Origin of the sequence: Nocardiopsis sp. B62, from assembly GCF_018070675.1 — a bacterium.
GTDB classification, from domain to species: Bacteria; Actinomycetota; Actinomycetes; order Streptosporangiales; family Streptosporangiaceae; genus Nocardiopsis; species Nocardiopsis prasina.
In genome coordinates, this window is the sequence record NZ_JAGPXK010000014.1 from 57,672 (window position 1) to 163,891 (window position 106,220).

Sequence of the window (106,220 nt, forward strand, 5' to 3'; positions counted from 1 at the left end):
CGCTCGTGAGCAGGGTGCGGGTATCGTGGTGGAGGGCCGTGACATCACGACGGTCGTCGCCCCCGAGGCCCCCGTCAAGCTGTTCCTGACCGCCAGCTCCGAGGCGCGCGCGCAGCGTCGCAGCAAGGAGGTCCGGACCGTCGACGTCGCGGCCACCCAGGCCGACCTGGCCCGTCGGGACAAGCTCGACTCCAGCCGGGCCCACTCGCCGCTGACGCAGACCGCCGACGCCACCGAGCTCGACACCACCGGCCTCACCCTCGACGAGGTCATCGCCCTGGTCGTCAAGCTGGCCGACGAGGCCCGCGACAGCTAGCGCGCGACCCGCCGGAGACGGTGGGAGGCCGGGGAGAGACCGGCCACACCACCCCCGCCAGGGGGAACACACGAACATCCACGGGGGTTGCCCTCCGTGGCAGGACACGGGCGCCCTCGGTGGCGCCCGTGGTGATTCACGTGGCGATCGCGCTGAATCCTTCGACATCCTCGCGGCACGCATCCTGGGCGCGTGAGGACCTGTAACCGGGAGTGAGTACATGATTGAGTTCGACGTGTCCGACGTGGGCGAGGCGCCCGAGGGCGAGGAGACGGCGCTGCCCGTCGTCGCCGTGGTCGGCCGCCCCAACGTCGGTAAGTCCAGCCTGGTGAACCGGATCATCGGCCGTCGTGAGGCCGTGGTCGAGGACGTCCCGGGCGTGACCCGTGACCGGGTGGCCTACGACGCCGAGTGGCAGAGCCACCGCTTCACGCTGGTGGACACCGGAGGCTGGGAGACCAGCGTCAGCGGGCTGGCCGCGATGGTCGCCCGCCAGGCCGAGTACGCCGCGCAGACCGCCGACGTCATCCTGTTCGTGGTCGACGCGACCGTGGGAATCACCGACGCCGACGCCGCGGTCACCCGCGTCCTGCGCGCCACGAAGAAGCCCGTGGTGCTGGCCGCCAACAAGGTGGACGGCGGGCAGCAGGAGGCCGACGCCCTCGACCTGTGGAACCTGGGTGTGGGACAGCCGTTCCCGATCAGCGCCCTGCACGGTCGCGGTACCGGTGACATGCTGGACGCCATCGTGGAGGCCTTCCCCGAGACCCCCGTGGGTGAGGCCGAGGACGAGGAGGACGGCCCGTCCCGCATCGCCCTGCTGGGTCGCCCGAACGTGGGCAAGTCCAGCCTGCTCAACCGGCTCGCCGGTGAGGACCGCGTGGTCGTGGACTCGGTCGCGGGTACCACCCGTGACGCGGTCGACGAGCTGATCGAGCTGGGCGGCCAGACCTGGAAGTTCATCGACACCGCCGGTATCCGCCGTCGGTTCCGCGCGCTCCAGGGCGCCGACTACTACGCGACGATGCGCACCGGCACCGCTCTGGAGCGGGCCGAGGTGGCCGTGGTGCTGATGGACGTCAGCGAGCCGCTGGCCGAGCAGGACATCCGGGTCGTGGAGCAGGTCGTGGAGGCCGGGCGCGGTCTGGTGCTGGCCTTCAACAAGTGGGACGTCCTCGACGAGGAGCGCCGCATCTACCTGGAGAAGGAGATCGACCGCCAGCTGGCGCGGGTCTCCTGGGCTCCCCGGGTGAACATCTCCGCCATGACCGGCCGCCACATGGAGCGCCTGGTCCCGGCGATCGAGACCAGCCTGGCCGGATGGAACCAGCGCATCTCCACGGGCCAGCTCAACAACTGGCTCAAGGAGCTGGTGGCGGCCACCCCGCCGCCGGTGCGTGGCGGCAAGCAGCCCAAGATCCTGTTCGCGACGCAGGCCGGTGCGCGTCCGCCGCACTTCATCCTGTTCACGACCGGGTTCCTTGAGGAGAACTACCGCCGGTTCATCGAGCGTCGTCTGCGCGAGGACTTCGGTTTCGAGGGGACCCCGGTGCACATCAGCATGCGTATCCGGGAGAAGAAGAACGCCACCCCGGGCCGCGCCTCCAAGGGCAGTGTGCGTCCGGACCGCAAGCCGCGTGGCGGCGGCCGCCGCTAGCGGCGGGTTCGAGGCATGAGTAGGGGGCGTCCCGGTGGGGCGCCCCCTTCGTCGTGCCCGGTCTCCGGTCAGGTGTCCGTGGGCAGGCGGCGAACGTTGCTGCCCCGGATGCCCCTGCCGAACTCGCCGCTCTTCCTCGGGTAGGGCAGTCTCGTGGAGGTGCCTGGAGCGCGCTCCGGGACGGGGATGACCGGGGCTCCGGGCAGCGGTCGCCCGGCGCTCTCCCTCATCCGCCAGACCACGACGAGTCCGATCACGCTCGCGGCCATCACCAGCCAGGCGGGGGAGTACGGGTTCCCGGTGGCCTGCACCAACGACTCCGAGATCAGTGGGGTGGTGCCGCCGAACAGCGCCACCGAGATGTTGAAGCTGATGGCCAGGGCACCGTAGCGGACCTTGGTCGGGAAGAAGGCCGGGAGCGAGGCGGGGCCCGCGCCGGAGAAGTGCACCAGGGTGAAGGCCAGGACCAGCACGCCCAGGGCCGCCGCCCACGCCGTGCCCTGTTGCAGCAGCCAGAAGGCGGGCAGGGACAACAGGATGCCGAAGAAGCAGCCGGACATCAGGACGGGCCTGCGCCCCACCCGGTCGCTCATGAAGCCGAACAGCGTGACGGTGGCCAGCATGAAGATCATGGCGCCCAGGGTCACCACCAGGGCCAGGGTGGAGCTGTATCCCAGCACCGCCTCCAGGTAGGTGGGCATGTAGGCGGTCACCATGTAGTTGTTGACGTTGAAGACCATGACCAGGCCGATGCACAGGACGATGGCGTGCCACTGGCCGACGATCGTCTCCTTGAGCTGGCCCTTGCGGCGCTCACCCTGCTCGTCCTTGGCGAAACCGTCGGTGTTCTGGTTGTAGACCGGGGTCTCCTCCAGCTTCACCCGCAGGTAGAGACCGATGGCGCCCAGAGGCAGGGCCAAGAGGAACGGGATGCGCCAGCCCCAGTCCTGCATGGTGTCGGAGCCCAGGAGCAGGGTCATCACCGTGACGATGGAGGCGCCGCCGATGTAACCGCTGACCGTGCCGAACTCCAGCCACGAGGAGAGGAACCCCCGTCGCTTGTCCGGGGCGTACTCGGCGATGAACGTGGTGGCGCCGCCGTATTCGCCGCCCGTGGAGAAGCCCTGGAGCATGCGGGCGAGCAGCAACAGGATCGGCGCGACGATACCGATGGTCGCGGCCGAGGGGATGAGCCCGATCGAGAAGGTGCTGACCGCCATGAGCAGCATGGTGGCGGCCAGGACGCGTTTGCGGCCGATCCGGTCGCCGAGGGGGCCGAAGAACATGCCGCCGAGCGGACGGACCAGGAAGGCCGCCGCGAACGTCGTGAACGTGGCGATGAGCTGCACACCGGCCGACTGCGACGGGTAGAAGACCAGACCGATCGTCACGGCGAGGTAGCTGTAGACACCGAAGTCGTACCACTCGGTCGCGTTGCCGATCGCCGCCGCGACCACGGCCTTGCGCGTGGTCCTGTGCTCCGTCTTCAGGGTCTGCCGGCCCGGTTGTTCGCTCACTTCTCCCCCTCGGTGAAATCACCTGAAGTACACAGACAAACACTTTGGGTGGTGGAAGCGTGGGAGGTGTACGTGTCAGTGGCGGTAGCGTTGGCCTCATGCGTAAAGTGCTGGTCAGCGCGTGCCTGATGGGGCGCAGGGTCCGTTATGACGGTCGGGCCAAACCGGTGGGGGACGACACCGTCACCCGCTGGCGGGAGGAGGGCCGCCTGGTGGTGCACTGCCCGGAGATCGCCGGGGGACTGCCGGTGCCCAGACCGCCCGCCGAGATCGAGCCCGGCGCGGACGCCGCCGACGTGCTCGCCGGTCGGGCCCGTATCCGCACCCCCGAGGGGGTGGACGTCACCGACCACTTCGTCTCCGGAGCGAGGGCGGCGCTGGCCACCGCGCGGGCGCACGGCGTGGCGGTGGCTCTGCTCAAGGAGTCCAGCCCCTCGTGTGGCACACGCGAGGTGTACGACGGAGCCTTCGAGGGACGCAAGGTGACCGGTGAGGGTGTGACCGCGCACCTGCTCCGCGAGAACGGGGTGGCCGTGTTCAACGAGAACGAGGTGTCCCGGGCGGCCGACCGGCTGCTGGCTCTGGAAGCGGGCTGAGGGGGCGCCGGTGCGAGCGACGCCCCCTTGGTCAGTCCTTGACGACCTCGTAGCGAAGACAGGCGAAGGCTCCCACGAGCTTGGCCTCCAGGGGCCGCAGCCGCACCCGTCCGTCGAGCAGGGGCGCGCCCCCGCCCAGACTCACCGGCGCCACCGACACCGACACCTCGTCCAGCAGCCCCAGCCTGGCCAGGTCCGCGGCGATCCGTCCGCCGCCGACCACCCAGATATCACGGCCGTCCGCGGCCCGCGCCATCTCGGCGTGCAGGTCCCGTAGCTCCTGGTCGGTGTCGGCGCTGGTGAAGCGGAGGTCGCCCTCGAGCCGGGGCAGCTCCCGGTGGGTGAGCACCCAGGTGGGCGCCTCGTACGGCCAGGGCTTGTCACCCTCGTACTTGTGGATCCACTCGTAGGTGGTCGCCCCCATGACGATCGCCCCGGCGTTCCTGATGAACTCGGCGGTCTCGTCGATCGCCTCGCTGCCCTCCTCTCCCTCCTGCGCTCCCTCCACGGCGAACAGCCAGCCCAGAGAGTTGTCCTGGTCGGCGATGAACCCGTCCAGACTGGTGGCGGTCTCGTACACGGTCCTCATACTGTGTCTCCCCGTTTCCTCGGTGCTTCGTAGCGTTCCGGCAACCACTCCAGGGGGTCGCCCTGGTCGACCTCCACCCCCGCCTCCCGCAGCATGTGGCGGACGTTCTGCCTGCGGTGAGCGGAGTAGGTGAGCACGTGTGCCACCACCCCGCCGAGCAGGAAGCTCTCCGGCGGGTCGCACAGGGCGTCGATGAGCCGGTCTCCCCAGGCGTCCCGACGTCCGATGTCCGTGACCACGGCGATCCAGCGCGCCCCCGCCCTCTCATGCCTGATCCGCAGCGACTCCGGGTCGTCGGCCCCGCGCCCGGGTGTGTCCGCGCCCTCGATGGAGGCGAGCCACGACTCCTTGGTGCCCACCAGGTGGTCCAGGGTCGCGGCGATGGAACCCTCGGGTCCGTCCCAGGACAGGACGGTCCGCTCCTCCCGTACCCTGCGGTACTCCTCCTCGGGCAGTGCGGCGGCGAGCCGGATGAGGTGCGCGGTGTCGTCCACGTCGTGGTGGGTCTGGAGCGCGGTCACGTCCATGCTGGGGCGTCCCCTCTGGTACTCCTCGACCCACAGGTGGATCGGTGGGTGGAAGTGGACGCCGTTCGGTGCGGGAAGCCACCGGCCGCTGCCCGCCGTGGTGGCGCTCGGCGGGTGTCCGAAGGCCCGGGCGAAGGCCCGTGTGAAGCCCTCCACGGAGGCGTACCCGGCCTCGAAGGCCGCGTCGGTGACGCTGCTGCCCTGTCCGATCCGCCAGGCGGCCCGTTCCAGCAGGACCCTCCGACGCAGTGCCACCGGTGACTCCCCGGTGTCCCGGGACAGCTGACGGCTGAAGTGGAACGGGGAGGCGTGCGCCTGCCCGGCCATCTCGCTCAGTCGGGCGTTGTCCTCGTCCAGAACCGCGTCGAGCAGCTCCCGCAGACGGTCCCGCCCGGAGGGGGATTCGGTGGTGGGTTCGGTCATGTGACCAGTATGTTCCGGGGGCCCTCGCCCGCGCTTGACCGTTCTTGCGCAGTGTCGGCGGCCTCGTGCCCGACCCGGGCCGCCCGGCGCGCGGCCGGCACCATCGCGGCCAGAGCGAGCAGGGCGAGGCCGACACCGACCCACAGCGGCGCCCGTAGACCGAACTCCTCCACACCCAGGCCGCCGACCCACGAACCGAGCACCACGCCCAGGGTGATGAACGAGGAGTGCACGGTGTTGACCAGTGGGCCGGTGTCGCCCACACGCTGGACCCGGGTGATCATCGCCGGGTTCAGGGTGATGCCCACCAGCCCGACACCCGCCATCGCCGTCAGCGCGACCCCTGGAAGGTGGGCGTACAAAGCGAAGACGACGAGGAAGACAGTGTTCAGTGCCAGGCCCGTGACGATGACGGTGATGGTGTGTGACTGTGCCAAGCGACTGACGACCATGGTGCCGACCACGGTCGCCCCGCCGTAGACGAGCAGCAGCAGCGGCACGATGCCCCGGGGGAAGCCGCTGACCTCGGTGAGAACGGGTGTGAAGTAGGAGAACGCCGCGAAGGTGGCACCGATGATCAGGGTCGAGGTACCCATGACGCGCCACAGCTGTGGCCTGCGGAACGCCTCCTTGGAACTGTCTGCGGAACCGGGCCGATCCATGCGGGGCAGGGCCAGCAGGGTGGCGATCGCGACGACCACGGTCAGCGCGCCGACGAAGACGAACGCGGAGCGCCAGCCGAACTGGACGCCGATGAGCGCGGACAGCGGCAGACCCAACAACGTGCCCACCATGAGGCCCTGGAGCGCCAGTCCGGTCGCACGGCCGCGCAGGTGCGCTGGCGTGACCTGGGCGACGGCGGAGAGGGCCACCCCGAAGAAGGCTCCGGCAGCGGCACCGGTGATCAGCCGAGCGAGCACCATGAGCCCGTATCCGGGAGCCAGCGCGGCCAGGGTGTTGCCCGCGAAGAACACCACGAACAGGGCCAGGAGCGCGTGGTGGGTGCGCAGTCGCAGGACGGCCAGGGTGAGGATGGGCCCACCGATCGCCATGGCCAGGGCGAACGCGGTGATCAGGTAGCCGATCCTGGGTATGGTGGTTCCCAGGTCCTCCGCCATCTGCGGCATGAGCCCACCGACGAGGAGTTCGCTGGTGACCATGGCGAAGATACCGAGTGCCATGAGGGGGACTGACTTGGGCATCCTGCCTCGCTTTTTTGTATTGATCGATCCAAAAAGAGGCCGCGGCGGAGGAGCGCGCCCACATGAGGGCTTCAGGCCTGAAGCGCCCTGAGTCCCACGCCTGCGATGCCCTCCAGCGGTTCGCGTCCGGCGCCCGACTGGGCGGCTACCCGCAGCCCGTAGATCAGGGAGGTCGTGTACCAGGCCAGTTCGCCGGGTTCGCGCTCACCGGTGACGGACCCGTCGAGCTGGCCGTCCATGATGGCCAGGCGTAGCGATGCCAGTCGCCTGTCCTGGTCGGCCTGGATCAGCCGGGCGATGTCCGGATTTCGGGAGGCCGCCGCTGTGATGGTGTTGACGGTGAAGCACCCCGAGCCGTGGCCCGTGCGCTGGTTGTCCAGCTCGTCGTCCACAATCGCCGACAACAGCGTCCGCAGGCGCTCCAGCCCGCTCGGCCCCTGGGTGTCGAGGACATCGCTCTGACGCGCGGTCATGGTGGTGGCGTAGTGCGAGAGCGCCCTCCTGAAGAGGTGCTCCTTGGAGTGGAAGGTGTTGTAGAGGCTGCTGCGCGTGAGTCCTGTGGCCTCACAGAGGTCCGCTGTGGAGGTCGCGTCGAACCCCCGGGTCCAGAACGCCCGGCAGGCGGCCCGGACCACGCGCTCCTCATCGAACTGACGTGGTCTTCCCATGGCAGTGACCGTACCACGTTATGGAACGAACAGACCAAAACGCGTCCGGGTCTCTGCCAGGCTCCGAACCTCGTCGCGAAGGTGCGCATCGTGGTGCGAACCCCCCGGGGCATGCGATAGAGTCTTCCCCGTTGGCGGCGCCGGTTACGGCGTCCGCTCAGCGGCCGGGACGTAGCGCAGTTTGGTAGCGCACTTGACTGGGGGTCAAGGGGTCGTGGGTTCAAATCCCGCCGTCCCGACAAACGAAGGGCGTTCACTCAGGTGGACGCCCTTTCGCGTGTCCGAGATCAGCCCGTATCAGGGCCACGCCGCATCGCGCAGTCCGCACGGGGGCCTGGTGGCACTGCTGGCCGTGCCCGAACATGACCACTCCGCCCCCCGGCCGGCGCCTGGGCGATCGCGCCGCACGCCTGGTCACCGAGACCTTCGCCCCCGGCGCCCTGGGGTCATCCTCCTGGCCGTGGGCTGGTACTCCACCCCCGCCCCTTCCGGGTTGGGCTGGGGGCTGCTGGCAGCCCTGTTCTGCGGCATCCTCATCTTCGGTGCGCGGCTGGGCTGGTGGGGCGACCACCACGGGGGCCGGAAGCAGCGCCTGGTCCCACGGGCCGTCATCATCGCCTGCGTCTGCGCCGGTAGCGCGACCCTGGTCCTCCTGGGGGCTCCACGGCCGGTGGTCGCGCTGGTCGTGGCGATGCTGGCCACCCTGTTCGTCACGTTGGCCGTCACCGTGGTCGCCCGGTGGAAGATCTCGGTGCACACGCCCGCGGTCGGGGGCGTGGTCGTGCTTGCGCTGCTCATCTATGGCGCGCACATGTTGGCCCTGGTGCCGCTGGCCGCGCTCGTGGCGTGGTCCCGGGTACGGCTGGGGAACCACACGGTCGCCCAGGTGATCGCGGGGGCCGCCCTGGGTGCGGGGTTGGCGGGCCTGCTCTTCCAGCTGTTCACCCAGCGCCCCTCCCGCTTGACAGCCCAGTTTTAGAGTAAATACTCTAATCGTGTGAACGACGCCGGCGCACCGCCCACCAAGCCAGTTCGAAAGACCGCGCGGGACAAGGTCCTCGTCGCCGCCCTGGACCTGTTCAACGAGCAGGGAACCGCAGCGGTCTCCACCAACCACATCGCCAAGCGAGCAGGCGTCAGCCCCGGCAACCTCTACTACTGGTTCGACGGCAAACCAGCGATCATCACCGCCCTGTTCGAGCAGTGGAGCGAAGCCTCGGCTCCCGTCGCCCCCGAGGACGGGACCCCCGAAGCGCTGCTCATCGCGTTGTACGCCACCCACGGGGCCAACGACGGCCACGCCTTCCGTTATCGAGGCCTGGCCCGCGAACTGCTGCCCCTCCTGCACACCGACGATCGCCTCGCGGAGCGCTACCAGCGCAACTACCGCGAACGGACCGCCCTGTTGGAGGGCATCGCCGCGCAGCTGGTCGAGGCGGGCCTGTTCCGACGCCCCGACCCTCCGGGATCGATCGGTGACCTGGTCATGGCGGCCTGGGTGCTGAACGAGTTCACGCCCCCCTTCCTGCAACAGGTCGAACGGGGCGGCGCCGCCCCCGACTCCGCGCGCGCCACGCGCGCTCTCCTGAACGGACTGCTCACCGAACGAGGACGCCGCGTCCTCGACTCGACCCACCCACACGAGAGACACCCGTGAACCCCCACAACAGCCCCTCGACCCCGTCCGAGCCGGACCCGACCGGAACGACACCCGACGATTCGAGTTCCTCCCAACCTTCGCGACGGAGCCTGAGCCGGAGGAGACTGCTGCGCTGGGCGGGCCTGGGCGCGGGCGGGGCGATCGTGGCCGGGAGCGGAGCTGTGGGGGTGCGCGCGGCCACGAACGGTGTTTGGGGTGCGGGCACGCGCGACTCCCATGAGCTGTGGCGTTCCTGGAAGGACGAGACCGGTGTGCGTGGTGTCGTCGCTGCTGGCGTACTCGCGGCCAGCCCCCACAACACCCAACCGTGGCTGTTCGACGTCCGTCCCTCGTCGATCGACGTGCTCTCGGAGCCGAGCCGCAGGATCCCGATCACCGACGCGAGCCTGCGCGAGCACTACTCCGGCCTTGGCTGCGCGGTCGAGAACATGGTCAGAGCGGCGGGCGCCCTCGGATTCTCCGCGACGGTGCGGGTGGTGCCGGAAGGCACGGACTCACCGGTCGTCGCGCGTCTCGAACTGGAGTCCGGCGCCGCTCAGGACGATCCGCTGTACGAGGCGATCGGTGGCCGCCACACCAACCGCGGCCCCTACCTGGACCGCGAAGTACCCGAGGCCGAGCTCTCGCGACTGGAGGAGCTCGCCGGTGCCCACGAAGGCGTCGGACTGCGGTGGCTCACCAGCCGAGCCGACCGCGACGAGATGTCCTCCCTGATCGTCGAGGCGACACAGGCGATCACCGACGACGAGGAGCAGTCCAGGGACTCGGCCTCCTGGTTCAGGACCCCGCGCTCCGATGTCGACCACCACCGCGACGGCATCACCCTTGACGCACAGGCGCTGGACCCGTTCACCCTGGCCATGGCGAAGATCCTCCCGGAGCAGTCCCGCCAGGCCGCGGACCGCTTCTGGGTCGACCGCACCAGATCCGAGCAGTGCCCCACGGCTGCCGCCTACGGGGTCATCACCGTCGGGGACGCCACCGCTCTCCAGGACCAGTTCAACGGTGGGCGCGCGCTCCAGGCTGTCCACCTGGCCGCGACCCACGCTGAGCTGGGACTGCACCCGATGAACCAGATCACCGAGCGCATCGACCGCGACCACGCCCTGGGGCAACCCGACCAGTTCGGCTCCCGTTACGCCGCGCTCCTGGGCGCGGAGGCGAACACCCTGTTGCTCGCGTTCCGCGTCGGATATCCCGAGCGGGCTGCCATGCCCAGTCCCCGACTGCGCCTGGACGACGTCCTCACCTGACACCCCGGCGCCGTCGCTGCCCTCTGCCCACGGCTCTGGCGCCGGGCGATTCGACCCTCAGCGGGCGGCGGCGTCGAGGTGGGTGACGTAGGCGTTCATGGCATGGTCGCGCAGCGCGTCCACCCCCAGGGAGAAGGGATCGGCGGTGTGCCCCCGCACCGAGTCGGCCAGGCCTCCCAGCACGGACATCGGCTTCTCGTGTATCCGCCCGGCGGCGTCGATGTGCCTGACCTCGGAGACGTGGCGGAAGATTGGCTCGGGCGGCACATGGGCGATCACGTCGTTGTTGTTGACGAAGCGGTACATCCGCCCGCGGAACACCTCTTCGTAGGCCTTGGCCAGGGTGGCGTCGCAGGTCCGGGGCTGCCCGAACGTGTAGACGCCGTCCGCCAGGACGCCGTCGACGAAGTGCAGGCGGGCCGCGGCCAGCATGGCCAGGGCGCCGCCGAGGCTGTGCCCGGTGACCCACACCGTCTGCTCGGCGTCTCGGAACTCCCGGAGGGCGGTCGAAAGGTCCGTGTACACCGCGTCCAGCGCGCGTTGGAATCCCCAGTGCACCCGGCCCTCGCACGAGCGCTCGGGGACCGGGGGAGTGTTGATGTCGGAGAGCCAGTCGCGGATCTGTGCGGGCTCGGTTCCCCGGAAGGCGATGACGATCATGTGATCGCCCGCCATCACGTAGGCCTGGGTGTCCTCCAAGGGGAAGGGCGGTGAGAAGGCCACCCGAAAGGAGCGCACGCGCTGGAACCCCCATTCCCGCGCCGTCCGCTCTACCGCGTCGTGGTCCTTGTAGGACAGCCGTGCGGCGTGGGCCAGGGAGCGCACGTGCGACAGCTCGTAGTCCCTGACGGTGTGGTCGAAGGTGATCGTGGTCATCCCTGTACTCCCGAGCGCGTCGATGTCGTCACCATCTGTAACACCATCGCTGCGTCCGAGGGGCCTGTTCGCGCAGCTCCTCCGGGCGGTGAGCGGGAAATTCACTGGGTTTGCCCAGGCTGGGCCACTAACGTTCCTGGTGTTCGACCTTCCTACTGGAGACATCCATGAACAGCGCAGTGACCCTGATCCGTTCCGCCGCCCTCTCCGACGCCGCCGAGTACGCTTACGCGGCCACCGTTCCCTCGGGGGTGAGGCTGATCTTCCCCGCGGGATCGTGCCCCCTCAACGAGGACGGCTCCACCGCGGCGGTCGGCGACTACGCGGGGCAGGCGGCCGTCTGTGTGGCCAACCTGCGGACCGCGCTCGCCGAGGCTGGCGCCGAACTCACCGACGTGGTCAACACCCGGGTGCTCGTGGCCTCCACCTCCCAGGACGACCTGGTCGCCGCCTGGGAGGTGGTCCGGGACGCCTTCGGTGAGCACGACGTCCCCAGCACGCTGATGGGCGTCACCGTTCTGGGCTACGACGACCAGCTCGTGGAGATCGAGGCGGTGGCCGCCGTTCGCGAGTAGACGGTCCGGGGGCTGAGGGGATCACCTCCGGCCGGTGGCGGTGTCGCCGTCCGGTGCCCAGCGCAGGACGTCTCCGGGTTGGCAGTCCAGAACTCGACAGATCGCGTCCAGGGTGGTGAACCGCACCGCCTTGGCTCGGCCGTTCTTGAGGACGGCGACGTTGGCGGGGGAGATCCCGACGGCCTCGGCGAACTCCCCGACCGACATGCCGCGCCGAGCGAGTTGGACGTCGAGGTCCACGATGATCGCCATCAGACCACCCCGGCCATCTCGGCCTGGAGGTGGGTCGCCTTGCGCAGGAGGCCCCGCATCAGGACGACCACCATCGCGAAGGCCGTGCCCATGGCGGTGGTCAGGAAGGCGGCGCCGAGCGCGGCGACCGCCTCCATGTTGCCGTTGGCGAAGGGCATGTCGGTCAGGGCCAGGTGTGCCGTGACTCCGGCCGTGAGCAGTGCTCCCGCGAGGCTGGCGCCGATGATGAGGTCCACCCACAGAAAGGCCCGGGTACTGAAGAGCGCGTCGCGCCCCATCATGCCGAGCAGCATCCACGTGGCACCCAGAGCGACCTGTACACAGGCGACGCCCAGGATGCCCAGGATCGTGTAGGGGACGACGATCCGCTCATACGGGGGGAAGTGGGCGGCCTCGTCGGCGATCGCGCCGGGAATGACGACGATCTGTCCGAAGAGGCCGACCAGGATCGCCCCGATGATCGCGAGGCGCAGGATGGGGGTGAGGTAGCGGTGCATATATCGATTATCGATAGAATCCTATCGATAGTCAACACGTTCCATCGGGTTCGATGGCACCGCGAGCCTCACCCGCCTCTGTCGTCTCAGAGCGTGAGCATCACCTTGGTGGCCCGACGCTCGTCCATCGCCCGGTATCCTTCGGCCGCCTCCTCGATCGGCAGGGTCAGGTCGAAGACCGCGCCCGGGTCGATCTGGTCGGTCATGATCAGCTCGATCAGCTCGGGAAGGAACCGCCGTACCGGCGCCGGACCGCCCAACAGGCTGACACTGGAGAAGAACAGGTCCAGGCCGTCGAGTTCGACCCCGTGGGACACACCGACGAAGCCGACGTGTCCGCCCGCACGTGTGGAGTGGATGGCCTGCTCCATGGACTCCTGGGTGCCGACCGCCTCGACGGTCGAGTGGGCGCCGAGACCGCCGGTGAGCTCCTTCACCTTCGCCGCGCCCGCCTCGCCGCGCTCCTCCACGATGTCGGTGGCTCCGAACCGCCGTGCCAGTGCCTGCCGGTCGGCGTGGCGCGACACGGCGATGACACGCTCCGAGCCGAGCCGTCTGGCCGCCAGGACCGCCAGCAGGCCGACGGCGCCGTCTCCCACCACCGCTACGGTCCGACCCGGACCGGCCTGGGCCGCGACCGCGCCGAACCAGCCGGTGCCGAGGACGTCGGAGGCTGCCAGCAGGCCTCGGACCTGCTCCGGCGTCGGTTCGCCGGGCACCCGGACCAGGGTGCCGTCGGCCAGTGGGACACGGGCGTAGTCGGCCTGGGTGCCGATGGAGCCCATCATCACCTGGTGGACACAGCGGGACTGGAAGCCCGCCCGGCAGATCTCGCAGGTGTTGTCGGAGGCCACGAACGAGCCGACCACGAAGTCGCCCACCCGAACCGCACGTACCTCCGGTCCGACCTGCTCCACCACGCCCACGTACTCGTGGCCCATCCGCGCTGGTCCGTCCTGCTGCTCAATGCCGCGGTAGGGCCACAGGTCCGACCCGCAGACACAGGTGGCGGTGACCCGAACCACCGCGTCGGTCGGTTCGACGATCTCCGGTTCCCGGACCTGCTCGACCCGGACGTCGCCGGGTCCGTGCATCACTACAGCTCGCATGATCGCTCCCTCATTGGGCCCACTGTTCTTCCCCCAACAGCACCACGTCTCACATCCGTGAGGGAGTCCCGCCTGATGGGGGCACTGCGAGGGACTCCCTCACGAACGCGCGAGAGGACCGACCCGGGGCGCGGGCAACCGAACCGGGGTGCGCGCTCGGGGCGCGGTGGCGTCGGTGCCGGGACACCTCGGCCCGGGGTTGTCATCGGGCCGCTACGTCTGGTCGGAGGAGCAGCAGCCGGAGGGTCCGGCGGGGGCGTGATCCGTGGCGGCCGTGGGCGCGGCGCCCCTCTGGTCGCTGTCGCCCTTGACCACGTAGACCTCCCAGGGCTCCCGTCCGGGTCCGTGGACCCATACCTTGTCCTGGACCGCGTAGCAGCACGAGGTGTGGTTCTCCTCGAAGGTGGCCAGGCCGGAGTCCCTGAAGCGAGCCGTGGCCGCGTCGACCTTCGCGGTCTCCTCCACCTCGACGCCGAGGTGGTCCAGGCGGGTCTCCTGGCCGGGCTCGCCCTCGATGAGGACGAGCTTGAGCGGGGGTTCGGCGACGGCGAAGTTGGCGTAGCCGGGGCGGCGCTTGGCGGGCTCGACTCCGAAGAGGGTCGAGTAGAAGGCCACTGACGCTTCGAGGTCGGCGACGTTCAGGGCGAGTTGGATACGGGACACGGAGTCCTCCCGAGTTCTGTATTGATGTTCATCTATTCAGGGAGGCTCCAGTGTTGCCTTCTGAATTGAAGTTTGTCAACATAGACGCATGTCGAATCAAGAGGAGGGGGTCCTCGATCCCCATGGCGGCGTCACCGACTGCTGTCCCAGGCTGTTGCAGTCGCCGCTGGAGGAGGGCGAGTCGGTCGAACTCGCCAGGGTGTTCAAGGCCCTGGGTGATCCGGTGCGGTTGCGGCTGTTGTCGATGATCGCCACCGCGCGCGGCGAGGAGGTGTGCGTCTGCGATCTGACGCCCGCCTTCGACCTGTCCCAGCCCACCATCTCCCACCACCTCAGACTCCTGCGCGAGGCCGGGCTCATCTCGTCCGAACGGCGCGGGACCTGGGTGTACTACCGGCTGCTCCCGGAGGCGACCGACCGCCTGGCCTCGGTCCTCACCCGCACCGTGAGGCCCGCGGGGGTCGACTCGTGAACGTCCCCGCTCGCTCGGACGCCGCCCCCTCCGGTGTGGTCGGACGCCTGTCGTCGCTGGACCGGTTCCTGACCGTGTGGATCCTGGCGGCGATGGTCGCCGGCCTGGCCCTGGGGCGGTTGGTCCCCGGACTGGGGGAGGCGCTGTCCGCAGCCGGGGTGGCCGGTGTGTCCCTGCCGATCGCGCTGGGGCTGCTGGTGATGCTGTTCCCGCCCCTGGCCAAGGTCCGATACGACCGGCTGGGGGCCGTCACCGGCGACCGCCGTCTGCTCGTCACCTCGCTGGCGGTGAACTGGCTGGCGGGCCCGGCGGTGATGTTCGCGCTGGCCTGGCTGTTCCTCCCGGACCTGCCCGAGTACCGAACCGGACTGATCATCGTGGGCCTGGCGCGGTGCATCGCGATGGTGATCGTCTGGAACGACCTCGCGTGCGGCGACCGTGAGGCCGCCGCCGTCCTCGTCGCCATCAACTCCGTGTTCCAGGTGGTGGCGTTCGGCGCCCTCGGCTGGTTCTACCTGTCGGTCCTGCCGGGGTGGTTGGGTCTGGAGCAGGCGGCCCTGGACGTGTCGTTCGTCGACATCTCGCTCTCGGTCCTGGTCTTCCTCGGAATACCCCTGCTCGCCGGGTACCTGACGCGCCGCCTGGGGGAACGGGCACGCGGACGGGAGTGGTACGAGACCCGGTTGCTGCCCCGGCTGGGGCCGTGGGGGCTGTACGGCCTGCTGTTCACCATCGTGATGCTCTTCGCCCTCCAAGGGGAGGCGATCACCTCGCGGCCCTGGGACGTGGCCCGCATCGCCCTGCCCCTGCTGGTCTACTTCCTGGTCATGTGGGCGGGGACGCTGGCTCTGGGCCGTGCCCTGGGCATGGCCTACCCGCGCTCGGTCACCCTGGCCTTCACGGCCGCAGGCAACAACTTCGAGCTGGCGATCGCGGTGGCCATCGCCTCCTTCGGCGCCACCTCCGGACAGGCGCTGGCCGGTGTGGTGGGCCCGCTGATCGAGGTGCCGGTGCTCATCGGGTTGGTGTACGTGGCCCTGGCGGCCCGGCGCTGGTTCCCGGGGGAGGGGCGCGCCGGGAGGCCGACCGCCGATGACGGGAGGCCGTCCACCGATGACGGGAGGCCGTCCACCGAGGAGAGGCAGGGAAGCGGTGGCTGAGACCACGATGGAGAACTCGCCCTCGGAGGTGGCGGTTCCGCAGGTGCTGTTCGTCTGCGTGCACAACGCGGGGCGGTCCCAGATGGCGGCGGCGTTCCTCGAACACCTGGGCGCTGGCCGCGTGCGGGTGCGCTCGGCCGGTTCCGCGCCCGCCGACCAGGTCAACCCGGCGGTGGTGGCGGCGATGTCGGAGGTCGGGATCGACATCGCCGAGAACACCCCGAAGGTCCTCTCCGAGGAGGCTGTCCGCGCCTCGGACGTGGTGATCACCATGGGCTGCGGCGACGCCTGCCCGTTCTTCCCCGGCAGGCGCTACCTCGACTGGGAGCTGCCCGACCCGGCGGGGCGGGGCGTGGAGGCCGTGCGGCCGATCCGCGACCGGATTCGACGGCACGTGGAGGATCTGCTGGGGGAACTCGCCCCGGGATGACCCCGACCGGCCCGCCGTGACCGTGGGCGGCTCCGGGAGCGTCCACCGAACGGGTTCCGGTGGGGCCAGTGGTGCCCACGGGTTCGACCGCTTCACGGGGCGCCGCGTTGGTGAACGCCCGCACATGTCACTTTTCGGGCTCACCGTGCTGTGGCTCGTTGGGCGATCGCGGACTCCGTGGTGGGCCACGACTGAGGGAGACTCGGGCGCGAACACCGTGGCAGACCCCGATCGCGCAGACCGTTGCCGGGATTTCGGGTGAGGCCACGGTGAACTTGCAGCGCTCGGTCCGCCAGTGGCCCCCGACGACGCTCCTCCGTGCGCGGCGCCCCGGCATGAACCGGGGCGCCGCGTTGTTGCCAACGGATGGTGGACGAACGTGAGGAGCGGTCGTGGAGGGTGTTCTGGGCGGGGTCCTGCCTGAGGCGGCGGACGTGGTGGTCATCGGAGCCGGACAGGCCGGGCTCTCGGTCGCCTGGCACCTGCGGCGGCTCGGGCTCGAACCCGGGGCCGGGTTCGTGGCCCTGGACCGTGGGCCCGACAGCGGCGGGGCCTGGCAGTTCCGCTGGGAGTCACTGCGCCTGGACGACGCCCACAAGGTGGACGACCTCCCCGGGATGCGCGAGATGGGTCTGAGCTTCGCCAGCGCCGACCCCGCGCGGCCCGCCCGGGAGGTGGTGCGCGACTACTACGAACGCCACGAACGCTGGTTCGGGCTGGACGTGGTGCGGCCGGTCCGCGTCACTTCGGTGAGCGATGAGGGATCCAGCCTCCTGGTCGCCACCGACAAGGGGGACGTCTCCGCGCGGGCGGTGGTCAACGCCAGCGGGACCTGGGCGCGCCCCTTCCGCCCCTACTTCGCAGGGGCCGCCGACTTCCGGGGCGTGCAGGTCTCCACGCCCGAGTACCGGGCGGCCGAGGACTTCGCCGGGATGCGGGTCCTGGTGGTGGGCGGCGGTACCTCGGCGGTGGGATTCCTGCGGGAACTGGAGGGGGTCGCCGCGAGCACGGTCTGGGCCACCCGACGTCCGGTCGAGTTCGTCGACGACCCCCAGGCCGGGGTCCGCGCGGTGCGCCGGGCGGACGAGGCCGCCAGGGCCGGGCTGCCACTACCCAGCATCATCAGCGGCACGGGCCTGCCCGCGACCCCCGAGAACCTCGCCGCACGCGACCGGGGGCTCCTCGTGGCCCGACCCATGTTCACCGCGATCGAACCCGACGGAGTCCGCTGGGCCGACGGCTCCCTGACGTCCGTGGACGCCATCGTCTGGGCCACCGGGTTCCGTTCCGAACTCACCCACCTGGCACCCCTGCGTCTGCGTGAACCCGGCGGAGGGGTCCGGGTCGAGAACGGCCGCGCCGTCCGCGAGCCGCGCCTCTTCCTCGCCGGGTTCGGCCCCCAGGCCAGCACCATCGGCGCCAACCGTGCCGGGCGCGCCATCGCCCGACAGGTCATGGCCGAACTGGAAACCGGCGCCTGAAGAAGAGAGCCTGTGGACAACCGTTTCGCGGCCGCCGCGAGGGTTAGGGTCGTTTCTGGACCCCATCGTTCCCCAACGTCCGGAGGTAGCCGGTATGAGGGCCAACAAGCTCCCCACCGAGGAGATCAAACGGGATCCGGCGGCCTTCGCCGACCGGGTCACCGCTGACGGTCGCTTCGGACGCACGGCCGAAACGGGACGTCACCGGCTGATCATCAACCGGGCCTGCCCGTGGGCGCACCGCGTGGTGATGACCCGGCGGCTCATGGGGCTCGAGGGCGCCGTCTCCCTGGCCGTCACGGACCCGGTCCAGGAGATCATCGAGGGCGACCCGCACTGGGTGTTCAGCGAGCGCACCGGCAGCCCCGGCGGCCGGGACCCGGTCCTGGGCATCCACGCCCTGCGCGAGGCCTACCTCGCCCGCGACCCCGCCTACGACGGCGGGGTGAGCGTGCCCGGACTGGTCGACGTGCCCAGCGGACACCTGGTGTCCAACGACTTCGACCAGATCAGCGTGGACATGGCCACGGAGTGGGGCGACCTGACCCGGGAGGGGGCTCCGGAGCTGTACCCGGAGGACCTGCGCGAGGAGATCGACGCCGTGAGCGCGGAGGTCTACCGCGACCTCAACAACGGTGTCTACCGGTCCGGTTTCGCTCCCGACCAGCGGCGCTACGACCGGGCCGTGACCGGCGTCTTCGACCGGCTGGACGCCCTGGAGAATCGTCTCACCGGCCGCCGCTACCTGGTGGGCGACCACATCACCCTGGCCGACCTGCGGCTGTGGGCCACCCTCGCGAGGTTCGACGCCGTCTACCACGGTCACTTCAAGTGCAACCGCCGCAAGCTCGTCGAGTACCCGGCGCTGTGGGCGTACGCGCGGGACCTGTTCCAGACGCCCGGGTTCGGGGACACCACCGAGTTCGAGCACATCAGAGTCCACTACTACCGGGTGCACACCGCCATCAACCCCCCGGGCGTGGTGGCGATCGGCCCGGACCCCGGCGCCTGGCTCACCCCGCACGGCAGGGAGGCCCTCGGGGGCAGTCCCTTCGGGAAGGGCACCCCGCCCGGTCCGGTACCCGCCGGTGAGCGGGTCCCGCCCCTGGAGGCCCAGGACCGCGCGGCCGGAGGAACCTGGGACGCCCCGGTCGGCTGACCACACACGCCCTCGCCCCCGCTTCTCGTCCACGTTCGGCGAGGGCGTCCAACACTGACCGCGAACCCTTCCCCGATGACCGGAGGTGAGGCGGAGCACGCAGGGTGGTCAGGTGTCCGGGTGGGCCTACCAGGGGGGGTGCGGCCCAGGCCCCGCCCTGCTCAGGAGAGGAAACCCCGGATCAGCGCCTCACTGCCCTCCAGGTGTTCGCGGACCGCGCGCCGCGCCGCCTCCGGCTCGCCCTCGCGGATCGCCCGCACCAGTTCCCAGTGCTGTGCGTTGCTGTGCTCCAGGTTTCTGACCAGCATCGGCATGGCGTCGAGCAGGTCGTTGACCCGCATGCGCACCTCGGTGAGCGCTCGGGTGAGCGAAGCCGACCCGGTCAGCTCGGCCAGGGTCAGGTGCAGCACCGTGTCCAGACGCCGGTAGTCCTCCACCTCGGCTTCCTCTGTCGCCTCCAGGCGATCGCCGAGCAGGTCCTCCTGTTCGGGGGTGAGTCCCTTCTCGGCCAACAGCACGGCCGCGCCGGTCTCCAGGGCACGCCGGTGGGTGAACAGGTCGTCCAGGTTCGTTCCGGTGTCCCGCAGGACCCGCTGGGCCTCGCTCCGACTGGGCCTCGGGCGCACGTAGGTGACGAAGGTGCCGCCGGACCTGCCGCGCCGGGACTCCACGTACCCCGCCTCCTGGAGGGCGCGCAGGGCGTCGCGAAGGGTGATCCGGCTGACCCCGAGCCGCGCGGCGAGCTCGCGTTCGGCCGGGAAGCGCTCCCCGTGGCCGACCACGCCCAACCGGATCGCGGACAGCAGGCGTTCCACGGTCTCCTCGAACGGGTTGCCGGTCCGCACGGTCCGGAACACGGCCTCGGCCGCGACCCCTGACGGGTCACCGCCCGAAAGGTTCATGCTTGTTCCTTTTCTGCTCGATGGTGGCCTGGTTGGGAGGTGGCACCTTCCGGGCGCTGGGCAGCCTCCTCCGGGGAGAGGCCATTGACAGCGCCGAAGGGCTCCTGGTTGCATGTCCCACCATTGGTCTGAAGTCGAACCATACTCCCGAGCGCAGTCGCGCGGACAAGGAGCCCCAGGTGCGAGACAGCCTCCCCCCACTGTCGCTGGACCAGCTCAGGACCGAGGCGGCCGCCGGAACGGTGGACACCGTCCTGGTCGCCTTCACCGACATGCAGGGACGCCTCCAGGGAAAGCGGCTCTCCGCCCGCTACTTCCTGGAGGAGACCCTCACCCACGGCACGGAGGGCTGCAACTACCTGCTCGCCGTGGACGTCGACATGAACACCGTCGAGGGCTACGCCATGTCCTCCTGGGAGACCGGCTACGGCGACTTCGTCATGGCCCCCGACCTGTCCACACTGCGGCGCACCCCCTGGGCCGAGGGCGCCGTCATGGTCATCGCCGACCTCACCTGGCACGACGGCACCCCCGTCGCCGCCTCGCCCCGACAGGTCCTCGACCGTCAACGCCGACGCCTGGACGAACGCGGATGGCGCGCCTACGCGGGAACCGAACTGGAGTTCGTGGTCTACCGCGACTCCTACGAACAGGCATGGAACAACGCCTACCGCGACCTCACCCCCGCCAACCAGTACAACGTGGACTACTCGGTTCTGGGCGGGGCCCGGGTGGAGCCCCTCCTGCGCCGCGTCCGCAACGAGATGACCGCCGCCGGGCTCTACGTGGAGTCGGCCAAGGGTGAGTGCAACCTCGGCCAGCACGAGATCGCCTTCCGCTTCGACGAGGTCCAGCGCACGTGCGACCACCACAGCGTCTACAAGAACGGCGCCAAGGAGATCGCCGCGCAGGAGGGCATGGCACTCACCTTCATGGCCAAGCCCAACGACCGCGAGGGCAACTCCTGCCACATCCACCTCTCCCTACGCGACGCGGACGACACCCCGCTGCTGGCCGAGGGCGAGGGACTCTCCGAGACCGGCCGCCACTTCCTCGGCGGACAGCTCGCCGCGCTCCGTGAGTTCACCCTGCTGCTGGCACCCAACATCAACTCCTACAAGCGCTTCGTCCCGGGCAGTTTCGCCCCGACGGCAGTGGCCTGGGGCCACGACAACCGCAGCTGCGCCCTGCGGTTGGTGGGCCACGGGCACTCCCTGCGAGTGGAGAACCGCGTCCCCGGCGGGGACGTCAACCCCTACCTGGCCAACGCCGCCCTCATCGCCGCGGGACTGCACGGCGTCGAGCACGGAATCGAACCGGGCGACCCCCTCACCGGCAACGCCTACACCTCCGACGCACGATCCGTCCCCACCACCCTGCGCGAGGCCCTGGAGCTGTGGGAGGGCAGCGCGCTGGCCCGCGCGGCCTTCGGCGAGGAGGTCGTCGCCCACTACGCCAACCACGCGCGTGTGGAACTGGCCGCCTTCGACGCGGCCGTCACCGACTGGGAGCTCTTCCGGGGCTTCGAACGGATGTAGACGATCGCTTCCCCCTCAGCGCGGGGGCGGGCACCAGAGACATCGGCACGAGGGAGGAACCCCTGTGGGAACCAGCGAAGCCGCACCGGGCCAGCGGCCCCATCAGCACGGACCACGGGAGCAGGAGGTGGTCGATCCGGCCACCGGGGAGGTCATCGCCACCGTCCCCCTCGCCTCCGTGGAGGAGACCGACGCCGTCGTGGCCCGCGCGGCCGCGGCCTTCCCCGCCTGGCGCGACACCCCGCCGGGGGAACGGGCCCGCCTGCTGCGCGCCGTCGCCGACCGCATCGACGCCCACGTCGAGGAACTGGCCCAGCTGGAGGTCGCCAACGCCGGACACCCGATCGGTCAGGCCCGCTGGGAGGCGGGCAACGCCAGGGACGTGTTCACGTACTTCGCCGCCGCTCCCGAACGCGCCACCGGTCGGCAGATCCCGGTCCCCGGCGGCTGGAGCGTCACCTTCGCCGAACCCCTCGGCGTCGTGGGGGTCATCGTCCCCTGGAACTTCCCCATGCCGGTCCTGTCCTGGGGCGTGGCTCCCGCCCTGGCCGCGGGCAACACCGTCATCGCCAAACCCGCCGAACTCACTCCGCTCACCGCCCTGCGCATCGGCGAACTGGCCCGGGAGGCCGGGTTGCCCGACGGTGTACTCCAGATACTGCCCGGCGCCGGGCCAGTGGCTGGGGACCGTCTGGTCCGCCACCCCGACGTCGCCAAGATCGTCTTCACCGGCTCCACCCGCGTGGGCAAGGGGATCATGGCGGCCGCCGCCGACGACCTCACCCGCGTCACCCTCGAACTCGGCGGCAAGAGCGCCAACATCGTCTTCTCCGACGCCGACCTGGAGCGGGCCGCGGCCGCCGCGCCCATGGCCGCCTTCGACAACGCGGGACAGGACTGCTGCTCCCGGTCCCGCCTCCTCGTCCAGGCCGACGTGTACGAACGCCTCCTGGCACTCCTGCGCCCCGTTGTGGAGGGCATCGCGGTCGGAGATCCACGCGACCCCGGAACCGAGATGGGACCGCTGATCAGCGCCGCCCAGCGCGACCGCGTCGCCGCCTACGTGGACGGCGCCACCATCGCCTTCCAGGGCGGGGCGCCACAGGGTCCCGGATTCTGGTTCCCGCCCACCGTGCTCACCACCCACGACCCGGCCGAACCCGCCTTCCGCGAGGAGATCTTCGGCCCGGTGCTCTCCGTCCTGCCCTTCGAGACCGAGGCCGACGCGGTCCGCCTGGCCAACGACACCGAGTTCGGGCTGGCCGGGTCCGTGTGGACCCGCGACCTCGGCCGCGCCCTGAGGGTGTCCCGCGCCGTGCGCGCCGGGAACCTCTCGGTGAACTCGCACTCCGCCGTGCGCTACTGGACCCCCTTCGGTGGCATGGGCCAGTCCGGCATCGGCCGTGAACTGGGCCCCGACGCCCTGGACGCGTTCACCGAGACCAAGACCGTCTTCCTGTCCGACGACACCTGAGCCGGAGGAACACCATGAACCGATTCCTGGACCGCGTCGCCGTCATCACCGGGGCGGCGGGCGGCATCGGCCGCGCAACCGCCCGCCGCCTGGCCGAGGAGGGGGCCACCGTCGTCGCCGTCGACCTCGACGAGGAGGGCGGCCGCAGCGTGGCCGAGGAGACCCGCGGCGGGTTCATCCGTGCCGACGTCACCGACGAGGCCGAGGTGGAGGCGCTGTTCTCCCAGGTCCGTGACGAGTTCGGCGGCGTCGACGTGGCCTTCAACAACGCCGGGATCTCGCCGCCCGAGGACGACTCCATCCTCACCACCGACCTCGACGCGTGGAAGCGGGTCCAGGAGGTCAACCTCACCTCCGTCTACCTGTGCTGCAAGTACGCCCTGCCGTACATGCGCGAACAGGGGAAGGGAGCCATCGTCAACACGGCGTCGTTCGTCGCCACCATGGGCGCCGCCACCTCCCAGATCTCCTACACCGCCAGCAAGGGCGGGGTGCTCGCGCTCAGCCGGGAACTGGGCGTCCAGTTCGCCCGCGAGGGCATCCGGGTCAACGCGCTCTCCCCGGGGCCGGTGGACACGCCGCTGCTGCGCGAGCTGTTCGCCAAGGACCCCGAACGTGCCGCTCGCCGCCTGGTCCACGTCCCGCTGGGCCGCTTCGCCGACGCCACCGAGATCGCCGCCGCCGTGGCCTTCCTGGCCAGTGACGACGCCTCGTTCGTCACAGCCTCCAACTTCCTCGTGGACGGCGGGATCTCCGGGGCCTACGTCACCCCGATCTAGTCTGGTGACCGTCCGTACGTACTCGTGCACGCAGGAGGATCCATGTCACCCGTCGTCGGGATCAGCGCCTACGCGGAGCAGGCCCGGTGGGGTCCGGCCTGGGACCTGCCCGCGACACTGCTGCCGCAGTACTACGTGGACTCCGTCGCGGCGAGCGGCGGGGTCCCGGTGCTGCTGCCGCCGGTGGCCGGGATCGCCGGGGCGCTGGATCGGTTGGACGGGCTGCTGCTGGCCGGGGGCGGCGACATCGACCCCGGCCGGTACGGATCCCCGACCAGCGAGCACACGGCGGGGGTCAGGGCGGACCGGGACACCGCCGAGGTGGACCTGCTCGCCGGGGCGCTCGCCCGGGGCCTGCCCGTGCTCGGGGTGTGCCGGGGCATGCAGCTGCTCAACGTGTGCCGGGGCGGGACCCTCAACCAGCACCTGCCCGACCTGGTGGGGCACGCCGGACACCGTCAGCGGGTCGGCGTCTTCGACACCCACCCGGTCACCGTCGCCGAGCACTCCCGCACCGCCCAGGTGCTGGGCCGCACCATGCTCGACGTGCCCACCTACCACCACCAGTCCGTCGCCGACCTGGGCCGGAACGTGTCCGCCACCGCCTGGGCCGAGGACGGGACGGTCGAGGCACTGGAGTACACGGACGTGTTCAACGTGCTCGGCGTCCAGTGGCACCCGGAGATGGGGACCGACCCCAGCCTGTTCCACTGGCTGACCGAGCGCGCCGCCGAACACTGATCCCGGCTCCCGTTCGCGAGGGACGAATCCGTCCGAGCACGCTGACGCCCCTGGTCAGGGGAGGCGGTCCCAGTCCGGGCCGGGAGTGAATGGGGGAGACGCTGGCCCCACGGGACTGACCGACGGGGTCGTCGTCGGCGCCCCGCCACGCTCTGCCTCACCGTCTTGCCCGTGCGAAACACCCGGCACAAGCTCAACGGCACTGACGGGGGTCCGTCTGCCCCGGTTGGCGTTGGCTGCGTGACCACCAGGGTTTCCAGGTGGGGCTGAGCCCGAGTTCGCCGACGAGCCCTCGCCCGAGGACCCGAGCGGGAGCCGAACTGGTTCGAGCGCCCTTCCGAATGCGGTAAAGTTTCACCTGTTGGCGGGGCGGAGACGCCGCCGCTCAGCGGCCGGGACGTAGCGCAGTTTGGTAGCGCACTTGACTGGGGGTCAAGGGGTCGTGGGTTCAAATCCCGCCGTCCCGACAACGAAGGGCGTTCACTCAGGTGGACGCCCTTTCGCATGTCCGTGAAGCGCATGACCTCGCGGAGGCTGTGACCGAAGTGGTGCCGGACGCTCCCGATGGCCGGGGCCGGTACGTGCGGCGATCCGGGCGAGGGTCACCAAGCGGATCCCATGCGCGGCGATCTCGTCGGTCACGGCGTCGGCGCCCGCTCTCGGCGCACATCCGGGCGGGCTCTCTGGGGCCTGGCACCGCGCGCCGTCCCGCCCTGTGGCGCGTTCTCCGCACGCGATACCGTGAGCCGGTGCCTTCACCGATATCTGCCTCGTTCTCCGACTTCGCCGACATCGACGCCTTCACGCGGATTCCCAGAGTCACCGCCGTGGCAGCCGGACCCGACGGGCGGGTGGTGGCCTCGATCGACGAAGTCGACGAACACGGGTCCAAACGACGATCGGCCCTGTGGGCGCTCGACCCGGAGGGTCTGACCCCGGCCCGGAGACTGACCTTCTCCACGGACGGTGAGGACGCACCGCGGCTCACCCCCGCCGGTTCGCTGCTCTTCACCTCCCGGCGCCCCGACCCGGACGACGACTCGGCTGAGGGCGCGGCGGCCGTCTGGCGCCTGCCCGAACACGGGGAGGCGATCCTCGTCGCCCGGACCCCCGGAGGCCTGAGCGTCTCCGGCGTCGCGGAGGACGGCTCGATCCTCGCGAAGACGAATGTCCTGGCCGGGGCCACCCTGGAGGAGGACGCCGAACGTCGCAAGGATCGGAAGGCCGCCAAGCGGAGCACCATCTGGCACACCGGCATGCCGATCCGCCGCTGGGACCACGAGCTCGGCGACGTCAGCCCGCGCCTGGTGCTCGTCTCCCCCGACGGTGGGGTCAGCGATCTGACCGACGGCGTCGACACCCTGGCCCTCTCGGGTGCGTCAGCCGACCTGTCCCCGGACGGCCGAACCGTCGCGACGACCTGGACCGAACGGGTCGAGCGCGGGCAGACCCGGACCGGTGTCGTCCTCATCGACACCGACAGCCGCGAGCGAACCACTCTGCTGGCCGCCGACGAACACCAGGAGTACGGCTCGCCGGTGTTCTCGCCCGACGGCGCCCACCTGGCGCTCACGCGCATCACGATCTCCACACCCACCGATACCGGCTACGACTTCCTGGAGATCCATCCGCTGACGGGTGGGGAGCCGGTCGGGGTCGACGTCGGAGACCTCACGATCAGGGGGTACGTCTGGAGCCACGACGGCACCCTCCTGGTCACCGGCGATCTGCACTCCTCCGGCGCCGTGCTCGCCGTCGACCCGAGCACCGGGAAGGCCCGCACCCTGGCGGACGCCGGTGTCTTCACCTCGCTGGCTCCCGCTCCGGACGGCTCCCTGTTCGCGCTGCGTTCCGACGTCGCCACCCCCGCCCGGCCGGTGCGTCTGGCGTCCGACGGGGAGCGGACCGAACTCCCCGCGCCGGGTTCGGTGGACGCCCTGCCCGGCGCCCTGGAACGGGTGTGGACCGACGTCGGCGGCGTACGGGTCGGCGGATGGCTGTGCCTGCCCGACGGCGCCTCCGAGGCGGACCCGGCTCCCGTGATGCTGTGGATCCACGGCGGCCCGCACAGCTCCTTCAACGCGTGGTCCTGGCGGTGGTGCCCGTGGCTGGCCGTCGCCCGGGGCTACGCGGTGCTGATGCCCGACTTCGCCATGTCCAGCGGTTACGGGCACGCGGGGTTGAACCGGGGCTGGCCCAGGCTGCCGGAGGTCGTCTACGGGGAGTGCGAGGCACTGCTGGACCAGGAGCTGGAGCGCCCCGAACTGGACGGTGCGCGCACGGCGCTGCTCGGCGCCTCCTTCGGCGGCTTCATGGTCAGCTGGATCGCCGGGCGGACCGACCGCTTCTCGGCGGTCGTTACCCACGCCGGTTCGTGGGCGATGGGGCAACAGCACCGCACCACCGACGCCGCCGCGAAGAAGATGCGCGTGCACGGCCACGAGGACCAGCAGCCCGAGTGGTACCGGGACAACTCCCCGCACCAGGGCGCGTCTCGTGTGGTCACACCGGTGCTGATCACCCACGGCAACCGGGACTACCGGGTGCCGGTCAGCGAGGCGCTGCGGATGTGGTGGGACCTGGTCTCGGGCTGGGACGGCCCGCCGGAGACGATGCCGCACCGGTTCCTCCAGCTGACCGGTGAGAACCACTGGGTGCTCACACCCTCCAACGGCCGCGCATGGAACGAGACCGTGCTGGCCTTCTGCGACCAGCACCTGCGGGGCGGTGACCCGATCCCCGAGATCCTGCCGTGGTGATGGTTCCGCGGTCACGTCAATGAGGCGAACAACTGAGAGGACGGGACATCTTGTCGAACAGATCAACCGTAGTGAACGGGAGCGCGCGGCCATGGCGGACCGGTTCCCGTGTCGCCGCGTCGGCGCTCGTCATGGCTCCGGCCCTGGCGCTCGTGCCTCCAGCGTACGCCGAGCGGGCGGACGGCTGCCTGGGTGAGGAGGGCGCGACCGTGGAGGAGGCACGGGTCGAGCAGGAGGTCCCGCGGGAGATCCTGCTCGGGTCCGGGTTCGACGCCGCCGTGGACCGCTTCGAAGAGGAGCTGTGCGGGGCGTCCGACCTCGACGGTGCCGGAGCGGTCGTTCAAGGCCACGGGGACGCGCTCTGGAGCGACGCGGTGGAGCGGGTCCGGGCCCCCGGGGAGGTGGAGGGGGACCTGAGCGCCGAGGACGACCGGCCGCTCTACTGGGCGAGGCTCGCCATGACCTCCGCCCTCAACCGCTGGGAACCCGGCTTCGCGCTGAGCGGGACCGAGCGCGCCGAACTCGTGGCCGACCTGGAACGACGCTCCCGGGGCCAGAACGGCGAGGACTTCGCCGAGGCCCCCGGTGGAGCCGACGTCAGCCACGTGGTCGTCACCGGTTTCGACCCGTTCCTCCTCGACGACGACATCCGGCAGGCCAACCCCTCCGGGGCCGCGGCCCTGGCCCTCGACGGAGCGGTGCTGGAGACCGCCGACGGCGTCGCGGTGGTCAAGGCGATGCTCTACCCGGTGCGCTGGCGGGACTTCACCGACGGCATGGTCGAGCAGTCCCTCCTGCCCTACTACACCGGTGACCAGCCGGCCGACGCGGTCATCACGGTCAGCCAGGGCTCGCCGGGGAGGTTCGACCTCGAGGCGCACAACGGTGCCTGGCGCGGTGGCTTCGAGGACAACGAGGTGCTCGGCACGCCCGAGATCATCCCCGTCCCCGAGGGTGCCCCCACCGTCACTCCCCAGCCCCAGTGGTCCGACTCCTCCCTGGACCGCACCGCCATCGCCGAGGAGACCACCGGGGCTCCCTTCCCCGTGGTCGACAACACCGAGGTGACCGAGATCCCGGCGGGTGGGACCGCGCCAGTGGTGCGCCCGGACGGACCCACCCCCGGTTCCGAGGCGCGGTCCGGCGGCGGAGGGAACTACCTCTCCAACGAGATCGCGTACCGCAACACCCTGCTGCGCGACGCCACCGAAGGGGACGTCCCCGCGGGTCACGTCCACACCCCGGTGTTGAACCTCGGTTCCGGTGGGAGCATCTCCGATCCGGCCTTCGAGGAGGAGCGCGAGGCGATCGTCCGCCAGGTCGAGGACATCGTCGCGGCCTCGATCCGCTAGTGAATCGTCCCCCCCCGGGCCCGCCATCTGCGGGCCCGGGGGCGCCCCTCCCGTTCGGGATCAGACGACGACCTCCCGGCAGACCTCGATGAAGGCCTGTGTCCGCCGGACCGGTGCGCGGTCGGTCAGCTGGACGATCTCGATGCCCAGCCCCTCGGGCTCGACGTCCAGCTCCCGGGTCGCGTAGGGCAGGTCCTCGTAGCTGCGTTCCAACACGGTGCGCTGGGTGAGCAGCGCGTTGCCCAGGCCACGGGCGACCAGGGCTCGGACCATCTCGAAGCTGGTCGTCCGGAAGCGCACGTTCGGGGTCAGCCCGGCCCGGGTGAACAGGCCGAGGAAGTACTCGCCGCCGGGCGGCAGGTCGAACAGGATCAGCGGTTCGACGGCCAGGTCGGCCAGGCTCGGCCGCTCCTTGGCGCTCACCGCCCCGCCCACGGGGGCGAGGACGTACGGGGGCTCGGACCGCAGAGGCAGCGCGGTCACCCCGCTCGCGGTGCGCACCGAGGCCAGCTTGTAGTCGTAGGTGATCGCCAGGTCGATCCGCGTGTTCAGCAGGTCCTCCAGGAGCCTCTCGTGCGCGGCCTCGACGAAGGAGAGCTGGACCTGGGGGTGGCGGCGGGAGAACTCGGCGATCACCCTCGGCAGCAGTATCGGCGCGATCGTGGCGTAGCAGCCGATGGTGAGCGTTCCCTCGATCTGCTCCCGTTCCTGGCGCGCCGACTCCCTGAACTGGTCGAGGCTGGCCAGCACGTTGTCGGCGGCCGCGATCGCGCGCTGGCCGGACGTGGTGAGCCGCATCCCCTTCTGTGAGCGCACGAACAGGGTGATGCCGAGGGCCGACTCCAGCTCGACCAGGGCGGTCGAGACCGCCGACTGCGACACGAACAGCTCGCGCGCGGCGGCGGTCACCGAACCGTGCCTCGCGACGGCCGTCAGGTACTCCAGTTGACGCAGGCTCACGTCCGCCATGCCCGTCCCACTCTCGGTTATCAGTTTTTCCGATGGTTAAGTTCAGATCTATGTGTTGTACAGATCGTACTTCGCACCTCGATACTCGTGACCCAGGCCACAGGCAGGGCGTCCCCCGGGCCCGTCCGTGCCTTGAGTAACGAGTCCCCAGGAGGCGAGATGACCGGTGCGACCCCGGATTCAGTGGACCGGAAGGACCTGCGCCGCAGCGTGTTCGCCGGAGCGGTGGGCGTCTTCGTCCACTGGTTCGACTGGGCCGTCTACGCGTACCTGGCCACCACCATGGCGAAGGTCTTCTTCCCCGAGCAGGACGGCACCACCGGACTGCTCTCGGTGTTCGCGGTCTTCGCCGTGGCGTTCTTCGTGCGACCGATCGGCTCCGTGCTGTTCGGCCACCTCGGAGACCGGTTCGGACGCAAGACCACCCTGTCCATCGTCATCATCTCGATGGCGGCGGGCACGCTCATGCTCGGGCTGCTGCCCACCTACGACTCCGTCGGCATCCTCGCGCCGATCCTGCTCGTGGTCGCCCGCGTGATCCAGGGGCTCGCGGCGGGCGGGGAGTTCGGCAGCGCCGCCGCCTTCCTCGCGGAGTTCTCTCCGCCCAAGCGGCGGGGCTTCGGTTGCTCGTGGATCGAGTTCGGCTCGGTCGCCGGGTTCCTGTGCGCGTCGTTCGCGGTGTGGGCGCTCCACGCGGTCTTCCCGGCCGAGGTCGTCCTCGACTGGGCCTGGCGGATCCCCTTCCTGCTGACGGTGCCCATGGCGGCGGTCGGCCTCTACATCCGCCTGAAGATCGAGGACACGCCCGAGTACCGCGCGCTGGAGGACATGAACAACGTCCCGAGCCAGCCGGTCGTGGAGGTCTTCCGCTCCAACGGGAAGCAGTTCCTCCAGACGGTGGGCATCGAGACGTTCATGAACTCGACCTTCTACATCGTCCTCGTGTACCTGATCACCTACCAGGAGGAGATCGTGGGGGTGCCCGCGGACCGGGCCGCCCTGCTCTCCGCCGCCGCCTCGGTGGTGGCCATGGGTGTGATCCCGCTGTCGGGCATGATCTCCGACCGGGTGGGCCGCAAGCCGGTGCTGTACACCGCTGCCGGGGCGATGATCGTCGGCTCCGTGCCCCTCTTCCTGCTCATGCAGGCGAACACGTCGTGGGCGGCCTTCCTCGCCACCTTCGGACTCGCGGTGATCCTCGCCGTCATCCTGGGCACGCACGCCTCGACGGTGGCGGAACTCTTCCCCACGCGCACCCGCCAGAGCGGCCTCTCCATGGCCTACAGCGTCGCCGGTGCCTTCTTCGCGGGAACCCTGCCGTACCTGATGACCTGGCTGATCTCGGTGACCGGCAGCTCCATGGTCCCCGGTTTCACGATGATCGTGATCGGCGTCATCGGCGCACTCACCCTGCGGACCATGCCCGAGACCAGGGGATCCGACCTTCTGCACGAGAGCGACCGCGCGCGGGTCTGACCCGCCGCCCCCGTGCCCGGGGGCTCGCGCGGCCGAGCCCCCACCAGTACCTCGCAACCGTCCATGGGAGTGGAGAGCAGTATGTCCGTTGAGGAGATCGAAGTCGTCGTCGTCGGAGGGGGGCAGGCCGGGATCGCGACGAGCGAGCACCTGAGCGACCGCCGTGTGCCGCACGTCGTCCTCGAACGCCACCGCGTCGCCGAGCGCTGGCGTTCGGAGCGGTGGGACTCACTGGTCACCAACGGGCCCGTCTGGCACGACCGGTTCCCCGGAATGGAGTTCGACGGTCTCGGACCCGAGGACTTCGCCACGAAGGAACAGGTGGCCGACTACCTGGCCGCCTACGCGGAGAGGATCGACGCGCCGCTGCGCTGCGGGGTCGAGGTGACCTCGGTGCGCAGGCACGACGGCCGCAGGGGCTTTCGTGTGGAGACCTCGGACGGCGTCTACGACGCGCGTTACGTCGTGGCCGCCACCGGACCCTTCCAGCGCCCGGTGATCCCGCCGATCGTTCCCGAGGGGGAGGGGCCGGTCCAGATCCACTCCAGCGGCTACCGCAACCCCGCTCAGCTGCCCGAGGGCGGCGTCCTCGTGGTCGGGTCCGGGTCGTCGGGCGTGCAGATCGCCGACGAACTCCGCGCCTCCGGGCGTCCTGTGTACCTGTCCGTCGGCCCGCACGACCGTCCTCCGCGCCGGTACCGGGGACACGACTTCGTCTGGTGGCTGGGCGTGCTCGGCAAGTGGGAGGCCTCGACCCCGCCCCAGGGCGCCGAGCACGTGACGATCGCGGTCAGTGGTGCGCACGGCGGCCACACCGTGGACTTCCGGGGGTTGGCCGACCGGGGCGTCACGCTCGTGGGCCGGACCGAGACCTACGAGGGCGGGACCGTGCGCTTCGCCTCCGACCTGCGGGAGAACGTCGTCGGCGGCGACGCGAACTACCTGGCGCTGCTGGACGAGGCCGACGCCTACGTCACCCGCAACGGGCTCGACCTCCCGGAGGAGCCTGGGGCCAGGGTCCTTGGGGACCTTCCGGACTCGGTGACCGACCCCGTCCCCGAACTCGATCTCGCCGCAGCCGGGGTCACCTCCGTCGTCTGGGCCACGGGCTTCTCCGCCGACTACGGCTGGCTGCCCACGGACGCCTGCGACGAGCACGGCAGGCCGAGGCACCAGCGCGGGGTCTCCAGCGAGCCCGGCGTCTACTTCGTGGGGCTCCCCTGGCAGTCGCGCCGGGGATCGAGCTTCCTCTGGGGGGCCTGGCACGACGCGAGCTACGTGGCTGACCAGATCTCCATCCAGAGGGGATACATGGAACACAACGACGCCCACCCGCGCCTGACCCACGTCCAGAGGTGAGAGCACCCATGACCACGCACACCCGCATCCGCAAGTTCAACACCCGCGAGACCTACCCCGAGCAGAACCTCGACAACGACCTCTGCCAGGCCGTCGTCGCCGGGGGAGTCGTCTACCTTCGCGGCCAGATCGGCCAGGACCTGGAGACCCGGGAGTCCGTGGGCGTCGGCGACGTCCGCGCCCAGACCGAGAAGGCCATGGCCAACATCGACCTCCTCCTGCGGGAGGCGGGCAGCGGACTCCAGGACATCGTCAAGGTGACGGTCTACCTCGTCGACCCGCGTTACCGCGAGGACGTGTACCGGGAGATGGGGCGCTGGCTCAAGGGCGTCCACCCGGTCTCCACCGGGATCGTCGTCCAGGCGCTGGCCCGGCCGGAGTGGCTGGTGGAGATCGACGCCACCGCCGTGATCTCGGGAGGCCGGGAGTGACCTTCTCCATCGCGGCACACCAGAACGGCAGGTTCGGCGTCGCGGCGGTGTCCTCCTCGCCGGCGGTCGCCGCGCGCGTCGTCCACCTGCGGGACTCCGTCGGCGCCGTCGCGTCGCAGAACATCACCGACCCCCGGCTGGGTTCGGCCCTGCTGGACCGGCTGGAGGCGGGCGCGAGCCCCGAGGCGGCCCTGGAAGAGGTCGTCGGGGCTGCCCCGAACTCCGACTACCGCCAGCTCACCGTGGTGGACGCCTCGGGTGCGGCGGCGACGTTCAGCGGAGGGCTCACCCTCGGCGTGCACGGCGAGGCCACCGGTCCGCACTGCGCGGCGGCGGGCAACATGCTCACCCGCGCCGACATCCCCGCGATCATGTGCGAGGCCTTCGCCTCGGCCGGGGGAGAGCTGGAGCAACGCCTGCTCACGGCGCTCTCGGCCGCACTGGCGGCGGGCGGTGAGGCCGGGCCGGTGTACTCGGCCGGGCTGTCCACAGTGTCCGGCCACGGCTGGCGCGACACGGACCTGCGCGTGGACTGGCAGGACGAACCCGTCGAGGCGCTGCGAGGGCTGCTTGACGTCTGGCTGCCCCAGCGCGACGACTACGTCCAGCGCGGCCTGGACCCGGCCGCCTCGCCCGGATACGGGGTGCCCGGCGATGACCGCTGAGACGCGCCGCCCGCCCGATGCCTCCGACCAGCTCGCGCGGCTGATCGCCTACTCCGAGACCCTGCACGCGCATCCGGAGACCGCCTGGCGGGAACACCGCGCCGCCGCGTGGACGGCCGAGCTCCTTGACGAGTACGGCTTCGAGACGACCACCTCCTACCTCGGCTTCCCCACGGCGGTGCACGGCTCCTACGGGTCGGGCAGCCGCAGGGTGGGCCTGGTCGTCGAGTACGACGCGCTGCCCGGCCTCGGCCACGCGTGCGGGCACAACCTGATCGCCGCGATGTCGGTGGGCGCCGCGATCGCGCTCCGGCCCTGGGCGGACCGTCTCGACCTGCGGATCGAGGTCGTCGGCGCCCCGGCCGAGGAGGGTGGCGGGGGCAAGGTCGAGCTGTTGGACGCGGGCGCCTTCCATGGCCTCGACCTGGCGCTGATGGCCCACCCGGGACCGGTCGACGCTCCCCGGGCCGAGCCGTACGCGGTCGCCCACGACCACGTTCGCTTCACCGGGCGGACGGCCCACGCGGCCGCCTACCCGCACGAGGGCCGTAACGCCAACGACGCCTTCGTGGTCGCCCAGGTGGCCCTGGGGCTGATGCGCCAGCAGCTCCCGCCCAACACCCGGGTGCACGGAATCCAGACCGTCGGAGGGGAGGCCCCCAACGCCATCCCCGGAGTCACCGAAGGCCGCTGGTACACCCGGGCCCGGACCCTGGCCGAGCTGGAGCCGCTCAGGGAACGGGTGGAGCGGTGCTTCGAGGCGGGGGCGTTGGCCACCGACACCGAGCTGGAGTTCACGCCCGAGTCCCAGCCCTACTCCGAGTTCCGCACGGACGAGCGCGCCCTGGAGATCTACACGCGCCACGCCCTGGCGATCGGTCGCCGGTTCGACGCCCCGGTGGAACACCAGACGATGAACCGCGCCTCGACCGACATGGGCAACGTCTCCCAGCACGTGCCCGCCATCCACCCCTACATCGGCCTGGACTGCTTCCCGGTGAGCAACCACCAGCCGGAGTTCGCCGCCGTGTGCGTGGGTGAGGCCGCCAACCGGGTCATCGAGGACGGCGCCACCCTGCTCGCGCGGACCGCCCACGAGTACTTCTCGTAGACGCGCGCGACCCGGCGCCCCGGGGTGGTCCGCTCAGTAGCGGGCCACCCCGGGCTTCCACAGGGTGGCCCGCTCGACAACGTAGACCTCCAGGTTGCCGACGCTCGCACCGCACGCGTCCTGGCGTTCGGTGGTGACCAGGGCCGAGGCGATCAGTTCCGCGCGGTGCCGCTCCTCGGGCTCGGAGTCGCCCACCGGGATCACCTGGCGCACGTGGTGGCAGCGCGCGCTGCCGCTGGTGTGCACCAGACCCACCACGTACGTGCGCTTCCAGCGCCGCAGGGCGGCCTGGTGCGGGATCACGTACCGGTAGCGGCAGCGCACCCGTGTGCCGTCGGGCAGTCCCGCCTCGGCCTGGTAGGTGATCGACCACCAGTTCTCGGCCACGGGAAGGACCGTCGCGTGCATGGCCCGCGCCCACGCCTCCAGGGTTGACCGGTCCTCGGCCTCGATGACGGCGGCGTCGCTCACGGCGTCCCCCGCGCTGTTGAACGGACCCCGGGCGCCCCCTCGAGTCACCCGCGGTTCTGACATGAGACCACTCTAGGTGGCGGTGGGGATGCGAAGGGTACAGATTGTGTCCCCTGTGCCGAGACCGTTCGCCCGCTCAGGACATCAGGCCGATTCGACCCGCCAGAACCCCCGCCCCATCGCGGCGCCGGGGATCGCGTGACTCCAGCTCCTCCAACACCATGCTGCGGGCGAAGGCGTTGTAGCGGACCGTCTCCGGCGCCGCCGCGTGCGCCGCCTCCAGCACCCGCAGCGCCTCGTCCCGCTGTCCGGCCAGGCGGTGGGCGCGGGCCTGCTCGATCCGGTGCCGGGCCCCGCGCGGCCGTGACGGGATCGCCTCCGCCGGGGCGCGCCCGGACTGGCGGACCGCCTCGTGCCCGCTGCGCAGCTCCACCGCCACGGTCACCGCGTGAGCGCCGATCACCGGCCGGGAGAACGAGGTCATCGGGTGGTAGTAGGACGCGGGCAGCCGTTCGGCGGCCTTCCGGGCGGTGTCCCAGTGCCGCCACGCCGTCCCCGCCTCTCCGCGCCGCGCCGCCGTGTACCCCGCCTCGAACCGCAGCGCGCCCCACACCGCCAGCACGTCCGTGTCGGCGTCCGGCAGGTGCCGCTCCAGGTGTCGGCTGACCTCCTCGGTGACCGCGTCCGCCGCCTCCCAGTCACCGGCGTCCCGGTGCGCGTGGGCCAGCAGCCAGGCCGCCACCCCCAGCGCGTGCGGGTCCTCCGCCTCCTGCGCGGCGACCATGCCGCGTTCGGCCACCCGCCACAGGAGGCTCTGCGCGGGCTGGTAGGCGATGAAGAACTGCGCCAGCGAGCACACCTCCGACAGCACCGAGCTCGCCGCGCGTCGCTGCGCCCCGTCCTCGGCGCCGCGCACGGCCCGCTGGGCGTCATCGAACAGCCCGGGGAGCAGGCGCCCCACCACGTCGCGGTGGTTGGGCGCGGCGTGCCGCGCCCGCCACGCCCCCGCCAGCCGGGCGCGCAGCCGCTCCACCGTGGGAACCGGATGGTCGTCGCCCAGCGTGAGGGCGTTGACCGACGCTCGGACCCTCGGCAGCAGCGTGTGCCCCGGGCCGCTGAACAACTCCACGGGCACGGACTGCTCTCCGGTGAGTTCAGCCAGGTCACGAAGGTGTAGTGCCTCCACCAGGCGCAGGAGGACCGGGAGTCTCGGCGTGCCCAGCCGCCCGGTCTCCAGGGCCTTGACCCACGAGGCGGAACGACCCACGAGGCCGCCCAGCACCTCCCTGGTCAGGCCTCGCCTGGTGCGGCTCAGCTTGAGACGGGTACCGAAGGGGATGTCGACCTCGTACGGGTCCGGGGTGCCGTCCACGGGCGCGGTTTCCTTCCCTGGGGGAGTCGCGGAGTCCAGGCTACGAGCCGTCTGCCGACCCCACGGCGCGAACACGACCACTTCCCCCGGTCGGACCCCGCGCACCGGGTATGGCCCGGTCGGACCCCCTCCGAGCTGCGGTGACGCCGTTCAGTTCCGTGTGCTGAGGGGCGGCGGCGGTGCCACCTGGGGGCCGCCGGGGCTGCGCAGACGCTCGAAGACGAGGTCGAAGGTGAACCCGGCGGTGAACCCCACCGGCACCACGAAAAACAGCAGGCGTCTGGCATCCAGCTCCACCAGCAGCTCCGGTACGGTCAGCAGCTGGGCGGCCACGTACAGCAGGACCGACACCGCGCCAGCGCCCAGCCCACGCGCGCAGGCACGCAGGGCCGAGGGGGTCCGACCGAACGAGTCCCTGATCAGCGCCCCTGACACCGCCGCGCACATCGGCCCGGCCAACAACAGGGTGAGACTGAGTGCGTCGGTCGGCCCCGGACCTCCGGCCAGCACGATCGACGCCAACGCGGCGAGCAACAGCAGGATTGCGCCGACCAGTCCGGCCGACTCGCGCCAAAGGCCCCACCGCCGGGCCCGTTCCTCGCGACGCCGTCGTTCGGCCCGACGCTCCATCTGCCGGCGCAGCACCTCGGTCATGCGCCGGGCCGACCCGGGTGACCAGGACTCGCCCAGGGCCCGAACGTCCTCGCGGTCCACGTGCTCACCGGAACCGTCCAGGTACACCCACACCTGCCGTGCCGCGCCGCCGAACACGGCCAACGGGACCACGGGGACTCCCTGGGCCAGCGCCACCACCCCGGTCACCCGGGTGGACCGCCCGCCCCCGGCCAGGACGATCCCGTCCACCTCGAACAGTGTCCGGTAGTAGGGCACCTCCCACTCGGCGCCGGTGTCGCGGATCGTGGTGACACGGACCCTCGACCCCTCGGGCAGGTCGGGCGCGTAGTCCTGGTGCCGGGGCGGATGGGCGATGATCTGGGCTTCGGGCGCGGAGGCGGCCGCGTACCCGCGCGCGACCAGGGTCTCGACGTAGTGCTCGTCGTCGGCGAAGACCACGAGGTCGTACCCGGCCAGGGCCAGTTCCCGGCCGAGCTCGTGGCAGGCGCCGCGCACCTGGTCGGTGGCGCTCAGGGGCGGCTGGTAATCGCGGGAGGAGTCGACGCTGCCGACCACGGCGATCCGCGGCCGCTTCGACGGGACGGGTACCTGCTTCAAGGAGACTCCATCACGGTGCGGGGAGGTCGGTCGGGGTGTCCTCCACGGAGGGCCGACCCTGGGGGAGGAGAGCGCGCAGGGCCGCCGCGGCTGAGGGGGCACCGGCGGTCTCGGACACGGCGAGGGCGAGCCAGGCGAGGGCGTGAGAGTCCGGATGCTGGGCGCGCAGGTGGGACACGAGCCGGGCGTGGCGCTCGGGTGCGGGTACGGTGACCGGCCAGTACAGGGGATTGAGGGCCCGGTCCCGGCGGAGCTCGCCGAGCCTGCGCAGGAACGCCGCCCAGCACACGGGATCGTCCAGCGCGGGGACCGTGAGCAGGACCCGCGTGGCCCGCTCACCGACCGTCCCGCGCGCGTCGGGACCGTCCTGTTCACACTCGGTGACTCTCTCGTGAGGGGCGGCCTCGTCCGGGGCCGGGGCCGGGCCGTCCGGGTCGCCGCCCGCCCTCCGGGCCACCGCGTCCCAGGCGGGGACCGCCTCCCGGGCGAGGGCCTCGGTCAGGGGCGGCAGGCCGACAGCCGCGGACCGGGCCACCAGGGCTCCGATCCGATAGCACAGGGCCTGGTACGCCGTCGGGTCGGTGAGCATCAGCTCCAGGACCCCGGCGTCCGCGTGACCGGGCACGCCCACCCAGTCCAGCCGCTGGCGCTCCCGCACCACGCGGGGGAGCGGCCCGCTGAGCGGCTGCCACACCAGGGGAAGGATGTGGTGGGGCGGGGTGCCGTCGTCGCGGAACCGGCGGACCCGCTCCTCGACGATCCACCACTCCCGGGCACACCAGGCGCTGTTGAGGTGGGTCTCGCTGAGCAGGACCACCAGCGTCCGGGTGGTGGCGCAGTGCCTGAGCAGCTCGGAGCGCCACCCGCCGCCCGGCTCCAGGGTGGGCCCGGTGGCGCCGAAGGCGTGGTCGTGGGTGTGCAGACGGACCATGCCCTCCAGATCGGCGTGGAAGCGCAGGACGTGCTCGCGGTCGGCCCTGCGTCCGCCGTAGCTCGTGAAGAAGGCGCTGGTACCGCCCGCTCCGGTGCCCTCTGTGCCGGTCGCCTCCACGCCCGTCGTCTCCACCATTGGCCCTCCCCGACCCCGTCGGCCCAGCCCCGTCACCGATGTCCGTGCTCAGATCTCCGGCACCTCCAGATCGATGTGGCCGCGTTCGCTGACGGAGTCGCCCATGTGCCGGGCGGTGCTGTTCAGGTAGTTGGCGTAGGCCAGCTCGTAGTGCGGGTGCTGGGTGCCGCACACCTGGTGGAGCTCCTCCTGGGTGCGCACGTCCAGCGCCACGGCCTCGGTGATCTCCCCCCTGGCCACCAGGGCGTTGGCCAGGTTCACCGCCGCGCCCAGCGCCAGGGGATGTCCCGGACCCACCTGGAGGTTGCCGGACAGTCCCTCGTGCGCCCGCCGGGCCTGGACCTGCGCCTCCTGGACGTGCCCGGTCCGGCAGGCGTAAGCGGCCAGGTTGGCTTTGGCCACCAGCGTGAAGGGGTGGTCCTGCCCGAACACCCCCGTGTAACCGTCGACGCACGTGCGGGCCTGACGGTGGGCCAGGTCGTGGCGGTGGGCGGCGGCCAGGCAGGCGGCCAGTTCCAGGGCCATCGCCAGGCTGCGGGGGTGCTCGTCGCCGTACTCGTGCCGGTGCTGTTCGTGGGTTCGGCGAATCCGCTCCAGCGCCTGTTCGGGGTCGCCCACGAGCCGCTCGTTCACCGCCAGTTCCTTGCTCGCGTGCAGCGTGTGAGAGGACAGCTCCCCGATGGTGCGGCGCAGCATCCGCGCCGCCTGGTGGATTTGCCGGTGCGCCATCACGTACTCGCCCGTGCGACGACGGTAGGTCGCGGTCGCCGAGGAGAGGATCCAGGTGTAGGGGTGGCGGTGGCCCAGGATCTCCCGGGTGACCCGGTGCGCCCGCTCGCCGACGGTCAGGGCCTGCGCGTAGTCTCCGGCAGCCGACAGCGACAGCGCCAGGTTGTGCTCGGCCAGGAGGGTGTGCTGGTGGTGGGGACCGCGACCGGCCAGATAGGCGGCGTAGGTCTCCCTGTCGTGTTCGAGCGCCGACCCGAACCGGCCCAGGGCCCGCAGGTCCGCGCCCATGCCACGACGCGTCAGCAGCGTGAACGGGTGCCGATCGCCCAGAACGTCCCGCTGGAGTTCGAGGGTGCGGGCGTTCAGCCGCCCCGCCTCGCGGTGCTGGCCGCGCGAGCGGTGCACGTTGGCCAACTGGGTGGCCAGGTGCAGGCGGAGCCGGTCGCGTTCGCCGAAGGCGTCGGTCCACGTGCGCAGCAGCGGGGTTCCCAGGTCCAGCGCCGCCTCCAACTCGCCCTTGCGGTGGTGGTAGCGCACCTGGTTGACCAGCCACCGGCGGACCTCGTCGTCCCCGCTCAGGTTGGCCTCGGAGGGGGCGATCTGCCAGCGCAGGTTCTGGTACCGGCGGTCGTGGCGGGGGTCGTCCGCCTCCTCGTCGTGCGGGGCGTAGGAGGCCAGCACCTGGCGCACGGACTCGCGGACCCCCGCGCGCTCCTCGGCGGGGATGCGGTCCCGGACCACCTCCTGCACCGCCGGGTGCACCGAGAACATCTTCAGCTGGCGGTCGAAGTCCATCAACAGGACCCGGGTGAGCTGGAAGTGGACGTGGTTGAAGTTGACCCGGCCGGTCCGGTACTGGGGGTCGGCCCCGGCATACTCGCTGACCGCGCGCGGTGACCGGAGCAGGTCCTCGGGAACCCCGTCGGCGGACAGGTGCGCCGCCAGCCGGATCAGACACAGGCTCGCCGGGTGGTACTGCTCCAGTTCGTCCAGGGCGAGGGAACTGCTCAGCCGCTCCTCGAACGAACCGGCTCCCCGCACCACCGAGGGTTCCCGTTCGTCGAGCAGTCGCGTGTACTCCACGACCGCCTCGGCGGCCCCGTCCAGGCGCTGCCCCGAGCCCAGCCACTCCAGCGCGCGGTGCAGCTGGGCGGGCAGGTGGCCCAGTCGGCGCGACAGGGTCAGGGCGGTCTCGGCCTCGATCTCGGGGAGGCGGTCCCGGAACAGTTCCACCACCTCGTCCTCGGTGAAGGGCCCCACCTGGAGGCAGCGCCGGTGGCCGTAGGCCTCCCAGTCGCGGTGGTAGGAGGTGATGATGACGTGCCCGTGATCGTGCGGGATCAACGCGTCCAGCCCACCGGGCGGCCCCGCGTTGTCGTAGACCAGCAGCCACCGGTTGAGCGGACGCCCCGACCGCAGGGCGGCCAGAACGGGGTCGGCCTCGGGGGAGCGGTGGTCGGGGAACCGTTCGGCCAGGGTCGCCGCCAGTTCCTCCAGGGACGACTCGACCTTCTCCGGGCGGTCCGCGGAGATCCACCAGATGAGGTCGTAGTCGCTGCGGAAGCGCCGGACGAACTCGCGGACGATCTCCGACTTCCCACTGCCCTGCATCCCCACCAGCACCACCGGCGGTTTGTCCTCCATGCCCTGCCCGAGGAGGTCGCGCAACCGCTCCAGGAAGCCCTCGCGGCCGCTGAAGTTCTGGTTGCCGTGCGGTGCGTTGCTGATCAGCTCCGGGTTGGGCGCCCCGGGGTAGCTCGGGCCCTGCCCCGGGCCACGGGAGCGGTGACTCGGGAACCTCGGGTCGAAGCGGGCCAGCAGGGCGCCACGGGCGTCCTCCTCCTCCCGGATGCGCAGGTTGATCCACTCGGCGTCGGGGAAGCCGTCCGGCGGGGCGCCCTCGTCGATGGTCACGCCCAGCACACGGTGGGCACCGTTGCCGCCCTGGTGCGGGGCGGTCTCCAGCAGACGGTGCAGGAGCTCGAAGGCGGGCGACCCGTGCAGGTGGGCCGAGACCAGCACCATGATGATGCCGTGCGCCGTGGTCTCCGGCAGGGGAGCGCCCGGCGCCGTCCTGGGCCGCACCACCCGGATGCCGACCCACTCCAGCTGGGGCTGGACCCAGTCCGCCCACGAACGGTCCCGGGAGTCGGCCAGCAGGATCACCGAGGCGACGGCGCCGTGCCGGATCTGCTCGAAGACCAGCCTGACCTGCTCACTCTGCTCCTGGGTGAGGTGACGCCCCCGGGGGACCGCGCCGCCGGTGAGGATGGAGGTCAGCCGCTCGTAGGCGTGGAACAGGGAGCTCGGCATCCATGTGCGTTCGAGGAAGGCCGTGAGGGTGAGGCGCTCGGCGATCCTCGCCTTGTAGGGGATCTCGGCCCGACCCCAGTACTGCCAGGGGTCGTCCTGGGAGCCCTCGACCCAGGACGAGAACGTCTCGTACGCGCGGTCCCGGAGTTCGTCCAGGTTGGGGAGTTCCAGGTCCACGCGGGTCAGGATCGGCCGGACCGGAACGTGCGGTGCCTCGGCGCGCAGCTCGGCGGCGATGCGGGCCGACTTCTGGATGGCGGTGGTGTTGAGGGTCAGGCAGAGGGCGACCTGGTCGGCCAGGACGGTGGCGACGCGCCGCCCCAGGAGCCCGTTGCCGGGGGCGGTGTCGACCAGGACGTGGTCGTATCCGCTGTCCGCCAGCGCCGCGCGGAGTTCGCGCAGGAAGCGCGTGGACAGCTCGCCGCGGGCGAACCCCGAACCGTGGATGGTGTCCAGTTGGGTGAGCCGGGCGGCGTGGTGGGTGCCCGGACCCAGGTAGCCGATCTCGCCCTCGGGGACGCCGGGGATGACCGGCCAGCGGCTCAGGTGTTCGACCTGGTCGCTGAGGTCGGCGCCGCGGGCGCACACCTCCGCGGGGTCGGCCCCCGGGTCGTGGCAGCCCTCGATGACACCGGTGATCATGTCGACCAGGCCCTGGGGACGCCCGCCGCGTAGTCCGAACAGCGGGGAGAAGTACTCGCGCAGTTCGGGGGAGCGCAGGTTGAAGTCGACGAGCAGAACACTCCGACCGGTGCTGGCGATGTTCCAGGCCACGTTGGCCAGGGACGTGGTGCAACTGCTGCCCGACAGGGGTGAATGGAACACGAGGATCTGTCCGACGGAGTTCGTGTCCCCGATTGCTTTGCTGGTCAACGCGGCTCCGGGGGAGGAAGTTTCCTTTTCTCGTACCTTCCCGTCGTCCCGTGTGTCCCGTACGCACGGGCTTTCGGCTTGGGAGAGAGGATGTTCCCACTTTTCATGGGAAGGAACCCCGGGGAACCTGGGTGAGTGGTGCGGGAAAGCGGCCGCAGTGAATTCAGGGGCCTTTGTCGCCGTTGTTTCTGAGGTCGGACTGGAGAAGGACCGGTGAGACGGCGAAGCCGTGCCGGGCGTAGGCGGGGACCGCCCGGTCGCTGGAGTGGACGCTCACCCTTTCCAGCCCGAGTTCGCGGGCCAGACCCAGCACCGCCCGGATCAGCTGTCCGCCGAGGCCGAGGTCCCGTAGCTCGGGGCGTACGTAGACGCACTGCACGTCGCCCGAGGCCCGCTCGAACGCTCGCGGTTGCGGGACACGCGGGGTGACCGCCAGCCACGCCATACCGGCCACCGCCCCGTCCATGACCGCCACGAAGCAGTGGTGGGTGTCCCGTTGGTCCCAGCCCCAGTCGACGAACCGGGCCGTGAACTCGGCCAGGGGCAGGTCCGGGGCTCCGTGCACCTCGGTCTCCCACGACCAGCGCAGTTCGGCGACGCCGGGCAGGTCCTCGGGTCGGGCCGGTCGGACGGTGGCTTCGCTCATGCCCCGATGGTGCCAGCCCAGCGGACACGGCGAAGCCCCCGGAGCGGGCCTGCGCCGCACCGGGGGCTCGTGGGTTCCAGGAGGTGCTCGGGTTCCAGGAGGTGCTCGGGTCCTCGGAGGTCCCTGGGGCCCGGAGGAACCGACGGACTCAGCCCCGGTACTCCGAGGCCCGATCCTCCGCCGTCGCCACCATCTGGTCCTGCCGTTCGCGGACGACGGGCCGCTCCGGCGCCGCCACCCGGCCCAGTTCGCGGTTCCGACCGTGCCGACTGGCGAGGGCGACCGCCGCTGACCGGTGCATGCCCAGTTCCTCGCCCTGCACGGCCAGGGACTCCCGAACCCGACGTCGATGGGCGTGCCGCGCCACGAAGTACACGGCCAGCGCGCTCAGGAACACCACCAGCATCTTGAACAGCACGCCGAGGAGGCCCTCCAACAGCGGAGCGTCGAAGAGCCAGTGGACGCCGATCGCCAACAGGAACAGGAGCAGGGCGCCGGTGGCCCTGCCCGGGGTGGGTCGCCAGGCCGAGGCGGCCAGGAGGCCGACCGCGGTACCCGCGATCGCCGACATCGCCCAGTGTGAGCCCAGACCGGTGAGACCGACCCGCAGGAACAGCGTCTGGAGCACCGAGGCGACACCGTCCGTGGCCCCCTGCATCATGATCGAGTTGAGAGCGTAGGTGAAGTCCTCAGCGAGCTGGAAGCCCAACCCCACCAGAGCGCCCATGACGAAACCGTCCACGGGGCCACGCACCACGCGCGCGGCCATCACGGCGATCAGCACCACCCCGGCGGTCTTGAGCAACTCCTCGTTGAGCGGTGCCGTCAGCGCCGCTCCCCACGCGGAACCGAACTCGACGCCGCCCAGCCGCGACCACGCGGACATCAACTGGGTGTTGGAGAACAGTGACAGACCGATCGCCCCGGTCAGGCCCCAGAGCACGGCCAGGAGCGAGAACGTGAAGCTCGGGGGCCGGACCGGACGAATCCGCCGCAGGACCCAGAAGCCGAACACACCGGCCACACCCAGCACCACGGCTGCGGCCAGAGTCTCAGTGGGGAAGACCCACATCGCCCCGAAGAAGTTGGTCAGGGTGAAGACGAAGCCGCCCAGGCAGAGCAGGGCGAGGGCCAACGTGGCGAACAGTGCCGGAAGGCGTTGGGTGCGATGCGGTTCGGGGAGCGGCGCGGTCAGGTGTTCGGTGCCCTCGTGGCCCTGGTCGGACTCCCGGGGGGTGGGAACCTGACCACTCGCGGTGGGCGGGACGTCGGGTTCGGGTCGTGCGTGGCTCATGAGGTCCCTTCCGTGTCCCGGTCGAACCGGATCGACTGGACCGTCCGTTCGGCGTCGGCGAGATCGGCCATGCTGGCGTCCGCGCCGATGGCCTGGGTCTCCACGGCGAAACCGCCGTTCGGAGAGGGGAAGACCGTCGCGACTCCGGTGTGCTCCTGCATGTGCAGGTCCCCGGTCAGGCCCTGCGCTCCGCCGTCGGAGGTGATCTGCTGCGGTTCCCCCAGGGTGGCCGAGGAGTCGCTGACCCTCACCGTCTCGCGCATGCCGTCCCAGAGTTCCGAGGCGTCGGTGCGCTCGGACGGCTCCACCACGCTCATGTGGAGGTTGACCGGTCCCTTGACGAAGCGCAGCTGCTGGCCCAGGGTGCTGGACCCGGTGTCGAGTTCCCAGCCCTCGTCGAAGGTCACCGACGCCCCGTAGCCCTCGCTGGACCCCAGGGTGACGGCCTGCCCCGGTTCCACCGCCTCGGAGGAGGGCAGCGCCGCGTTCACCAGGGCCCAGCCCCCCGTCAGGACCACGACCACCGCGGCCGTGGCCCCCAACGGGACCCAGTTGCTCCGTGGACCTCGTGACCTGGCGTGGCGTAGCTCCGTGCTCTCGTTCACCATCGCGCCCCCGTCTCCGCGCTCGTTCCGGTGTTCGCTTCCTGGAGACAGCGAAACACCCACAAAGGTGCCGAACAGAGAAAAGGGGGACACTTGGCGCAATTTTGCGGTGATTTCACCGACTCTGGGAGTGATGGCGAGACCGCGCGATCCAGCCCCGGGGTGGGAACACCCGGGGGCGACGTGGCCGAAGGTGGCCCCGATTCGCGCCACCCGCCCTCTTGGCGAACCCAGTCCCCCCGTGATGGGATGCCACCTTCAGCGTGACGACCGAACGGAAGCACGGGCGACCGATGCCGAAGCAGAGCACTGAGCAACTCACCACGGACCGTTCCTCCCTGGTCCACCGGATCCGCTACGCGTTGCGGAATCCGGGCCGGATAGCGCCCCACGTCCTGCGGTCCGCACGTGACCTGCGTCTGCGCCTCACACACCGGGACCACGTCTCCTACTACCGCGCGGTGATGGCCTCCGACGCGGCCCGGGACCCGAAGGCGGCGGTCGGCAGCCGCAACGAGGAGCGCTGGCTCGCCCTGGGCCAGATGCAGTTCGACTACCTGGTCGAGCACGGTCTCAAGCCCAGCCACCGGATGCTCGACATCGGTTGCGGCAACCTGAGGGCCGGGTGGCGGTTCATCGACTACCTGGACACCGGCGGCTACTACGGCATCGACATCTCCCCGGACATCCTGATCGCGGGCAAGAAGGTCCTGGCCGAGCGCGGACTCCAGCACAAGCTGCCGCACCTGACCCTCACCCAGGACCTGACCTTCGACTTCCTCCCCGACGACTCCTTCGACGTCGTCCACGCCCACAGCGTGTTCTCGCACTCGCCCGTCGAGGTCATCGACGAGTGCCTGAGCCACGTGGGCCGCGTGCTCGCCCCGGGCGGGTTCTTCGACTTCACCTTCGACCGCACCGAGGGCACCGAGCACCACGTGCTGCACGAGGACTTCTACTACCGCACGCAGACCCTGGTCGCGCTCGCGGAGAAGCACGGGCTCCGGGCCCGCTTCATGGAGGACTGGGAGGAGCGCCCGCACGGGCAGTCGAAGATCCGGGTCACCGCGGCGGAGTGAACCACGGGGTCGACTTCGGTCACTCTCGTCGGGGCGGTGAACGCGTGGTGTCACCAATGCGCCGGTTCGGTCGCGGGCAGCTCATGGTTCGGCGCCCTTCGCGTGCGAGCGTGTCATCAGTGAGTGCGACTCCCTCTGACCCAACGACTTCGACAGCCCGCTGGAGCGACAGGAGGACATCAGCCGCATGGTGCGGTCCCGGGCCGCCGATTCTCCTCCCCTCCCTTTTCGAGAAGGCGAGCGAGCCCGTCGGCGGCCCCGACCCGGAGATCTGCGTGGCGGCATGATGCGCCTGATTCTCAAGGGGGCCCGTGTGAAAAGGGTCCCCTTGCGTCTGCATTCACGAACCAGGGCCGTTTTGGCTCTATTGTCATTCTCCTCCCTAATTCCCGCCCAGGCGGAAACCGGCGTTCCGTGCGCAATCACCCCGGTCGAACTCAGTGCGCGGCATCAGGCGAATGCCCGGGGCAGGGGCTATCCCAGGCGGCGGATGTCGCCTCTGACGCGGTAGAAGTCGCCGCTGCCCGAGGTGAGCACCTCGTTCACGACGTAGCGGGCTCCCGCCCGGCGGATGTCCTTGGGGAACTGCACCCGCAGGGACGGGTCGAAGCCGTTGGAGACCACACGGACCCGCAGGCGGCCTCCCTCGTCCACGCACTCGACGACGATCCCGTCGGTGTCGGTGAGCTCGCTGGTCCGCACGGTCTCCAGCTCGGTGGCGGGGGTGACCGCGTCCCAGGAGGGGGCCTTGACGCTGACCGGCTCCGGGACGGTGCCCCGCTCCGCGGCCAGGATCGCCTCCTCGGAGGCGTCCACGCAGGCCAACGATCCGTCGGTGGTGACGATGTACAGACGGTCCTGGTGGAACTGCATCGAGTAGGCCGAGCCGCAGCCGGTGGCCAGCTTCCACAGGCGCCGCCCGTCCCTGGAGAAGCAGTAGACGGAGGAGTGGTTGTCACCCGCGAACACGTACCGCCCGTCCGGGGAGGCCGCGCAGGAGAAGACCGCCCCGTCGCAGCGGTAGGTGGAGCGGTGTACGCCGTCCTTGCCGATGCGGTCCACGGAGTTGCGGGCCGTGGCGGCGAAGACCTCGTCGCCCTCCTGCCAACCGAACAGCACCGCGCCACTGGTCGGCACCGACCAGCGTTCGTTCCCGGTGCCCGCGTCGTACATGGTGACGCCCCGGGAGTGCCCGTGGTAGACGCCCGACTCGTCGTGGCGGACCATCCACGCGGAGTTGCCCGCGCTGCGCCGGGACCACTGGAACTCGTCCTCGTGGTCGATCACGGTGATCTGGCCCGCGACGTCGGAGACACCGAGCACCCCGTCGTGGATGTCCAGCCAGAAGATGTCCACGTCCTCGGCGATCTCGTACGCCACGTGCGGGATCTTCGCACCCAGGTCGTAGACCTTGCCGTCGTCGCATCCCGCGTAGATCCAGAAGTCGTCGGCCACGATGCACTTGACGCCGTCCGGGAGTCCGTAGCGGGCGGTGACGGTGCCCTGGTGGGACAGGGTGTACACGTCCCCGCGCTCGTTGCCGACCCAGCAGCGCTCGTCGTCGACGAAGATGCCGAAGGCGGGGCTGCCCGAACGGAACCGCCACAGGACCGGCGCCAGGTTGGCGGTCGACCTCTGGCTGACGATCGTCCGCCTGGTCACCGCGCGCCGCTTGCGGACCCCGACCACGGCGGGCTCGTACCCCTTGCGCTTCTTCTCGGCGATCTTCCTCGCGGCCGTGGCCTCGGCCTTGGCGACGGTGGTGTGGCTCGCGGTGCGCGACTGTCCGGGTTCCCCGATCCGCCCGTAGCGGATGGTGACGTCGGTGCCGTCCACGGTCACCTCGTAGAACTTGTGCGCGCCGCCGCCCTCTTCCGAGAGCTCCAGGTAGGTGCGGGTGCTGGTCATGGGACGCCCTTCGACGATCGGGGATCCGGGCACACGTGCGGGAGACGGGTGCCAGGCAGGGGTGGGGAGGGGTACCTGCCTCCGGGAGGAGGCCGTGTCGACTGGTTCGAAACTATCGGTGGGTGCCGACATTCCGGTGCCCCCGTCCCCTGGTCGTCGGGGCAGGTGCGCATCGGTCCTCGGTTCCACTCCACGGTGTCGGCGGGTACCCGGGCCAGGTCCTTCGCCTCACCGGTGAGGTCGGCCCGGGCCCGGTGCGGGTTCGTGACGGCCGTTCGGCGTCCGCCCACGCGCCCAACTCACCGGATCGATGGTGCGCGCGCCCTCCAGGGTGCTCTCACCCGCGCGGGCGGCCTGTCTCGTGGCGATCCCCTCGTCAGGTGACGGTCCGGGGCGTTTCCGTGACGAGCGGCGCAATCGGAGGCCCCGGACACGAGGGGCCGGTCCGTCGACCCTGGAGGAGTCGGGCCGTCGCCGAACCGGCCGCCGCCCCGGCGGAACGGGCCGACACCCCCATCGACGTGGGCGTGCTCCGGGGCACGAGCCGGGCAGCGGCTCGGCCCCTCGCCTCAACGGAGTGTTCGACGCCTCCACCGACCTGGCGGGAGATCCTGGCCCCGTGACCAGGCCCCGCACGCTCACAGAGATCCGATTCTTCGAGAATCCAGCTTGTGGAAAACCGGACTTCGGTTAACGCCGGGTGCTAGCTTCCCAACATGGACACGCCTCGACACCTCACGGTCCTTCGCGAGAGTGGCACCCTCCTCGCCGACGCCGCCGAGGGCAGGCCGCACGCGCACGTGCCCACCTGCCCCGAGTGGAACGTCTCCGATCTGGTCTGGCACGTCGGCGAGACCCACCACTTCTGGAGGGCCATCGCCTCCGGGGAGTTCCGGGACCCCGACGGGTACGCGCAGCCGGAGCGCCCCGACGACGAGAAGCTCCTGCACTGGTACCGGGAGGGGTTGGCCGAGACCCTGACCGCCCTCACCGCGCTGGACCCGGAGGAACCGCGCTGGACCTGGTCCCCGCAGAAGAACGGTGCCTTCATCCACAGACGCATGGCACAGGAGACCGCCGTGCACGCGTGGGACATGCTCAACGCGATCGGCGGCCCGGCTCCGCTTCCCTCCGATGTCGCCTCGGACGGTGTGGACGAGTTCCTCACCTTCTTCCTCGGCCTGGCCGAGATGCTGGACCTGCCCAGGGAACCGGTGGGCCCGACGGGTGCGGTGCTGCTGACCGCCACCGACGTCGACCGCTCGTGGTCGGTGGACCACACCGGCCAGCACTGGCGGGTCAGCCACGCTGTGACCCGGGCCAGCACCACGGTGGAGGGCACCGCCTCCGATCTGCTGCTCACCCTCTGGGGACGGGCCGAGCCCGATGCGCTGCGGATCACCGGCGACGAGCAGGGCTTCGCCCGGTTCCTCAAGGTCGCCGAGACCGAGTGACCCGGGGCGCCCCTCCGGGCCTCGCGCCACGCGCTCCAGGGGAGGGTGCGGCGCACGGAAAACTCCGTGCCACGACGGGCGCGGGGGTGTTAGCTTCACTGCCATGTTGGACAGGCCCGTTGACTTCGACGAACACCAGATCAAGGACGCCCTGGCGGACTGGGGCATCCACGCGGAGGTGCTGACGCACGTCCCCCTGGGGTTCGGCGACCACCACTGGAGCGCCACCGACACCTCCGGTCGTCGCTGGTTCCTCACCCTGGCGGACCTCCATCACAAGCCCTTCCTCGGCGGCGACCCCGACACCGCCCTGCGCAACCTGCGCCGGGCCATGGACACCGCCGCGGACCTGCACGACGTGCACGGGCTCGGTTTCGTCGTGGCCCCGCTCCGCTCCACCGGGGGCGCCACCGCCCGGCGGATCGGCGACCGCTACGCGCTCAGCGTGTTCCCGCATACGGAGGGCACCCCCGGCGGCTACGGGCAGGAGCTCACGCCCGAACAGCGGGACCGGGTCCTGGACACCCTCGCCCGCCTTCACGGGCGCACCCCGCCCGCCGAGGTCCGGGCCGCCCCGCCGACCCTGGACGGAGCCGCCCGGCTGGCCGGGCTCACCGCCGACCCCGAGGGGATCGGTGACCGCGGCCCCTTCGCGGGGCCCACCGCCGAACTGCTCTCCGCACACGGCGCCGTGCTGCGGGAGCGTCTGGACGAGTTCGGCCACCGAGCCGCCGAGGTCGACGGCTCGCCGGCGGTCACCACCCACGGCGAACCGCACCCCGGCAACCTGCTGTGGCGCGGGTCCGGCCCGCTGCTTGTCGACTGGGACACCGTGGGCCTGGCCGTCCCCGAACGCGACCTGTGGCTGGTCACCGACGACCCCGACGAACTCGCCCGCTACACCGAGGCCACCGGGCACCGGCCCGACCCCGCGCTCCTGACCCTGTACCGGCTGCGCTGGGCGCTCCAGGACGTCGTGGAGTTCGTCGACTGGTTCGCCGCCCCGCATCTGCGCGGCCCCGACACCGAGCAGGCCTGGCGGGACCTCGGCGCGATCCTGCGCGGTCTGGAGCTCTGAGCCGGGGCGGGCCCGCCCCGGCTCAGCCGTTGAGCAGTGGCACGAACACCCGCAGTGCCCCCTGGCGCTTACGGAAGACCACCTCTGGTGATCCCTCCACGACCTCGCCGTCCACGGCCAGCAGCCGGGGCTCGTCCGGAATGGACAGGGTCAGCGACTCGGTGAGCCGCTCGGTGTAGCCCGCCCCGGACACCGTCCGCGCGAACAGGACGTCCGCCAGGGCACGCAGTCGGGGGAAGGGTGAGCGCGCGCGCAGCACCCGCACGTCCAACCGTCCGTCGTCCAGGCTCTCCCGCAGACCCGGCACCCGGGCGTGCGTCCGGTACCGGCAGTTGCCCACGAACGCCCACCACACCTTCACGGGGCGCCCGTCCACCAGCGCCGGGGTGGGCTGGACCTCGCGCAGGTCGCGCCAGAGGGCGAGCGCGAAGGCGGGCCACTTGCCGATCCGGTCCGCCCAGCGGTCGCGCACCTCCACCATGCGCGGATACGACCCGAACGACGAGGTGTTGAGGAAGACGCGCCCGTCGACCTCGCCCACGTCCACCCGTGCCAGCCGAGCGCCCGCGTAGGCGCGCAGGGCGATCTCGACCGAGGTCAGTCCCAGGGTGCGGGCGAAGTTGTTGAGGGTGCCGTCCGGCAGCACCAGCAGGGGTCGGTCGTGTGTGAGCGCCGCCGTGGCCCCGGCGTTGACGGTCCCGTCGCCGCCCGCCACCGCGAGTACCTCGCAGTCGCGGGCCGCCTCGTCCATCACCGCGGCGACGTCGTCGTCGGCGGAGAGCGGAACGATCCGCGCCCGGGGCAGCTGGCGGGCCACCCGGGTGGTGGTGTCGGCGGTGGTCAGCGTGGGCACTCCGGTGTCGCCGCCGCGCGGGTTGACCACGACGGTCACCCCCGAGCCCTCCGGGTCCACGTCCGCCTCACCCGCGGGGGTGGTGCTCGCGCCGAAGACGAGTTCGGGACGGGGCGGGAGGAGCGCGCGGGAGAGCAGCGCCGAGGCGGCGCCGACCGCGACCCCGCCGAGTACGTCACCCGGGTAGTGGACCCCGCTGTGCACGCGGGAGAAACCCACGGCGCCCGCCATGGCGGACACCAGCACCGACAGTGGCAGCGGGGCGTCGGACATCACACCGCCCGCGTAGCCCACCGCGGCGGCGGTGTGACCGGAGGGGAAGGAGGAGCTGAGGTAGGTGCGGTAGGGGACGCGCGCGGTGGGCACCGCGGAGCTGTCCGGGCGCGAGCGCCGAACCAGGTACTTGACCGCGGTCGCACCGGCGTTGGCGAGCCCGGCGGCGACGATCGCCCGCATCGCGGTGCGGCGCAGGCGTGGTCCGCCGGTGACCGCGAGTGTGGCCGAGACCAGTACCCACGGCGCCATGTTGTCGGTGCTCTGCACGAACTTCGGCGTGTAGCCGTCCAGGAAGGGGGTGCCCACTCGGGTCACACGGTCGTAGACGCGCTGGTCGATGCGTTGGAGTCGAGGGAGCAGTCTCATGGGGCCAGCCTGGTGGCTACCGGATGAGTTGTCCATAAGGCGCGCTTCGCCCTGGGAAGCGGCAGGAAGGGAGACGGTGCTCGGGGGCGACGACTGGGGAAGGGACGTCGCCCCCGAGCGCCACGGCTCAGTGGTTCACACCACTGGAACTTCCGTGGGCCTGCTCCGAGATTAGCCTGTCCTGTTCGGCTTGGGGTGGGATCCCCGTCACTGTGCGGGGTCGTCCCTGGGTGGCCGGTTCCGGCCCGGTGAAAGACGTTTCGGAGGGGGCTGGGGAGAGTAGGTCTTCGGGCGTTCCCCCCTGAGGAAAGGCGACCATGTCCACCACTGAGACCCCTGACCCGATCCACGTCGTGGTCCTGCACTCCGAGCAGCCGCTCTCCGTCGACCTCTCCGAACTCCACCCCGACTGTCGGATCACCGTGCTCACCGACGGCGCTCCGGGCGCGGTCAGTGAGGGGGTCGAACCCCCGGACGTCGTGTCCATGCCCCGCTCCGAGTGGGCCGACCAGCTCGCCCGCTGGGCGCGTGGCGGTGAGGTGGACGTCGTGACCAGGGACGAGACCTGCCAGGACGTGTGCGCCGACCTGCGTTCCGGGCTCGGGCTGGACCCCCGTCCCGCAGCTTCCGCCGACCACTGAACCCGCTCCTCCCAAGGGGCTTCGGGCCCCTTGGAGTGGCCCCTCCCGCCGCTGCTGGCGGTGGGGACCGCCGTGCTGGCCCAGCCCGCCGTGCGTCACCTCCCCCGGGACGCCCTGCTCCCGGCCTCGGTCTCCAGGCGCATGCCCTCACCGAAACCCGGCGTCCTGATCTCGTACGTGGGGCAGTTGGCCGTGGGCCGACTCCTTTCGACCGTGGGCGGGACATTCACCCCGGCGCCGCTCCAGCCCCCTTCTCCCCGTCACCTCCGCCTCTGCCGGGGCCGTAGTCGCCGGGCTGGCCGCGTCGTTCACCCCCCACTCCTGATCCCTTACGCGGACCGGGAGACCGACGACCTCCGGAAACGACCTGCTGTTCGGTGGGGAGGAACGCTCGGAGAGCGGGCTCGAGCGGGCCGAGGACCGTCCCTGGTTCCAGCCGTTGGCGGTGCCCGCAGCGGTGGTCTCCTACTCAAGGAGGAGGGCTCCGGCGTGCACGGCTGGCAGCCCTGACCGACCGTCCCAGCGCCCTCTCGCATTCCGTGAATCTTTTTTTCCCAACTACCACCAATCCGCTCCCCGACCTGCTCCGAATCACTGGTGTCAGCCAGACACCTGTTTCGCGAGAGGACGCATGAGCACACACCACAACGGGCGTCGCAGGGTCGCGGTCATCGGCAGCGGCGTCTCCGGACTGACGGCCGCGTACATCCTCGGCCGGCACGACGACGTCACCCTGTTCGAGGCCGACGACCGCCCAGGCGGCCACGCCCACACCCACCGCGTTCCCGGGGCGGACAGCGGCGAACTGGGTGTCGATTCCGGCTTCATCGTGCACAACCGCCGCACCTACCCCCACCTGCTGCGGCTCTTCGACGAACTCGGCGTCGCCACCCGGCCCACCGAGATGAGCCTGTCGGTGAGCTGCGAGGGATGCGGTCTGGAATACGCGGGCGCACGGGGTGCGCGCGCGCTGTGGCCGAGCGGGTCCCGGCGCAGCGCCGACCACGTCCGCATGCTCCTCGACATCCCGCGCTTCCACCAGGCGGCCCGTCGCCTGGTCTCCGTGGCCCGGAAGGTCGATCCCGGGGGCACGGTGGTCGGCCCCACCCTGGGGGAGTTCGCGGACCGGCACCGTTTCTCCCCCTACTTCACCGCGCACTTCCTCCTGCCCTTGGTGTCGGCGGTCTGGTCCTGCCCGGCCGGGACCGCCCTGGACTACCCGGCCCGCCACCTGTTCGGCTTCCTGGAGCACCACGGCATGCTCGGCATCTGGGGTTCCCCGCGCTGGCGCACCGTGGAGGGCGGCTCGCACACCTACGTGGAACGTGTGCTGGCGGGCCTGCACTCCGTCCGCCTGGGCACACCCGTGCGGGCCCTCGCCCACAACGGGGACGGGGTACGACTGAGCACCGACAACGAGGTGCTGGAGTTCGACGCCGCCGTGGTCGCCACCCACGCCGACCAGGCCCTCGCACTCATCGAACACCCCTCCGCCGACGAACGGGAGATCCTGGGAGCCTTCACCTACACGCGCAACCACACCCTGCTGCACACGGACACCTCGGTCCTGCCCTCGGACCGGGACACCTGGGCCTCCTGGAACCACCGGCTGACCTCCTGCGACCCGGGCGGCTCCCCGGTGCGGGTCAGCTACCACATGAACCGGCTCCAGGGCCTTCCCGAGGGCACCGACTACGTGGTCACGCTCAACGCCGACGACGACGTCAAACCCGACCGTGTGGTGGCGGCCATGGACTACGCCCACCCCGTCTTCACCCCGGAGTCGGTGGCCGCGCAGGGGCGGCTGCGCTCCCTGGACACCCCTGTCCTCGCCTTCGCCGGGGCCCACCACGGCTGGGGATTCCACGAGGACGGCTGCCGCTCCGGGGTCGAGGCGGCCGCCGCCTTGGGGAGGCGGTGGTGATCCCCGCCCTGTACGAGGCCACGGTGCGGCACGCCCGCGCCGAGCCCGTCCGGCACGCCTTCGAGCACCGCACGTACTACTGGCTGGTCGACCTCGACGCCCCGCCCCGCCTCCCGTGGCCGCTGCGAGCCCTGGCGGGGTTCCACCCCGCCGACCACGGTGACGGCCGTGCGGCGACCCTGCGCGCCGACATCGTCCACCACCTGCGCGAACACGGGATCGACCTGAACGGCGGCCGGGTGTTCATGCTCGCGCACGCCCGGGTGTTCGGGCACGTCTTCAACCCGCTGACCGTCTACTGGTGCCACGACCCCGACGGTTCCCCGCGGGTGGTCGTCGCCGAGGTCCACAACACCTACGGCGACCGCCACCGCTATCTGCTCCACCCGGACCAGCGGGGGCGGGCCAGCGTGCCCAAGGACCTGTTCGTCTCCCCGTTCAACGAGGTCGACGGCGAGTACCGGCTCAGCCTGCCCGAGCCCGGCGAACGGCTCGCGCTCACTGTCGCCCTCCACCGTGAGGGCCGCCCTCCCTTCACAGCCTCCGTGCGCGGCCGTCGCCGCCCCGCGACCCTCGCCCAGCTGCTCCGCCTGTCCGTGCGCCACCCGTTGGCGCCGCTGGTCAACGCGGCCCGCATCAGGGTCCACGGTGTCTGGCTCCACCTACGCGGTCTCCCGATCCGGGAACGCCCCGAGCCCGGCTGCCCCCGCACCGAGGAGCGCGGGCACCGCACGCGTGCTCCCGACAGCGCCCGCCCCAGTCCCGGCCATCCCCAACCACGAGGAACACGACCATGACCGCGACCAACCCCCACCCACCCGGCGCCATCGACCCGCGCCGCTGGCCCGACGTGGCCAGGGTCCCCGACAGCCGACTGCGCACCGCCGTGGCCCGCCTGATCGCCGCCCGCGCCGTCCCGGCCGTGGGGATCCGCCTGCACGTCGGCCAGGAAGCACCGCCCGCCGAGCTCGCCGAGGGGGGCGCCCCCGTGCTGTGGCTGCGCGACCCCGACGCCTTCCACGCCCGCCTGGCCCACGACGGCCTCATCGGGTTCGGGGAGTCGTACATGGCGGGGGAGTGGGACTCACCCGACCCGGTCGCCGTGCTCACCCGCTTCGCCGAGCACTACGAGGAGCTGGTCCCCAAGCCGCTCCAGCCGTTGCGCCACCTCACGCTGCCGCGCCGCCCGTCCTCGGACCGCAACACCCGCGCCGGGGCCCGTCGCCACATCAGCCACCACTACGACCTCTCCAACGACCTCTTCGCCCTCTTCCTCGACCGCACCATGACCTACTCGTCGGCGCTGTTCACCGACGACGACCCGCGTGACGCCGACGGCCTGGCCCGTGCCCAGGCACGCAAGACCGACCGGCTCCTGGACGCCGCGGGGGTCGGGGAGGGCACCCGGCTGCTGGAGATCGGTACAGGATGGGGTGAACTGGCCGTGCGCGCCGCCCGCAGGGGAGCCCACGTCACCTCCCTCACCCTGTCGACCGAACAGCGCGACCTCGCCCGTGAGCGCGTGGCCGCCGAGGGACTGTCCGACCGGGTCTCCGTGGAGCTGTGCGACTACCGGGACGCCACCGGCACCCACGATGCGGTGGTCAGCTGCGAGATGGTCGAGGCGGTCGGTGAGCGCTACTGGCCCGACTACTTCGCCGCGTTGGACCGGCTGGTCCGCCCGGGCGGAAGGGTCGCCCTCCAGACCATCACCATGGAACACCGCCTGATGCGGGCCTCCCGTGGCTCCTACACGTGGATGCACAAGTACGTGTTCCCCGGCGGACTCATCCCCTCGGTCACCGCCATCCGCGAACAGCTCGCCGCCCGGACCGGACTGCGGATCACCGACCGCCTCGCCTTCGGCCGGGACTACGCCGACACCCTGCGCGTGTGGCGCGAGACCTTTGCCGGGGCGGCGGAACAGGTGCGATCGCTCGGCTTCGACGACACCTTCCGCCACATGTGGACCTTCTACCTGGCCTACTGCGAGGCCGGGTTCCGGTCCGGGCTCATCGACGTCGAACAGATCACCATGGAGCGTGCCGCATGACGACCACCCACCCGCGTCCCCGGGGCGTCGCCCACATGCTCGGCCCCCTGGCCGCCGCCTTCTTCAACGGGGTCCTCCCGGTCCGGCTGCGGGCCTGGGACGGCAGCGAGACCGGACCGCTCGACGCCCCGCGCGTGACCGTCCGCGACCGTGACGCCCTGCGTCACGTCCTGGCCCGCCCCGGAGAACTCGGGCTGTCCCGCGCCTACGTCACCGGCGGCGTGGAGGTCGAGGGGGACCTCACCGACGCGCTGCGCAGGGTGTGGGCGTCGGTCGAGGCTCACGGCACCTCGGTCCCCGGTCCGCGCACCTGGGCGAGGATCGCCCGCACGGCCGTGGTCCTGGGCGTGGTCGGACCGCCGCCGCCCCCTCCGGTCTCCGAGGCGCGCGTCAGAGGACGGCGCCACTCACGGGAGCGGGACGCCGCCGCGATCTCCCACCACTACGACGCGGGCAACGACCTCTACGAGCTGCTGCTCGACGAGACCATGGCCTACTCGTGCGCGCTCTGGGACGGGGATGATCCCGGCCAGAGCCTCGCCGACGCCCAGCGCGCCAAACTCGACCTGATCTGTGACACCCTCCGCCTGAACAAGGGGGACCGGCTGCTCGACGTCGGGTGCGGGTGGGGATCGCTGACCCTCCACGCGGCCCGGTGGTACGGGGCGCACGTCTCGGCGCTCACCCTGTCCGCCCGGCAACGCGACCACGTGCTCGCGCGTGCCGAGGAGGAGGGGCTCGAACAGCTGGTCGACGTGCGCCTGCTCGACTACCGCGACGTCGCCCACGACACCTTCGGGCCCGGAGGCTTCGACGCCGTCGCCTCCGTGGAGATGGGCGAGCACGTGGGCCGCGACGGCTACGCGCCGTTCGCCCGCCAGCTCCACGGTCTGCTGAGCCCCGGTGGCTCCCTGCTGGTCCAGCAGATGTCCCGGCGCGGATCCCAGCCCGGTGGCGGTCCCTTCATCGAGCGCTACGTCGCGCCCGACATGCACATGCGTCCGCTCGGTGAGACCGTCGGCCTCCTGGAGGACGCGGGACTCGAAGTGCGGGGCGTGCGGGCGATGCGGGAGCACTACGTCCGCACCGCCCGCGCCTGGACGGACGTGCTGGAGCGGCGGTTCGACGAACTGGTCGCCCTCGCTGGTCCCGAGGCGGCCCGGGTGTGGCGCCTCTACCTGGCCGGAGGGTCACTGGCCTTCGAGGAGGGGCGCATGGGCGTGGACCAGATCCTGGCGGTCCGCCCGGACCCGGTGATCCGGGACGAGACCAGCGCGGAACCGGTCGCCGAGGCGGTGGCGACACGATGACCGCCCTCACCGCCTTCCTGCTCAACCTCGCGGTCACCGCGGTCGTGGTGTGCGCGGTCATGCTCACCACCTTCGCGGTCGCGGTCCGTGTGGGACGCCACGGCGTCGTGGACGTCGCCTGGGGGCTCGGCTTCGCCGGGGTGGCCGTGTCCACCGCCGTGGTCGCCACCGTCACGGGGACCGGTGACCCCGCGCGGACCTGGTTGCTGGCCGCCCTCACCGCCGTGTGGGGTCTGCGACTGGCCGTCCACATCGGGCTGCGCGGCCGCGGCAAGGGCGAGGACCCCCGGTACGAACGGTTCCTCGCCAACGCCCCGGGCAACCGGAACCTGTATGCCCTGCGGGTGGTCTACCTGCTTCAGGGATCCCTCCTCCTGCTGATCTCGCTCCCGTTGCAGGTCGCCGGCCACACCGCCGGCGCCCTCGGCTGGCTGGCGTTCCTGGGCGTGCTGGTCTGGCTCACCGGATTCGGGTTCGAGTCCGTCGGCGACGCCCAGCTCGCCCGGTTCAAGGCCGACCCCGCCAACCGGGGCCGGATCATGGACCGGGGACTGTGGGCCTGGACCCGGCACCCGAACTACTTCGGCGACGCCCTCGTGTGGTGGGGCCTGTTCCTGGTCGCCGCCGGGTCCTGGTGGGTCCTGCTCACCCTGCCCGCGCCCCTGCTGATGACCTACCTGCTCACCCGTGGTTCGGGCCAGCGACTGCTCGACGAGCACATGTCCGGCCGACCCGGCTGGTCGGAGTACGTCGCCCGGACCAGCGCCTTCGTTCCGCTGCCCCCGAAGAGGGTGACCACCCGGGAGTGAGCCCCCGCGGGCGGTCTCGCGTGGGAACACGGCAAACCCCCGGCCGGAGGGTGTGGAGTGGCCCCGGCCGGGGGCGGTTCGCGGGACGGGGCCGTTCAGGCGGCCCCGTCCGCCCCCGGGTCCTCGCCGATGCGCACCACCACGGCCTTGGGCTCGGTGAAGAACTCGCGGCTGTGGGCACCGCCCTCGCGGCCCAGGCCGGAACGACCCACCCCGCCGAAGGGCGCGCGCAGGTCGCGGACGAAGAAGCAGTTCACCCACACCGTGCCCACCCTCAGGGAGGCTGCCACGCGGTGGGCCCGGGACAGGTTCTCGGTGAACAGCATGGCGTTGAGCCCGTAGGGGCTGTCGTTGACCTCAGCCACCACCTCGTCCTCGGTGTCGAAGGGGGTGACCGTCACGAGCGGTCCGAAGACCTCCTCGTTGCGGTGCGGTGCCTCCTTCGGCAGGCCGGTGACCACGGTGGGGCGTACGAACAGCCCCGGCCCCGCCGCGCCGGTCGCCACGGTGCCGCCCCACTCCGCCACGGAGTCGAGGTATCCCGACACCTTGCGGTGGTGCGCCTCGGAGGACAGCGGGCCCAGCAGCGTGGCCGGGTCCTTGGGGTCCCCGGGCACCAACTGGTCGGCGGCCTCGCACAGGCGGCGCGTGAACTCGTCCGCGATCGACCGGTGCACGTACAGCCGCGACCCGGCCAGGCACACCTGCCCGGCGTTGGTGAAGGCCGCGCGTACCGACCACTCCACCGCCTGTTCGATGTCGGCGTCGGCGAACACCACGTTCGCGCCCTTGCCGCCCAGTTCGAGGCTGACCGGGGTGAGGTGGGTGGCCGCCGCGCGCGCCACCGCCGTCCCGGTGGCGCTCTCACCGGTGAAGGTGACCCGGTCCACCCGGGCGTGGCCGGTCAGCGCCGACCCCACCGAGTCGGGGCCGTAGCCGTGCACCACGTTGAGCACCCCGGGCGGCATCCCGGCTTCCAGGGCCAGGCGTGCCAGGATCGTGACCGAGGCGGGGGAGTCCTCAGCGGGCTTCAGCACGACCGTGTTTCCCCAGGCCAGTGCGGGAGCGATCTTCCAGCTCGCCAGCATCAGGGGGAAGTTCCACGGGGCGATGGCCACCACCACACCGGCCGGTTCGTAGCGGGTGTAGGCGTGGTGACCGGTGTCGGAGGGGTACAGCTCGGCCGGGGTGAGGGCGGCGTGGTCGGCGAAGAACCGAAGGTTCTCGGCGGTGCGCGGAACGTCCTTGTTCAGGCTCTGCGACACGGGTTTGCCCATGTCACGGGTGTCCGCCAGTGCCAGGTCCCGGCGGTTCTCCAGCACGAGATCGGCCAGCCGGTGCAGGATCGCACGGCGCTCGGAGCGGCTCATCCTCGGCCACGGCCCGGAGTCGAAGGCCCGGCGGGCGGAGTCCACGGCCAGGTCCGCCTCGGCCCCACCGCCAAGGGGGAAGCGGGCCCAGGGGCGGCCCGTGTAGGGGTCGACGCTGTCGAAGCCCGGACTGTCCCCGGCGTTGATCTCCTCGCCGTCGATGACGTGGCCGAACAGCTCGACGTCCGACTGTGCCCCAGCCATGTCAGTTCCCCTCCGGAGCGGGTGTGCCGACAGCGGCGCCGTTGGCCGCGTGCTCGGTGTCGGGACGATCCAGGCCCCGCTGCTCGGCCAGGGTGGTGCCCCCGGCCGACCACAGGGTGGGCGGTACCTCGCGGACGATGACGCGGATGCTCCGCGCCGGGGCGTCCAGGCTGGTCTCGACCGCTTCGTGCACGGACCGCATGAGCTCGCGCAGCCGCGCGGGGTCCCGGCCCTCGGTGAGGGTCACTTCGATCAGGGGCAAGGGAACTCTCCTGGGAGGGGTCGGGCCGGTGCGGTCCCGGCCGGGGACGGTGCCACACGTGGCGGCACCGTCCCCGGCCGTGGACGGATCAGTCCTGGAGGGTCAGTTCGGACATCTCGATGGGCTCGTGCAGGACACCCGTGGCCAGCAGCAGGTCGTTCCAGCGGCCCAGCTCGTCCACGTCCACCGCGCCCTCGGTCCACACCGGGAGCTCCATGGCATCGGCCTGCTCCTCGGTCGTCTCCGAGTAGGTCTGCACGATCTCCGCGGCGATGGCGGGGTCCTCGGCGAGCATGCCGTTGGCGCGCTCGATCGCCCGCGTGAAGCCCTCGACGGTGGTCGGGTTGGCAGCCACGAACTCGTCCGCCATGCCGATCCCCGAGACCGGGATGCCCTCGGCGATCCCGGTGTAGGAGGAGAAGACCTTGCGGGCGCCGTCCTTCTCGGCGCCGCTGCGGAACGGCTCCACCAGCCAGACCGCGTCCACGGCCTCCTGTTCGAGGGCGGGCACCATGTCCGGGAAGGGGTACTCCACGAACTCGATCCCGGCGGTCTCCACCCCCTGCTCCTCCAGCGAGGCGGCGATGCTCACGTCACCGATGTTGTTCAGGGTGTTGACCGCGATCGTCCTGCCCTCGAGGTCCTCGGGACCCTCGATGGGGGAGTCGTCGTTCACGTAGATCCCCGCGGTCTCCTCGGTCCCCCGCACGCCCTCGGCGACGATGGTCACGCCGATGTACTGGCTCTCGGCGAGGAAGAAGGACGGGTAGCTCGCGAAGGCCGCCTGGAGATCGTCGGAGACCATCGCCGGGACGGCGGCCGCACCGCCCTGCACGGGCTGGGCGGACACGCTGAGGCCCTCCTCGTCGAAGAAGCCCTCCTCGATGGCGATGAACACGGAGGCGTGGTCGATGATGGGCGTGATGCCCACGACCAGCGTCGTGGTCTCGTCGGTGGGACCGTCGTCGGCCTCGGAGGAATCGGAGCAGGCGGTGGCGGCGAGGACGAGGGCGGCACCGGCGCAGGCCACGGTCCAGCGCCTGCTCGTCGACGGGGTATCGGACATAATCATCATGATGGATTAGCGCCTTGGGGGGTCGGCGGGGCACGGTAGGGGGCCGCGCACCCGGCTGGTTGCTCGGTCAGTGGTTGCCGGAGTGGCTGTGGAGCGGTTCCGGCGCCCGATCGGAGGAGGGGCGCCGGATCAGGCGTGCGACCTCGCCGCGCAGGGCGACGAACTCCCGCAGTTCCTTGGTCTCGATCTGGTCCCTCGGCTGGGGGAGTGGCACGTCGATGGTGGTCACGACCGTGGTGGGCGGGCCCGAGAGCACGACCACGCGGTCGGCGAGGTAGACGCTCTCGTCGATGTCGTGGGTGACGAAGACGATGGTCATGTCGTAGCGTTCGCGCACCTTGAGGACCAGGTCCTCGAGGTCCTCACGGGTCTGGGCGTCGATGGAGGCGAAGGGCTCGTCCATCAGCAGGACCCCCGGCTGGTAGGCCAGGGCCCGGGCGATGGCCACCCGCTGCTGCATGCCTCCGGAGAGCTGGCTGGGGTACCTGTCGGAGTGCCCCTCCAACCCCACGGCGGCCAGCGACTCCGTCACCCTACGCTGGGCCTCCTCGCGTCCCAGGCGCAGGTGGCGCAGGGGAAAGCGGACGTTGCCCGCCACGGTCTGCCACGGGTAGAGGGACCGGGCGTAGTCCTGGAAGACCATCGCCAGTCCCTCGGGCACACCGTTCACGGGCCGTCCCTGGAAGGAGACCTCGCCGCCGGTGGGGCGTTGGAGCCCGGAGAGGACGCGCAGCAGGGTGGTCTTGCCGCATCCGGAGGGCCCCACCACGGAGACCAGCTCACCCTCGGCGACCGAGAAACCGATGTCCGCGAGCGCGGTGTGCGCCGTGGCACCGCTGCCGTAGGTGTGCGTCAGGCCTCTGACGTCGAGCATGGATGTGGTCCTCATGGTCGGGGCCTCACTGGCCCGCGGGTTCGGAACTGGGGCGGTTGGCGATCCGGTGCCAGGCCAGCAGCCGGTGCTCCACCAGGGTCAGGGCGAGGTTGAGCAGGTAGCCGAGGACGCCCAGGAGGGCGATCCCCGCCCACATGTCGAGGATCTGGAAACCGCGCTGGGCCTGGACGATGTGGTAGCCGATCCCGCCGGTCGCGGCGACCATCTCGGAGATCACCATCAGGATCAGGCCGAGCGCGAGGGCGGTGCGCACCCCCGCGAGGATCTTCTGCGAGGCGCCGGGCAGGACGATGCGGGTGAGGCGTGTGTGCAGGGGAACGCCGAACACGCGGGCGGTGGCGTGCTTGAGCGGGTCGATGGAGCGTACGCCCTCGATGGTGTTGATGAGGATCGGCCAGGACGTCCCGAAGGCGATCAGCAGCACCCGCATCAGGTCGTCGCGACCGAACAGCACCAGGAACAGGGGGATGAGCGCGGGTGGCGGCAGCGCGCGGGCGAACTGGACGACGGGATCGAGGTGGTCGCCGATCCGTCGGTTCAGGCCGATGGCCACGCCCAGGGCGACCGCGGTGACGGTGGCCAGGGCCAGACCGGCGAGCATTCGCGCCAGGCTGGGCAGGACGTCGTCGCGCATGCTGTCGGTCAGCCATGCCTCCGCCGAGGGCAGCCACAGTTCACCGGCGCGGGCCAGGAACTCGGTGGGAGGTGGGAAGAACGGAGAGCGCGCGTTCAGCGCCGCCAGTTCCCACACCAGCAGCAGTCCGGCCAGGACGGCCCAGCGCAGCAGAAACGATCCCAGAGTGCGCCCGGTGTGCCCGGTGCGCCCGGTCCGGCCCGATCGTGCAGGCCCCTGGGACCCCTGGCCGGGGTTCGCGGGTGCCGGTCGCACCATGCCGGGCCCTCGCGCGTTCGAGGTCGGCTCCACCGTCGGGAACGTCTTCACGTCTGTTCCTCCATGAGGCGCTTCCAGCGGAAGAGCCGCTGTTCACCGGCGCGCAGGAGCCCGTTCACAACCAGACCCAGGAGCCCGGCCACGATCGTCCCCGCGTAGACCATGTCGGTGTTGGCGCCGCCCGAGCTCATGCGCAGGATCCAGCTGCCCAGACCCTCGGCGGCACCGGCGAGCAGTTCGGCGCTGACGGTGACGATCAGCGCGATCGCGGCCGAGATCCGAACCCCGGCGGCGACGAAGGGGGCGGTGGACGGCAGGACCACCCGGGCCAGGACCGCGAGCCGGGGCACCCCGAACACCCGGGCCGACTCCCTGGCCAGCGGCTCCACGGCCCGCACCCCGTAGAGGGTGTTGAACAGGATCGGCCACAGTGCCGCGTAGGTCACCAGGGCCACCTTCATCTCTGCTCCCTGGCCGAAGACGAGGATGGCCACCGGGATGAGCGCCACGGAGGGGATCGGGCGGAGGAACTCCACCACCACCGAGGAGGCGCGTTCGACCCAGCGCAGGGAGCCCAGGAGCAGTCCCAGGCCGACACCGGCGACCGCCGCGATGGCGAGGCCGGTGACGGCGGCGGTGAGGGTGGCGGCGACCTCGGTGAGGAAGGTCGGGTCGACCAGGAGTCGCCCGGTGTTGGCCAGGACCACGGAGACCGGGGGCAGCGCGGACGAGTCCACACCCCAGCGGGCCACGGCCTCAGCGAGGCACAGGGCGACGACGACGCCGACCAGACCCCGGCGTAGGGTGCCGAGGGTCGACGTGCGCGGACCGTGGTCCAGGCGACCACGCCGCGTGAGGGAGTTCAGGGGGGTCACGTCGGAACGCTCCTGGAGGATGACGGAATGCAATCACTCTATTGATTATGGTTAATATGTCAACGTGCGTCCCTCGAACTCCACGAAGCCCGCCCTGTCGCCCCTGCCGTCCGGTTCAGCCCGGCGGCGTGCGTGTGCTGCTGCGCGGCGGTGTGTGTTCGTCGGCCGCGCGTCTGGCGAGCCGGGCGTCACCCGAGGCGATGGCGTCCACCAGGTTGCGGTGCAGCTGGAGGTTGGCCTCGAAACCCGCCTCGAAGCCGGGGTCCGCCGCGATCTCGCGCACCGATTCGCGCGCGTTGTCGAGGAGCGACACGTACAGGGTGCTCAGCAGCTGGTTGGAGGAGATCCGTGCGATCTCCTCGTGCAGCTCCCAGTTGCGGGCCAGATAACCGGCCGGGTCGTCCCTGAGGTCCGCCATCAGGGCCACGATCTCCCGCAGGCGTTGGATCTGTTCTCTGCCCGCCTCCCGCGCCGCGTGCTCGGCGATGGTGGCCTCCAGGGCCTCACGGACCTCCAGGCTGTTGGCGACCGACAACGCGTCGTCTCCCAGCCCCAGGATGAGGTGGCTCAGCCGGATGTGCGCACTGGGGGAGCTGACGAAGATGCCTCCGCGGGGGCCGGGACGCGCCTCCACCAGACCGCGTGTCTCCAGGAGCCTGACCACCTCGTTGAAGGTGCCGACGGAGACCTCGAACCGCTGGCGCAGCTCCTCCTTGGTGCCGAGGCGGTCACCCGGGCTGACCTGCTTGTTCATGATGATGCCGCTGATGTGGCGCACCACGCCCTCGGCCTTGGACATGCGCTCGGGCAGGGGTCCGCCCATGGTGGGCCAGTCGCTGTAACGATTCGCCATAATGATCATAACTATACGACCTTCCGGCGAATCACCCAGGTGAGGGGCCTGCCCTTTGACTCCGAGGGCGCTTCGGCGGTCTTCGGCTCCCTTCGTGGACCCCGCTCCGCACACCCTCCGGGAGCCCGCTTTCCCACCCCCTCCCCCTCCGGCGCCACCGCGCGTACCCCCGAACCGCCTCCCCAGGAGACCCCGTGGACCCCACGACGACCGAAGCACTGATCGCGGCCGGGACCACCCTGGCCCGCCACGGCCTGGTCGACGCCTTCGGCCACGTCTCGACCCGGACCCGCGACGGTGGTTGGGCCATGACCCGGGGTGTCCCCCTCGGCACCCTCACCCCCGACGACGTCCGGCCCTTCGACCCCACCGCCGCCACACTCAGCCCCTCCCTGCCGAAGGAGGGGTGGATCCACCGCGCCATCGTCCGCGCACGCCCCGACGTCGGGGCGATCTGCCGGGCCCAGCCGCCCACCGCGACCGCCCTCGCCTCCGCCGGGGTGCCCCTCGTCCCCCTGCACGGGCAGGGCTCCTTCCTGGGGCCCCGCGTCCCGGTACACGAGGACCCCAGACTGGTCCGCGACCCCGAGCACGCCGCACGGCTCGCCCGCGACCTCGGCCGGGGCCCGGCGGTCCTGATGCGCGGGAACGGGGCCGTCACGGTCGGCGGCTCGGTCGCGGAGGCGGTCGCCCTGATGTGGGTGCTGGAACGCTCCGCCCTCATGAACGCCACGGCCTCCGCCGCTGGAACCGCCCGCCCCCTGGCCGAGGACGAACAGCGGGCCTGGCGCGAGGTGGCGCCGGAGCTGTGCTCGCGCATCTGGCTGTACCTCGCCAACGAGGAAACCCCCCAAAGGAGATCCACGCGACCATGATCGAACTCAAGGACATCGCCTACGTGCGCTCCGGCGCAGCCGACCTTCGCGCCGCCGTCGACTTCGCCACCGACGTCGTCGGCATGGAGCTGGTCCAGGAACAGGACGGGATCGCCTACCTGCGGGTGGACCACCGCCACCACTGCCTGGCCTTCGTCGAGGGGGAGTCCGGGGTGATCAGCTCCGGGTTCACCGTCTCCGACCTCGACGCGCTCGCCGACGCCGAGACCGAACTCGAGGCCGCCGGTCTGCCTGTGCGGCGCGGCAGCAAGGAGGGCGCGCGGTCCCGGAGGGTCCACGACTACCTGACCTTCGAGGACCCCTTCGGCAACCGGATCGACCTGGTCGTCGGTCAGACCCACCTGACCACCCCGGTCGCCTTCTCGCGTCCGGCCGGGATCACCGAGTTCGGGCACATCTGCTTCGACGCCCCCGACATCTATGAGGCCGGACGGTTCTGGACCGGCACCTTCAACGCGAGGGTCTCGGACTGGGTGAGCGACGTCGCCTGCCTGATGCGCATCGACCCGGTGCACCACAAGCTGGCGGTCTTCCACGGTGAGCGCCCCGGGCTGTGCCACATCAACTTCCAGGTGGAGTCCATCGACGACGTCATGCGCTCCTGGAACTTCCTCAAGAGCAAGGGTGTGGAGATCGAGCAGGGGCCGGGCCGCCACCCGCAGTCCACCGCGATCTTCCTGTACTTCAAGGGGCCGGAGGGCCTGACCTACGAGTACTCCTTCGGGGTGCGGCGCATCCCCGAGAACGAGGACTGGCAGCCCCGCTGGTTCGACCTCAACGAGCCGGGCGCCATCGACATGTGGCTCGGGGAGAACAAGCGGGTGAGCACCCAGCACCAGGTGTCGTCGGACAGCATCGCGCTGTCCGACTGACCCGCCCGACGGACGGGAGACGGGGCAGCCGTACACCGCCCCCGCCTCCCGTCCGTTCCGGACTCAGACCGACGGGATCTGGCCGCCGTCGACCCGGACGATCGAACCGTTGACGTAGGCGGCCTGCCTGCTGGCCAGGAACGCGGCCACCGCGCCGTACTCCTCCGGGTCGCCGTAGCGGCCCGCCGGGACCGTGGCCCGGCCCTTGGCCTGGGTCTCCTCCAGCGACGTACCCTCCCGCTCGGCGCAGGCGCGGTCCAGCGACGCCACGCGCGGGGTGGCGATGCGGCCCGGGACGATGACGTTGGCGGTCACCCCGTCGGCGGCCACCTCGTTGGCGACCGTCTTGGACCAGGAGTGCAGCGAGGCACGCAGGGTGTTGGACACCCCCAGGTTCGGGATGGGCGTGATCGGCCCGCCCGACGTGCTGGTGATGATCCGTCCCCAGCCGCGCTCACGCATACCGCCGACCACGGCGTCGGTCAGGCCGATCACCGGGAGCACCATCGCGGCGTACATGCTCTCCCACAGCGCCGGGTCCTGACCGAGCGCGGGGGTGGGCGGCGGGCCGCCGGTGTTGTTGACCAGGATGTCGACCGGGCCCAGTTCGTCGACGACGCGGGTCACGACCTCACCCGCGCGCCCGTGGTCGGCCAGGTCCCACGCGATTCCGACGGCGTCCACCCCGTGGGCGCGGCAGGCCGCGACCGTCTCGTCGAGACGCTCCTCGTTACGGCCGGTCACCGCGACCCGGACCCCTTCGGCGGCCAGCGCGACTGCCATCGCGCGGCCCAGTCCGGAGCTGGCCGCGGTCACGAGCGCGACCTTCCCAGCGATTCCCAGATCCATTGTTCTCCTCAGACTTCCTACGACTGCTGACGGCATCTTGGCAGTACCGGGGAGACCTGGGACACGCGGGGCCTGGTCAGTGGGGGCTGGGGCAGCGTCGAGGGCGGTGACGGTGGACCCGGAGTGCCGAGGGGGCTACACAGAGGTGATCCGTCGCCATTCCCGGCTGATCCGTTCACGGTGGGCGGCCAGACGCGAGGTGCGGTTCACCGTCAGCGCTCCCACGAACCGCCGCCCCAGGTGGTAGGAAACCTCCAACCGGGAGCGGTCCGGATCGTGCTCGTGGACCCGGGTCAGGTCGGCGAGCCCGGGCAGCCCCACCGACCGGATGCGCAGACCGAACTGGTCGGACCAGAAGGAGGGTACGGGGTGGTCTCCCGGATCCTCATGGCCGAGCAGCGCGGCCGCGACCGCGTCGGCGTGGTCGACGGCCTCGCTCCAGTGGCCGATGCTCAGGTGCGTCGGGGACCCGTCCCCTGGCAGTGGATGCGGGGTCGCGGCCGCGTCGCCCACCACCACGATGTCCGGCACCGGGCCCGCGTCCACCGTCAGGGCGCGACCCCGACGGTCGCGGGCCACCCCGCGGGCGGCCCCTTCGCTCAGGAGCAGCCCCGAACCCCGGAGCCATCCGGTGTTGGGGCGCGCGCCCAGCGCCAGCAGCGCCGTGCGTGCCCTGATTCGGCTCCCGTCGGAGAGCACGGCGCCCTGGAGCGTGCGCCGACCGACGAAACGCGTCACCGTCGTGCCGAGCCGCAGGTCCACCCCGGCAGCCGTCTGGGCGCCCGCGAGCACCGAGCCCACCACGGGACCGACCGCGCGCTCCATGGGCTGGTGGGCCGAACCCACCAGGGTCACCGGCACGTTCAGGGTGCGTGCGGCCGAGGCCACCTCCGAGCCGAGGAAACCGGCGCCGACGACCAGGAGTGGCCCGCCCTGCGCCAGAGCGTGGCGCAGACGCAGGGCGTCCCCACGTCCACGCAGCGTGTGGATCCCCGATCCGGGCAGCGATCCGGGACCGGGCCACGGGCGGGCGGCCGCCCCGGTGGCGATCACCAGGCCGTCGTAACCCAGGTCGGTTCCGTCGTCGAGGCGCAGCCGTCGCCCGGCTCGCTCCAGACCGACCGCGCGGCGGCCCAGGAGCCACCGGGCGTCCAGATCGGACGGGACCGGCAGGTCGGTGTCGTTGGCGGCCCGGTGGCCGGTCAGGACCTCCTTGGACAGGCCGGGTCGGTCGTAGGGGCCGTGGGGCTCCTCGCCCACCACGGTGAGGTCCCCGTCGAACCCGCGTCCCCGCAGGGCGACCGAGGCGCGGAGCCCGGCCAGGCCGGCCCCCACCACGACCACTGATCGCGGGCGCCTCATCCGCTGGCGCCGTCGAGCGTGATGGCACGGACGGGGCAGCTGACCACGGCCCGTTCGACGGCCGGGCCCCGTTCGGGGTCGGGCGAGGGCTGGTAGAGCAGCTCCTCGTCGTCGTCGAACTCGAAGACGTCGGGTGCGGCGAAGACGCACTGGCCGTGGCTCTCACACCGCGCGGTGTCGACGTGGACCCTCATCGGTGGGTCTCCTTCGGTCGGGCCGGGGTGACCGGCGGGTTGAACTTCGAGTACTGGGGAGGGCCTTCGGCGAGCAGACCTCCCGAGGGGACCGAGACGACGCGGTCGACGGAGAACTCGACCGTGCGCTCGCCGGGCTCCGAGCTCCAGACCACCCGGGCCTTCCCCGTGACCTGGAGCAGACCGCCGCTCTCCCAGTCCGGGACCAGGAGACCGGCCCGAGGGTCCAGCCAGAGGTTGCCCAGGGTGGTGAACATGGCGTTGCCCACGTAGTCGGGCCAGCTGAGCAGGGTGGGGGAGTGGGCCCTCAGGAAACCGGGAGCCCCGCCACGGTGGTTGGCGTCGGCGCCCGCGGAGCCGTCGGTGGTGGCGACGAAGAAGGTGTCGCTACGACCGACCAGGTCCAACTGGGCCTCGGTGAGCCGATCGCTCTCGACGGCGGGCTGGCTGGCGCGCGGGGTCGGGATCGGTGACCGCCTCTGGATGTACTTGGGGCAGTTGGCGAAGACCTGTGAGGTCCTCATCCGCAGTCCGTCCCCACCGGGCCAAGGGGTGGTCCTGCCGTTGATCCTCATGCGCCGCCGGGTGCCGGGTTCCAGGGCGAGGGCGCCGACCGTCGCGGGGCCCCGGCCGAGCACGTCGGTCAGGGGGTCGTCGGGTCGGGGCAGGGCCCCGATGTCGAGTCTGCGTCCGTCATGGACACCCAGGAAGCCGGGCGCCCCGGTGAGCAGGGAACACCACATCCGACCCCGGGTGTCTGCCGCGCCCACGACGAGCCACCGCTGGGTGGAGAGGAAGTCCGCCGCGACGTCGGGGATCGCGTCGTGGATCGCGCCTGCGGCGAGGGCGGCCTGGTCGGCGAGGGAGGATCTGCGCTGGACCGCGCTCTCTCCCGCGTGGTAGGTGGCCATTTCCGTTCTTCCTTCCGGGACCCGGTGCGGCGCCCCCGCTGGGGCGCCGCACCTCGTTCGGGGGTTCGGACAGCGGGCTGAGAAGGTGCGGGGCTAGAAGAAGCCACAGGTGGGGGCGGCGGAGACGGGGGCCGTCGCGTCCTCGGCTCCGGCGGGCGCGTAGATCTCCAGGCGGATGCCGTCGGGGTCGTGGAAGAAGATCCCGCCGGAGGAGGAACCCTCACCGTGGGGGACCACGCCTTCGTAGGCGAAGTCCACCGCGATCTCCAGGAGGTCCGCCTCGGCTCGGCGTACCTCCTCGACCGTCGCCACCTCGAAGGACAGGTGGTGCAGTCCGGCGGTGTCCCGCCGGAAGCCCTCACCGCTCTGCTGCCAGAGAGTGAGGACCAGGCGTCCCTCGCGGCCGAGGAAGACGTACTCGCGTTCCCGCTCACCGCCCTCTCCCAGGACCTCGAACCCGAAGACGCGCACGTAGAAGTCGCGTGAGCGCTGGATGTCGGTGACGTTCAGGCCGACGTGTCCGGTCCGGATCGTGCTCGGCGCCATGGCGCACCTCTCTCGGTCGGGGGCGTCGCCCCTGTCTTTAACCTTCGAAAGGGACTTTAGGGGTTAGAATGTGGAGCGTCAACCGCTCAAGTGAATGTGAAGGGTTAGGCGAGCGGGCTTGGTAGTATCCGGCCCATCCCCCGCGGCGGCGGAGGCCGACGACACCGAGACGGAGAGGAGGACCGATGCCCGACGAGTCACCGCGACGGCGCCCGCTCCTCAGGGAGCCCGTCTCCGTGGACCTGGTCAACACCCGGTGGATCGATGGCGGGGTCCCTCACGACCTGCTCGACACCCTCGACGGCCTGGCCCAGTGGCTGCGCGAGAGCGATCTCGCGCCCCGCTTCGAGGCCGGGCCCCAGACGTTGGGCCACCTCCTGCACGCCCGGGACGCGCTCGCGCGTCTGCTGGACGACCCCGGAGAACCCCACGCCACCGCGGACCTCAACGCCGTCCTCGCGCACGGCAGGGTGATCCGTCACCTCTCCGAGGGGCACTCCGCCAGCACCGTGGAGTTCGACGCCCCGGAGTGGGGTCCCGCCTGGACCGCTGCCGCCGACTTCCTCGACCTGCGCGCACGACCCGACCGCATTCGAGGCTGCGCCAACCCCGCCTGCGTCCTGCACTTCTTCGACACCTCGAAGAACGGCACCCGCCGCTGGTGCTCCATGTCGGGCTGCGGTAACCGCGCGAAGGCCGCCCGGCACCACGCCCGGGAACGGGCGGGCCGGACGGCCTGATCACGTAGCCCCGCCCCACAGCCCGTAACGGCACCGGGGGCGCGACGGCCCGTCAGCTCTCGTTGGGCACCACGACCGCGCGGCCGCTGATGTCGCCCGCCTCCAGCCTCCGGTACGCCTCCAGGGCGTCTTCCATGGAGAACCGCTCGACGTCCGGGCGGATCTGCCCCGCCCGGTACATGTCCACCACCTCCCAGAGTTCGGCCACCGAACCCCAGTAGGTGTTGGTCAGGTACGACTCGTACGGATTGGTGAAGAACGAGAACTCGTGGGTGCCACCCGCGATACCCACGATGCTCACCCGGCCACCCTGGGCCACGGTCGCGGCCGCGGTCGACACGGTCGGCCCCGCGCCGACGAAGTCGAAGACCGCGTCCACGCCCCGGCCCCCGGTGAGCTCCCTGATCCGCTCCACCTGCCCCTCCCCGGCCTCGACCGTGATCGCTCCGTTGGCCTCCGCCCGGGCGCGGGCCTCCTCCTTGACATCGGTGGCGATCACCGTGGCCCCGGTCAGCGCGCGCAGGATCTGCACGCCGATCTGCCCGAGCCCGCCCAGGCCGATCACCAGCGCGTACCGGCCCCCGCCGCCCAGGTGCGGCAGGGCGGACCTGATCGCGTGGTACGGGGTCAGTCCGGCATCGGCCAGCGGCGCGGCGGCCACGGGGTCGGCGTCACCCAGCGGGATGAGGTGCCGCTCGGGCACGGTCATGTACTCGGCCATCCCGCCGTCACGGCCCAGACCCACCGCCATGTAGGGCATGGTCGCCACGTTCTCGCAGTAGGTCTCCAGGCCCGCGGCACACTTGCGGCAGTGCTGGCAGCCGATCGGGCCGTACACGAGGTAGGCCTCGCCCACCCGGACCCGTTTGCTCACCGCGCTGCCGACGGCCTCCACCCAGCCCGCGTTCTCGTGGCCCAGGACGAACGGCGGCTTCTGCGCCCCCGGCTGCCCCTCCTTGAACAGGCGGTACACGCTGATGTCGGAGTGGCACGCGCCCGCGCCCGCGACTCGCAGGAGGACCTCCCCGGGTCCTGGTTCGGGGGTGGGAACGTCGGTGAGTGAGGGGAACACCTCGTAGTTCTCGAACACCACTGCGCGCATGTGCGGTCTCCCCCCGCGTGAGGCGCGGCGCCCGTTCGGGGGCACCGAGGACAGGACACTGCCGTGCCCGGTAGTCCACGCGAAGCTAACACCGGGCGACACGCACGTCACCCAAGGGGCGTGCACGGAACCGTCCGCATTGTTTGACCCCGATTCACCGATCCTCCCGGTGAGTTGCGGGAACGCCCAGGGTCAGTACGGGTGAGAACACAGCGATGCTCAGGGAGGACACCATGTTCGACAGCACCAGGGCCTTCGGCTCCTTCGCGGTTCCCGACACCGATACCGCCCGCGCCTTCTACGGTGACACCCTCGGCCTCGCCGTCAGGGACGTACCCGGCATGGAGGAGTACGGCCTGTTGGAGATCGACCTCGGCAACGACCGCGCCATCCTCGTCTACCCGAAACCCGACCACCGGCCCGCCGTGTTCACCGTCCTCAACCTGACCGTGGACGACATCGACGCCGCCGTGGACGGACTGGTCGACCGGGGGATCACCATGCTCCGGTACGACGACTTCGACCAGGACGAGAAGGGCGTCGTCCGTGGCGGCACACCACTCGTGGCCTGGTTCACCGATCCGGCTGGCAACGTCATCGGACTCATTCAGGAGTAGTCCACGCGCGGTACGGTCCCGCACCCCGCATGGGGGAGGAACGGCGCCGGTACCATCGGCCGGATGCCCTCCCCCCGTATCGACGGTGTCGGTGGACACCGCGACTTCCGCCGACTCTGGGCCGGTGCGGCGGTCAGCCAGTTCGGATCGGCCGTCGGCATGGTGGCCCTGCCCGTCATCGCCGTCGTCGTGTTGGACGCCGCCGCCTGGCAGGTGTCACTCCTGGCCGGGATCACCGCGCTGACCACCGTTCTGGTCGCCTTCCCGCTACTCGACCGGGGCGTACCCGTCGATCGCGGCGAGCTCCTCGGTGGAGAACTCCAGGTTGCCGATGGCGGCCACGTTGTCCTCCAGCTGCGCCACGCTGCTCGCGCCCACCACGGCGGAGGTCACCCGCCCGCCGCGCAGCACCCAGGCCAGCGCCATCTGGGCCAGGGTCTGCCCGCGTCGCTCGGCGATGCCGTTCAGACCTCTGACCCGGTCCAGAAGGGTGTCGGTGATGCCGGCCCTGCTCAGGAACGGGCTCGCTCCGGCGGCCCGCGAACCCTCCGGGACCCCGTCCAGGTACCGGTCGGTCAGCAGTCCCTGGGCCAGGGGGGAGTACGCGATCGATCCCGCGCCCACCTCGTCCAGGACGTCCAGCAGCCCGTTCTCGACCCACCGGTTGAACATCGAGTACGAGGGCTGGTGGATGAGCATCGGGGTGCCCATCTCGCGCAGGATGTGCGCGGCCTCCAGGGTCTGCTCCGGAGAGTAGTTGGACACCCCGGCGTACAGCGCCTTGCCCTGTCGCACCGCCGTGTCCAACGCGCCCATGGTCTCCTCCAGGGGCGTGTCCGGATCGGGCCGGTGCGAGTAGAACACGTCCACGTGGTCCAGGCCCATCCGCTCCAGGCTCTGGTCCAGGCTGGCCAGCAGGCCCTTGCGTGAACCCCACTCGCCGTACGGGCCCGGCCACATCAGGTGCCCGGCCTTGGTCGACACGACGAACTCGTGCCGGTACCGGCGCAGGTCCGAGGCCACCACGCGGCCGAAGTTCTCCTCGGCCGAACCGGGCGGCGGACCGTAGTTGTTGGCCAGGTCGAAGTGGACGACACCCAGGTCGAAGGCGCGCAACAGGATGTCGCGCTGCGTCTCCAGCCCACGGTCCCCGCCGAAGTTGTGCCAGAGCCCCAGTGAGAGGGCGGGCAGTCGCAGGCCACTGCGGCCACAGCGTCGGTAGGGCATGGTGTCGTAGCGCGTGGGTGCGGCGACGTAGGTCATGGTGGGTCCCTCATGGCTGGTGGGAAAGGGTCACTCGGCCACATTCTGGCACGTCCGCCCCTCCCGCGACGGTTGTCCACAGCCCCGAGTCGACCGTCGCCGAGTCCACCTGGAGGATCCGTCCGGGCCGATCCCGCGGGGCCGGAAGAAGGCCAGAGGAGGCCGATGACTATCCACGCCCGGCCTGGTCAGTACAGGTGAAGGCGAACGACCGCACACCATCGGAGGAACCCATGAAACGCCCCAACCTGGACAGCATGCTGCTCGCCAGTGCCGCCCCGGACCGCCTGCGCGACTGGTACGCGGCCGTCCTGGACCCCGCAGACAACGACACGATGGACCAGTACCGGGTGCTCCGTTTCGGCACCTTCCACCTGTTGATCGACCAGCGCGACGACATCGGCGCAAGGACGGCCGACCCCACCCGGATGATCCTCAACTTCGACGTCGGGGACGCCCGCGCCGTCGCCGCCCTCATGGACGAGCGCGGGACGGAGTGGGTGGCGCCGCTGGAGGACCGGGACGGCAGCCTCTTCGCCACCGCGAAGGACCCGGACGGCAACTACGTGCAGATCATCCAGATGAGCGAGGAGCACCTCGCCGCCATGGAACGCGGCGACTTCGGCCAGTGACGATCGGCCCGGGCGCGCCGTTCCGGTGGGCCCAGGCAGTGCGAAGGCGAAGAGTTCACAAAGGAACGCCACTGGTCAGTGCGTTCTGTCGTGGATGAGGCGTAGCGTGACGGCCGTGGTGAAACACACGACCGTCACCGATCAGGAGTTCGAGCGACTCGTTGCTCCCTACCGGCGGGAGCTGTACGCGCACTGCTACCGCATGCTCGGCTCGGCGCACGACGCCGAGGACCTGCTCCAGGAGACCTACCTGCGCGCCTGGAAGGGCTACGACCGCTTCGAGGGCCGGTCCAGCCTGCGCACCTGGCTGCACCGGATCGCGACCACGGCCTGCCTCACGGCCCTGGAAAGACGCGGTCGGCGCCCACTTCCCACCGGGCTCGGCGGTCCCACGGACACGCCCGGGGGAGCGCTCGCCGAGCGCTCCGACCTGCCCTGGCTCGAACCGATGCCGGACGTTCTGGGCGGCCCCGACGACACCGGTGACCCGGGCGCCGTGGTGGCGTCCCGGGAGAGTGTGCGGCTCGCCCTGGTCGCGGCGCTCCAGTACCTCCAGCCCCGGCAGCGCGCCGTGCTCATCCTGCGCGACGTGCTCCGGTTCAGCGCCGCCGAGGTCGCCCAGATCCTCGACACCTCGGTCCCGGCCGTGAACAGCCTCCTGCAACGGGCCCGCGCCCAGTTGGGGCGGGTCACCCCCGAGGAGGACTCCGTCCCCGAACCCCGGTCCGACCAGCGCGAGATCCTCGACCGCTACGTCGCCGCCTTCGAGTCCTACGACATCAGAGCGCTCACCGAACTGTTCACCGCCGAGGCGGCCTTCGAGATGCCTCCGTTCGCCACCTGGGTGCACGGAGCCGAGAACATCGGGCGGCTCATCGACGCGCACTGTCCGGCCCGGGGCCCCGGTGACCTGGCCATGGTGCCGACCTCGGCCAACGGGCGTCCCGCCTTCGGCATGTACCTCCGAGCGCAGGACGGCTCGTACCGAGCGTTCGGAGTCCACGCGCTGACCCTGGCGGCGGAGGGGGTCAGACACTGCGCGGTCTTCTTCGACACCGGGCTGTTCCGCCTGTTCGCCCTGCCCGCGGTCCTGGCCCGCAACTGACTCTGCCAGGTGCTTCAGGACCGGGGGAGCCCTCTCAGTCGTTCGAGGTCCCGGTGGCTCCTGTGTCCGGGTGCCCCGGGCGTCCGAAACCAGGAGCGTCCAACGGTCCGGCGAGCTCGTAACCGGCCTCCTCCACTGCCGCGCGGACCTCGGCGAAGCCCGGTTCCCGTTCGCTGCTCACGGTCACGCGGTCCAGCTCGACCTCCACGGAGACCGAGAGGACACCGTCGACGCCCTCCAGCTCCTCGGACACGAGATCCGCGCAGTGTCCGCAGGCCATGCCGACCACGGTGTAGGTTCGTTCGATCATGTCGGGGCCTCGGCGTTCTTCTCCATGCGGGTGAGCGAGTGGGCCTCGCGCAGTCGGCCGTCCGGCGCGAACCTCCCGAAGAAGTGCACGTCGATCGAGAACGCCTTCCGCTTCATCGTCACGTGCATGGTGTAGCGGGAGGTGAGCAGGTCCCCGTCGCTGGTGGCCTCGTGCACCTCCAACCGGGAGCTGGGCCTGTTCTTGCGGATGGGTCGCAGGTGCGCGATGAGCCTGCTCCGGTCCATGCGCAGACCGTCGTTGGTCTGCTCCATGTCCGGTGTGTGGAAGCGGTCGACGATCGTGGCGAGGTCCTCCTCGGTGTCGGTGACCGCTCGCTCGAAGTCGCCGCAGAATCCCACGATGAACCCTGCGGGTTCCGCGCCCTCGAAGGGGTCCACTTTTCCTCTCTGATTCCACAATCCTGACACAATGTAAGATATGCCAGGCGATCAAGTTTGACAAGGTGTAAGAAATGCCACCAGCTCCCGCCCCGAACCGCCGGGCCGACGCCCAGCGCAGCCGAGCCGCGATCCTCGAAGCCGCGATCCGCCTCCTCCCGGAGGCGAGGATGGACGCCGTCGCGGCCGAGGCCGGGGTCACGCGCCAGACGGTCTACGCGCACTTCCCGTCGCGATCCCAGCTCCACTCGGCGGTGCTCGACCGGATCACGGAGGAGGCCCTGGCCGCGATGGACGCCGCCGACCTCGACTCCGGGCCCGCCGCTGACGCCCTGCTGCGCCTGGTGGACGCCGCCGCGCGCACCCTCGGCAGGTACCCCCAGCTGGCGCTCTGGTCCGACACCACCTCGGAGGGCGAGCGGCACGCACCGGTGGCCGAGCGGCTCAGAAGGGTGATCAGCAGGGGGCAGCGCGACGGCGAGTTCGACGACGCCCTCTCGACCGACTGGCTGGTCTCGGTCGTCATCGCCGTCGGGCACGCCGAAGCCGACCTGGGCGAAGAGGAGACCCACCGGTCGAGGCGCACCACGCTTCTCCGTGTCGTCGGCCACCAACGGCATCTGTGACCAGCGGCCCAGTCCGATTCACCCCGATTCAGCCCGCCCACTGGCACAAAGGGCTCCCGAACGCGACTACCGTGCTCATGGGCCGTGTCAGTGCGCGGCCCTCCTTCTGACCATTTCTCCCACCCGCGGGACCACCGCGAGCAGCCAGATGGGAACCGTGTGAACAGCACCCATGACCGATCGCCCCGGGACCTGCGCCTCATCGTGACCGGAGGGGGGACGGGCGGCCACACCTACCCCGCACTGACCGCGGTCAACGCCCTGCGGGCCCGCCTGGAGTCGACCGGCCACTCCCTCGAGGTGCTGTGGGTGGGCGCGGGGGACAGCCTCGAGCAGCGTGTGGCCACGAGCAACGGCATCGCCTTCGAGTCGGTGGCGACCGGCAAGATCCGCCGGTCCAAGAACCCGATCAAGATGGTCTCCCCGGCCAACGTCAAGGACATGACCAACGTCCCCCGAGGCGTGGCGCAGGCCCGGTCGCTGGTCTCCGACTTCGCCCCCGACGTGGTGCTGGCCACAGGCGGCTACGTCGCCGTCCCCGTCGGCCTGGCGGCCCGCATGTGTCGCCGCCCCCTCGTGGTGCACGAGCAGACCGTCCGACTCGGACTGGCCAACAAGGTCCTCGCCCGTGCCGGAGCCCAGATCGCCGTGTCCGCGCAGTCCTCGGTCGCCCTCCTGCCCGAGGGTTCCCAAGACACCGCCGTGGTGACGGGCAACCCGGTGCGCCCCGAGGTCCTCACCGGCCAGCCGCACCTGGCCGCCAAGGGTCTGGGCTTCGAGGGCCACGACCCGGAGCTGCCCACCGTCTACGTGACCGGCGGTGCCCAGGGTTCGGCCCAGATCAACACGAACGTCCGCGACATCCTGCCGTGGCTGCTCGGCAGGGCCAACGTCGTCCACCAGTGCGGCGCGAACAACGTCGAGGAACTGCGTGAGAGCGCCCGTGGCCTGGACCCCGAGCTGGCGCGGCGCTACCACCTGACCGCCTTCGTCGGCCCCGAGCTCCCGGATGTCCTGGCCCTCGCCGACGTGGTGATCTCCCGCAGCGGCGCCGGAACCATCGCCGAACTCACCGCCCTGGGCAAGGCTGCGGTCTTCATCCCGCTGGCCTCCTCCGCCGGTAACGAGCAGGCGCACAACGCCCGCCACCTCCAGGAGTCCGGGGCGGCCGTCGCCCTCCTCGGCGAGGTCAACCCCGCGAACCTCCAAGCGGCGGTGGAGCCTTTGCTCGCCGACCCGGCCACCCGTAACGCCATCGCTTCCCAGGCCCGCTCCAAGGGCATGCCCGACGCCGCCGAACGCCTCGTAGACGTGCTCCTCGCTGCCGCCAACTGACCCCGGAGTCATCTCCACGGAGATGACCCCATTCGTGTCATGGAATCACTTATAGCCAGGGAAATCACCAGTGTCCAACTTTCGAGAAGTTGGAAAAACGACCCCTTGTCACTGGTAAGTTCCCTGGTCAAAGAGTCTGCTCCCCGCGCACGCGGGGATGGACCCTGCACCACCGAGGAATGCGCCGAGATCACCGCCTGCTCCCCGCGCACGCGGGGATGGACCCGGGAACCGCCGTCTGGCCGCCGCGCAGCAGGCCTGCTCCCCGCGCACGTGGGGATGAACAGCCTGCTTGACTGGTGGGGTCTAAGAAGCTGGGGGATGTTGTGGGCGGTCGGGGTTGGTGCGCGGTGGGGGTCGCGGTTCTGCTCGCGGGATGCGGGGCGCAGGCAGGGGAGTCGGAGGCCCTGCCGGAGGGCGGGTTCGATTACCAGTTGGGTGAGGCCTACCCGCCGCCCGAAGGGGCCACCATCGTGGTGCGCGACGCCACGGCCGAACCGGAACCGGGCATCTACTCGGTCTGTTACGTCAACGGCTTCCAGACCCAGCCCGGGGAACTGGACTCATGGTTGGACGCGGGCCTGGTGTTGCTGGACGGCGACGGAGAACCGGTCGCCGACCCGGGTTGGCCGGACGAGATGCTCCTGGACACCTCCACGGACGACAAGCGGGATCGGATCGCGGGAATCCTCGCCGAGACCGTCGACGGGTGCGCGCAGGCGGGGTTCGACGCTGTGGAGTTCGACAACCTGGACTCCTACCTGCGCTCCGGGGGTGCCCTGAGCGTTGACGACAACCTCGCTCTGGCCGGGGACCTCGTCGCGTCGGCACACGAGCGCGGGCTCGCGGCCGCCCAGAAGAACGCGGCGGAGGAGGCCGAACGCGGCAGGGACGAGGCCGGGTTCGACTTCGCCGTCACCGAGTCCTGCGCCGCCTGGTCGGAGTGCTCCGTCTACACGGACGCCTACGGAGACGACGTGCTCGACATCGAGTACCCCGAGGACCTGGAGGAGGTCGGGACCACCTTCGAGCAGGTGTGCTCGGACCCGGACCTTCCGTCCCGGACCATCCTGCGGGACCTCGACCTGGTCGGGCCCGACCAGGCCGACCACGTCCACGCGCGCTGCTGAACCCCTAGGACTCGCTGAAGTCGGCGGCTGCCCTGAGGGACTCGGCGGAGAAGACCACGTGACCCACGGCCACGTGGTCGGGCAGATTCGCGCGCACTCGGGCGGCGGCCTCCAGGGTGAAGCCGCCGCAGAGTTCGATCAGCCGCACTCCGTCGGTTGCCAGGGTCGCGGCGATCGCCGGTGCCGCCTCCTGGTCCGCCACCGGAACCAGGATCGTGCGTTGACCGGCACGATCGATCTCGGTGCGGTCCCTCATCGGGTCGGTCTCGGGGTGCTCGTACAGGTAGGCCCAAGTCATGCTCATGCCGTCACCCTAGGAACTCAAGCCTGGTTGAGGTCAAGGGGCAGGTTCGCCGCTCCCAAGGGTCCCGGGTGCCATACTTCGCTCTGGGCCGTCCCCTGGCCCGGCAAACAAGGAGTGTTGGATGGCTTTCCCGAGCACGCTGGACCACCTCGTGTACGCCGTGCCCGATCTGGGTGAGGCGGTCACCGACTTCGCCCGGCGCACCGGGGTGACACCCGCGCGCGGCGGAGCGCACCCGGTGGGGTCGGCCAACGCCCTGGTGGCGCTGACCGTGGACGGTCGGCCCGCACCCCACTACCTGGAGATCGTCGGGCCCGACCCCGACAGGGAGGACCCGGGACCGGTGCGCGTGTTCGGTCTGGCCGACCTGGACCGTCCGCACCTGGCGACCTTCGCCGTGCGGGTCGGGCAGGACCTGGAGTCCGCCGTCGAGCGGGCCCGCGCGGTGGGCCACGATCCCGGTGACGTGGACCCGTGGTCCAGGACCACCCCCGACGGGACGGTGCTCCGCTGGCTGCTGGCCAAGCGGGAACCCGACTCCTACCCGGCACCGGTGCCGTTCCTGATCGACTGGGGTGGGACCCCGCAGCCCGGACTGGGAGACCTGCCCGCGCTCGAACTCCTCGCCCTGCGCGCGGAGCACCCCGAGCCCGCGTCGCTGGCTCCGGCACTGGGCGCGCTGGGTGTGGACCTGGACCTTCGCGAGGGCCCCCGACCACTGTTGGAGGCCGACCTGCGCGGCCCGCGAGGCGTGTTCGTCCTGCGCTGACGACCCCCGCCCATTCGCGCCGGTCGTCCCCCAACACGGACTTCCGGATTTCCCCATCTCTTCCCAGCCCTCGTTTTCGGGCCCCGCATGTCGGGTACCGCAGCATCCACATCCCCCGCACAGCAGTATCCGAAGAACAGGGGAGCACATGCCGCAGGGTCAACACTCGCCCGCCGACCGTGAGGGCTCGGAGGGCGCACGGTGACTGGCTGGAAGGCGCCCCTCGCGATCGCCGGGCTCCGATGGGCGTGGACCCGGGCCCGCCGCGCGCGAACTCCCGAGCCCCCTCCCCGTGACGGACTCGAACTCCTCGTCTGGGGCGCCGCCGGAGCCGCACTCGGTGTCGGCGCGTCCGCGCTGTCCGAACGCCGCCGGTCGGGACTGATGAACGGCAAGGTCGTGCTGATCACCGGCGGCTCCCGGGGGCTAGGCCTCCAGTTGGCCCGCGAGTTCGGGGCCAGCGGTGCCTCCGTGGTGATCTGCGCGCGCGGGCAGGAGGGGCTGGACCGCGCCGTCTCCGAACTCGCTGGCAGGGGCGTGCGCGCCCACGGCGTGGCCTGCGACGTCACCGACCCGGAAGCGATCGAGGGCCTGCTCGACGAGGCGGAACGGCACTTCGGGCGCCTGGACGCCGTGGTCAACTCGGCCGGAATCATGCGGGTCGGCCCCCAGGAGACCCTCACGGACGACCACTTCCGGCAGGCCATGGACGTCATGTTCTGGGGCCCGTTCCACCTGTCCCGGGCGGCCGTCGACCGCCTGCGCCGCACTCGGGGCACCATCGTCAACATCACCTCGATCGGCGCCTACCTGTCCGTCCCGCACCTGCTGCCCTACTCGACCGCCAAGCACGCCTGGGCGGCGCTGTCGGAGGGCATGGCGGCCGAGACCGCGGGCACCGGCGTGCGCGTCACCACCGTGGTTCCGGGGCTGATGCGCACTGGCTCGCACCGGGGCGTGGTCTTCAGCGGTGACCCGGAACGCGAGTACGCGTGGTTCGCGCTGGCCGCCGGACTGCCCCTGTTGAGCGTGAGCGCCGAACACGCCGCCCGGCGTATCGTGCACGCCACGGCCCGGCGCCAGGGGTTCCTCGTGATCTCCCCCATCACCCGGGTCGGCTTGGCGGTGCGCGGGATCGCGCCCGGGCTCACCCAGGAGGTGATGCGCGTGGTGGGCCGGCTGCTGCCCGACGCCCCGGAGCACGTGGAGGAGCGCCCCGGTTCGGAGGCGGGCGAGAGCAGGCTCGGACGGGTGGTCGGCGCCGTCACCGTGCTCAACGAACGGGCGGGCCACCGGATGAACCAGCGTTCGCGAGCCGACGAACAGCGCGACGAACGGAACCGAGACTCCCAACGGTCCAACGAAGAGGAGGACACCCCATGAGCGCGAACCCCAAGGGCGCGGGCGGTGGCCCGACGCAACGCCAACCCGACCCCATGCCGCCGGACCCCTTCCCGCCGGCGCCGATGCCGCCCGAGCCGGTTCCGCCGGAGCCGAGCCCGATCCCCGAGCCGGAGCCGGTTCCCGAACCGCCAGGGCCCGAGCCGCAGCCCGAACCCGCCTGAGCGGGCCGGGCCCCTCCTGGACGGTGTCCGTCCAGCCCTCGTGGCCCGTGGGGCGCACCGACGAGGTGCGCCCCACGTTTGGTCACCGGGCGTCACCGCCCTTGACGTCTGAGCGACCGGAGCCTAGCTTCTTCTGGTAACACTCCTTCCGGATACGGGCCGCGTGAACCCCCTCGCGCGGCCGGTCCGCACCCCGCCGGAGGTCCTCGCATGGCGCGTCACCGCACCACCCCCGTTCTCGGAGCCCCCCGCAGACACCCCTTCAGGACTTTGGGAATCGCCACCATGGGAGCGCTCCTAGTGGGCGCCGCCCTCTTCCCCGGCGTTTCCACGGACGACGCCACCCCCGTCTCCGACCAGACCGCGCTCAACGCCGTCGAGGAGCACGGACAGCTCCAGGTGTGCGGCCTCAAGCTCTGCGACGAGAGCGGTCAGCCGATCCAGCTCACCGGCATGAGCTCCCACGGGCTCCAGTGGTACGACCAGTGTCTGACGGACGCCTCGCTCGACGCCCTGGCCCAGGACTGGCGCGCCGACGTGCTGCGGGTGTCCATGTACATCCAGGAGGGCGGCTACGAGACCGACCCGCGCGGCTTCACCGACCGCGTGCACGAGCTGATCGAGGAGGGCACCGAGCGCGGCCTCTACGTGATCGTCGACTGGCACATGCTCACGCCCGGCGACCCGAACCACAACACCGACCGCGCGAAGGAGTTCTTCGCCGAGATCGCCGCCGAGCACGCCGACAAGGACAACGTCCTCTACGAGATCGCCAACGAGCCCAACGGGGTCTCCTGGAACTCGGTGAAGGGCTACTCCGAGGAGGTCATCCCGGTGATCCGGGCGCAGGACCCCGAGGCGGTCGTGCTGGTCGGCACCCGGGCCTGGTCCTCGCTGGGCGTCTCGGAGGGCTCCGACCACTCCGAGATCGTCGACAACCCGGTGGACGCCGACAACATCATGTACGTCTACCACTTCTACGCCGCCTCGCACAGCGGCGGGCACTTCGACGTCTTCCGTGAGGCAGCCCAGGAACTGCCCCTGTTCGTCACCGAGTTCGGCACCCAGGAGCACACCGGCGACGGCCCCAACGACTTCGCCTCCGCCCAGGCCTACCTCGACTTCATGGCCCAGGAACAGATCAGCTGGGTGAACTGGAACTTCTCGGACGACTTCCGTTCCGGAGCCGTCTTCGAGACCGGTACCTGCAACGCCGGCGGGCCGTTCACCGGCACCGACTCGCTGAAGCCCGCGGGGGAGTGGATCCGCGACCAGATCCGCACCAGCGGTCTGTCCGCCTGACCCCGGCCGGGTCCCGGAGGCGTCTCCTCCGGGACCCGGGCCCACACCTCAGTTCGGCGCAACGGTGGAGACGGTGAGCTGGTCCTCGCCGTCCACGTCGACCACCACCTGGTCGCCGGGGAGCACCTGGCGGTCCAGCACCATGCGCGAGAGCCGGTTGCCCACGTTGCGCTGGATGGTCCTGGCCAGGGGACGGGCACCGAACTCGGGCTGGTAGCCGCGACGGGACAGCCAGTCGATCGCCTCGTCGGTGAAGCGCACCCGAATGTCCTGCGCGAGCAGGCGCTCCTCGGTACTCTCCAGCATCAGCGTGGTGATCTGCCTGATCTCGCCCTCACCCAGCTGCTGGAAGACGATGATCTCGTCCACACGGTTCAGGAACTCCGGACGGAACTCCTCCCTCAGGCGGCGCATCACGCGGCGCTCGGTGTCGGGGTCCATCTGGCCGTCCGCGGTGAAGCCCATCGGGCCGCTGCCGGTGATCGCCTCCGAACCCAGGTTGCTCGTCATGATGACCACCGTGTTGCGAAAGTCCACGGTCCGGCCCTGGCCGTCGGTGAGTCGACCGTCGTCCAGGAGCTGCAACAGCAGGTTGAACACGTCCGGGTGGGCCTTCTCGATCTCGTCGAGCAGCAGCACCGAGTACGGGTGTCGGCGGACCGCCTCGGTCAGCTGCCCCGCCTCCTCGTAGCCCACGAACCCGGGCGGCGCACCCGTGAGCCTGCTGGTGGTGTGCCGTTCCTGGAACTCGCTCATGTCGACCCGGACCATGGCGTCCTCGGCACCGAACAGCGCCTCCGCCAGGGCCCGGGCCAGCTCGGTCTTGCCCACACCGGTCGGCCCCAGGAACAGGAAGCTGCCCACCGGCCGGTCGGGGTCGCCCAACCCGGCACGGTTGCGACGGATCGCCTCCGAGACGGCGGTGACCGCCTCGTCCTGGCCGATCACGCGGTCGTGCAGCACCTCCTCCAGGTTGACCAGCCGTTCCCGTTCCTCCTGGGTCAGCTGGGCGACCGGGATACCGGTGCTGCGCGAGACCACCTCCGCGATGTCGGCGGGGCTCACCTCCGGAACCGCCGAACCGGTTCCGCGCGCCTGGTGCACGTTGCCCTTGGCCGCGTTGATCTCGTCGCGCAGCGCGGAGGCCCGCTCGTAGTCCTCCTCCTGGACCGCCCGGTCCTTGCGTTCCTCCAGGTCCTTGAGCTTGCGTTCCAGCTCGCGCAGGGCCGAGCTGGAGGTCTTCAGGCGCAGGCGGACCCGGGCCCCGGCCTGGTCGACGAGGTCGATGGCCTTGTCGGGCAGGAACCTGTCGGTGACGTAGCGGTCGCTCAGTTCCGCCGCGGCGACCAGGCTGTCGTCGCTGAACCGCACCTGGTGGTGGGCCTCGTAGCGGTCCCGCAGACCCCGCAGGATCTCGACGGTGTCCTGCACGGACGGCTCGGGCACCTGGATCGGCTGGAACCGGCGCTCCAGGGCGGCGTCCTTCTCGATGTTCTTGCGGTATTCGTCGACGGTGGTCGCGCCGATGATGTGCAGTTCACCGCGGGCCAGCGCGGGCTTGAGCATGTTCCCGGCGCTGGTCGATCCCTCGGACGCGCCCGCCCCGACCAGGGTGTGGATCTCGTCGATGAAGATCAGCAGCTCGTCCGACCGCGCGCGGATCTCGTCCACGATGGCGTTGAGCCGCTCCTCGAAGTCGCCCCGGTACCGGGTGCCCGCGACGATGCCCGAGAGGTCGAGCTGGACCAGGCGTCGGCCGCGCAGGGTCTCGGGGACGTCGTCGTCGAAGATGCGCTGGGCGATGCCCTCCACGATGGCGGTCTTGCCCACACCGGGATCGCCGATGAGCACCGGGTTGTTCTTGCGCCGTCGCGCCAGCACCTCGATGCACTGTTCGACCTCGTCGTCCCGGCCGATCACCGGGTCCAGGCGCCCCTCCCGCGCGAGCGCGGTCATGTCGGTGCCGAACTCGTCCAGCTGGGGGGTGTCGGAGGGTGCGGACTCACCCTGCTCGCTCGCGGGCACGGCCCCGGCGGCCTTCTGGAGCGCCTGCGGGGTGACCCCGGAGTCCCGCAGGAGCTGGCCGACCGGAGCGTCGGGGTTGACCGCCAGCGCGAACAGCAGGTGCTCGGGTGTGATGCTGGAGCTGCCGGTGGCGCGGGCGATCTGGAGGGAGTCGAGGAAGGCCCGCTTGGCGGCGGGCGTCAGCCGGGGCGAGCCGCCGCGTCCCGCGCGGGGTGTCTGGGCGACGGCCTGGTCCACCACGTCCGCCAGTGGGCCCAGGTCGGTGTCGGTCCGGCCCAGCAGCTCGCGGATCGGCGGGTAGCGCAGGAGCGACCACAGCAGGTGGACGGAGTCGACGTCGGCCCCACCGCTCTCCATGGTGCGCCGGACGGCGGCGTCGGCCACCCTCTGCGCTTCGGGGTCCATCAGTTTGGAGAGGTCGACGCGGCGGACGGGTCCCCGGGACCCGCTGAGGAACCGCGCCAGGAACTCGTCGAAGGAGCCCGGGTCGTCACCCGGGCCGTCGGGAAGGTCGGTGCTCATGTCGTGTCGTCCCCCGTGGTGTTGACGGACGGGCGAAACTGCCCGCAGGAGTCACTCGATCACCCTAAGTCAAACCGCCTGAATCGGGCGGTACCACCCGCCCGGAGGGGTGGGGCGTCGGGGATTCGGTCGATCCCTGGCCATGGCCGATGGGCGGGTGCTAGCCTCGACCTGATTCCCTACTTTTCCGGTTGGCTTTATTCGTAAAGGGGCGTTCGTTGAGCACCGACACCACCCGCGTCCGGTCCTGGTCCTTCGAGACCCAGCAGATCCACGCCGGGGCCGAGCCCGACCCCGCGACCAACGCGCGGGCGACCCCGATCTACCAGACCACCTCCTACGTGTTCCGGGACAGTCAGCACGGCGCCGACCTGTTCAGCCTGGCCGAGCCGGGCAACATCTACACCCGCATCGGCAACCCCACCCAGGACGTCCTCGAACAGCGCGTCGCCGCCCTGGAGGGCGGTGTGGGCGCGGTCGCCTTCGCCTCCGGCTCGGCCGCCGTCACCTCGGCCCTGCTCAACCTGGTCGGCGCCGGTGACCACCTGGTGTCCAGCTCGCTCCTCTACGGAGGCACCTACAACCTCCTGCACCACACGCTGCCCAAGCTCGGCGTCCAGGTGTCCTTCGTGGAGGAGCAGGACGACCCCGAGTCGTGGCGGGCCGCGACCCGCCCCGAGACCAAGCTCTACTTCGCCGAGACCCTGGCCAACCCCGGCGGCAACGTCCTGGACGTGCGGGCGGTGGCCGACGCCGCCCACGGGGTCGGCGTCCCGCTGGTCGTGGACAACACCGTGCCCACCCCCTACCTGCTGCGTCCCATCGACTTCGGCGCCGACGTGGTCGTGCACTCCGCCACCAAGTACCTCGGCGGCCACGGCACCACCGTGGCCGGGGTGGTCGTGGACGCGGGCAGCTTCGACTTCGGCGCGCACGGCGACCGCTTCCCCGGATTCGTGGAGCCCGACCCCAGCTACCACGGGCTCAGGTACTGGGACGCGCTCGGCCCGGGCGCCTACGCGGCCAAACTCCGCGTGCAGCTGCTGCGCGACACCGGCGCCGCCATCGCCCCGTTCAACTCCTTCCTTGTCCTCCAGGGAATCGAGACCCTCTCGCTGCGGATCGACCGCCACGTCAGCAACACCCAGGCGCTGGCCACGTGGCTGGAGGGGCGCGACGAGGTCGAACGCGTCCACTACGCGGGTCTGCCCTCCAGCCCCTTCCACGCCCTGGCCCAGAAGTACCTGCCCAGGGGTGCCGGGGCGGTCGTGTCCTTCGAGCTGCGCGGGGGAGTGGACGCCGGGCGGGCCTTCGTCGATGGCACCGAGCTGTTCAGCCAGCTCGTCAACATCGGCGACGTGCGCAGCCTCATCGTGCACCCGGCCAGTACCACCCACAGCCAGCTGGCTCCCGAGGAACAGGCCGCCGCCGGGGTCACCCCCGGGCTGGTCCGGCTCGCGGTGGGCCTGGAGCACGTCGACGACCTGCGCGCCGACCTCGAACTCGGCTTCCGCGCCGCCAAGGCGCACCAGTGACCGGTCGACCGCGACCGGTGGGTCCGGCCCGTCCGCGCCAGGACGGTCCGGGCCCCGCCCCCGCCCACCGCGTCCCGCCGGGGACCCGCCCCACCCGGGGCGGGTGGCGTGAGGGAGACCCCGTCGGGCGGCGTCGCTGGGTCGGCCTGGAGCACCCCCTGGAACTGGAGTCGGGGGAACACCTGCCCGGGGTGCGCCTGGCCTACCAGACCTGGGGGCGGCTCAACTCCCGGGGCACCAACGCGGTGCTTGTGCTGCACGCCCTCACCGGCGACGCCCACCTGACCGGACCACCCGGCCCGGGACAGCCCAGCCCCGGCTGGTGGGAGGGGATCGTCGGTCCGGGCAGGGCACTGGACACCGACCGCCACCTCGTGGTGGCCCCCAACGTCCTGGGCGGTTGCCAGGGCAGCACCGGTCCGTCCTCGAACGCCCCCGACGGCCGCCCGTGGGGGAGCAGGTTCCCGCGGATCACCCTGCGCGACACCGTCCGTGCCGAGGAGGCGCTCGCGGACGCGCTGGGCGTGGACGCGTGGGCGGCGGTGATCGGCGGTTCCATGGGCGGGATGCGCGCCATGGAGTGGGCCCTCACCCACCCCGGGCGGGTCCGCCGGGCCCTGCTCCTAGCCTGCCCGGCGGCCACCACCGCCTGGCAGATCGCCTGTGCCGCCCCGCAGCTGCACGCCGTACGCGCGGACCCGGACTGGTTCGGCGGCGACTACCACTCCACCGGCCGGGCCCCGGTGGACGGCCTCGGGGTGGCGCGCCGGATCGCCCACGTCACCTATCGCGGCGCGGGAGAGTTCGACGCGCGCTTCGGCCGCGCCGCGCAGCGTGGGGAGGACCCGGGTGCCGAGGGGCGGTACGCGGTGGAGTCCTACCTCGACCACCAGGCGTGGAAGCTGGCGCGGCGCTTCGATCCGGCCAGCTACGTGCTGCTCACCGAGGCGATGAACGGGCACGACGTCGGACGCGGCCGCGGAGGAGTGGCGGCCGCGCTGGCCACGTTGCCGGAGCGGACGATCGTCGCGGGGATCGACAGCGACCATCTGTACCCGCTCTCTCAGCAGCGGGAGATCGCCCGCCACCTGCCCCGGCCCGGTCAGGTGCGGGTGATCGGCTCCCCACACGGCCACGACGGGTTCCTCGTCGAGACCGGGCAGGTCGCCGCACTGGTCAGGGAACTGCTCGCCGACGGGTGAGCGCGCTGGTGCCCCGTCACAGACGCCTCGCCCCGGCCCGGACGGGATCAGGCGGACGCCGCGTCCAGGAGCGCGGTCTCCTCGGCGGTCAGGCGAAGGTCCGCCATGGCCAGCAGCCCCTCAAGCTGGCGGGGCTCACGGGCGCTGGAGAGCACCGAGGTCACCCCGGGGCGCGCGACCAGCCAGGCCAGGGCGACCGTGGACGGCTCCGCCGACCGCTCGGCCGCGATCGTGTCCAGCGCCGCCAGGACCCGCTCACCGCGCGGATCGTTCAGATAGGCGCGGGCGCTGGCGGCCCGGGGGCTGTCGTCCTCCGTCGAACCCGGCCGGTACTTGCCCGTGAGGAAGCCCCGGGCCAGGCCGAAGTAGGGCAGCAACGCCAGCCCCTCGGCTCGGGCGAGCGGCACCAGGTCGTGCTCGATCCCGCGTTCGACCAGGTTGTAGTGCGGCTGCACGCACACCGGGCGGTGCCACCCGTTCCGGTCGCACGCGGACAGCCACTCGCGGATGCGGTCCGGCGCGTGGTTGGACAGACCCACGTACCTGATCCGGCCCTCCTCGACCAGCGCCGAGAAGGCCTCGGCGCTCTCGGCCACGGGCGTCTCGGGGTCGTCGAAGTGCGCGTAGTAGAGGTCGATGGTGTCCACGCCGAGGCGACCCAGGGAGGCCTCGGCCGCGGCCCGGACGTTCCCGGCGGACAGCCCGCGAAAGTCCGGGTGCTGGCTCACCTTGGTGGCGATCAGGGTGCGGTCACGGCCCCGGCTGGCGAGCCACCGGCCGATGACCCCCTCGGACTCTCCGCCGGTGTGCCCCTCGGCCCAGACCGAGTACGAGTCGGCGGTGTCGACGAAGTTGCCGCCCGCCGCGTGGTAGGCGTCCAGGATCGCGAAGGAGGTGGCCTCGTCGGCGGTCCACCCGAAGACGTTGCCGCCCAGGGTCAGGGGGCTGACGCGCAGTTCGGAGGCGCCGAGCTGGCGCAGAGGGGTGTCGTTCATGCTCACCGTTCCGTGTCCGCCCACCTGGTCGTGGGGTGTTCGACCCACGCTAGGGCAGCCGGACACGGGGGTCACGGACGCGCCACGCGGGGAGGACGCTCGTGATGGAAGCGCGGACCTCGGCCCACGATGCGCGAACTCCTCAACGGCCCCAACCGGAAGTTCCGTGAGACGAACACCGACGCGGTTCCGGGGCCCGCGCTCAACCTCGTGCCCGACGACGCCGACGAGTCCGTCGGTGACGAGTGGCGCGGCCGGTGTCTGACCCGTGTGGCTGGCACCGGCCGCGCCCGCTCGTCGGGACTCAGACGCCGTGGGCGGCTCGGCGGTGCTCGGCGTAGCGCTCGCGGACCCGCAGACCCACCTCGGGTGCCTGGCTGGACTCCTCCTCGGGGGCTCCCAGGGGCCACACGGGAGGCTCGGCGGTACCGGCGAGCGTCCAGGCGGCCTGTCGGGCCGCGCCGATGGCCACGTACTCGGCGGCGGGCGGCACCACGGTGGGGGCGCCCAACACGAGCGGCGCCACCGCGCGCACGGCGGCCGAACGGGCGCCGCCTCCCACAAGCAGGACGCGCTCGACCGGGACACCGCTCTCGGTCATGGCGGCCAGCCCGTCGGCCAGCCCGCACAGCATGCCCTCCACGGCGGCGCGCGCGATGTTCTCCGGGCGCATGTTGTCCCGGCGCAGGCCGTGCAGCGATCCCGTCGCGTGCGGCAGCTCCGGGGTGCGCTCCCCGTCCAGGTAGGGCAGCAGGACCACCCCGTCCGCGCCCGGTTCGGCGCTCAGGGCTAGGGCGTCCAGCCCGGCCAGGCCGGTGCCGAGCATCGCGGCGGTGGCGCTGAGCACGCGTGCGGCGTTCAGGGTGCACGCGAGTGGCAGGAACCGGCCGGTGGCGTCGGCGAACCCGCAGACCGTGCCGGTGGGGTCGTGGGCGGGACGGTCGTGCGCCGCGAACACGGTGCCGCTGGTGCCCAGGGAGACCACGGCGTCGCCCGGGCGCAGACCCAGGCCCAGCGCGGTGCCCATGTTGTCGCCGGTGCCGGGGGCGATGACGACGCCCTCCGGGGTGTGGCCCACGGCCTCCGAGGGGGACGCCACCCTGGGCAGGTCAAGTTCCCGGCCGAACGCGCGCACCAGCAGGTCGGTGCGGTACGCGCCGTCGGAGGGCGACCAGTACCCGGTGCCGGAGGCGTCGCCCCGGTCGGTCGTCGGCGCGGTGCGCGACCCTCCCAGCCGCCAGGTCAGCCAGTCATGGGGGAGCATCACACCGCGCGCCCGCGCGGCCAGGTCGGGTTCGTGTTCGGCGAACCAGCGGAGCTTGCTGACGGTCAGGCTGGCCACGGGCACGTTGCTCACGGCGTCCGCCCAAGCCCTGGGTCCGCCGAGTTCCTCGACCAGGTCGTGGGCGGCCCCGGCGGATCGGGCGTCGTTCCACAACAGCGCCGGCCGGACGACCTCGCCGTCGTCGTCGACCACCACCATGCCGTGCTGCTGACCGGCCACGGACACCGCCGAGACGTCGTCGAGCAGCCCCGAGGAGGCGGTGGTCAGCGCCGTCCACCAGTGCGCGGGATCGGTCTCGGTTCCGTCGGGGTGCGGCGCGCGGCCCTCGCGCACCACCTTTCCGGTCGTGGCGTCACACACCACGATCTTGCAGGACTGAGTCGAGCTGTCGATTCCGGCGACGAGTGTCATGTCTGCTCCGTGTGGGTGAGGGGGGTCGAAGCCGTCGTGGAGGTCAGGGCCTCGCTGACTCGACGAGGATGCGTGCCGTCGTGGTGTCGGTGACCAGTGAGGAGATCACCCCGGTCTTGAGGATGGAGTGGATGGCCTGGGTCTTGCCGGTGCCACCGGCCACGGCGATGACCTCGGGGACCGCGCGGAGCTGCTCCAGGGTGATGGCGATGATGCGGGAGGTCAGCTCCGGGGCGATGGGGGCGCCGTGCACGTCCACGGTGCGGGCGCACACCTCCGCCTGGACCCCCTCGCGTTCGAGGGCGGCTCCCTCCGCTGCGGGCAGGGCGTCGCGGACCAGGGAGAGGGTGGGCGACCACGAACCGATGGCCACCACGGCCTTGTCGAGTTCGCCGTAGCGCTGCATGGCGTCGGCCACCTGGGGCTGGCTGCGCAGTGCCTCCGCGGTGGCGGGGTCGGACACCACCAGCGGCGCGTAGATGGGGAAGGCCGGGCCGCGCGCGAGGCTGGCCACCCGCCGCACGAGCTCGACCGAGTTCTCCTCGACCCCGCCGGGCAGCACGCCGGTGAGCTGCACGACCGTGCACCGGGGCAGGTCGCCGAGGGCGAGCGTCATCGCGTTGAGGGTGCGGGAGCAGGCCAGCCCGAGGGTGTCGCCCTCGTCGAGGATCTCGGTCAGGTACTCGGCGGCGATGCGCCCCAGGCTGCGGTGGAGGGCCTCGCCCTCCCCCGCGTGGGCGACCACCACCGCCTGCTTGAGGCCGTAGGCCGTGCTGAGGCGCTGGGAGAGAGCGGTGTCGACCTCGGTGGGTTCGGCGATCTCGATGCGGACGATCCCCACGTCACGGGCCTCCTCGAGGATGCGCGCCACCTTGAACCGGCTGATGCCGAAGTCCTCGGCGATCCGGATCTTGGAGTCACCCGCGAGGTAGTACCTGCGGGCGACCGCGGTGGCGCGGATCAGTTCCGCGGGTCGGAACGCGTGCTTCATCTACGCCCTCCAGTGGTGTCGCTCAAACGAGCGGAGTATTGCCCATTATTGCACCACGGGTTGACCGGTGACACCCGTCACAACTTAAATAAGGCCCGGGCCGCTCATGTGAAGTTCAGTTCGCTCATATGAGCGGCCGGCGTCCGTGGAAGACCGCACGGCCCCCTGTCTCGCGCGGTTCCACGGTCCCCGCCTGCCCAACCCCCCAGGAGGAAGTCATGACCACGAAAGCACCGGGAGGCGTGCCGCTCGTCGCGGCGGCCACCGGACTGGCCCTGATCGCCACCGGCTGCTCGGGGGCCGGGGGCGCCGGGGCGGACGGCGACCGGGTGGTCACCGTCGCCACGGTCTCCAACCCGCAGATGGAGGACATCGAGGCGCTCGCGTCCGAGTTCAACGACGCGCACCCCGACATCACGGTCGAGTTCGTGGTTCTGCCCGAGAACCAGCTCCGCGACCGCGTGACCCAGGACATCGCCACCCAGGGCGGCCAGTACGACGTCGTCACCATCGGCACCTACGAGGTGCCGATCTGGGCGGAGAACGAGTGGATCCTCAGCCTCGACGAGTACGCCGCCGACCCGGCCTACGAGATCGACGACATCATCCCCACGGTGCGCTCCGCCCTGTCCCATGAGGACCAGATGTACGGAGCGCCCTTCTACGGCGAGTCCTCGTTCCTCATGTACCGCGAGGACCTCTTCGAGGAGGCGGGCCTGGACATGCCGGAGCGGCCCACCTGGGAGGAGGTCGCCGATTTCGCGGCCGAACTGGACGACCCGGACTCCGGCACCGCCGGGATCTGCCTGCGCGGGGTCCCGGGCTGGGGCGAGCTCCTGGCTCCGCTCAACTCCGTGATCCTCACCTACGGCGGCCAGTGGTACGACGAGGACTGGAACGCCCACCTGGACTCGCCCGAGGTGCAGGAGGCCGTGCAGACGTACGTGGACCTGGTCCGCGACCACGGACAGTCGGGCGCGCCCAACGCGGGCTTCACCGAGTGCCTCACGACCATGGCCCAGGGCGACGCCGCCATGTTCTACGACTCCACCGTCGCGGCGGGCAACCTCGAGGACCCGGACTCCAGCAGTGTCGTCGGTGACATCGGCTACGTCGCCGCGCCGACCATGGAGACCGAGCACGCGGGATGGCTGTGGGCCTGGGCCCTGTCGATCCCCTCGACCTCCACGGACCCCGAGGCCGCGTGGGAGTTCGTCTCCTGGGCCACGTCCAAGGAGTACCACCAGCTCGTCGGGGAGGAACTGGGCTGGGAGCGCGTCCCGCCCGGTTCGCGCGTGTCGACCTACGACATCCCCGAGTACCAGGAGGCCGCCGAGGCCTTCGCCGAGCCCACCTACGACGCCATCGACAACGTCGACGTGGAGCAGCCCGGGGTGCACCCGCAGCCCTGGACCGGGGTCCAGTACGTGTCCATCCCCGAGTTCCAGGACCTGGGCACCCTGGTCTCCCAGGAGATCTCCGCGGCCATCGCGGGGCAGCAGACAGTGGAGGAGGCCCTCGCCAAGTCGCAGGAGTACGCGGACCAGACCGCCGAGTCCGGCGGCTACCGCGACTGAGAACCGCCGGTCCCGGGCGCCGCGCCCGGGACCGGCACCGGTGCCCACCCCACCCAGACTCCTCCGAGGAGGGCCATGACCGTCCAGACCACGCCGGACACGGCGCGGCGCGGGCCCCGAACCCGGGAACTGACCCGGGCGGAGCGATGGCTCAGGCGCGGCCCGCTGCTGCCAGGGCTGCTGTTCGTCATCGCGATGACCCAGATCCCGTTCCTGTTCACCGTCTACTACAGCTTCCAGAGCAGCAACCTGCTGCGCCCCGAGTCGGACTCCTTCGCCGGGTTCGCCAACTACGGCAGCGTCCTCGGGAACCCGCTCTTCCACAACGCCGTCGCCAACACCGTCCTGTTGACCGTCGGCGCCGTCCTGGCCTCGCTGGTCCTCGGACTGGGGCTGGCGCTCCTGCTCGACCGAGCCTTCCTCGGCCGGGGGATCGTCCGCACCCTGATGATCACGCCGTTCCTGGTCATGCCGGTCGCCGCGGCGCTCCTGTGGAAGACCTCGATGTACCACCCGGTGTACGGCCTGCTCAACTGGGCGCTCTCGCCCTTCGGGGTCCAGGCGGACTGGGTCAACGACTTCCCCCTGCTGTCCATCATCATGGTGCTGACCTGGCAGTGGACCCCGTTCATGATGCTCATCATGCTCGCCGGTCTCCAGAGCCAGTCGCCCGAGGTGCTGGAGGCGGCGAAGGTCGACGGCGCCGGAGCCTTCGCGGTCTTCCGCCGGATCACCTTCCCGCACCTGCGCCGCTTCGTGGAGCTCGCGATCCTGCTCGGCACGATCTACATCGTCCAGACCTTCGACGCGATCTACATGATCACCCAGGGCGGTCCGGGACAGTCGACCACCAACCTGCCCTACTTCATCTACCTTCAGGCCTTCCGCAGCTTCGACGTCGGAGAGGCGGCCGCCGCGGGAGTGATCGTGGTCGTCGCGACCCTGGTCGTGGCCATGTTCGCCCTGCGCGTGGTCTCCAGCCTGTTCGAGGAGGAGACGTGACACCCGTGACCGCACCTCCGGCGGCTCCGTCCTCGGTGACCGTGTCCCGGGACGGCTCCGCCCGGCGCCGCCGCCGGCGCCGACCCGTACGCCCCCTGGCGGGCATCCTCGGTTGGGCGGCGGGACTGCTGTTCTTCTTCCCGGTGCTGTGGATGTTCCTCACCGGCTTCAAGCAGGAGTCCCAGGCCTCCACCAACCCGCCCACGTTCTTCTTCCAACCGACCCTGGACCAGTACTCGGCGGTGATCGGACGCGATTTCGTCCCCTACCTGCTGAACTCCCTTCAGGCGTCCGTGCTGTCGACGCTCCTCGCCATCGTCCTGGGCCTGCCCGCCGCCTACGCGCTCTCCCTGGTGCGCGTCCCCAAGTGGCGCGACTCGCTGTTCTTCTTCCTGTCCACCAAGCTCCTGCCTCCGGTGGCCATGATCCTGCCGCTGTACGTCATCGCCAGGAACCTGGGCGCGTTGGACGACGCCCGCACGCTCACCCTGGTGTACACGGCGATGAACCTGCCGATCGCGATCTGGATGATCCGGTCGTTCCTGGTGGAGCTGCCCAAGGAGGTCCTCGAGGCCGCCCGGATGGACGGCGCGCGCCGGTTCACGGAGATGCGGCGCGTCATCCTGCCGATGATCGCCCCCGGGCTGGCCGCCACCGCCCTGATCTGCTTCATCTTCGCCTGGAACGAGTTCTTCTTCGCGGTCAACCTGACCGCCACCCAGGCATCCACCGTCCCCGTCTTCCTCGTCGGCTTCATCAGCGGCGAGGGCCTGTACTGGGCCCGACTCTCGGCCGCCTCCACCATGGCGGCCCTGCCCGTGATCCTCGCCGGATGGGCCGCCCAACGCTGGCTGGTCCGAGGCCTTTCTCTAGGAGCCGTGAAGTAATGCGCGCACTCGTCGTCAGCGAACCCGGCCACTACTCCGTCCAGCAGGTGGACGACCCCAAGCCGGGCCCCGGGGACGTGGTCGTCGCCCCGGCCGCCGTGGGCATCTGCGGGACCGACCTGCACATCATCGACGGGGAGTTCGCCCCCACCCCGTACCCGATCGTCCCCGGGCACGAGTTCGCCGGGACCGTGGTCGCGGTCGGCTCGGAGGTCACCGACGTGGCCGTCGACGACCGGGTCGCGGTGGACCCGTCCCTGTTCTGCGGAGAGTGTGCCAAGTGCCTGGTGGGGCGCGGCAACCTCTGCGCGCGGTGGAACGCGGTCGGCGTGACCCGTCCCGGCGCCAGCGCCGAGTTCGTCTCGGTGCCCGCGTCCTCCTGCTACCGCATCCCCGACTCCATGCCCTTCGAGCACGCGGCGCTCATCGAACCCCTCTCGTGCGCCGTGCACGGGTTCGACCTCCTGCCCGGTCGGGTGGGTGAGCACTACCTGGTCTACGGCGCGGGGACGATGGGCCTGCTGATGGCCCAGCTCGCCGCCTCCGCGGGGGCCGCCAGCGTGTCCGTGGTCGACCCCAACACCGAGCGCCTCGCCGTGGCGGCCTCGCTGGCGGCCGACGCGGTGGCCGTCGGCGCCGACCAGCTCGACCGCCCCGACTGGGAGGTGGTCATCGACTGCACCGGGGTGGTCCCGGCCATCGAGGACGGCCTGACCCGCGTCGCCCGGGGCGGCACCTTCCAGGTGTTCGGCGTGGCCCCGGCCGAGGCCACCGCGACCTTCTCCCCGTTCCGTATCTACAACGACGAGATCACCGTGGTGGGCTCCATGGCGGTGCTGCACAGCTACGGACGGGCGGTGGACATCATGGCCAAGGGCGTAGTGGACGCCGACACCATGGTCACCGACTCCTTCGCCCTCGACGACTACGGCCAGGCCGTGGAGGCCTTCCGCGCCGGTCGAGGCCGCAAGCTCCAGGTCAACCCGCAGCTGTAGAGGAGAGATCTCACGTGGCATCGGTCAGTTTCGAGAAGGCCACCCACTTCTACCCGGGCTCGGACGCGCCCGCCGTGGACGAGCTGAGCCTGGAGATCGAGGACGGCGAGTTCCTCGTCCTGGTCGGGCCGTCCGGCTGTGGGAAGTCGACCTCGCTGCGCATGCTCGCCGGGCTGGAGGAGGTGGACTACGGGACCATCCGCATCGGGGACACCGACGTCACCGACCTCAGCCCCATGGACCGCGACATCGCGATGGTGTTCCAGTCCTACGCGCTCTACCCGCACATGACCGTCGGTCAGAACATGGGCTTCGCCCTGGAGATGGCCAAGATCGGCAAGGAGGAACGGGCGCGCCGGGTGGCCGAGGCCGCCGAGCTCCTGGACCTGACCCCGCTGCTCGACCGCAGGCCCAAGGCGCTCTCGGGAGGCCAGCGCCAGCGTGTGGCGATGGGGCGCGCGATCGTGCGGGAGCCCCGGGTCTTCCTGATGGACGAGCCCCTGTCCAACCTGGACGCCAAGCTCCGGGTGTCCACCCGCACCCAGATCGCCGAACTCCAGCGCAGGCTGGGGGTCACGACCGTCTACGTCACCCATGACCAGGTCGAGGCCATGACCATGGGGGACCGGGTCGCGGTGCTCAAGGACGGTCTGCTCCAGCAGTGCGACACGCCGATCGGGCTGTACGAGCGCCCGGCCAACGCGTTCGTCGCGGGGTTCATGGGCTCACCGGCGATGAACCTGCGCGAGTTCCCCCTCACGGGGGAGACCGTGCGGGTGGGCGGTCACGACCTCCCGTTGGGACCCGGTCAGCGGGCCCGCCTGGAACGGGACGGCGCGGACTCGGTCCTGTTGGGTTTCCGGCCCGAGGCGGTGGACCTGGTCGGTGACACCGACGGTTTCCCCATGGAGATCGGTCTGGTCGAGAACCTGGGTGCGGACTGCTACCTGTACGGCGGTATCCCCGGGCATCCGGCCGACAGCGACCTGGTGGTCCGGGTGGCGCCGGACCGTGCCCCGAGCAGCGGGCAGGTGGTCCACCTGCGGGTCAGGCCTGGACAGGTGCACGTCTTCTCGCCGAAGACGGGTGAGCGTCTGGACGAGTGACCCGCGCCATGGCCGTGTCGGACCCTTCTCCCTTGCCTTGGTAAAGTCGCGTCAATAAACTTGAGCGCAGAAAACTCAAGGACGAGGGGAAGTGGTCCGATGCGCGTCACGGATGTCTTCGCGGGTACTGCCGAGCGGATCGACGAGCACCTGTGGGCCCAGTTCGAGGCCGAGCCCGTGGCCCGTGTGGACAGCGGCCGTCGTGGCGGCGACCTCGTGGTTGAGGTCGAACTCGCCCCGGGCGTCGACCCCCGAGGAGTGCGGGTCCGCCACGAGGGCGACACCCTCGTCCTCGTGCGGAGCCGGGACCGCGCACCCCTGCACCGTGTGGTCCTTGACGCCCCCGTCGGTCGTGCCTCCCTTCGCCGCACCCCGCGCGGGCTCACCGTCACCGCGCCCCTCACCGGACCCGCGCCCACGGCCGTGCGCCCCGGGCTGAGCCCTCGTCTCGCTCGGACCTCCCGTCTGCGCACCGCCCTGGCCGGGTTCGTGGTCCGTCTCCGGGCCGCGTTCACCCGCTGACCCGGGGCCACGGTCCCGTCGGCCACCGAGTCCCATCACGATGAAGCGCCCCCGACCGGTTCGGGGGCGCCCTCCTCCAGGACGAGGAGAAGTCCTCGCTCCGCCGTGCCCTACTCCGACGGCGCCACCGTGGCGAAGCCGCCCCGGTGGTAGAGCAGTGGAGGGCGGGGATCCGCCAGAACCAGGGTGTGGGTCACCTCGCCGACGACCAGCCAGTGGTCGCCGATCAGCCGGGTGTCGAAACGCGTGCAGACCAGGTGTGCCACCGCCCCGTCCAGCAGCGGGACCCCGTCCGGGCCCGGACGCCAGGACGTCGGGTGGGCGAACCTGTCGACTCCCTTGCTCGCGAACCGTACGGCGACGTCCTCCTGGCCCTCACCCAGGAGGTGCACCCCGAACTCACCCGCTCGGCGCAGGGTCGGCCAGGTGGTGGACGCGTCGGCGACGTAGAAGGAGATGAGCGGGGGATCGAGGCTGACGCTGGTGAAGGACGTGGCGGTCAGCCCCACGGGCGTTCCCCCGACGCTCGCGGTGATGACGACCACCCCGGCCGGGTGGTGGCGCATGGTCGCACGGAACCGGTCCGCCTCGGCCCGAGTGTGGGCCAGGGTACGCGCGGTCTCGGTGACACTCAACGGACTCTCCCTACTGGGGCGGCGGTCAGACGGTGGTGGTCCTGTGTCGCAGGGCGGTGCGCAGGGCGGGGGTGGACCTGTGGGCCCACGGCTCCAGTACCGCGTCAAGCCGTGGGGCGGGACCCCCTTCGGCGGGAACGGTGTCCTGGAGCAGGGCCAGTCCCGAGGTCGGCACCGTGGCTCCGAGTTCCAGGAGCAGCGGGCGCAGGTGTACGTCCACGGCCAGGGTGTGCGCGGGGGAGGCCATCACGAGGACGGGGACGGCCGTGACCCCCTCCAGCCCGCCGGACGGAAGCAGATCCAGGAAGACCTTCAGCAGCCCGGTGTAGGTGGCCTTGTAGGTGGGGCTGGCCACGACCAGCAGGTCGGAACCGCTCACCCGTTCGAGGGCCGAACGCACGTCCAGCGTGGGGCCGGGGGTGAGCAGCAGCGGCGAGAGGTCCGCCAGCTCCAGGACCTCCGGCTCCGGAGGCAGCCCGGCTGCACGTGCGGCGTGGTGCGCCACGGCCCGGGCGGCGGTGGCGGTGCGGGAGCCCCGGCGCGGGTTCCCGACGAGGACGGTGGTGGTCATGACGGCTCCGGAACTGAGGAGGGGCGGGTTCAGGGCGCGGCGGGCTCGGCCACGGCGAAGGGGACGTGGGTGGGGGAGTCGGGGGCCTCCCTGCCGTCGGGGTGCCGCCACAGGCCGCGTTCACGTAGGAGGGGGAGCACGCCCTCGCCGAACCAGTACGCCTCCTCGAGGTGCGGGTAGCCCGAGAGCACGAACTCCCCGATGCCCGCCCGGTGGTACTCCTCGATCAGGTTCGCGACCTGCTCGTGGCTGCCGACCATAGCCGTACCCGCTCCGCCGCGCGCCAGACCCACACCGGCCCAGAGATGGGGGTGGATCTCCAGGTCGTCGGCGCGGCCGCCGTGCAGATCCAGCATCCGCCGCTGACCCTCGGACTCGCTCCGGCGCAGACTGCTCTGCACCTGTGCGACCGTCTCGGGGGAGAGCCCGTCGAGCAGACGCCGGGCCTGTGCCCATGCCTCCGCCTCGGTGTCGCGGCTGATCACGTGCAACCTGATCCCGTACTCCAGCCTGCGGCCGCGCTCGGCGGCGAGCGCGCAGACCCGGCCGATCTTCTCCTCGACGGCCGCCGGGGGCTCACCCCAGGTCAGGTAGGTGTCCACGTGGGAGGCGGCCACCTCCAGGGCGGCGGGGGAGGAACCGCCGAAGTACACGGGCGGGCGCGGGTCGGGCGTCCGCTGGAGCACGGCCCCCTCCACCGTGACGTGCTCTCCCTGGAGGTCCACGGTCCGGCCGCGCCACAGCGCGTCCACCACGCTCAGGAACTCGCCGGTGCGCCGGTACCGGGCGTCCTTGTCGAGGAAGTCCCCGTGCTGGCGCTGTTCGGCGGACTCGCCGCCGGTCACCACGTTGAGCAGCAGGCGACCCCCGCTGAGCCGCTGGTAGGTGCTGGCCATCTGCGCGGCCAGGGTGGGTGAGAGCAGCCCGGGGCGGAACGCCACCAGGAACTTGAGCCGCCTCGTGTCCCTGACCAGCATCGCCGTGGTCAGCCATGCGTCCTCGCACCACGAACCGGTGGGGGTGAGGACGCCTTCGAAGCCCAGCCGTTCGGCGGCCTGCGCGATCTGGCCGAGGTACTCCAGGGAGGGTTCGCGCGTCCGCCAGGCGGAGGAGGACACGACGTCCGCGCCGTGACCTCCGCCGACGACGCCTCTGCTGTCTCCCTGCGTGGGCAGGAACCAGTGGAAGGTCAGGGGCATGGGGTGTCAGTCCTTGCTCTCGTGGTGCTAGATCTGTCCGTGCCGGGGAGGACGGCGACGGTTGAGGGAGTACTCGCCGATGTGCTGGACCTTCCAGCGCACCGGGTCGTGGACGGTGTGGGTGCGGGCGTCCCGCCAGTGGCGGTGCAGGTTGGCGTCGTCCGCCGTGGCGCGGGTGCCCGCCGCCTCGAACAGGGCGGAGGAGACCTCCACGGCGGCCCGGCCGCCGACGACCTTGGCGGCGGCGACCGCTATCGAGGCCTCCGCGGTGGCCTCCTCGGTGCCGGGGGCGCCCTCGGTCAGAAGCGCGTCGGCCGCCTCCACGCGTTCGGCGGCGGTGACGAGCAGGGCCTCGGCCGAGCGGACCTGGACCTCCAGTTCACCGAAGCGCTGTACGAGCAGGGGGTCCTCCGTGGCGGTGTCCACGCCGCTCTCGAACCAGGGGCGGCTCTTGGTGCGCACGAACTCCGAGGTCTCCTCCAGCGCGCCGCGCGCCGCACCGACGTCGATGGCGGCGTGCAGGAGCTGGGCGAGGGCTCCGTACGTGGTGGGCTCCTCGAAGGTCCGGTACTGCTCCAGGACCAGCTCGGGGGAGACCGTCACTCCGGCCAGGTGGACGGTGCCGCTGGCCGTGGTGCGCTGGCCCATGCCCGCCCAGTCGTCCTCGATCCGGACGCCGGGGTGGTCCGCGGGGACGAGGGCCAGGTGGGGGCGGGGGCCGTCGGGTGTGGAGGCGGGGGCGACCACGGCCAGCCACCCGGCGAACAGCGAGCCGGTGGCGTAGTACTTGGTCCCGTCGATCCGGAAGGCTCGCCCGTCACGTTCGATTCGGGTGGCGTGGGTGTGCGCGTTCTTTCCGGAGCGCTCTGCCTGGGCGTTGCTGACCAGGGCGCCGGCGAGGACGTCGGAGTACACGCGGCGCCGCGCCTCGGTTCCGCCGCGCAGGCGCAGGGCGTTGAGGAACGCGAAGTGCGGTTGGAGGATCTGGGCCAGGCTCAGGTCGGCGGTGCCGAGCAGGCGCAGGACCTCGGCGAGGGTGGAGGCGTCCACAGCCGCGCCGTCGAGGTCACGGGGGACGGTGACGCCCAGCAGGCCGGAGCGGGAGATCGCGCGGACCACGTCGTGGGGCAGACAGCGTTCCCTGTCTCGTGTGGAGGCCTCGCGAGCGACCAGGGGGACGAGGGTGCGGGCCACGCGGAGGGCCTCGGCGGCGGAGGTGAGGACGGGAACCGGCGCGGTGTCGGGGGCCGTGCCGGGGGTGGGTCCGGCGATGGTCTCGGACAAGGGGAACCTCCTGGGCTGGGGCGCGACCGACACGCCCGGTAATCCGAAATGCCTACTGGAATTACCTGGAATCAAAGCACGGGTGGGCCGGGTCGGTCGTGAGGCACACCGATCGTCGGTGTGGCGCGGCGGCTCCTGTGGTGTCCCGGGCCGAGGGTCGGGCGGCTCCGCGCATGGCAGCCCCCTCGGCCCGGAACGTGGACCGGCCTCGCGCTCGTGTGTCCGTCCGGCGGGGTGGCCCGGACGGCGCGAGGGTTCGGCGGGTCCTCGCCGACCGGCTCCGCGATTCCGGTCGGCCCGGTGTCCACTGTGGTCGCCGTAACCCGATTTTGTCAACCAATAAAGTAGGGATTTCTGGAAAGCGCTGGTCAGGGTGGGTGGTGATGGAGTTCCGCATGGTGTTGCTGGGGTTGGTGAGGCGCGTGTCGAGTCGCTACTACCGACTAAACCTGTAGGGAATATGGTTTACTGGCGAGCATGGCAGTCAGCGCATCACCACACCTTCGGCCCTGGTGGCGACCGCTCACCTTCGACGAGCGCTGTCAGTGACCCCGTCCCAGCACGACCACTGACGCCGCCCGGAGAGAAGCAAGAAGCCCCATGACCCTCGACGACACCGCAGTACGCGCCGCCGCGCCCACACCGCTCACCCTGGACCGCCTGTCCGAGCTGACCGCGAAGGTCGCCGAGGAGGTCCGCCAGGGGATCCACGAGATCCGCTTCGACGCCGAGGACCGTTGGTCCGTCCGCCTCCATGCCGACGACTACACCGACGTCTGGCTCATCTCCTGGACGCCCGACCAGTCCACCCGGCTGCACGACCACGCGGGCTCCCTCGGCGCACTGACCGTCGTCACCGGCGAACTGGTCGAGCACTACTGGGACGGGGAGCTGCGCGAACGCATCCTCGCCGAGCGCGGCGGCGGTCGCTTCCCGCTCGGCCACGTGCACGACGTCATCAACACTTCGGACCGTCCGGCCGTGAGCGTGCACGCCTACTCGCCGCCGCTGACGGCCATGCACTACTACGAGGTGACCGAGGACGACTCGCTGCGCCGCACGGGCAGCATCCTCACCACCGACCCCGAACCCGACGTCCCCACGCTGGAATCGGTGCCCGCCGCCGAAGGGGTGGACCGATGAGCGTCATCGAACGCGTCCTGAACAGCAGGCGCGCGCACCTGGAGCGGCTCACTCCGGTCGAGGCGCTGCGCGCCCAGCGCGACGGCGCTCTCCTGGTCGACACCAGGCCGGTCGTCAACCGAGCCGCCGAGGGGGAGATTCCCGGTGCCCTGGTGATCGACCGCAACGTCCTGGAGTGGCGGCTTGACCCCACGAGTCCGCACCGGGTGCCCGAGGCCGACTCGCCGGACCTGCACGTGGTGCTGTTCTGCAACGAGGGCTACGCCTCCAGTCTGGCCGCCGTCCAGCTCCAGGAGCTGGGGCTGGCGCGCGCCACCGACCTGGTCGGCGGCTTCCGAGCCTGGCGTGAGGCCGGTCTGCCCGTGACCGAACCCGCGCGGGAACGCGATTCCGTCTCAGCTTCCTGACCCGACCCACCGGCTCGGGCGGCCCTGACTCCGCCGCCCGGGGTCTGGTGCCGTCGCATGTCCTTTATCTATACTAAATGAGTAGGTTTAATGAGGAATGGTCGCCGGGACCGCGACCATCCACCCGTCCCACCCTCCTTCCCCTTCCCCCGACCCAGGGCGCCGGAGGCGCCCGGAGGAGAAGCGTCATGAGTGAAACACCCTCCACACCACCACCCACCACCCCCGAACGGACCGGGTTCAGCATCAGCGAGGACTGGGCCGCCACCCTCACGGGTCTCGTGCTGCTCGGCCTGTGCCTGCTCGGCGTGATCCCCGAGGGGCTGATCCCGTGAGCGCCGAGAACACCGACCCCCACGGCTCCGACGACGCTTCCGGGAAGGGCGGACCCCCGGAGGCCGCCGCTCCAGCCACCACCGAGACCGCCGCTCCGGCCACCACCGAGACCGCCGCTCCGGCCACCACCGAGGCCGAGGCCCCGGACACGGGCGGGGCGTCCGGCGTCCCCCAGGACGCCACGCCTCCAGCCGCCTCCCGGGGCTGGACCGCGCTCGGCCTGCTCGTCGTGCTGGCGCTGGCCGCCGCCACCCGGTTCCTGGAGTCCTGGGTCCCCGAAGTCGCCGAGGGCACCGCGCTGTCCGGTTTCGCCGGCGCGGTCGAGTACCCCGTCTACGCGATCCTCCTCGGCCTCGCCGGGAACCTGGTCCTGTCACTGACCGGGCTGCTCGACCGCCTGTCACCGGCCTTCCGGACCGAGTTCCTCATCAAGACCGGTCTGGTGCTCCTGGGCTCCACGGTCCTGTTCGACGTCATCGTCCGCGCCGCCGGACCGGCCGTCCTCCAGGCCCTGGTCCTGGTCACCTCGGTGTTCCTCTTCACCTGGTGGCTGGGCGGCAGACTCGGCCTCGACGACCGCCTGCGCGCCCTACTGGCCTCCTCGGTCTCCATCTGCGGTGTCAGCGCCGCGATCGCCGCGGCCGGGGCCGTGCAGGCGAAGAAGGAGCAGCTGGCCTACACGGCGAGCCTGGTCATCCTCTTCGCGGTGCCCTCGATCTTCCTCCTTCCCTGGCTGGTCCAGGTGATCGGGCTCAGCGACGCCCAAGCGGGCGCGTGGATCGGCGGCAACATCGACACCACCGCCGCCGTCGCCGCCTCGGGGGCGATCGTGGGCGAGGAGGCGCTCCAGATCGCCTCCATTGTCAAGGCCACCCAGAACGTCCTGATGGGCGTGGTCGCGGTCCTGCTCACCGCCTACTTCGCCTTCCGGGTGGCCGCGGCCGACGGCACGGCCGCCGAGGGCCGTCGTCCCGGGGTGCGCACCCTGTGGGACCGCTTCCCCAAGTTCGTGCTCGGCTTCCTGGTCGCCTCGGTGGTGGCCACGCTGTGGGCCAACAACGCCGCCGAGGACGCCCAAGCGGGCCTGGACACGGCCAAGGCGCTGCGCGACTGGTTCCTCATCGCTGCCTTCACCAGCATCGGCCTGGAGTTCCGGCTCGGTTCGCTGCGCGAGGCGGGTTGGCGTCCGATCGGCGTCTTCGGCGCCGCCACCGTGTTCAACCTGCTGGTCGGTCTGCTGCTGGCGATGCTGCTGTTCCGGGACTTCTCCTTCTGACCCGGGAGGCTCCGGGCCGCCGGGTGGCCCGGCCGGACGAGGGGCGCGGCGCCTCCCCAGAGGGGG

The 106,220-nt window shown here is 71.2% G+C and carries 104 protein-coding genes and 2 tRNA genes (1 of these 106 only partly in view); 59 read left to right on the top strand and 47 right to left on the bottom strand.

The window, feature by feature from the left end:
• Both cmk and der read left to right on the top strand, forming a co-directional pair.
• Nucleotides 1-316, top strand: the 3' end of a protein-coding gene (gene cmk / locus KBX21_RS16385) for a (d)CMP kinase (protein ID WP_049567918.1). It extends 374 nt beyond the left edge of the window; 316 of the gene's 690 nt are visible here — the last part of the coding sequence; its start codon lies off the left edge, out of view; it ends in the stop codon at nt 314-316.
• A 220-nt stretch (nt 317-536) separates the two neighbouring features.
• The gene (der, locus tag KBX21_RS16390; protein ID WP_049567915.1) at nt 537-1,973 is read left to right on the top strand and encodes a ribosome biogenesis GTPase Der; all 1,437 of its coding nucleotides are present in this window, start codon (nt 537-539) and stop codon (nt 1,971-1,973) included.
• A gap of 68 nt (nt 1,974-2,041) precedes the next feature.
• Here der and KBX21_RS16395 read toward each other — a convergent pair whose 3' ends face one another.
• Entirely contained in the window at nt 2,042-3,490 is a 1,449-nt protein-coding gene (locus KBX21_RS16395) for an MFS transporter (protein WP_210842425.1), read from the bottom strand.
• 98 nt (nt 3,491-3,588) lie between these two features.
• On the opposite strand from KBX21_RS16395, the gene KBX21_RS16400 reads away from it, so the two are divergent.
• Nucleotides 3,589-4,086, top strand: coding sequence for a DUF523 domain-containing protein (locus KBX21_RS16400; RefSeq protein ID WP_210842426.1), 498 nt, complete (start codon nt 3,589-3,591; stop codon nt 4,084-4,086).
• Nucleotides 4,087-4,117: 31 nt separating this feature from the next.
• On the opposite strand, the gene KBX21_RS16405 is transcribed toward KBX21_RS16400, so the two are convergent.
• The 4 genes from KBX21_RS16405 to KBX21_RS16420 all read right to left on the bottom strand — a co-directional run bounded on the left by KBX21_RS16405 (nt 4,118) and on the right by KBX21_RS16420 (nt 7,495).
• Nucleotides 4,118-4,675, bottom strand: coding sequence for a dihydrofolate reductase family protein (locus KBX21_RS16405; protein WP_049567905.1), 558 nt, complete (start codon nt 4,673-4,675; stop codon nt 4,118-4,120).
• On the bottom strand, nt 4,672-5,625 hold the full coding sequence (locus tag KBX21_RS16410) for a helix-turn-helix domain-containing protein (RefSeq protein WP_210842427.1): 954 nt from the start codon (nt 5,623-5,625) through the stop codon (nt 4,672-4,674). Before KBX21_RS16410 ends, KBX21_RS16405 begins: the two co-directional genes overlap by 4 nt.
• On the bottom strand, nt 5,622-6,827 hold the full coding sequence (locus tag KBX21_RS16415; RefSeq protein ID WP_210842428.1) for an MFS transporter: 1,206 nt from the start codon (nt 6,825-6,827) through the stop codon (nt 5,622-5,624). The genes KBX21_RS16410 and KBX21_RS16415 overlap by 4 nt, the downstream gene beginning before the upstream one ends.
• 71 nt (nt 6,828-6,898) lie before the next feature.
• A complete protein-coding gene (locus KBX21_RS16420; RefSeq protein ID WP_210842429.1) occupies nt 6,899-7,495 on the bottom strand; it encodes a TetR/AcrR family transcriptional regulator in 597 nt (198 codons plus the stop codon).
• A 165-nt stretch (nt 7,496-7,660) separates the two neighbouring features.
• Between KBX21_RS16420 and KBX21_RS16425 the strand changes: the two genes are divergently transcribed.
• The 4 genes from KBX21_RS16425 (at nt 7,661) to KBX21_RS26660 (ending at nt 10,408) form a co-directional block, all read left to right on the top strand.
• Nucleotides 7,661-7,734, top strand: a tRNA-Pro gene (locus tag KBX21_RS16425).
• A 221-nt stretch (nt 7,735-7,955) separates the two neighbouring features.
• Nucleotides 7,956-8,474, top strand: coding sequence for a hypothetical protein (locus KBX21_RS16430; protein WP_247665852.1), 519 nt, complete (start codon nt 7,956-7,958; stop codon nt 8,472-8,474).
• 18 nt (nt 8,475-8,492) lie between these two features.
• On the top strand, nt 8,493-9,152 hold the full coding sequence (locus KBX21_RS16435) for a TetR/AcrR family transcriptional regulator (protein ID WP_210842430.1): 660 nt from the start codon (nt 8,493-8,495) through the stop codon (nt 9,150-9,152).
• A complete protein-coding gene (locus KBX21_RS26660) occupies nt 9,149-10,408 on the top strand; it encodes a hypothetical protein (protein ID WP_247665853.1) in 1,260 nt (419 codons plus the stop codon). Before KBX21_RS16435 ends, KBX21_RS26660 begins: the two co-directional genes overlap by 4 nt.
• Nucleotides 10,409-10,465: 57 nt before the next feature.
• Here the strand turns inward: KBX21_RS26660 and KBX21_RS16445 are convergent, their stop codons facing one another.
• A complete protein-coding gene (locus KBX21_RS16445) occupies nt 10,466-11,284 on the bottom strand; it encodes an acetylxylan esterase (RefSeq protein WP_210842431.1) in 819 nt (272 codons plus the stop codon).
• Between the two features lie 167 nt (nt 11,285-11,451).
• On the opposite strand from KBX21_RS16445, the gene KBX21_RS16450 reads away from it, so the two are divergent.
• The gene (locus tag KBX21_RS16450) at nt 11,452-11,859 is read left to right on the top strand and encodes a RidA family protein (protein WP_049567886.1); all 408 of its coding nucleotides are present in this window, start codon (nt 11,452-11,454) and stop codon (nt 11,857-11,859) included.
• Nucleotides 11,860-11,880: 21 nt separating this feature from the next.
• On the opposite strand, the gene KBX21_RS16455 is transcribed toward KBX21_RS16450, so the two are convergent.
• The 4 genes from KBX21_RS16455 to KBX21_RS16470 form a co-directional block, all read right to left on the bottom strand.
• A complete protein-coding gene (locus KBX21_RS16455; protein ID WP_017544608.1) occupies nt 11,881-12,111 on the bottom strand; it encodes a helix-turn-helix transcriptional regulator in 231 nt (76 codons plus the stop codon).
• Nucleotides 12,111-12,608: a DUF2975 domain-containing protein gene (locus KBX21_RS16460; protein WP_210842432.1), complete on the bottom strand. Its 498-nt coding sequence runs from the start codon at nt 12,606-12,608 to the stop codon at nt 12,111-12,113. The genes KBX21_RS16455 and KBX21_RS16460 overlap by 1 nt, the downstream gene beginning before the upstream one ends.
• Before the next feature lie 86 nt (nt 12,609-12,694).
• The gene (locus tag KBX21_RS16465; protein WP_049567880.1) at nt 12,695-13,717 is read right to left on the bottom strand and encodes a zinc-dependent alcohol dehydrogenase family protein; all 1,023 of its coding nucleotides are present in this window, start codon (nt 13,715-13,717) and stop codon (nt 12,695-12,697) included.
• 213 nt (nt 13,718-13,930) lie between these two features.
• Complete coding sequence (locus KBX21_RS16470; RefSeq protein WP_210842433.1) at nt 13,931-14,380, bottom strand: ArsI/CadI family heavy metal resistance metalloenzyme; 450 nt, start codon at nt 14,378-14,380, stop codon at nt 13,931-13,933.
• 88 nt (nt 14,381-14,468) lie between these two features.
• Between KBX21_RS16470 and KBX21_RS16475 the strand changes: the two genes are divergently transcribed.
• From KBX21_RS16475 to KBX21_RS16495, 5 genes are all read left to right on the top strand, one after another.
• Nucleotides 14,469-14,852, top strand: a complete 384-nt coding sequence (locus KBX21_RS16475; protein WP_210842434.1) for a helix-turn-helix transcriptional regulator — start codon at nt 14,469-14,471, stop codon at nt 14,850-14,852.
• A complete protein-coding gene (gene arsB / locus KBX21_RS16480) occupies nt 14,849-16,012 on the top strand; it encodes an ACR3 family arsenite efflux transporter (RefSeq protein ID WP_210842435.1) in 1,164 nt (387 codons plus the stop codon). Before KBX21_RS16475 ends, arsB begins: the two co-directional genes overlap by 4 nt.
• Before the next feature lie 7 nt (nt 16,013-16,019).
• A complete protein-coding gene (locus KBX21_RS16485; RefSeq protein ID WP_049568009.1) occupies nt 16,020-16,442 on the top strand; it encodes an arsenate reductase ArsC in 423 nt (140 codons plus the stop codon).
• A gap of 392 nt (nt 16,443-16,834) precedes the next feature.
• Complete coding sequence (locus tag KBX21_RS16490; RefSeq protein ID WP_210842436.1) at nt 16,835-17,923, top strand: NAD(P)/FAD-dependent oxidoreductase; 1,089 nt, start codon at nt 16,835-16,837, stop codon at nt 17,921-17,923.
• A 94-nt stretch (nt 17,924-18,017) separates the two neighbouring features.
• Nucleotides 18,018-19,082, top strand: coding sequence for a glutathione S-transferase family protein (locus KBX21_RS16495; protein WP_210842437.1), 1,065 nt, complete (start codon nt 18,018-18,020; stop codon nt 19,080-19,082).
• A 161-nt stretch (nt 19,083-19,243) separates the two neighbouring features.
• On the opposite strand, the gene KBX21_RS16500 is transcribed toward KBX21_RS16495, so the two are convergent.
• Nucleotides 19,244-19,984 carry a FadR/GntR family transcriptional regulator gene (locus tag KBX21_RS16500; protein WP_210842438.1) on the bottom strand — a complete coding sequence of 247 codons (741 nt, stop codon included), beginning with the start codon at nt 19,982-19,984 and terminating at the stop codon, nt 19,244-19,246.
• A gap of 179 nt (nt 19,985-20,163) precedes the next feature.
• On the opposite strand from KBX21_RS16500, the gene KBX21_RS16505 reads away from it, so the two are divergent.
• From KBX21_RS16505 to KBX21_RS16535, 7 genes are all read left to right on the top strand, one after another.
• Nucleotides 20,164-21,522 carry a glutamine synthetase family protein gene (locus tag KBX21_RS16505; protein ID WP_210842439.1) on the top strand — a complete coding sequence of 453 codons (1,359 nt, stop codon included), beginning with the start codon at nt 20,164-20,166 and terminating at the stop codon, nt 21,520-21,522.
• Between the two features lie 64 nt (nt 21,523-21,586).
• Nucleotides 21,587-22,996, top strand: a complete 1,410-nt coding sequence (locus KBX21_RS16510) for an aldehyde dehydrogenase (RefSeq protein WP_210842440.1) — start codon at nt 21,587-21,589, stop codon at nt 22,994-22,996.
• A 14-nt stretch (nt 22,997-23,010) separates the two neighbouring features.
• Nucleotides 23,011-23,775 (top strand): 3-oxoacyl-ACP reductase, encoded by a 765-nt coding sequence (locus KBX21_RS16515; protein WP_017544620.1) that lies wholly within the window; start codon nt 23,011-23,013, stop codon nt 23,773-23,775.
• Nucleotides 23,776-23,817: 42 nt separating this feature from the next.
• Nucleotides 23,818-24,516, top strand: coding sequence for a gamma-glutamyl-gamma-aminobutyrate hydrolase family protein (locus tag KBX21_RS16520; RefSeq protein WP_210842441.1), 699 nt, complete (start codon nt 23,818-23,820; stop codon nt 24,514-24,516).
• Nucleotides 24,517-24,909: 393 nt separating this feature from the next.
• Nucleotides 24,910-24,983, top strand: a tRNA-Pro gene (locus tag KBX21_RS16525).
• 282 nt (nt 24,984-25,265) lie between these two features.
• Nucleotides 25,266-27,275 carry a prolyl oligopeptidase family serine peptidase gene (locus KBX21_RS16530; RefSeq protein ID WP_210842442.1) on the top strand — a complete coding sequence of 670 codons (2,010 nt, stop codon included), beginning with the start codon at nt 25,266-25,268 and terminating at the stop codon, nt 27,273-27,275.
• 131 nt (nt 27,276-27,406) lie between these two features.
• Nucleotides 27,407-28,627 (top strand): pyroglutamyl peptidase, encoded by a 1,221-nt coding sequence (locus tag KBX21_RS16535; RefSeq protein WP_210842486.1) that lies wholly within the window; start codon nt 27,407-27,409, stop codon nt 28,625-28,627.
• 60 nt (nt 28,628-28,687) lie between these two features.
• Here KBX21_RS16535 and KBX21_RS16540 read toward each other — a convergent pair whose 3' ends face one another.
• Nucleotides 28,688-29,596: a LysR substrate-binding domain-containing protein gene (locus tag KBX21_RS16540; RefSeq protein WP_049567846.1), complete on the bottom strand. Its 909-nt coding sequence runs from the start codon at nt 29,594-29,596 to the stop codon at nt 28,688-28,690.
• A gap of 159 nt (nt 29,597-29,755) precedes the next feature.
• On the opposite strand from KBX21_RS16540, the gene KBX21_RS16545 reads away from it, so the two are divergent.
• From KBX21_RS16545 to KBX21_RS16565, 5 genes are all read left to right on the top strand, one after another.
• Nucleotides 29,756-31,072 carry an MFS transporter gene (locus KBX21_RS16545; protein ID WP_049567843.1) on the top strand — a complete coding sequence of 439 codons (1,317 nt, stop codon included), beginning with the start codon at nt 29,756-29,758 and terminating at the stop codon, nt 31,070-31,072.
• 81 nt (nt 31,073-31,153) lie between these two features.
• Nucleotides 31,154-32,431, top strand: a complete 1,278-nt coding sequence (locus tag KBX21_RS16550) for an NAD(P)/FAD-dependent oxidoreductase (RefSeq protein ID WP_049567840.1) — start codon at nt 31,154-31,156, stop codon at nt 32,429-32,431.
• An 8-nt stretch (nt 32,432-32,439) separates the two neighbouring features.
• On the top strand, nt 32,440-32,862 hold the full coding sequence (locus KBX21_RS16555; protein ID WP_049567837.1) for a RidA family protein: 423 nt from the start codon (nt 32,440-32,442) through the stop codon (nt 32,860-32,862).
• Nucleotides 32,859-33,527 carry a DUF1028 domain-containing protein gene (locus tag KBX21_RS16560; protein ID WP_049567834.1) on the top strand — a complete coding sequence of 223 codons (669 nt, stop codon included), beginning with the start codon at nt 32,859-32,861 and terminating at the stop codon, nt 33,525-33,527. Before KBX21_RS16555 ends, KBX21_RS16560 begins: the two co-directional genes overlap by 4 nt.
• Nucleotides 33,517-34,638: a M20 family metallopeptidase gene (locus KBX21_RS16565; protein WP_210842443.1), complete on the top strand. Its 1,122-nt coding sequence runs from the start codon at nt 33,517-33,519 to the stop codon at nt 34,636-34,638. The genes KBX21_RS16560 and KBX21_RS16565 overlap by 11 nt, the downstream gene beginning before the upstream one ends.
• Before the next feature lie 33 nt (nt 34,639-34,671).
• Here KBX21_RS16565 and KBX21_RS16570 read toward each other — a convergent pair whose 3' ends face one another.
• From KBX21_RS16570 to KBX21_RS16605, 8 genes are all read right to left on the bottom strand, one after another.
• On the bottom strand, nt 34,672-35,172 hold the full coding sequence (locus KBX21_RS16570) for a hypothetical protein (RefSeq protein ID WP_234003837.1): 501 nt from the start codon (nt 35,170-35,172) through the stop codon (nt 34,672-34,674).
• A gap of 73 nt (nt 35,173-35,245) precedes the next feature.
• Nucleotides 35,246-36,481 (bottom strand): helix-turn-helix transcriptional regulator, encoded by a 1,236-nt coding sequence (locus tag KBX21_RS16575; RefSeq protein ID WP_210842444.1) that lies wholly within the window; start codon nt 36,479-36,481, stop codon nt 35,246-35,248.
• A 150-nt stretch (nt 36,482-36,631) separates the two neighbouring features.
• Nucleotides 36,632-37,714 (bottom strand): hypothetical protein, encoded by a 1,083-nt coding sequence (locus KBX21_RS16580; protein WP_210842445.1) that lies wholly within the window; start codon nt 37,712-37,714, stop codon nt 36,632-36,634.
• A gap of 10 nt (nt 37,715-37,724) precedes the next feature.
• On the bottom strand, nt 37,725-38,783 hold the full coding sequence (locus KBX21_RS16585) for a TIR domain-containing protein (protein WP_210842446.1): 1,059 nt from the start codon (nt 38,781-38,783) through the stop codon (nt 37,725-37,727).
• A gap of 48 nt (nt 38,784-38,831) precedes the next feature.
• Nucleotides 38,832-42,698: an FxSxx-COOH system tetratricopeptide repeat protein gene (gene fxsT / locus KBX21_RS16590; protein WP_210842447.1), complete on the bottom strand. Its 3,867-nt coding sequence runs from the start codon at nt 42,696-42,698 to the stop codon at nt 38,832-38,834.
• 163 nt (nt 42,699-42,861) lie between these two features.
• Entirely contained in the window at nt 42,862-43,344 is a 483-nt protein-coding gene (locus KBX21_RS16595) for a GNAT family N-acetyltransferase (RefSeq protein ID WP_210842448.1), read from the bottom strand.
• 148 nt (nt 43,345-43,492) lie between these two features.
• Entirely contained in the window at nt 43,493-44,638 is a 1,146-nt protein-coding gene (locus KBX21_RS16600; protein ID WP_049567813.1) for a PrsW family intramembrane metalloprotease, read from the bottom strand.
• Complete coding sequence (locus tag KBX21_RS16605) at nt 44,635-45,246, bottom strand: hypothetical protein (protein WP_369801053.1); 612 nt, start codon at nt 45,244-45,246, stop codon at nt 44,635-44,637. Before KBX21_RS16605 ends, KBX21_RS16600 begins: the two co-directional genes overlap by 4 nt.
• Nucleotides 45,247-45,536: 290 nt before the next feature.
• On the opposite strand from KBX21_RS16605, the gene KBX21_RS16610 reads away from it, so the two are divergent.
• The gene (locus tag KBX21_RS16610; RefSeq protein WP_049567806.1) at nt 45,537-46,322 is read left to right on the top strand and encodes a class I SAM-dependent methyltransferase; all 786 of its coding nucleotides are present in this window, start codon (nt 45,537-45,539) and stop codon (nt 46,320-46,322) included.
• 474 nt (nt 46,323-46,796) lie between these two features.
• On the opposite strand, the gene KBX21_RS16615 is transcribed toward KBX21_RS16610, so the two are convergent.
• Nucleotides 46,797-48,230, bottom strand: a complete 1,434-nt coding sequence (locus KBX21_RS16615; RefSeq protein ID WP_049567802.1) for a WGR domain-containing protein — start codon at nt 48,228-48,230, stop codon at nt 46,797-46,799.
• Nucleotides 48,231-48,946: 716 nt separating this feature from the next.
• Between KBX21_RS16615 and KBX21_RS16620 the strand changes: the two genes are divergently transcribed.
• On the top strand, nt 48,947-49,684 hold the full coding sequence (locus KBX21_RS16620) for a maleylpyruvate isomerase family mycothiol-dependent enzyme (protein ID WP_210842449.1): 738 nt from the start codon (nt 48,947-48,949) through the stop codon (nt 49,682-49,684).
• A 103-nt stretch (nt 49,685-49,787) separates the two neighbouring features.
• Nucleotides 49,788-50,762 (top strand): phosphotransferase, encoded by a 975-nt coding sequence (locus KBX21_RS16625; protein WP_210842450.1) that lies wholly within the window; start codon nt 49,788-49,790, stop codon nt 50,760-50,762.
• A 22-nt stretch (nt 50,763-50,784) separates the two neighbouring features.
• On the opposite strand, the gene KBX21_RS16630 is transcribed toward KBX21_RS16625, so the two are convergent.
• The gene (locus KBX21_RS16630) at nt 50,785-52,257 is read right to left on the bottom strand and encodes a bifunctional phosphatase PAP2/diacylglycerol kinase family protein (RefSeq protein ID WP_049567795.1); all 1,473 of its coding nucleotides are present in this window, start codon (nt 52,255-52,257) and stop codon (nt 50,785-50,787) included.
• A gap of 317 nt (nt 52,258-52,574) precedes the next feature.
• Here KBX21_RS16630 and KBX21_RS16635 point away from each other — a divergent pair, with 317 nt between their 5' ends.
• The 6 genes from KBX21_RS16635 (at nt 52,575) to KBX21_RS16660 (ending at nt 58,994) form a co-directional block, all read left to right on the top strand.
• Entirely contained in the window at nt 52,575-52,898 is a 324-nt protein-coding gene (locus KBX21_RS16635; RefSeq protein WP_049567790.1) for a hypothetical protein, read from the top strand.
• A 631-nt stretch (nt 52,899-53,529) separates the two neighbouring features.
• The gene (locus KBX21_RS16640; RefSeq protein ID WP_210842451.1) at nt 53,530-54,822 is read left to right on the top strand and encodes an NAD(P)/FAD-dependent oxidoreductase; all 1,293 of its coding nucleotides are present in this window, start codon (nt 53,530-53,532) and stop codon (nt 54,820-54,822) included.
• The gene (locus tag KBX21_RS16645) at nt 54,816-55,619 is read left to right on the top strand and encodes a DUF1365 domain-containing protein (protein ID WP_210842452.1); all 804 of its coding nucleotides are present in this window, start codon (nt 54,816-54,818) and stop codon (nt 55,617-55,619) included. The genes KBX21_RS16640 and KBX21_RS16645 overlap by 7 nt, the downstream gene beginning before the upstream one ends.
• Entirely contained in the window at nt 55,616-56,875 is a 1,260-nt protein-coding gene (locus KBX21_RS16650; protein ID WP_210842453.1) for a cyclopropane-fatty-acyl-phospholipid synthase family protein, read from the top strand. The genes KBX21_RS16645 and KBX21_RS16650 overlap by 4 nt, the downstream gene beginning before the upstream one ends.
• Complete coding sequence (locus tag KBX21_RS16655; RefSeq protein WP_210842454.1) at nt 56,872-58,185, top strand: cyclopropane-fatty-acyl-phospholipid synthase family protein; 1,314 nt, start codon at nt 56,872-56,874, stop codon at nt 58,183-58,185. Before KBX21_RS16650 ends, KBX21_RS16655 begins: the two co-directional genes overlap by 4 nt.
• The gene (locus KBX21_RS16660; RefSeq protein ID WP_210842455.1) at nt 58,182-58,994 is read left to right on the top strand and encodes a DUF1295 domain-containing protein; all 813 of its coding nucleotides are present in this window, start codon (nt 58,182-58,184) and stop codon (nt 58,992-58,994) included. The genes KBX21_RS16655 and KBX21_RS16660 overlap by 4 nt, the downstream gene beginning before the upstream one ends.
• A 95-nt stretch (nt 58,995-59,089) precedes the next feature.
• Here KBX21_RS16660 and KBX21_RS16665 read toward each other — a convergent pair whose 3' ends face one another.
• From KBX21_RS16665 to KBX21_RS16695, 7 genes are all read right to left on the bottom strand, one after another.
• Nucleotides 59,090-60,568, bottom strand: a complete 1,479-nt coding sequence (locus KBX21_RS16665) for an aldehyde dehydrogenase (protein WP_210842456.1) — start codon at nt 60,566-60,568, stop codon at nt 59,090-59,092.
• Between the two features lies 1 nt (nt 60,569).
• Nucleotides 60,570-60,830: a tautomerase family protein gene (locus KBX21_RS16670; RefSeq protein ID WP_049567765.1), complete on the bottom strand. Its 261-nt coding sequence runs from the start codon at nt 60,828-60,830 to the stop codon at nt 60,570-60,572.
• 88 nt (nt 60,831-60,918) lie between these two features.
• Nucleotides 60,919-61,896: an ABC transporter substrate-binding protein gene (locus tag KBX21_RS16675; protein WP_210842457.1), complete on the bottom strand. Its 978-nt coding sequence runs from the start codon at nt 61,894-61,896 to the stop codon at nt 60,919-60,921.
• Between the two features lie 76 nt (nt 61,897-61,972).
• Complete coding sequence (locus tag KBX21_RS16680) at nt 61,973-62,794, bottom strand: ABC transporter ATP-binding protein (RefSeq protein ID WP_234003836.1); 822 nt, start codon at nt 62,792-62,794, stop codon at nt 61,973-61,975.
• A gap of 10 nt (nt 62,795-62,804) precedes the next feature.
• Nucleotides 62,805-63,743 (bottom strand): ABC transporter permease, encoded by a 939-nt coding sequence (locus KBX21_RS16685; protein WP_210842458.1) that lies wholly within the window; start codon nt 63,741-63,743, stop codon nt 62,805-62,807.
• The gene (locus tag KBX21_RS16690; protein WP_210842459.1) at nt 63,740-64,567 is read right to left on the bottom strand and encodes an ABC transporter permease; all 828 of its coding nucleotides are present in this window, start codon (nt 64,565-64,567) and stop codon (nt 63,740-63,742) included. Before KBX21_RS16690 ends, KBX21_RS16685 begins: the two co-directional genes overlap by 4 nt.
• A gap of 115 nt (nt 64,568-64,682) precedes the next feature.
• Complete coding sequence (locus tag KBX21_RS16695; protein ID WP_049567756.1) at nt 64,683-65,420, bottom strand: FadR/GntR family transcriptional regulator; 738 nt, start codon at nt 65,418-65,420, stop codon at nt 64,683-64,685.
• 194 nt (nt 65,421-65,614) lie between these two features.
• Between KBX21_RS16695 and KBX21_RS16700 the strand changes: the two genes are divergently transcribed.
• Nucleotides 65,615-66,295, top strand: coding sequence for a class II aldolase/adducin family protein (locus KBX21_RS16700; RefSeq protein WP_049575760.1), 681 nt, complete (start codon nt 65,615-65,617; stop codon nt 66,293-66,295).
• Nucleotides 66,292-67,188 (top strand): VOC family protein, encoded by an 897-nt coding sequence (locus tag KBX21_RS16705; RefSeq protein WP_049575763.1) that lies wholly within the window; start codon nt 66,292-66,294, stop codon nt 67,186-67,188. The genes KBX21_RS16700 and KBX21_RS16705 overlap by 4 nt, the downstream gene beginning before the upstream one ends.
• A 63-nt stretch (nt 67,189-67,251) precedes the next feature.
• Here KBX21_RS16705 and KBX21_RS16710 read toward each other — a convergent pair whose 3' ends face one another.
• The 5 genes from KBX21_RS16710 to KBX21_RS16730 all read right to left on the bottom strand — a co-directional run bounded on the left by KBX21_RS16710 (nt 67,252) and on the right by KBX21_RS16730 (nt 71,050).
• Nucleotides 67,252-68,037 (bottom strand): SDR family oxidoreductase, encoded by a 786-nt coding sequence (locus tag KBX21_RS16710; RefSeq protein ID WP_210842460.1) that lies wholly within the window; start codon nt 68,035-68,037, stop codon nt 67,252-67,254.
• A 135-nt stretch (nt 68,038-68,172) separates the two neighbouring features.
• Entirely contained in the window at nt 68,173-69,399 is a 1,227-nt protein-coding gene (locus KBX21_RS16715; RefSeq protein ID WP_247665854.1) for an NAD(P)/FAD-dependent oxidoreductase, read from the bottom strand.
• Nucleotides 69,396-69,593 carry a ferredoxin gene (locus tag KBX21_RS16720; protein WP_210842461.1) on the bottom strand — a complete coding sequence of 66 codons (198 nt, stop codon included), beginning with the start codon at nt 69,591-69,593 and terminating at the stop codon, nt 69,396-69,398. The genes KBX21_RS16715 and KBX21_RS16720 overlap by 4 nt, the downstream gene beginning before the upstream one ends.
• Nucleotides 69,590-70,504, bottom strand: a complete 915-nt coding sequence (locus KBX21_RS16725) for a pyridoxamine 5'-phosphate oxidase family protein (RefSeq protein WP_210842462.1) — start codon at nt 70,502-70,504, stop codon at nt 69,590-69,592. The genes KBX21_RS16720 and KBX21_RS16725 overlap by 4 nt, the downstream gene beginning before the upstream one ends.
• Nucleotides 70,505-70,597: 93 nt before the next feature.
• The gene (locus KBX21_RS16730; RefSeq protein WP_210842463.1) at nt 70,598-71,050 is read right to left on the bottom strand and encodes a VOC family protein; all 453 of its coding nucleotides are present in this window, start codon (nt 71,048-71,050) and stop codon (nt 70,598-70,600) included.
• Nucleotides 71,051-71,235: 185 nt separating this feature from the next.
• On the opposite strand from KBX21_RS16730, the gene KBX21_RS16735 reads away from it, so the two are divergent.
• Nucleotides 71,236-71,790 (top strand): CGNR zinc finger domain-containing protein, encoded by a 555-nt coding sequence (locus tag KBX21_RS16735; protein ID WP_210842464.1) that lies wholly within the window; start codon nt 71,236-71,238, stop codon nt 71,788-71,790.
• Between the two features lie 52 nt (nt 71,791-71,842).
• On the opposite strand, the gene KBX21_RS16740 is transcribed toward KBX21_RS16735, so the two are convergent.
• Nucleotides 71,843-72,892, bottom strand: coding sequence for an NAD(P)-dependent alcohol dehydrogenase (locus KBX21_RS16740; protein WP_210842465.1), 1,050 nt, complete (start codon nt 72,890-72,892; stop codon nt 71,843-71,845).
• Nucleotides 72,893-73,125: 233 nt separating this feature from the next.
• Between KBX21_RS16740 and KBX21_RS16745 the strand changes: the two genes are divergently transcribed.
• Complete coding sequence (locus KBX21_RS16745; protein WP_049575882.1) at nt 73,126-73,509, top strand: VOC family protein; 384 nt, start codon at nt 73,126-73,128, stop codon at nt 73,507-73,509.
• 267 nt (nt 73,510-73,776) lie between these two features.
• Here KBX21_RS16745 and mgrA read toward each other — a convergent pair whose 3' ends face one another.
• Entirely contained in the window at nt 73,777-74,772 is a 996-nt protein-coding gene (mgrA, locus tag KBX21_RS16750) for an L-glyceraldehyde 3-phosphate reductase (protein WP_049575801.1), read from the bottom strand.
• Nucleotides 74,773-75,005: 233 nt separating this feature from the next.
• On the opposite strand from mgrA, the gene KBX21_RS16755 reads away from it, so the two are divergent.
• A complete protein-coding gene (locus KBX21_RS16755; RefSeq protein ID WP_210842466.1) occupies nt 75,006-75,404 on the top strand; it encodes a VOC family protein in 399 nt (132 codons plus the stop codon).
• Nucleotides 75,405-75,510: 106 nt separating this feature from the next.
• The gene (locus KBX21_RS16760; RefSeq protein ID WP_049575808.1) at nt 75,511-76,509 is read left to right on the top strand and encodes a sigma-70 family RNA polymerase sigma factor; all 999 of its coding nucleotides are present in this window, start codon (nt 75,511-75,513) and stop codon (nt 76,507-76,509) included.
• Between the two features lie 34 nt (nt 76,510-76,543).
• Here KBX21_RS16760 and KBX21_RS16765 read toward each other — a convergent pair whose 3' ends face one another.
• A complete protein-coding gene (locus tag KBX21_RS16765) occupies nt 76,544-76,819 on the bottom strand; it encodes a heavy-metal-associated domain-containing protein (protein WP_210842467.1) in 276 nt (91 codons plus the stop codon).
• The gene (locus tag KBX21_RS16770; protein WP_307869225.1) at nt 76,816-77,217 is read right to left on the bottom strand and encodes a nuclear transport factor 2 family protein; all 402 of its coding nucleotides are present in this window, start codon (nt 77,215-77,217) and stop codon (nt 76,816-76,818) included. Before KBX21_RS16770 ends, KBX21_RS16765 begins: the two co-directional genes overlap by 4 nt.
• Before the next feature lie 74 nt (nt 77,218-77,291).
• Between KBX21_RS16770 and KBX21_RS16775 the strand changes: the two genes are divergently transcribed.
• From KBX21_RS16775 to KBX21_RS16785, 3 genes are all read left to right on the top strand, one after another.
• On the top strand, nt 77,292-77,843 hold the full coding sequence (locus KBX21_RS16775; protein WP_210842468.1) for a TetR/AcrR family transcriptional regulator: 552 nt from the start codon (nt 77,292-77,294) through the stop codon (nt 77,841-77,843).
• A gap of 159 nt (nt 77,844-78,002) precedes the next feature.
• Nucleotides 78,003-79,178 carry a glycosyltransferase gene (locus tag KBX21_RS16780; RefSeq protein ID WP_210842469.1) on the top strand — a complete coding sequence of 392 codons (1,176 nt, stop codon included), beginning with the start codon at nt 78,003-78,005 and terminating at the stop codon, nt 79,176-79,178.
• 350 nt (nt 79,179-79,528) lie between these two features.
• Complete coding sequence (locus KBX21_RS16785) at nt 79,529-80,308, top strand: endo alpha-1,4 polygalactosaminidase (protein ID WP_210842470.1); 780 nt, start codon at nt 79,529-79,531, stop codon at nt 80,306-80,308.
• A 4-nt stretch (nt 80,309-80,312) separates the two neighbouring features.
• Here KBX21_RS16785 and KBX21_RS16790 read toward each other — a convergent pair whose 3' ends face one another.
• Nucleotides 80,313-80,612 (bottom strand): DUF6506 family protein, encoded by a 300-nt coding sequence (locus KBX21_RS16790; RefSeq protein WP_210842471.1) that lies wholly within the window; start codon nt 80,610-80,612, stop codon nt 80,313-80,315.
• A gap of 121 nt (nt 80,613-80,733) precedes the next feature.
• Here KBX21_RS16790 and KBX21_RS16795 point away from each other — a divergent pair, with 121 nt between their 5' ends.
• The 4 genes from KBX21_RS16795 to KBX21_RS16810 all read left to right on the top strand — a co-directional run bounded on the left by KBX21_RS16795 (nt 80,734) and on the right by KBX21_RS16810 (nt 84,248).
• Nucleotides 80,734-81,381 carry a VOC family protein gene (locus KBX21_RS16795; RefSeq protein WP_210842472.1) on the top strand — a complete coding sequence of 216 codons (648 nt, stop codon included), beginning with the start codon at nt 80,734-80,736 and terminating at the stop codon, nt 81,379-81,381.
• Nucleotides 81,382-81,582: 201 nt separating this feature from the next.
• Nucleotides 81,583-82,764, top strand: a complete 1,182-nt coding sequence (locus tag KBX21_RS16800; protein ID WP_210842473.1) for an SDR family oxidoreductase — start codon at nt 81,583-81,585, stop codon at nt 82,762-82,764.
• The gene (locus KBX21_RS16805) at nt 82,761-82,946 is read left to right on the top strand and encodes a hypothetical protein (RefSeq protein ID WP_082206569.1); all 186 of its coding nucleotides are present in this window, start codon (nt 82,761-82,763) and stop codon (nt 82,944-82,946) included. The genes KBX21_RS16800 and KBX21_RS16805 overlap by 4 nt, the downstream gene beginning before the upstream one ends.
• A gap of 210 nt (nt 82,947-83,156) precedes the next feature.
• Nucleotides 83,157-84,248, top strand: a complete 1,092-nt coding sequence (locus KBX21_RS16810; protein WP_210842474.1) for a glycoside hydrolase family 5 protein — start codon at nt 83,157-83,159, stop codon at nt 84,246-84,248.
• Between the two features lie 48 nt (nt 84,249-84,296).
• On the opposite strand, the gene KBX21_RS16815 is transcribed toward KBX21_RS16810, so the two are convergent.
• The gene (locus KBX21_RS16815; RefSeq protein ID WP_210842475.1) at nt 84,297-86,795 is read right to left on the bottom strand and encodes an ATP-dependent Clp protease ATP-binding subunit; all 2,499 of its coding nucleotides are present in this window, start codon (nt 86,793-86,795) and stop codon (nt 84,297-84,299) included.
• Nucleotides 86,796-87,013: 218 nt separating this feature from the next.
• Here KBX21_RS16815 and KBX21_RS16820 point away from each other — a divergent pair, with 218 nt between their 5' ends.
• Together KBX21_RS16820 and KBX21_RS16825 are read left to right on the top strand one after the other, a co-directional pair.
• Entirely contained in the window at nt 87,014-88,330 is a 1,317-nt protein-coding gene (locus tag KBX21_RS16820) for a bifunctional o-acetylhomoserine/o-acetylserine sulfhydrylase (protein WP_210842476.1), read from the top strand.
• A 17-nt stretch (nt 88,331-88,347) separates the two neighbouring features.
• Nucleotides 88,348-89,532, top strand: coding sequence for a homoserine O-acetyltransferase (locus KBX21_RS16825; protein WP_210842489.1), 1,185 nt, complete (start codon nt 88,348-88,350; stop codon nt 89,530-89,532).
• A gap of 47 nt (nt 89,533-89,579) precedes the next feature.
• Here the strand turns inward: KBX21_RS16825 and KBX21_RS16830 are convergent, their stop codons facing one another.
• The 3 genes from KBX21_RS16830 to KBX21_RS16840 form a co-directional block, all read right to left on the bottom strand.
• Nucleotides 89,580-90,527 carry an aldo/keto reductase gene (locus KBX21_RS16830; protein WP_210842477.1) on the bottom strand — a complete coding sequence of 316 codons (948 nt, stop codon included), beginning with the start codon at nt 90,525-90,527 and terminating at the stop codon, nt 89,580-89,582.
• Between the two features lie 304 nt (nt 90,528-90,831).
• On the bottom strand, nt 90,832-92,223 hold the full coding sequence (gene xylB, locus KBX21_RS16835; protein WP_017544684.1) for a xylulokinase: 1,392 nt from the start codon (nt 92,221-92,223) through the stop codon (nt 90,832-90,834).
• 43 nt (nt 92,224-92,266) lie between these two features.
• Nucleotides 92,267-93,214: a sugar-binding transcriptional regulator gene (locus KBX21_RS16840; RefSeq protein ID WP_049575853.1), complete on the bottom strand. Its 948-nt coding sequence runs from the start codon at nt 93,212-93,214 to the stop codon at nt 92,267-92,269.
• 218 nt (nt 93,215-93,432) lie between these two features.
• On the opposite strand from KBX21_RS16840, the gene KBX21_RS16845 reads away from it, so the two are divergent.
• From KBX21_RS16845 to KBX21_RS16870, 6 genes are all read left to right on the top strand, one after another.
• Complete coding sequence (locus KBX21_RS16845; protein WP_049575856.1) at nt 93,433-94,791, top strand: sugar ABC transporter substrate-binding protein; 1,359 nt, start codon at nt 93,433-93,435, stop codon at nt 94,789-94,791.
• Nucleotides 94,792-94,866: 75 nt separating this feature from the next.
• Entirely contained in the window at nt 94,867-95,793 is a 927-nt protein-coding gene (locus tag KBX21_RS16850) for a carbohydrate ABC transporter permease (protein ID WP_049575859.1), read from the top strand.
• A gap of 5 nt (nt 95,794-95,798) precedes the next feature.
• Nucleotides 95,799-96,680, top strand: a complete 882-nt coding sequence (locus KBX21_RS16855) for a carbohydrate ABC transporter permease (protein ID WP_049575893.1) — start codon at nt 95,799-95,801, stop codon at nt 96,678-96,680.
• Nucleotides 96,680-97,675 carry a zinc-dependent alcohol dehydrogenase family protein gene (locus KBX21_RS16860; protein ID WP_049575862.1) on the top strand — a complete coding sequence of 332 codons (996 nt, stop codon included), beginning with the start codon at nt 96,680-96,682 and terminating at the stop codon, nt 97,673-97,675. Before KBX21_RS16855 ends, KBX21_RS16860 begins: the two co-directional genes overlap by 1 nt.
• Before the next feature lie 14 nt (nt 97,676-97,689).
• The gene (locus tag KBX21_RS16865; RefSeq protein WP_049575866.1) at nt 97,690-98,781 is read left to right on the top strand and encodes an ABC transporter ATP-binding protein; all 1,092 of its coding nucleotides are present in this window, start codon (nt 97,690-97,692) and stop codon (nt 98,779-98,781) included.
• A gap of 99 nt (nt 98,782-98,880) precedes the next feature.
• On the top strand, nt 98,881-99,303 hold the full coding sequence (locus tag KBX21_RS16870; RefSeq protein WP_210842478.1) for a hypothetical protein: 423 nt from the start codon (nt 98,881-98,883) through the stop codon (nt 99,301-99,303).
• A 110-nt stretch (nt 99,304-99,413) separates the two neighbouring features.
• Here the strand turns inward: KBX21_RS16870 and KBX21_RS16875 are convergent, their stop codons facing one another.
• Genes KBX21_RS16875 through KBX21_RS16890 form a run of 4 tightly spaced genes read right to left on the bottom strand, consistent with a single transcriptional unit; the run spans nt 99,414 to nt 102,992 of the window.
• Entirely contained in the window at nt 99,414-99,938 is a 525-nt protein-coding gene (locus KBX21_RS16875; RefSeq protein ID WP_210842479.1) for a flavin reductase family protein, read from the bottom strand.
• Between the two features lie 25 nt (nt 99,939-99,963).
• Nucleotides 99,964-100,509: an NADPH-dependent FMN reductase gene (locus KBX21_RS16880; RefSeq protein ID WP_049575876.1), complete on the bottom strand. Its 546-nt coding sequence runs from the start codon at nt 100,507-100,509 to the stop codon at nt 99,964-99,966.
• Between the two features lie 29 nt (nt 100,510-100,538).
• A complete protein-coding gene (locus KBX21_RS16885; RefSeq protein WP_210842480.1) occupies nt 100,539-101,708 on the bottom strand; it encodes an LLM class flavin-dependent oxidoreductase in 1,170 nt (389 codons plus the stop codon).
• 27 nt (nt 101,709-101,735) lie between these two features.
• Nucleotides 101,736-102,992 (bottom strand): SfnB family sulfur acquisition oxidoreductase, encoded by a 1,257-nt coding sequence (locus KBX21_RS16890; protein WP_210842481.1) that lies wholly within the window; start codon nt 102,990-102,992, stop codon nt 101,736-101,738.
• Between the two features lie 600 nt (nt 102,993-103,592).
• Between KBX21_RS16890 and KBX21_RS16895 the strand changes: the two genes are divergently transcribed.
• The 4 genes from KBX21_RS16895 (at nt 103,593) to KBX21_RS16910 (ending at nt 106,154) form a co-directional block, all read left to right on the top strand.
• Complete coding sequence (locus KBX21_RS16895) at nt 103,593-104,135, top strand: cysteine dioxygenase family protein (protein WP_049566876.1); 543 nt, start codon at nt 103,593-103,595, stop codon at nt 104,133-104,135.
• Complete coding sequence (locus KBX21_RS16900; RefSeq protein ID WP_049566879.1) at nt 104,132-104,542, top strand: rhodanese-like domain-containing protein; 411 nt, start codon at nt 104,132-104,134, stop codon at nt 104,540-104,542. Before KBX21_RS16895 ends, KBX21_RS16900 begins: the two co-directional genes overlap by 4 nt.
• Before the next feature lie 188 nt (nt 104,543-104,730).
• Nucleotides 104,731-104,877 (top strand): hypothetical protein, encoded by a 147-nt coding sequence (locus KBX21_RS16905; RefSeq protein WP_210842482.1) that lies wholly within the window; start codon nt 104,731-104,733, stop codon nt 104,875-104,877.
• Complete coding sequence (locus tag KBX21_RS16910) at nt 104,874-106,154, top strand: YeiH family protein (protein ID WP_210842483.1); 1,281 nt, start codon at nt 104,874-104,876, stop codon at nt 106,152-106,154. Before KBX21_RS16905 ends, KBX21_RS16910 begins: the two co-directional genes overlap by 4 nt.
• The last annotated feature ends 66 nt before the right edge of the window (nt 106,155-106,220 follow it).

Bases quoted from the DNA above. Each gene is read 5' to 3' on its own strand.
- KBX21_RS16710 (WP_210842460.1), bottom strand. From the start codon at position 68,037: ATGGATCTGGGAATCGCTGGGAAGGTCGCGCTCGTGACCGCGGCCAGC.
- KBX21_RS16655 (WP_210842454.1), top strand. From the start codon at position 56,872: ATGACGACCACCCACCCGCGTCCCCGGGGCGTCGCCCACATGCTCGGC.
- KBX21_RS16730 (WP_210842463.1), bottom strand. From the start codon at position 71,050: ATGGCGCCGAGCACGATCCGGACCGGACACGTCGGCCTGAACGTCACC.
- KBX21_RS16650 (WP_210842453.1), top strand. From the start codon at position 55,616: ATGACCGCGACCAACCCCCACCCACCCGGCGCCATCGACCCGCGCCGC.
- KBX21_RS16810 (WP_210842474.1), top strand. From the start codon at position 83,157: ATGGCGCGTCACCGCACCACCCCCGTTCTCGGAGCCCCCCGCAGACAC.
- der (WP_049567915.1), top strand. From the start codon at position 537: ATGATTGAGTTCGACGTGTCCGACGTGGGCGAGGCGCCCGAGGGCGAG.
- KBX21_RS16500 (WP_210842438.1), bottom strand. From the start codon at position 19,984: ATGAACCTTTCGGGCGGTGACCCGTCAGGGGTCGCGGCCGAGGCCGTG.
- KBX21_RS16715 (WP_247665854.1), bottom strand. From the start codon at position 69,399: ATGAGGCGCCCGCGATCAGTGGTCGTGGTGGGGGCCGGCCTGGCCGGG.
- KBX21_RS16860 (WP_049575862.1), top strand. From the start codon at position 96,680: ATGCGCGCACTCGTCGTCAGCGAACCCGGCCACTACTCCGTCCAGCAG.
- KBX21_RS16830 (WP_210842477.1), bottom strand. From the start codon at position 90,527: ATGAACGACACCCCTCTGCGCCAGCTCGGCGCCTCCGAACTGCGCGTC.
- KBX21_RS16815 (WP_210842475.1), bottom strand. From the start codon at position 86,795: ATGAGCACCGACCTTCCCGACGGCCCGGGTGACGACCCGGGCTCCTTC.
- KBX21_RS16805 (WP_082206569.1), top strand. From the start codon at position 82,761: ATGAGCGCGAACCCCAAGGGCGCGGGCGGTGGCCCGACGCAACGCCAA.
- KBX21_RS16840 (WP_049575853.1), bottom strand. From the start codon at position 93,214: ATGAAGCACGCGTTCCGACCCGCGGAACTGATCCGCGCCACCGCGGTC.
- mgrA (WP_049575801.1), bottom strand. From the start codon at position 74,772: ATGACCTACGTCGCCGCACCCACGCGCTACGACACCATGCCCTACCGA.
- KBX21_RS16585 (WP_210842446.1), bottom strand. From the start codon at position 38,783: ATGGTGGAGACGACGGGCGTGGAGGCGACCGGCACAGAGGGCACCGGA.
- KBX21_RS16625 (WP_210842450.1), top strand. From the start codon at position 49,788: ATGTTGGACAGGCCCGTTGACTTCGACGAACACCAGATCAAGGACGCC.
- KBX21_RS16725 (WP_210842462.1), bottom strand. From the start codon at position 70,504: ATGGCCACCTACCACGCGGGAGAGAGCGCGGTCCAGCGCAGATCCTCC.
- KBX21_RS16420 (WP_210842429.1), bottom strand. From the start codon at position 7,495: ATGGGAAGACCACGTCAGTTCGATGAGGAGCGCGTGGTCCGGGCCGCC.
- KBX21_RS16850 (WP_049575859.1), top strand. From the start codon at position 94,867: ATGACCGTCCAGACCACGCCGGACACGGCGCGGCGCGGGCCCCGAACC.
- KBX21_RS16740 (WP_210842465.1), bottom strand. From the start codon at position 72,892: ATGCGCGCAGTGGTGTTCGAGAACTACGAGGTGTTCCCCTCACTCACC.
- KBX21_RS16705 (WP_049575763.1), top strand. From the start codon at position 66,292: ATGATCGAACTCAAGGACATCGCCTACGTGCGCTCCGGCGCAGCCGAC.
- KBX21_RS16445 (WP_210842431.1), bottom strand. From the start codon at position 11,284: ATGACCACGATCACCTTCGACCACACCGTCAGGGACTACGAGCTGTCG.
- KBX21_RS16595 (WP_210842448.1), bottom strand. From the start codon at position 43,344: ATGAGCGAAGCCACCGTCCGACCGGCCCGACCCGAGGACCTGCCCGGC.
- KBX21_RS16565 (WP_210842443.1), top strand. From the start codon at position 33,517: ATGACCGCTGAGACGCGCCGCCCGCCCGATGCCTCCGACCAGCTCGCG.
- KBX21_RS16765 (WP_210842467.1), bottom strand. From the start codon at position 76,819: ATGATCGAACGAACCTACACCGTGGTCGGCATGGCCTGCGGACACTGC.
- KBX21_RS16845 (WP_049575856.1), top strand. From the start codon at position 93,433: ATGACCACGAAAGCACCGGGAGGCGTGCCGCTCGTCGCGGCGGCCACC.
- KBX21_RS16460 (WP_210842432.1), bottom strand. From the start codon at position 12,608: ATGCACCGCTACCTCACCCCCATCCTGCGCCTCGCGATCATCGGGGCG.
- KBX21_RS16610 (WP_049567806.1), top strand. From the start codon at position 45,537: ATGCCGAAGCAGAGCACTGAGCAACTCACCACGGACCGTTCCTCCCTG.
- KBX21_RS16620 (WP_210842449.1), top strand. From the start codon at position 48,947: ATGGACACGCCTCGACACCTCACGGTCCTTCGCGAGAGTGGCACCCTC.
- KBX21_RS16790 (WP_210842471.1), bottom strand. From the start codon at position 80,612: ATGAGCATGACTTGGGCCTACCTGTACGAGCACCCCGAGACCGACCCG.
- KBX21_RS16400 (WP_210842426.1), top strand. From the start codon at position 3,589: ATGCGTAAAGTGCTGGTCAGCGCGTGCCTGATGGGGCGCAGGGTCCGT.
- KBX21_RS16615 (WP_049567802.1), bottom strand. From the start codon at position 48,230: ATGACCAGCACCCGCACCTACCTGGAGCTCTCGGAAGAGGGCGGCGGC.
- KBX21_RS16660 (WP_210842455.1), top strand. From the start codon at position 58,182: ATGACCGCCCTCACCGCCTTCCTGCTCAACCTCGCGGTCACCGCGGTC.
- KBX21_RS16755 (WP_210842466.1), top strand. From the start codon at position 75,006: ATGAAACGCCCCAACCTGGACAGCATGCTGCTCGCCAGTGCCGCCCCG.
- KBX21_RS16540 (WP_049567846.1), bottom strand. From the start codon at position 29,596: ATGGCGGACGTGAGCCTGCGTCAACTGGAGTACCTGACGGCCGTCGCG.
- KBX21_RS16665 (WP_210842456.1), bottom strand. From the start codon at position 60,568: ATGGCTGGGGCACAGTCGGACGTCGAGCTGTTCGGCCACGTCATCGAC.
- KBX21_RS16450 (WP_049567886.1), top strand. From the start codon at position 11,452: ATGAACAGCGCAGTGACCCTGATCCGTTCCGCCGCCCTCTCCGACGCC.
- KBX21_RS16795 (WP_210842472.1), top strand. From the start codon at position 80,734: ATGGCTTTCCCGAGCACGCTGGACCACCTCGTGTACGCCGTGCCCGAT.
- xylB (WP_017544684.1), bottom strand. From the start codon at position 92,223: ATGACACTCGTCGCCGGAATCGACAGCTCGACTCAGTCCTGCAAGATC.
- KBX21_RS16675 (WP_210842457.1), bottom strand. From the start codon at position 61,896: ATGTCCGATACCCCGTCGACGAGCAGGCGCTGGACCGTGGCCTGCGCC.
- KBX21_RS16545 (WP_049567843.1), top strand. From the start codon at position 29,756: ATGACCGGTGCGACCCCGGATTCAGTGGACCGGAAGGACCTGCGCCGC.
- KBX21_RS16680 (WP_234003836.1), bottom strand. From the start codon at position 62,794: ATGAGGACCACATCCATGCTCGACGTCAGAGGCCTGACGCACACCTAC.
- KBX21_RS16870 (WP_210842478.1), top strand. From the start codon at position 98,881: ATGCGCGTCACGGATGTCTTCGCGGGTACTGCCGAGCGGATCGACGAG.
- KBX21_RS16720 (WP_210842461.1), bottom strand. From the start codon at position 69,593: ATGAGGGTCCACGTCGACACCGCGCGGTGTGAGAGCCACGGCCAGTGC.
- KBX21_RS16465 (WP_049567880.1), bottom strand. From the start codon at position 13,717: ATGCGAGCTGTAGTGATGCACGGACCCGGCGACGTCCGGGTCGAGCAG.
- KBX21_RS16695 (WP_049567756.1), bottom strand. From the start codon at position 65,420: ATGGCGAATCGTTACAGCGACTGGCCCACCATGGGCGGACCCCTGCCC.
- KBX21_RS16455 (WP_017544608.1), bottom strand. From the start codon at position 12,111: ATGGCGATCATCGTGGACCTCGACGTCCAACTCGCTCGGCGCGGCATG.
- KBX21_RS16475 (WP_210842434.1), top strand. From the start codon at position 14,469: ATGTCGAATCAAGAGGAGGGGGTCCTCGATCCCCATGGCGGCGTCACC.
- KBX21_RS16485 (WP_049568009.1), top strand. From the start codon at position 16,020: ATGGAGAACTCGCCCTCGGAGGTGGCGGTTCCGCAGGTGCTGTTCGTC.
- KBX21_RS16735 (WP_210842464.1), top strand. From the start codon at position 71,236: ATGCCCGACGAGTCACCGCGACGGCGCCCGCTCCTCAGGGAGCCCGTC.
- KBX21_RS16520 (WP_210842441.1), top strand. From the start codon at position 23,818: ATGTCACCCGTCGTCGGGATCAGCGCCTACGCGGAGCAGGCCCGGTGG.
- KBX21_RS16630 (WP_049567795.1), bottom strand. From the start codon at position 52,257: ATGAGACTGCTCCCTCGACTCCAACGCATCGACCAGCGCGTCTACGAC.
- KBX21_RS16405 (WP_049567905.1), bottom strand. From the start codon at position 4,675: ATGAGGACCGTGTACGAGACCGCCACCAGTCTGGACGGGTTCATCGCC.
- KBX21_RS16550 (WP_049567840.1), top strand. From the start codon at position 31,154: ATGTCCGTTGAGGAGATCGAAGTCGTCGTCGTCGGAGGGGGGCAGGCC.
- KBX21_RS16600 (WP_049567813.1), bottom strand. From the start codon at position 44,638: ATGAGCCACGCACGACCCGAACCCGACGTCCCGCCCACCGCGAGTGGT.
- KBX21_RS16605 (WP_369801053.1), bottom strand. From the start codon at position 45,246: ATGGTGAACGAGAGCACGGAGCTACGCCACGCCAGGTCACGAGGTCCA.
- KBX21_RS16640 (WP_210842451.1), top strand. From the start codon at position 53,530: ATGAGCACACACCACAACGGGCGTCGCAGGGTCGCGGTCATCGGCAGC.
- KBX21_RS16880 (WP_049575876.1), bottom strand. From the start codon at position 100,509: ATGACCACCACCGTCCTCGTCGGGAACCCGCGCCGGGGCTCCCGCACC.
- KBX21_RS16900 (WP_049566879.1), top strand. From the start codon at position 104,132: ATGAGCGTCATCGAACGCGTCCTGAACAGCAGGCGCGCGCACCTGGAG.
- KBX21_RS16515 (WP_017544620.1), top strand. From the start codon at position 23,011: ATGAACCGATTCCTGGACCGCGTCGCCGTCATCACCGGGGCGGCGGGC.
- KBX21_RS16570 (WP_234003837.1), bottom strand. From the start codon at position 35,172: ATGTCAGAACCGCGGGTGACTCGAGGGGGCGCCCGGGGTCCGTTCAAC.
- KBX21_RS16895 (WP_049566876.1), top strand. From the start codon at position 103,593: ATGACCCTCGACGACACCGCAGTACGCGCCGCCGCGCCCACACCGCTC.
- KBX21_RS16495 (WP_210842437.1), top strand. From the start codon at position 18,018: ATGAGGGCCAACAAGCTCCCCACCGAGGAGATCAAACGGGATCCGGCG.
- KBX21_RS16535 (WP_210842486.1), top strand. From the start codon at position 27,407: ATGGCTCCGGCCCTGGCGCTCGTGCCTCCAGCGTACGCCGAGCGGGCG.
- KBX21_RS16410 (WP_210842427.1), bottom strand. From the start codon at position 5,625: ATGACCGAACCCACCACCGAATCCCCCTCCGGGCGGGACCGTCTGCGG.
- KBX21_RS16905 (WP_210842482.1), top strand. From the start codon at position 104,731: ATGAGTGAAACACCCTCCACACCACCACCCACCACCCCCGAACGGACC.
- KBX21_RS16555 (WP_049567837.1), top strand. From the start codon at position 32,440: ATGACCACGCACACCCGCATCCGCAAGTTCAACACCCGCGAGACCTAC.
- KBX21_RS16775 (WP_210842468.1), top strand. From the start codon at position 77,292: ATGCCACCAGCTCCCGCCCCGAACCGCCGGGCCGACGCCCAGCGCAGC.
- KBX21_RS16635 (WP_049567790.1), top strand. From the start codon at position 52,575: ATGTCCACCACTGAGACCCCTGACCCGATCCACGTCGTGGTCCTGCAC.
- KBX21_RS16415 (WP_210842428.1), bottom strand. From the start codon at position 6,827: ATGCCCAAGTCAGTCCCCCTCATGGCACTCGGTATCTTCGCCATGGTC.
- KBX21_RS16885 (WP_210842480.1), bottom strand. From the start codon at position 101,708: ATGCCCCTGACCTTCCACTGGTTCCTGCCCACGCAGGGAGACAGCAGA.
- KBX21_RS16745 (WP_049575882.1), top strand. From the start codon at position 73,126: ATGTTCGACAGCACCAGGGCCTTCGGCTCCTTCGCGGTTCCCGACACC.